Source organism: Streptomyces griseus subsp. griseus (assembly GCF_000720255.1).
Taxonomy (GTDB): Bacteria; Actinomycetota; Actinomycetes; order Streptomycetales; family Streptomycetaceae; genus Streptomyces; species Streptomyces griseus_I.
In genome coordinates this window covers 1-115,343 of record NZ_JOJE01000028.1, presented here as the reverse complement: position 1 = coordinate 115,343, position 115,343 = coordinate 1, and the positions used below count along the sequence as shown (strand labels likewise).

Here is a 115,343-nt window from a genome sequence, read left to right as displayed (position 1 = left end):
ATGTGGTCCTCGTGCCCGTGCGTGAGAACGATGCCCTCGATGTCGTCGAGGCGGTCCCTGACGGACGAGAAGTCCGGCAGGATCAGGTCGATTCCGGGTTGCTCCTCCTCAGGGAAGAGCACCCCGCAGTCGACGATCAGCAGACGGCCGCCGTACTCGAAGACCGTCATGTTCCGGCCGATCTCACCCAGGCCGCCGAGGGGGGTGACCCTCAGCCCCCCTTCGGGGAGCGGCGGGGGCGGGCCGAGTTCAGGATGCGGATGACTCAAAAGACTCTCCTCAACCATGCGCGCCACGTACCGGTCGGGCACGTGGCGCGCATGACGTTCGTGCAGAAGCAGTTGTCGTTGTGGTGTGCGGGCACCGGTGGCCCGCGTATTCAGTTGTGAAGTCCGATGTCAGAGCTGTACCCCGCCGGCGGCAAGATCGATCTTGAGCTGCTCGGTCTCCTCGGGCGTGAGTTCCACCATCGGGGCGCGCAGCGGGCCGGCGGGCAGGCCCTGGAGGGCGAGCGCGGCCTTCGTCGTCATGACGCCCTGGGTGCGGAACATGCCGGTGTAGACGGGGAGCAGCTTCTGGTGGATCTCGGTGGCCTTCTGGACGTCGCCGGAGACGAACGCGTCGACGAGGGCGCGCAGATCCGGAGTGACGACGTGGCCGACGACCGAGACGAAGCCGACGGCGCCCACGGAGAGCAGCGGCAGGTTCAGCATGTCGTCGCCGGAGTACCAGGCGAGGCCGGACCGGGCGATGGCCCAGCTGGCGCGGCCGAGGTCGCCCTTGGCGTCCTTGTTGGCGACGATGCGTGGGTGCTCGGCGAGGCGGACGAGCGTCTCGGTGTTGATCGGGACGCCGCTGCGACCGGGGATGTCGTAGAGCATGACCGGCAGCTCGGCGGCGTCGGCGATGGTCTTGAAGTGCCGGTACAGGCCCTCCTGCGGGGGCTTGTTGTAGTACGGCGTGACGACCAGGAGGCCGTGTGCGCCCACCGTCTCCGCCGCGCGCGCCAGCTCGATGCTGTGGTGGGTGTCGTTGGTGCCGACACCGGCCACGACGTGGGCGCGGTCTCCGACTGCCTCCAGGACGGCTCGTACGAGGTCCGATTTCTCCGCGTTGCTGGTGGTGGGGGACTCACCGGTGGTGCCGTTGATGATCAGGCCGTCGTTGCCTGCGTCCACCAGGTGGGTGGCGAGCCGCTGAGCGCCGTCGAGGTCGAGTGCGCCGTCCGCCGTGAAGGGCGTGACCATGGCGGTGAGGACCCGCCCGAAGGGGGTCTGCGGAGTGGAGGTCGGAGCCATGGGTTACACGCTACTCGTTGCGCAACGCGGGGTCTGCCCGTGGGGGGGTGTGAAAAGTCAGGACAAAGATGGAGCCCGGCACTGCCTGCTCGGGGGTTCAAGCAGTGCCGGGTCCGTTCGATCAGGCTAGATGAACTTCTCTAAATGCCGCAATACGGACACTTCAAGCGGCTGATCCGTACATCAGTACCGGGCGGGGAACGATCTGCGCTACGGCGCGACCCGACCGTTGGCATTGAACGCGGCGTAGGTGAGCGGCATGAGCCGGGCCCACTCGGCCTCCATCTTCTCGCCGACCATCTCGATCTCCCGCTGCGGGAAGGAGGGGACCTTCGCGAGCTCGTGCTGGGTGCGCAGGCCGAGGAAGTGCATGAGGGAGCGGGCGTTGCAGGTGGCGTACATCGAGGAGAACAGTCCGACCGGCAGGACCGCGCGGGCGACCTCGCGGGCGACGCCCGCGGCAAGCATCTCCTGGTAGGACTCGTAGGCCTGGCGGTAGGAGTCCTCCATGACCCGGCCGACCAGCTCCTGCTGGGCCTGGGTGCCCTCCACGAAGACGTACTTGCCGGGACGGCCCTCCTGGACGAGCTTGCGGGACTCGTCGGGGACGTAGAAGACCGGCTGGAGCTCGCGGTAGCGGCCGCTCTCCTCGTTGTAGGACCAGCCCACGCGGTGGCGCATGAACTCGCGGAACACGAAGATCGGGGCGCTGATGAAGAAGGTCATCGAGTTGTGCTCGAAGGGGCTGCCGTGCCGGTCCCGCATCAGGTAGTTGATCAGGCCCTTGGAGCGCTCCGGGTCCTTCTTCAGCTCGTCCAGGGACTGCTCGCCGGCGGTCGAGACGCGGGCGGCCCACAGCACGTCGGAGTCGGCCGCGCTGTGCTTGACCAGCTCGACGGAGACGTCACTGCGGAAGCTGGGCTTCGGGTCGTCGGCGGGTGTGTCGGTCACGGCTCGCGGGGTCCTTCCATCGCTTCTGTGGGGCGCGCCCACTCTACGGCCCGGCACTGACATCGGGGCGTTCGGTGCCGGGCCCCGACATCTTTGGTGAACTTCTGTGAATTCGGGGCAAGCGGGCACCGTTTGGGGCACTCGCTCGTCTGTGTTGGTGAGAGGGACTCGTTCGAGTCCCGCCACACAAGTCCAGAGAGGAGCAGGACCCCGATGTACCGTCGGCGCGAACCCGTTCCGTTTGCCTTTGTCGCCGAGGCCGACAGGTTCCGCAGCAATGTCACTCCCCCACCGCCCGAGCGGGCGTCGATGAGTCAGATAGCCGGTCGTTGGCTGCTGGGACTCACGATCGTCGCCGCGCTGGTGGGATCCCTGGTGGTCGGGATGCCGTCGCTGTCGATCGACCACTCCACCTCGCAGACGCAGCAGTCACAGGCGTCCCAGCGACACTGAACCGCCACGGGTCCTCCACTGACTCGGACGGACCCCCGGAAGTGGTGAGCGGGGACACAGGCGGATAACCTCACCGGGCACAGCCCATGCATGGATTGAGTGAGGACCAGCCGTGCCCCTGCCCTTCCTGACGGCCGACCGCGCATTCGAAGCAGCGGACGACGTCGCGTTGCCCTTCGAAGACCACGACCGCTGGCGACGCCCCTACCGGCCCGGCCCGTGGCGCGTGGGCGTGGCGGCGCTGTGGCTCCTGCTCGCGTCGTACGTGCTGTTCGCCGCCGTCATCATCGCGCTGACCGGCACGTCGGCCGAGGGCGGTGTGGTGTTCGGTGTCGCGCTGGTGGTCATCGCCGCCTCCCTGCGGCTGCTGCGCATGGGCGTGTGGGTCAGCGCGCGCGGACTGCGCCAGGTGGGCTTCTTCGTCACGCGGACGGTGCCCTGGAACCGGGTCGCGGCCGTGCGCACCGTGCAGCAGCCGGTGCGCTGGCTCGGTCTGCCGCGCACGGTTCAGGGGCAGGCGCTGACGCTCGTCCGCAGGGAGGGCTCCGCTCAGGACGTGCTGCCGTTGCTGACCACGCACGGCGCGGACTTCCTGGCGCGGCCTTCGGCGTTCGACCGGGCGGCGGACTCGCTGGAGGCCTGGGCCGACGAGTACCGACAGGGTTGATCGCGAGGTGGCAGATGTGCCGGGGCCCGGTCCGCGTGTGCGGACCGGGCCCCGGGCAATTGTGCGACCGGACGCTCCTACCAGGTCAGTGCGAGGTCTGGTGCAGGGTGATCGCCCGTTGCATCGCCTTGCGGGCGCGCGGGGTGTCGCGGGCGTCGTGGTAGGCGACGGCGAGGCGGAACCAGGTGCGCCAGTCGTCGGGGGCGGCCTCGGTCTCGGCCTTGCGCCGGGCGAAGACCTCGTCGGCCGAGTCGCGGTCGACACGGCCGCCGGCGGTGCGCTTCAGCTCGTCGACGGGCAGACCGCCCTCGGCGTCGAGTTCGGCGGCGAGGGCGTTGGCCCTGCGGACGAACTGGGTGTTCTTCCACAGGAACCAGACGCCGATGACCGGCAGGATCAGCACCGCCACGCCGAAGGTGACGGTCAGAAGCGTGCCGGACTGGATGAGCATGACGCCGCGGCTGCCGACCAGGACGAAGTAGAAGACCAGGACGGCGGCCGTGAGGCCGTAGGAGAGCTTCGCGCGCATGGTGTCCGGCTCAGCTCAGGTCGAGGAAGTGTTCGAGGCCGAAGGTCAGGCCCGGGGTGGTCACGACGCGGCGGGCGCCCAGCAGGATGCCCGGCATGAAGCTGCTGTGGTGCAGGGAGTCGTGGCGGACGGTCAGGGTCTCGCCCTCGCCGCCCAGCAGGACCTCCTGGTGCGCCAGCAGACCGCGCAGCCGGACGGCGTGCACCGGGACGCCGTCGACGTTCGCGCCGCGGGCACCTTCCAGGCCCGTGGCGGTGGCGTCCGGCGCCGGGGCGGAGCCGGCCGCGCGGCGGGCTTCGGCGATGAGCTGGGCGGTGCGTGTGGCGGTGCCGGAGGGGGCGTCCACCTTGTTGGGGTGGTGCAGTTCGACGACCTCGACGGACTCGAAGTAGGGCGCGGCGATCTGCGCGAACTTCATGGTCAGGACGGCCCCGATGGAGAAGTTCGGGGCGATGAGCACGCCTGTCTCCGGGGACTCGGCCAGCCAGCCCTTCAGCTGCGCGAGGCGCTCGTCCGTCCAGCCGGTCGTGCCGACGACGGCGTGGATGCCGTGCCGTACGCAGAACTCGAGGTTCTCCATGACCGAGGCGGGTGTGGTCAGTTCGACGGCGACCTGGGCGCCGGTCTCGGCCAGCGTCTCCAGCTTGTCGCCGCGGCCCAGGGCGGCCACCAGCTCCATGTCCTCGGCGGCCTCGACCGCCCGTACCGCCTCGGCCCCGATCCGGCCCTTGGCGCCGAGGACCGCCACACGCAGCTTGCTCATCTGTTGTGCTTCCTTACGGGAGTGAGTTAGGCGACCGCGTCGTGCAGCCGGGAGGCCTGCTTGTCCTTGAGCGGGCCGATGACCGACAGCGAGGGGCGCTGTCCCAGGATGGCGCGGGCCACCGAGCGGACCTCGTCCGGGGTCACCGCGCTGATCCGGGCCAGCATGTCGTCGACGGACATCTGCTCGCCCCAGCACAGCTCACTCTTGCCGATGCGGTTCATGAGCGCACCCGTGTCCTCGAGGCCGAGGACCGTGGAGCCCTGGAGCTGGCCGATGGCGCGGCCGATCTCGTCGTCGGAGAGGCCGTGTTCGGCGACGTGGTCGAGTTCGTCGCGGCAGATCTTCAGCACGTCGTGCACCTGCGAGGGCCGGCAGCCCGCGTACACGCCGAACAGGCCGCAGTCGGCGAAGCCCGAGGTGTACGAGTACACGCTGTAGGCCAGGCCGCGCTTCTCGCGGACCTCCTGGAACAGCCGCGACGACATGCCGCCGCCCAGGGCGGTGTTGAGGACGCCGAGGGCCCAGCGGCGGTCGTCGGTGCGGGACAGGCCGGGCATGCCGAGGACGACGTGCGCCTGCTCGGTCTTGCGGCCGATCAGGTCGACGCGGCCCGCGGTGCGCAGGGCGCGCCTGCCCTCGCGCGGGGCGATGGGGGTGGCGACGAGGTCGGTGAGGGCGCCCGCCTTCTCGAAGGCCGCGCGGACCTGTCGTACGACCTTGGCGTGGTCGACGTTGCCGGCGGCCGCGACGACCAGGTGGGTCGGGTCGTAGTGCTTCTTGTAGAAGCGGCGGATGCGGTCGGCGTTGAGGGCGTTGACCGTGTCGACCGTGCCGAGGACGGGGCGGCCGAGGGGGTTGTCGCCGAACATGGTCTGCGCGAACAGGTCGTGCACGCAGTCGCCCGGGTCGTCCTCGGTCATGGCGATCTCTTCGAGGATCGCGCCGCGCTCCACGTTGACGTCCTCTTCGCGGATCAAAGAGCCCGTGAGCATGTCGCAGACGACGTCTATGGCGAGCGGCAGGTCGGTGTCGAGCACGCGCGCGTAGTAGCACGTGTACTCCTTCGCCGTGAACGCGTTCATCTCGCCGCCGACCGCGTCGATGGCGGAGGAGATGTCCAGGGCGCTGCGCCGCGAGGTGCCCTTGAAGAGCAGGTGCTCGAGGTAGTGCGTGGCGCCGTTCAGGGCCGGGGTCTCGTCGCGGGAGCCGACGTGCGCCCAGATGCCGAAGGTCGCGGAGCGGACCGACGGGACGGTTTCGGTGACGATGCGCAGGCCGCCGGGGAGGGTGGTCTTGCGGACCGTACCGGTGCCGTTCTCGCCCTTGATCAGTGTTTGGGTACGGGCGACGGCCCGCGCCTCGGAGGAGGTGCGGGCCGTCGCCTTGGAGCTACGGGACGTCACTTGTCGCCGTCGTCCTTCTTCGCGTCGTCGGAGCCTTCCTCGCCCTCGATCACGGGGATCAGGGAGAGCTTGCCGCGGGAGTCGATCTCGGCGATCTCGACCTGGACCTTGGAGCCCACGCCGACCACGTCCTCGACGTTCTCCACGCGCTTGCCGCCGGCCAGCTTGCGGATCTGCGAGATGTGCAGCAGACCGTCCTTGCCGGGGAGCAGCGACACGAACGCGCCGAAGGTGGTGGTCTTGACGACCGTACCCAGGTAGCGCTCGCCGACCTCCGGCATGGTCGGGTTGGCGATGCCGTTGATCGTGGCGCGGGCGGCCTCGGCCTGCGAGCCGACCTGGGCACCGATGTAGATGGTGCCGTCGTCCTCGATCGTGATCTCGGCGCCGGTGTCCTCCTGGATCTGGTTGATCATCTTGCCCTTGGGGCCGATGACCTCACCGATCTTGTCGACCGGGATCTTCACGGTGATGATCCGCGGGGCGTTGGGGGACATCTCGTCCGGCGTGTCGATCGCTTCCATCATCACGTCGAGGATGTGGAGGCGGGCGTCACGGGCCTGCTTGAGGGCGGCGGCCAGGACGGAGGCCGGGATGCCGTCCAGCTTGGTGTCGAGCTGGAGGGCGGTCACGAACTCCTTGGTGCCGGCGACCTTGAAGTCCATGTCGCCGAAGGCGTCCTCCGCACCGAGGATGTCGGTGAGGGTGACGTAGTGCGTCTCGCCGTCGATCTCCTGGGAGATCAGACCCATGGCGATACCGGCGACCGGGGCCTTCAGCGGCACACCGGCGTTCAGCAGCGACATGGTGGAGGCGCAGACCGAGCCCATGGACGTCGAGCCGTTGGAGCTCAGCGCCTCGGAGACCTGGCGGATCGCGTAGGGGAACTCCTCGCGCGTCGGCAGGACCGGCACCAGGGCGCGCTCGGCGAGGGCGCCGTGGCCGATCTCGCGGCGCTTCGGGGAGCCGACGCGGCCGGTCTCGCCGGTCGAGTACGGCGGGAAGTTGTAGTTGTGCATGTAGCGCTTGCGGGTCACCGGGGAGAGGGTGTCCAGCTGCTGCTCCATGCGGAGCATGTTGAGGGTGGTGACGCCCAGGATCTGGGTCTCGCCACGCTCGAACACCGCGGAACCGTGCACCCGCGGGATGGCCTCGACCTCGGCGGCGAGCGTACGGATGTCCGTGACGCCACGGCCGTCGATGCGCTTCTTCTCCTTGATCACGCGCTCGCGGACCAGCTGCTTGGTCAGCGAGCGGTACGCGGCGGAGATCTCCTTCTCGCGGCCCTCGAACTCCGGCAGGAGCTTCTCGGCGGCGAGCGCCTTGACGCGGTCCAGCTCGGACTCGCGCTCCTGCTTGCCCGCGATGGTCAGCGCCTGCGCGAGCTCGGGGCGGACGGCGGCGGACAGCGCCTCCAGGACGTCGTCCTGGTAGTCGAGGAAGATCGGGAACTCGCCGGTCGGCTTGGCGGCCTTCGCGGCGAGGTCGGCCTGGGCCTTGCAGAGCACCTTGATGAAGGGCTTCGCGGCTTCCAGACCGGCGGCGACGACCTCCTCGGTCGGCGCCTCGGCGCCGCCCTTGACCAGCTGGATGGTCTTCTCGGTGGCCTCGGCCTCGACCATCATGATCGCGACGTCGCCGTCCTCCAGGGCGCGGCCCGCGACGACCATGTCGAAGACGGCGTCCTCGAGCTCGGAGTGCGTCGGGAAGGCCACCCACTGGCCGTTGATCAGCGCGACGCGGACGCCGCCGATCGGGCCGGAGAAGGGCAGGCCGGCCAGCTGCGTGGACGCGGACGCGGCGTTGATCGCGACGACGTCGTACAGGTGGTCGGGGTTGAGCGCCATGATCGTGGCGACGACCTGGATCTCGTTGCGCAGGCCCTTCTTGAAGGACGGGCGCAGCGGGCGGTCGATGAGGCGGCAGGTGAGGATGGCGTCCTCGGAGGGGCGGCCCTCACGGCGGAAGAAGCTGCCGGGGATCTTGCCGGCGGCGTACATCCGCTCCTCGACGTCCACCGTCAGCGGGAAGAAGTCGAGCTGGTCCTTGGGGTTCTTGGAGGCGGTGGTGGCCGACAGCACCATGGTGTCGTCGTCCAGGTACGCCACGGCGGAGCCGGCGGCCTGCTTGGCCAGGCGGCCCGTCTCGAAGCGGATGGTGCGGGTACCGAAGACGCCGTTGTCGATGACGGCCTCGGCGTAGTGGGTCTCGTTCTCCACTAGCGTTTTCTCCATTACTTTGTCGTCTTTTGTCCCGCGCTGCCCGTGTGGCAGGGGGACGGTGGCGGAGAAGCGCTCCGTGCAGTGCGGGCCGGTCTTCGATCGAAGCACCCGGGGCTCGAACGCCCGGGGGCCACTACCGAGGACCGGCGGCGGCTAGGCGCGCTTCTCCTCGTTCACTGTCGTACATGATCTGTCGTACGTGATGCGTGGTACGTGATCAGTGGTACGTGATCTGTGTCGTGCGTATTGCGTTGTGCTACCACACTACAAAGCGTGGGTGACACTCCGCACGTTTCCCCCCGTGCGCCATCACCACGCACGGCAAAGGGAGCGGCCCCCGATCTTTCGGGAACCGCTCCCTTCACTGCGTCTTACTTGGCGCCCGCGGCACCACGGCGGATGCCGAGGCGGTCGACCAGCGCACGGAAGCGCTGGATGTCCTTCTTGGCGAGGTACTGCAGCAGGCGGCGGCGCTGACCGACCAGGATCAGCAGACCACGACGGGAGTGGTGGTCGTGCTTGTGGGTCTTGAGGTGCTCGGTCAGGTCCGAGATACGGCGCGAGAGCATCGCGACCTGGACCTCGGGGGAGCCGGTGTCGCCCTCCTTGGTACCGAACTCGGTGATGATCTGCTTCTTCGTAGCGGCGTCGAGCGACACGCGTACTCCTCGTAGTCTTTGAATGGCCACCGAGTGCCCCCGGTCTTTGTCTCGGGGGAACTTCCGTTACTCGGGAGGCGGGGATCCGCTGGGCGCGGCCTCCAGAGCGGTCCTCGAAGGGCTCCGGGGGTGCGTACACGAACGGCCGTCACTCAGGGTACCAGGCCCTGGTGGGCACCTTCGCCCCGGTCTGCGAAGCCCCCGGCGGGCACGCGGGAGGCCACTAGGGTGAGCGCTCGGATCGTTCTGACGTCGGGAAGGGGTCGCTGGGGCATGGCGGAGACGGAAGCGGAGACCAAGGCGCGCAAGGAGCGGGAGCGGGACGAGCTGTACGCGCTCGACATCTCCGGCGTCGAGTGGCTGTGCGCGCCGGGCACGGAGGAGCACGAGGAGCGGGTCGAGATCGCCTATCTTCCCGACGGCGCGGTGGCCATGCGGTCGTCGCTCGACCCGGGCACCGTGCTGCGGTACACGGAGGCGGAGTGGCGGGCGTTCGTGCTGGGGGCTCGGGACGGGGAGTTCGACTTGGAACCGGCACCGCACGACGGCGGGCTCACGACGGAGTGACAAGAGGGGGCCGGTGTATGCCGGCCCCCGCGCTCACTGCGCCGGGCCGCCCTTGCGCGCCGCGCTCTCGATGCCCAGGACCATCTGGGTCCACTCCTTCTGGCCCTGCTTGGCCGGACCGCTGACCCGCCGGGCGCCGAAGTAGAGCCTGCCGTTCTGTACGAGGACGTCGTTCGAGTCGATGATCGTGAAGTTCTCGGCCTCCAGCGGCAGCCCGAAGTAGAAGTACGGCGTTTCCTCGCCCGTCCCGGGGTCGAGGCTGACCAGTCCCATGGGCGCGATGCGGTCGCTGCTCTGGCGCAGGGCGAGGAGCTTTCCGCCGCTGGTGCGGATCGGGCGGAGCGTCTCGTTGGGGCCCGACTCGAACTTCTTCGTGGTGTTGCCGGTGGCCAGGTCGAAGCCGACGATCCAGTTGGAGGGGTGCAGGGCGTCGTCGGAGTCCTTGCTCCGGAGGAAGACCTGGCCGCCGCCGACCGGCATCGTCGGGCAGTCGTCGATGAGGAGGTAGTCGGTTTCGTCGGTGCACTCGCCGACGTACTGCCCGTTCTGGAGCCGGATGGTGGCGCGGTTCTTGCCCTTGCCGTCCAGCGAGAGCAGTTCGGTGTAGCCGGTGTCACCGGCCGCGACGGCGAGGACAGCCGGGTCGGTGGACGGCACCTTGACGTCGCGCACGCCGGTCGCGGCGGAGTACGTCCACTTGGTCCGGCCGGTCCTCGGGTCGACCGCGCGCACCTTGTAGGTGAGGGACTCCCAGGAGTCGGTGGGCTTGCCGTCGTGCCAGCACGAGACCCGGATGAACAGGGCACCTCCGCCGGCGGCGCCGTCGTCACCGCAGTTGCCGGTGGCCTTGGTGCGCCACAGCCTGCGGCCGTGGTCCATGTCGTACGCGTCCGAACCGCCGCCCCAGGTCACGGCGACGGTGCCGCGGGTCAGGGTCACGCTCGGATCGTCCTGGAGGGCGTCGTTCTCCGGGACCTCCTCGCTGTCGCCGACGCCGGAGACGGGTATCTCGTGCTGCCAGATCTTCCGGCCGTCGTCGAGGTCGAAGAAGGCCACGTGGTCGCAGAGCGCGTGCTCGTCCGGTTTCCCCTTGAACAGCACCGCGGTGCGGTTCTCGCCGGTGACGTGGTTGGTGTAGCCGCAGATCGGGCCGGACAGCCGGAGCTTCCACTTCTCGTCGCCGACTGAGGCGTCGGTGCCGACGGGGAGGCCGACGACGGTGCGGTTGATGCCCTTGGCGAGGATCCTGTCCGTGGCCCACATGCCGGGCAGCTCGTACTGCTCGCCCGCGCTCATGTCGTCGGTGGAGAAGCGGAAGCCCATGGTGCCGGTGGTGCTCGCGGGCCGCTTCTCGACCGTCTCGCGGACGTCGAGGCGGCCCTGGTGGGCGCCGGCCAGCGGCTCGGCCGGCTTCTTCGGGTCCTGGTCCAGGACACCGGAGACCAGCAGAGCACCGGCGCCCAGCGCGGCCGTCGCGACGGCGGCCACCGCGCCGAGCAGTGTCCTGCGCCTCTTCCGTCTGCGCTGCTGGTCCGCCGAGACGGTGGACTGGGTGTACATGGAAGGCGGCGGGCCGAAGCTCACACTCGGGCTCCCTTTCGTTCAGTTGTCGAGGGGGACGGAGGGGCCCGCCGGCCGCCGGCGACGGTAGTGGGGCCGGGCCTGGCCGGTGGGCCGTCGGGGCGCGGGCAAGGCCGGAGCCGGCGGGCCGTTGGCTGTGCGGGCGAAAGGCCGGAGCCCGCAGCGCGTCGTCGGGGCGGGGGGCCGGAGCCCGCAGTCCGTGAGCGGCGCGGGAGGGCCGGAGCCCGCAGCGCGTCGTCGGGGCGGAGGCCGGAGCCAGTGCGTGAGCGGCGCGGGAGGGCCGGCCCCCGCGTGCCGTCGGCGGCGGGGAGCGACCGGTCCGTCAGCTCGTCATCGACCGGGCCGTCGCGTACACGTCGAACACGGCCAGGGCCAGCGGGACGAGGGTCAGCAGGACGAAGCCCTCGGCGATCTCCAGGAACCGTCCCCAGAACGGTGTGAGGCCGCCCCGCGAGACGATCAGGCCGACCGCGGTGACGATCGCGGCCGCGGCGGCGATGGCTGCGGCCAGCCAGATCGTACGGATGTCGAGGTCGGTGCGGTCACCCGTGAGGGCCTCGCGGATCAGCGAGTGCGGCGGGTTGAGCGCCAGGCCGAGGCCGAGCAGCACCAGGGAGGCCAGTCCGGCGCCCAGGACGGGGGCGACCTGGGCCGTGTAGCGGAAGAGGCCGGCGCGCATCAGCAGCGCGGCCCCGGTGGCGAGGGCGAGCAGCTGGGCCCAGACGTCGTCGGAGAAGCCGAGGACGGCCGAGGCGCCGACCGCGACGACCGCGCAGCCGCCGACCAGGCCGACCAGGAGTTCGTGACCGCGGCGGGCCTGGGCGCCGACGCGTTCGGCGTCGACCGGTTCCTGGGGGGCCGGTTCGGCGCCGTAAGCGCTGCGCGGAGCGGTGTTCGGGGCGTCGAAGCCGATCGGGAGGCGGGCGAAGCGCATGGACAGGCCCGGCAGGAAGGCCAGGGCGCCCACCGCGACCGGTGCGCAGAGCGCACCGACCTCGGAGGGCGTCCAGTGCGCCAGCGTCGCCGCGAAGACGGCGAGCAGTCCGACGGCGGAGGCGAAGACGAAGGCGACGAACGGGCCGTCCCCGCTCGGGGAGCACAGCGTGAGCAGCACCGAGGCGAGCAGCACGGCCGCGCAGGCGAGCAGGAACTGCAGTTTGCCGATGCCCTGTCCGTCGGCGAGCGGGAGCAGTCCGGAGCCGGCCACCGCCACGTTGGGCAGCGCGCCGAGCCCGAGGGCGACGGCCGAGGCCCGGTCGTCGTAGATCCGGGCGCGGACGCAGGCGAGGACGACGAGGAGGACGCCGGTGACGGCGGCGAGGACGCCGGGCAGGCTGTTCATGTCGTGGCGGGGGTCGCCGGTCCACGCCACGAAGGCGAGGAGGGCCGGCAGGACGCCTCCGCCGACGAGGCCGGCGGCACGGGTGAGGTCACCGCTCCACTGGGTGTGCTCGCGGGTCACGGCGGAGGCGACCGCGTCCGACATGTCGTCGAAGACCGCCGGGGGCAGCGACTCGGAGAAGGGACGCAGGGTGAGCAACTCGCCGTCGAGGATGCGCTGGGCGGCGAACGAGCGGGAGCTGTCGAGGACGGTGCCGTCCCGGCGTACGAGGTGGTAGCCGACGGGGGCGCCCTCGGCCGGGCTCTGCCGGGAGAGCCGGAGGATCTCCGGGTAGATGTCGGCGACCGGGATGTCGTCGGGCAGTGCCACGTCGATGCGGCTGTCGGGTGCGACGATCGTGACCCGGCAGAAGCCGAGCCCCGTGCCCGCCCCGGAAGGCGTTCCGGAACCGGGGCCTCCCCCGGTGGCTGCCGCGGAGGCCGTCATGCTCACCTGCTGCTCCCCCTCAGTGATGATTGTGCGTCTGCGGTGTGAAGGTCCTGCGCCACTCTTCCCGCCGGGTGCGGGCGGGGCGCGTGGGTAGCCGTCGCGGGGGTCGCACGCCCCTGCGGATCGACCGTTATGCCCCGATCCGCCGGGCCCGATTCCCCTGTGCTCACGCGAACTTCCGGCACCCTACCGCCCCCTGGCCACATCTGTAGTCAGTAGGATCGCGCGGCGGCCTGCGTCCGCCAGACACGGGGTGGCGGACGAACTCCGGGGGCCCGGCAACGGAATGAGTGACCAGTGAGCCACATCGTCGTGAAGCGCCCGCCTCGGGTGCTGCCGCCCGACGTGTCCACCGACGAGATCGTCCTGCAGCCTCCGCCCGAGCTGCCGCGCGGGCATCAGGAGAGCGTGCTGATGCAACTGCTGCCCACGCTCGGCATGGGTGGCTCGGTGGTCTTCTTCTTCACGAGCGGTCAGCCGTTCATGAGGATCATGGGCATGGTCATGATCGCCTCGACGGTGGCCATGTCCATCGCGATGGTGGTCCGCTTCCGGCGCGGCTCACAGGGGCAGTTGGCGGACATGCGCCGTGACTACCTCAGCTACCTGACGCAGACCCGGCACAACGCCCTCGACACGGCGAAGGCCCAACGGGACGCGCAGTACTACCTCCACCCCTCCCCCGAACAACTGTGGGCCCTGGTCGCCGAGGGCAGCCGGGTGTGGGAACGGCGGGCCGGCGACGAGGACTTCGCCCAGGTCCGCATCGGCCTCGGCGCCCAGGCGCTCGCCACTCCCCTGATCGCCCCGGAGCACGGCCCTGTCGAACAGCTTGAGCCGCTGACGGCGGGCGCGATGCAGCGTTTCCTCGCGGTGCACAGCACCCTGGAGGACCTGCCGATGGCGGTCTCCCTGCGCGCCTTCTACTACGTCACGATCAGCGGTGACCCGCACTCCGTGCGCTCCTCCGCGCGGGCCATGGCCGGTTCGCTGGCCGCGCTGCACTCCCCCGAGGATCTGGTCCTGGTGGTCGCCGCGGGCCGCGAGGAGCTGCCCCACTGGGAGTGGGCCAAGTGGCTGCCGCACACGCAGTCGTCGGGTGCCGTGGACGGCGCGGGCAGCCGCCGGCTGATCGACAGCGACACCCGAGAGCTGGAGAACCTGCTCTCCACCCGGCTGACCGGCCGCCCCCGCTTCCACCCCAACGCGACACCGCTGCCGGAGGAACCGCACATCGTCGTCGTCCTCGACGGCCTCTCCCTGCCGCCGGACTCGGTCCTGGCCAACCCCGAGGGGCTCCAGGGCGTGACGGTCCTGGAGGTCGTCCCGGGCGAGCTCACCGGGGCGGGCGGCGAGCTCTCCATCGTCGTACAGCCCGACGCGCTGCACCTGGAGTCGGGGCACGGCGTCGTCTACGAGGGGACGCCCGACGCCCTCTCCCAAGAGTCCGCCGAGGCCCTCGCCCGGCAACTGGCGCCGCTGCGGGTGGCCTCGGGCGGGGACGACGACGAACCGCTGCTGGCGAACCTGGAGTTCACCGACCTGCTCAACCTCGGGGACGCGGCGTCCGTCGACACCAAGCGCACCTGGCGGCAGCGTTCGCTCGCGGAGCGGCTGCGGGTGCCGATCGGTGTGGGTGAGGACGGCCGGCCCGTGATGCTCGACCTCAAGGAGGCCGCGCAGGAGGGCATGGGTCCGCACGGCCTGTGCGTAGGTGCGACGGGTTCCGGCAAGTCCGAACTCCTGCGCACCCTGGTGCTGGGACTCGCCGTCACGCACTCCTCCGAGACGCTGAACTTCGTCCTCGCCGACTTCAAGGGCGGCGCGACGTTCGCGGGCATGGCGCAGATGCCGCACGTGGCGGCCGTCATCACCAACCTCGCCGACGACCTCACCCTGGTCGACCGCATGGGTGACTCCATCCGCGGTGAGCTCAACCGCCGCCAGGAGATGCTGCGCGACGCGGGCAACTACGCCAACATCCACGACTACGAGAAGGCCCGCGCGGCCGGCGCTCCCCTGCAGCCGATCCCGTCCCTCGTGCTGGTGATCGACGAGTTCAGCGAACTGCTCACCGCCAAGCCGGACTTCATCGAGATGTTCGTCCAGATCGGCCGCATCGGCCGCTCGCTCGGCGTGCACCTGCTGCTGGCGTCGCAGCGCCTGGAGGAGGGCCGGCTGCGCGGCCTGGAGACGTATCTGTCGTACCGCATCGGTCTGCGCACCTTCTCGGCCGCCGAGTCCCGGGCCGCGCTCGGCGTGCCCGACGCCTACGAGCTGCCGAACGTGCCCGGCTCAGGGTTCCTGAAGTTCGGCACGGACGAGATGGTGCGGTTCAAGGCCGCGTACGTCTCCGGCGTGTACCGCTCGGGCACGCAGCGCACCGCGCTGGCCGGCGGTCCGCTGCCCGTGGACCGGCGGCCGGTGCTGTTCACGGCGGCCGAGGTGCCGGTGCAGTACGTGCACGTGCCGCAGCAGCGACCCGCGGGCGGTACGGACGTCGACGAGGCGTTGGCGGACACCGTGCTGGACGTGATCGTGCGCCGGCTGGAGGCGCAAGGCCCGGCCGCGCACCAGGTGTGGCTGCCGCCGCTGGACAGCCCGCCGTCGCTCGACGGCCTCCTGCCCGGCCTGACGGCGGTGGAGGGCCGCGGGCTCACCCAGCCCGGCTACGAGGGCGCGGGCCGCCTGGTCGTCCCGGTCGGCCTGGTGGACAAGCCGTACGAGCAGCGCCGCGACCCGCTCTGGGTCGACTTCTCCGGCGCCGCGGGCCACATGCAGATCATCGGCGGCCCGCAGTCCGGCAAGTCGACCCTGCTGCGCTCGCTGATCTGCTCCTTCGCCCTCACCCACACACCGCAGGAAGTCCAGTTCTACGGCCTCGACTTCGGTGGCGGCGGTATGGCGTCGCTGGCGGGACTCCCCCACGTGGGCGGGGTGGCCTCGCGTCTGGACCCGGAGCGGGTGCGGCGCACGGTGGCCGAGGTGTACGGCGTACTGACCCGCCGCGAGGAGTACTTCCGCTCGGCCGGCATCCCGTCGATCGCCGAGTTCCGGGCCCGCCGGGCGCGCGGCGACATCTCGGTCACGGACCAGCCGTGGGGCGACGTCTTCCTCGTGATCGACGGCTGGGGCAACTTCCGTACGGACTACGAGACGCTGGACCCGATCGTCGTCGACATGGCGGCGCGCGGCCTGGGCTACGGCATCCACGTCGTCCTGACGGCCTCGCGGTCGATGGAGGTCCGCGCCAACCTCAAGGACCACCTGATGAACCGCCTGGAACTGCGGCTCGGCGACCCGATGGACTCGGAGATGGACCGCAAGGTCGCCGCGAACGTCCCCACGAGTGTGCCGGGCCGGGGCCAGTCCCCACAGAAGCAGCACTTCATGGCGGCGGTGCCGAGGATCGACGGCCTGACGTCCGACACGGACCTGGCGGACGCGACGCAGGCGCTGGCCACGGAGGTCTCCCGCCACTGGCAGGCGCCGCCGGCCCCCGAGGTCCGGCTGCTGCCCCGCGAGTTCCCGGCCGACCACCTGCCGCCCGGCGACCGCTTCCCGCGCCGTGGGGTCGCCTTCGCGCTCGACGAGGACAACCTGGAGCCGGTCTTCGTCGACTTCGAGCAGGACCCGTTCTTCCTCGTCTTCGGCGAGAGCGAGTCGGGCAAGTCGAACCTGCTGCGACTGCTGGTCAAGCAGATCACGCAGCGCTACTCGGGCGACGAGTGCAAGCTGTTCGTGGTCGACAACCGGCGCTCGCTGCTGGACGTGACGCCGTCCACGCACCTGGCCGAGTACATCCCGATGTCCAATTCCATGGACCACCACATGTCGGCTCTCGCCAATCTGATGCAGCGCCGCACGCCGACGGCGGACGTCACGGCGCAGCAGCTGCGGGACCGCAGTTGGTGGCGCGGCCCGAATGTGTACGTCGTCATCGACGACTACGACCTTGTCTCCACGTCCAGCGGCAACCCGCTGTCATCACTCACCGAGCTCCTCCCCTTCGCCCGCGACGTCGGCGTCCGCTTCGTCATCGCCCGGTCCACGGCGGGCGCGGGGCGAGCTTCCTACGAGCCGTTCATGCAGCGCATGAAGGAACTCGGCGCCCAGGGCGTCGTCCTCGCGGGTGACCCGGGTGAGGGCGATCTCCTCGGCGGGGTGCGGCCGCGGCCGATGCCCGCGGGGCGGGGGGTCTTCGTGTCTCGGCGGCGGGGGAAGCCGTTGGTGCAGGTGGGGTTGGTGGAGGAGGCCTACTGAGACGCGGGTCCCCGCGCCCCGATCCCCGGAGGGCTACGCTCCACTCTGTCCAGTGGTATGGCTGTGACTTGTGGAAGATTTGGCGAGATCCGCGAACAAGCTTGAACTTGGACCGCGGTTCTGGCCAGTTGGTAACCACAGGGAGCGGTCCCGCCGTAGGGGCGGGATTCACGGGGACACGGGGAAGGGGTCCGCGCATGGCGTGGGACGAGTGGGAACAGCTGAAGTCGCAGGCGGCGGGCGGTGGGTCGGCTCAGATGCAGCTGAACCAACTGGATCCCGGCAGCGGCGGGCGCCCCGCGCCGGACCCCAGCAGCTTCGGCGACCTGAAGGCGAACCAGAAGGACCTGGCGCAGATCGGGAAGAACGCCTTCGAGCTGTACAACGACCTGTGGGACAAGGGGCGCAAGGCGGTGCCCACCAGTGAGAAGGCCGCCGGCGTCCTCACCCAGGGAGGCTTCGCGCTCGGCGCCGCGCTTCAGCACGTGGCGCTGCGCTGGGACGAGCAGCTGGGCTCCCTCAGGGACGCCTGCGCGCACATCTCGAACCACATGCGGGTGACCAAGAAGCTGCACGCGGAGGACGACGACTACATCCGCAGGCAGATGAGCAGCATCGACGCGCTGGACGCGGGGTTCGACGAGCGCGTGGGTGAGCCCGGCAAGAAGAACTCCATCTACGGGGAACCCGACGCCAAGGGCGGCAAGGACGGCAAGGGCGACGAGAAGGGCAAGAACTGATGGATCTCGACGCCCTGCGGAAAGCCGACTTCAGCCTGCTCGACGACGCGGTGACCGACTGGTCGACGATGGTGGACGACCTGGACACCCTGAAGGACTCAGCGGAGAAGGGCCTGCGGACCACCGCCAACAAGGCGAGCTGGGCGGGGGGCAACGCCCAGGTCTCGAAGGAGTTCATCGGAAAGACGTCCGAAGAGTTCGAGGACGCGCACAGCCAGGCCCGGTCCATCTACAAGATCCTCCTGGACACCCGGGACGAGCTGAAGCAGTACAAGAAGCAGCTCGTTGCCGCCATCAAGCGCGGGCAGGACAACAAGCTCACGGTGATCGGCTACGAGGGCGGGTTCACGGTCACCACGAACGTCCCGCCGGAGGGCCGGGCCCAGCAGGACAAGGACAACGAGGGCGAGATCACCGCCCTCCGTGACGAGCTCCAGAAGATCCTCGACAAGGCGACGGAGACCGACAGCTCGGCCAACAAGGTGCTGATGGCCATCGCCGACCAGAGCAGGCTGGGCTTCACGGACGTCGACTACAACGACCGCGACACGGCGGCCGAGGCGCTGAAGAAGGCGGACGATCTTGCGAAGCTGGCGAAGAAGAAGCCTGAAGACCTGACGGCCGAGGACTTCGACGTCCTCAACAACGGCCTGAAGCAGTACGGCAACGACGAACTCTTCGCCGAACGCTTCGCCACGAACCTGGGGCCACGGGGCACCCTCGACTTCTGGACGGGCATCAACGACCCGCACAGTGCCTGGGAGCTCGGACACAAGCGGGTCGACAAGTACGACGACCTCCAGAAGAACCTCAGCCTCACCCTCGCCACGGCGTCCCAGAGCGACAGCACCGACATGACCATGTGGAAGAGCAGCATGATCGACCTGGCCGACAAGCCCGTCGGCCGGGGCGGCGGCTTCCCTCTCGGGGCGCAGGTCATGACGAACCTGATGCGGTGGGGCGACTACGACGACAGGTTCCTGGTCGACTACGGCGACAAGCTGATCGACACCGAGAAGAAGTTCACGGACAACGGCCGCCATGGCGCGTGGCAGCGCACGGGAGGCGACCCCCTCCTCAACCGCACGGGCACCGACTCGGGCTGGGACCCCTTCACCGGCTATCTCAAGGCCATCTCGAACAGCCCGGACGCGGCGACCGAGTTCCTCAACGGCGAGTTCGTCAACAAGGACGAGGACCACGACTTCGTCCACGACACCGACGGCGACGGCAAAATGGGCCGCCGCACCCTCTCCAACTTCGACTACCTCTTCGAAGAGCGGGACTGGCCCCAGGACACGGACGACAAGGGCGAGGACAGCATCGCGGGCCGTAACAACTTGGCGCTGGCGTTGGAGGCGGGTACTACGGGGCATCCGGCGGGGGAGATGCCTACGCTCGATACGCCTGCTCACAACAGCGAGCAGACGAAACTCATGCAAAGCCTCGTCACGTCCATCTCCGATGACAACGAACGCGTGACGAAGTACGGGTACATGGGTGACAGCATCGGTCAGATTGCTTCGGAGTACCTTCCGGACATCAATCGAGCCATGACCGATGACGACGACAAGGATACGAACCGGCTTTTCCCGATCGCCGGCGCGGATGCCAAGTTCGAACACCGTGACGTGACGCGGTTCCTGTTCACGGTCGGACAGAACGCCGAGGGATACGCCGCGGTAGAGGTGGGCCAAAAGGCGTACATGGCCAACCTTATGGAATATCACTTGGACCCCAACCTTTCAGCAGACCAGCGCTATGCCCACGACCCACAGTTCGTGGTCGAGCAAGCCGCCAGGGGGTCAGGTGAAGTGACAGGCACCCTTGCTCAGGGTCGAGCGGAATTCGTTGCCGGCAAGGCCGAAGAGGTGGACAAGGCCTATGAGCACTCCATAGCTCAGCGGAAGAACCTGATCTCGGGTGTGGTCGGCACTGTCACCGGGGTCGGTGCGGCCTTCATCACCAGTCCCGCAGGAGGGGCGGCCGCCGGAGGCCTCGCGGGCACCGCGACCAGCATGATCTTGGAGGAGATCTTCAAGGACGCGGAAGGCAAAGCCAAGGACGAGGCCGGGCCGGTTATGGGCGAACATTGGGAGAGCGGCCTCGACACCAACAACAAATACACCGAGCAGGCGGCTGAGATCGCAGCGAAGAACCGCAACAGAACCGATCTACCGGATGTGGGTGAATGGGCTCGCGTGGGCGCGGAACGCGGTTTCCATGATTCTGGAACCAACGTGACCGCCATGGCAGCAGACCTTAAAACTGACATTTGAGGATGACGTCGTCCCGCCGATCAGCTCGCTGAATCGATCCCGTCCAGAAAGGTCTATGACCTTGAAACCCTCACTGCTTCGCTTCTCGGCGAGATCCCAGCATGTTGCCGTTCTGGCAGCGGTATTGACCTGCGGATCCATGCTGCTGGGCTGCTCGAAAGAGGAGAAGCGGGAGTACACGCTGCCGAATTCACTGTGTCGGACAACAGTGAATCCAGACTTGTTGTCACCCTTCCTCCCACCCGGGAAAAAGCTGTCCATTCACGAGGTGACCCCCAATGGCGGCACCCAGCGATGCAACGTGAGCGTGGATGGAAAACTCGCACTCGTCGCGAGCCAAGTGTGGTGGGAAGAGGGGGGCAGTGTCGCGGCGGTCGCCTCCGTGCACGCCCAAGTCGACAACGGCGAGATCACTGCGGACGAAAAGCTGCTCTACTCAGGCACCGGCGCAGTGGGGAAGGCAGAAGGATGCACAGACGCCAGTCACCCGAGCCAGGCCCTGTTCACGGTGCTCCAAGTTTTTGCCTCCGGCCGCGACGACGCCTCCTCGATGAAACAGCTTGCCACCGATTACACCAAGCAGGTAAAGGTGAGCAAAAATTGTGGCTGAAACCGTCATCGCAGCTATGGGAAAGCTTTTGATTTCCAGGCGGATCGTGGGCAGGCCTATGGCCTTCGCCTGTGCTGCCACGATTGCACTCACCGCTTGCGGCGAGAATTCTGCACCCGGGTCCCGCCTGTCTCTGCGGGAGACTCAGTCAGTCCTTCCGGACAGCACGGCGGTGCCGGGATGGCGCATTGCTGCGCCCCCTGCGGCGTATCCCGCCAAGAAGGCTCTTTCTTCCGGCCTGACAAACTGTTACACCGCGGAATCCTGTAAAAACGTTCTCTTTTCAGGTCGATCAGTACTACGGGAGGGCGGTAAGCCGGAAATCTCGTTCCTGATCTTCACGTACCAAGATGCAGCGACCGCGAAATCCTCTTACACCCCCGTATGGAAGGCATGGACCAGTCGCGTCCCCGGAGCACGGGAACTGAACCTGGGTAAGATCGGTGATCAGAACGACGCGGTGTCTGGAGCCGACGCTTCTTTCGCTTCCGGATCCAAAAGTATTTTGTCTCAGGTGCGTGTGGGTAGTGTCATCCTTCTGACTCATGGGGCCGCAGCCCCGAAAATGGACATGAAGGATTCACTTATCAAAAGATTCGCCACGATGTTTTCCGAGCGAGCGCAGCAGGCGCAGGACAGCAAGGCACCCTCGGCGAGCCTAAGAGCTGCCCCGCAATGATCGTGCGGAACGGCGTGGCAGGCGGCTGTCGATTGGCCGTGGAATCAGTCAGGGAAGCGTGTGCAATGTCGGACCGTGCGTATGCAATGCCGGACCGTGATTGGGGTTGAGCCACACGCGCAGCGGTTTCACCGGCTTATTCGGCAGCCCCCACTCAGTCAGCCGACGCCGCTCGGCGGCCTTCCGGAGCCTGCTCCTGGAGGACCGCGTGCTACTGGTTGCCGCTGAGGTTGAAAGGGCGGGGTGACGGGGCTACGGGGGCTCCAGCGCGAGCCCGGTCCCGGCTATGAAGCCGTTGAGGACTTCGGGGCGGCGTTGGATGTCACGTAGGCGGTTCTTCACGAGTGGGGTGAGGTCGTCCGATCGTGCGGGGTGCGAGGTTGGCCAGGGACTTCTTCAGGTGGGCCCAGACGCCTTCGACGGGGTTGAGGTCGGGTGCGTAGGGCGGGAGCTTGATGATGGTGAGCCAGTCGCTGTTGCGGTCACAGAACTCCCGCAGAGCCTTGGCGTGATGGGTGCTGGCGTTGTCCCACACCACGATCAGCGGGACATCGCCGAGCTGCCGACGGGCGGAGGTCAGCAAGTCCGCGAACTCGCGCGCCCGGAAGCCCTTCTTCTCGCCGGTACGGCCCCGGTACGTCTGCGTCCGGTAGATCAGACGGGTCTCGCGACCCGGTCTGACGCAGATCATCCCGGCCATCAGGACCCGGCCGGACCCCTTGCCCGTGACTCTGACCAGCGGCGTCCTGCCCCGCCGTGACCAGGTCCGCCCCTTGCCGGGTTTCAGGTCCTGCCCGGCCTTGTCCTCGTCCTCGTCCTCGTCCTCGTCCTCGAAGACTATCCACGCCCAGGAGTTGGGCCGTCCTCTTACCCGTGACCACTGCTCCGTCCGCCACCGTGCTACGGCGTGCTCGTCGCGCTCGACCGCCCGGTGCGCGGGAACCTGCGGTGACCAGCCCAGCCGGTGCAGCAGATACGACACCCCACGTGGCGTGTACCGGTACCCGAACAGCCTGTGGATCAGCTCGGCCACGCGTGCGAGAGTCCACCGCTGGTCCTCGCTCCAGCCGTGCGTCGCAGGGCCGGCATCCAGCTCGGCTTGCAGCCGTTCTGCCTGGTCATCGCTGAGCTGACAGGGAAAGCCGCCAGGCCCTGAGGTTCCCCCGCTGTGCGGGGTGGCTGACTAGCCGGTCAGGGCCGTTTGACGTGGTTTCAGGTTCACTTGTTCGGTCGTTGCCTGGTTGCGTGCCAGGCGTACGCCGACTTCCGCGTCACCCGTAACCTGCGGGCCACCTCCGGCGGCCGCAGCCCCTGCTCGAACATCTCCGCGGCCTCAAAGCGCACCGCTTCACGCTTCGCCCGCCCCGCGGCGGTCAGACCGCCGCCATCCGCGTACCTCATGACGAGGATGTAGCACCGCCAACGCCCGCTGTCACCCCGCCCTTTCAACCTCAGAGGCAGCAGTCTCATGCATCTTTTTCCACTGTTCGGAAAGCAAAATGCTGCAACTCTTGCGTGGCATGCGGTTGGTGCGGCACATTCTTGCTGCTCCTCCGCTGAGTGCGAGTACAGCACGCCAGGCAAGCGGTAGAAGATTTCCAGTTCCTTGCTGGAGGCTGTGCTGCATTCTCGCGCAGCGTGAAAAAACGTGGCACCGCTGCCTCGGCCAAGGACCTCGCGGCGTCCGCGCTTGGAGTCGACACGAACTCGAGCAACGTGCGATTTATGTATTCCGCTACCGGGGCTGTAGGTCGTGTGGAATGCCCGGCCTCTGTGCCGCCGGACGGCACGTTGTGGGTCACGACACGCATGTCGAACCCTTCAGATGCATCAGACATGCACGAACTCGTGGGCACGGAGTCGCATGACCCAGCCCGAACGAATTGCATCACGGAGCCTTGCGCGCTCTCAGCGATAGCGGATCACATGCACTGAGTGAACTCCAGGGCCCTCAAGCGAGGGAACGGCATCCGAAGCGCCGTCGATCAGCATCACACCCTGACGGGTGTGCACCGCGTTCAGAAGCCAGCCCACGGACTCTCGTCCGCGCGTATCCACGCGGCGGACCCAGACGACAGCGCGGGCTTCCAGGGGGAAAGTCCGCAACTCGTCCATAGCCGTGGACCACGTCGCGTGGGCTGTTGCGGAAAGGACGGGCCCAAGGGTGGACAGCGTCGGTTGGAACCATGCCGCGTGTGCGGGTGGTGGTGGCTTCGGGAAGCCCGGGGAGCCCGGAGTCTCGCCGGCGTCCCAACGGGCCAGCCAGGTCCATGGGTCAGCATTGGGCAGGCCGAAAGGCTCGTCCGACGACTTGGGTACGACCAGCGTGGCGTCGAGCATGGCGTCCTGCCATTGGCCCTCACGCAGGTAGCTCTTCGTGTTGCATGCGAAGACCCAACCGCGCCGGGTTTCATCCTGCGGTGTTGGGTCGAGGGGTTGGACAGCGCCGTTGTACGCCTGGTCCAACCAGAGCTGTGCCTTGCGCAGCGCGGAGCCGAAGTCTGCTGCCTCGCATTCCCAGGGCCAGCGCTGGGCTGGTCCTCCCGGCAGTTGGCGGATGACGACCAACTCACGCAGGAGGGTTGTGTCGAGCTTGGCCAGGCCTCCCGCTTGAGCGTCCAGTAGGACGACCTGCCCCTTGTTGTTGTGCGCGTAAAGCAGATTGCCAGTCGCTTCCGCTCCGCCGAGTTGCCGACGTACCCACACCACGCCCCGAGTGTCCGGGCCCGAGTCTCCCACCTCTCTGATCAGGGAGTCCCAGTCACTGACGGGGACCCGTTCGAAGCCCGGGAAGTACCGCCGAGCGAGTCTGTCCCACCAACCGGGGGCCTCGTCGGAGGGCTGCCACGGCAAGGGCGTCGACGGGGCACCGTTGATCGCGGAATGCACAGTCACCACGCAACCGCGCGCGTTGATCCGCCGGGACTGGGCGGCGACGCGGTCGGCCGCCTGCTGCGGGCCGACCGGCGCCATGTCCGCGAGGGGATCACTGGTTGAGGGGTGAAACGGGGAGCTGCCGTCTTTGGGAACGACCAGGGAGGCCGCCAGCATGGGCGTAGAGGGGTACCCCGGCTGCTCCAGGGTGCGGCAGGCGAACATCCAAGCCATGGCGGTCTCGTACACCGGGTTGGGCGTTGACAATTGGACCAGGCCTCGGTAGGTCTGGTGGAGCCAGGCGGAGGCGAGTTGCTCAGGGCTGTGCATCGCGCCAGCTCCTCGGCCGCCAGTCTGCGGTCGGCCAGTCACCCGACGCGCGCCGGCTCATGTACTCGTCCATCGGAAAGCCGGTCGGGGGGAAATCGACGGCTTCGCCGTTGTGCGGCACAATCACCACTGACGTGAAGGGCGCATCCGCAACATTTCCCGTTTCCAGGTGCTCCTTCCAGTCGAAACGGATTGCCCATCCGAAGGGGTATGCAACGCAGTCCTCTGGAAGGAGCACCAGAGATTCAGCCTTGTCGGGGTACGAATTCCTGATAAATTCAGCAGCTGACTCAAGGGCCGCGGCTTTGCTCAACATCTACTTGACTCCGTCACGATACGGAATGTGGCCGATGGATGATACATTTTTCTCGAGGGCCCCCAATGTCCCGGACTGTCCATCGAGGAAAACAACTCCGTGTGAGGTGTTCACCGCGTTGAATACGTGCGCCGTGCCGTTGGGCCGGCTGACATATACGACACTTCTAGAACCCTCGCCTCTGCTCTGCAGGTCACGAATGATGTCATCGTAGCTCTTGACCATGTCGTAGTGACCCTTGGGCCGGTCCTTGAGGCCGAGCGCCTCTGGGGGAACGTGGTCGGGTTGGTGCCTGGGAGCCGCGCTGACATTTTCTCCGTCCAGGTTCCGGTTCACCGCGTCCACGTTGTGGCTGCAGTTGTTCGTATATCCGTGTGCTCCAGTGTTGTTGACATCCTTGAGCCAGGGGTACTGGTCGTCGAGGAACTCCTGAGCCGCTTTCGCATCAACCGAGTCGGCGTGAATAGCCTTCTCCGACACATGATCCGTGCTGCGCGCCAGGTCGCTCCAGTCCTTGGGGGCGTCGGCTGCTCCTGTGGCGGCCTGTTTGGCGTCAGCGAGTTCGTCGCCGTACTTCATGCCGTGGGAAGCCATGTTGGCCGCGCTGGTCTCCAGGCCTTCCTTCACGCCGGTGCGCAGTGCGGTGCGGGCGAGGCCGGCGCCCTTCGTCCCGATGAGTTCGGGAATCAGTCGGCCGACGAACTCGGACGGGTCCTTCTTGAAGCTGTCGATGAGCGCTGAGGGAATGCGTTCAGGATGCGCGGCCGTCGATACGAGGCCCGACAGGGTCATGCTGAGGTTCTGCAGATACGCAGCGGGGTGGGTGAGGTTGTACGGGTCGATCGGGTTCAGGCCACGGACGAAGTTGAACAGATCTGCGCCGCCCTTGATCACGCCGCCCACGACATGCGTCAATTCGGTACTGACAGCGCCGGCTCCGTCGATCGCGTCGGCTTCGAGCCGGTCGAGCGGAGGCGGCTCTGCCGGGGCGTGCTGCAGGGCCGCGGTGACCGTTTCCGCAGCGATACTGGCAGCCTCGTCACGCTGGCGGCGTGCGTCGGCCAGGATCTCACGGGCGCGCTGAATGTCGCCTCGCCCAGGGTCCGTGAACGGCTCCAGTGGGGGCCCTGGGTCCTTGTCCGCCTTGATCGCTGCGTTGTATGCGTCGACTTTCTTGTTGTACGTATCGACCGCCTGCTCGGAGGCCTTCTTGCCCTTCTTGTAGAGGGCGATGGCCTCTACGGCCTGCCTCTGCGCCCATGTGACGGTGTCCGCGTAGGCGTCGAGCGCCTTGCCCGCCGCCTCGCAGGCATCTCCGGCGTGCAGCCACTTGGTCGGGTGCATGGCGAACTTCTCGCGAAAGGTGTCGGCTGCTTCACCCTTCCAGTGCGAGGAGTCCAACTTGCGCATCCCCTCGCCCACCTTGTCGAAGGCGGCCCGGAAATCCGTCAGGTGTTTGGCGGTGGTCCGGATCGCCCCGGGTTGCCATGGATCAGCTCGTTGGCCTGGTCGGTCTGCCCGAGTTGCTGCTCTGCGACGTCGGCGCCCAGGTCAGAGGCGATGTCGTCGCCGATGTCCTCGACCTTGTCGGCCAATCCGTCGGCGCCGACGTACTCCAGTCCGTCGCCGAGCTTGTGCGCTCCCCACTCGACGCCCTCACCGACGATCTTCTTGCCGGCGTCCCAACCGTCCTCGAGTTTGCCCAAGCCGTCGTTGAGGAGATCACCGAAACCCATCAGCGGGTCTCCCAGTGTTGCTGCGGCGTGGGCTGCTGAGCCGCAGCCTGCGCCCGCTCTTCGGGGGAAGGCCCGAAGGTCTCGTCGAGGAAGGCCTCGTACTGTTCATCACTCGCGCCGGTCGCCTGCTGCAGGTTCAGCGGGCCAGGGATCGGCCCGGTCATCGCCTGCGAGGTCATCACGTCCCGAGCCGCGTCCTTCCAACCCTGCTTGCTGGTGTCCCAGGCTTGCTCGAAGGACTCCTTGCTGTAGTCCGGGTTCGCGAACGCGTTGTTCCGGGCGAGCTCCGACCAGCTCATGTCGGTGACCTCGTCCTCAGACGCGTACGGATTGCCCATCAGCGAGTTGGCGCCCACCTTCAGTGCGCCGTCCACGTACTGGTCCGTCTCCTACAGCGTGCCGGCGGCGAGACCCACGCCCTGCGCGAAACTGTTGCCCTCGTTGACGAGCGAGCGCACCCCCCACTCCCAGCGCTCGCAGAACGACTTGACGGCCGAGGTCAGCCCGTTGTGCCCCAGTTCCAGTCCTGAGAGGGAGAGATCGGAGAAACCGCGGCCTGCCCCGGCCTGGCCGACCATGCCGAGCTCTTTCAGCTCGCCCAGCGTCAGAGTGATCCCCTGGGCGATATCGTCCATCCCCGTGGACTGCAGGTCTTTGTCACCGCCGACGCTGTGATTCACCACGGCTTCGCCCCGTTCCTGTTCACCTCGGCATCCACTGCCACCGTGTCAGGCACGATCCCGACGACTGGTGGGAGAAGGACGCCGTTCTCGTCACTGCCTACGTCCAAGGCCACGCCACACGGCATGCCCATCTCCGGGACCACCACGTCCAGGAGGCGCCAGCCGAGTACGGAGACGTAGTCGCGTCTGTCTCTTAGATGGCCCTGCAACTGGTCGTATCTGGTGAGATTGGCTGCACTTGTGAAGGCGTGGATCCATCGCACCCCGCCGAAGTCGGCGGTCAGGAAGCCCTTGCCTCGCTCGACAGGGACGAGGACAGTGGTATCCCGAAAATGGGCGATCGTATGTTTGATCCATGCGAGCCGCTCAGTGGTCTCCACCGCTGATGCGTCGAGGTATGCGGACCCTTCGGCACCTGCGACAGGGGCTGGGCCCTCTGACGCCGCGACCGGCACTGTTTCCTCGATGGATTTCGCCGGTTGTCTGACACCTTCTGGAGCTGGAGGACGGTCGGAGGTAGCTGCTTCGCGCTCGACCGCCTGCTTTTTCAGCTCTTCCCACTCGTCCCAGACCACTGTGGTTCCTTGACGTGCTACGAGACGGGGTGGGCACCTCCCGCGCGTGCCCACCCCGCATGAACTCTGTCGGCTATGCCAGCTTTGTCAGCTCACTGGAAGTAGCTGGCTGCCTTGAGGTCGCCGCCGCGGTAGTCGCCGCTGGCGGTGTTGACCTTGTGGCCGATGCTGACGAGGGCTGTGTGGATGGCGGCTGCGTCGGCGTCCCACTGCTTCATCTTCTCGCCGAAGGCGGTCGCGGCCTCGCCCTCCCAGCCGGCGGCGGCCTGGACCACGGCGGCCTTCAGTGCCTGGAGGTCCTCTTCGAGCTTCTTGGCCTGGTTACCGAGCTCGGTGGTGATCGCGTCGAGACCGCCGTACTTGACGGCGAGCTCGTCGTAGTGCACTCCAGCCATGGTTCCTCATCTCCTCGTTGAAAGTTCGGTGCGGGCCCTGAGGCCTCGCGGCCTTGCTCAGTAGCTGTTGAGAGCCGAGTGCGCGCCGCCCTGCTGGACGTCGATGCTCGACATGGTCGCGCGGACCTCGTCCTCGAGCTTGTCCTTGTCCTTGCGGGTGGCGTTGATGTTGTCCAGGAACCAGGTGAGCAGCGAACCGATGTGCTTGACGCGCTCGTTGATCTCGACCTGCTTGTCGTTGAAGGCCTTGGCGCCGATGCCTCGCCAGTTGGCCTCCATCGTGTCCAGCGTGCCCTGGAGGCGGGAGAGCTGGCTCTTGATGGACTCGTACCTCTCCACGATGTTCTTTTCGAGCTTGACTACATCGCCGTCATTGAGCCGCTGACCAGCTGCCATTACGGGACTTCCCTTCGTGAAGTTCGGGGTGGTGCGTGTTACTGGGGTGCGTCAGGTGGTTCGCCTTTTGCGTACGACGGCGAAGGTGGCGCCGCCGACCGCCAGCACGAGTGCCGCGCCGATCGCCACCCAGAGTTGGGTGTTGCCGTCGGACGAGTCCGAGCTTGATGCTGCTGCGGAGTTCTTGCCGCCTGACTTGTCGTTGGAGGCTTGGCCGCCAACCGAGGCGGAGGTGGATTTGGAGGGGGACGGCGAGGAGGAGTCCGCCGTTCCTTCCACACCGGTTCCGTTTTCGAAGCTCAGCGGGTCGGTGTTGGCGGGGCCTGGATTGATGTTGCTGTTTGCCAGCACCTTGCGGGGGCGGACCAGGCCGTAGCCGAGGTAGTTACTCGGCTGGTCTTTTGGCCAGTCGCGGCCAGCTGTGTCGATCAGGCTCCGGAGCACTTGATTGGCCGTCCACTTGGGGTGGGCGGACCAGATGAGGGCAGCGGAAGCGGAGGCAATGGCGGTGGCGGAGCTGGTGCCTCCTCCGTTGTCGCAGTATGCGCGGAACGTCGCGTCACACCAGCGCGGCAGGTTGAGTCCCGGAGCAGCCAGATCAACGTAGCTGCCGTGCTCTGAGTAGTCGGCCACCTTGCCCGATTTATCGGCTGCGGCCACGCCCACCACATAGGGATACGCAGCCGGGTAACCGATGAAGTTTTTCTTCGTGGCGTCATTGCCAGTGCCAGCGAACATCAACTTACCCTTAGACTCGGCGTACTTGACCGCCTTCTCCTCGTCCGGGTCGATCGTGTCACCGCCGAAGGACATGCTGATGATCTGTGCGTCGCTGTCCGCAGCGGCCCGAATCGCGTCCGCGACTTCAGAAGTCTTTTCCTTGTCGGGGGTGTCCTCCAGGAGCACCCGATAAGGGACGATCTTGGCGCCAGGAGCCAAGCCCTTCAGACCGCCGCCGGCGCCGGTACCCGCGATCAGCTCCGCCATTGTGGTGCCGTGACCCTCGTAGTCCTTGGTTGCGCCATAGGAAACGGACTTCGGCACCTCGCCGGCAAGCACCTGCCCCTTGAGCGACGCTGTTGAAGGATTCACACCGGTATCAAGGACAGCGACCTTGACGCCCTTTCCAGTGCTGGTCTTCCACATACCTTCGGCACCCATCAGGTTCAGGTACCACTGCTTCGACTGGACGTCGGCAGCAACAGCGCTCGGAGCCAGCCCGGAGGATGCAATGGCGAGTGCACCGAGGACGGTGCCCACGGTGGACACCCGTCTTCCGGCACGCCCCGCGAAGGCCGCGGTCAATCTGCCACGTGGGCTGGTCCGTGTCATGCCTCTGTAGATCCTCGCTCGTGTTCAGTCAGTCGATGGCTGCGTGTTGCGCCGCTCGGTCTCGGGCTGACGTTGGCCTTCGCGTTCTTCACGGTTGTTGTTGCGCCGTGCGCTTGTGGGGCGTTGGGCCGTGTTGCCGCCGCTTCTCGCTGCTGAAGCTCGGCCTGTAGGCGTACCTACGACACCGTCTGCATTTCCTGTCACCGGGCGCCCCGGACGACCAGACGGCCCGGGACGGCTGTCAGTGCCGGGGGGCTGCGCTCCGATGACGCCACGCTGTCCGATCTTGCCAGCCGGTGCGCGCGAACTCGGGTTTCCCCCGGCGCCGACGACCGTACCGCGAGGGACCCTGGCGCCGGTCGATCCGGAAATTGCAGACGTGGCGGGCCTGCCTCCAATGATGCCGTTGCCACGTGCCGCTCCTGTGGAGCCTCCTCCACCCGCCCGTCCGCTCGTCGTTCCGCCAAGCGGACGCGGGGTGCCACCAGAGACCCCGCGGCCGATGGGCGAAGCACCTGTCGCTGTGCTGCCACCTCGGATGCCGGACTGACCTGTACCCGCAGCCCGTCCCATCGGTCCCGTGGTGCCACGCCCAGCTGCGGTGCCGTTCGGATTTCCCGCGCGTCCCTGTGCCGAAATCGGTGCCCTGGGCCCGGATCCTCCACCAAGGCCCGGGGCCCGTCCAGCGGGCCCATTGAAGGTAGGAGGCACCGTGCCAGGGGCAAAGGGAGGAACCTGCCCTCCATTGCCTCCGCCTGGACCGGGCGCCGACGGCGGCAGGCTAGTTGCCGGCCTTACAGTCTCGGGGGGTGGGGCAGTACCCACGGTGTTGATTTCCGTGCCAACACTCTTATCGGGGTAAACGACCGAGTCGTCCACCTGCTTGAGCGGCGTCCCAGCATCTCCCGTGTGAAACCGACTAGTCGATGCTTCCGTGGCGTGTGGGCCCGACGTTCCCACTGCGCCGGCCTGGCCGAGGCTCCCGCCGCCACTTTCTTCGCCCGGCGTGTACTCACCGCGGTTCGGACTGGGCTTCGGCACCCCCACATCCGGCATAGCCTCGAACGTAGGCGGCTCCGCTTTCGCCAGCGTCTCCTGCGAGACCGCGTAGAAGGACGCCAACCGGTTCATCTGGTTGATCGCCTCTTGGCGGTCCTTTTCGACCTGGACCGCCGCCGCGTACTCCTCGTTGCCCTCGACGCGCTTGGGGGTCGGGATGTCGTCGACCGTCTTGGGGTCGGGGCGGTTGTCACGGGGTGGCATGGCCTTGCGGACGGAGGCGAGGCCCGTTGCCGCTGCGGTGATCTGGTTTCCGGCCACTTCGGCGAAGGTCGACAGGCTGAGGGCGTTGGTGACCAGGTTGCCGCCCCACGTGCGGAACGCCTCGCCCGATTCCCCCTCCCAGGCGACTCTGTTGATGTGGCCCTTGAGCTCCTCGGCTGCCTCCTGAATTGCGACCTGCGCTGCCCACAGCGCCTTGCCCGCTTCCTCCAAGTGCTCCGGCTTCGCGGTATCGACCATGTCGATCATGGCGTTCAGGGCGTGGCCGTCGAAGTCCGTCTTGGCGAAGGCGTTGAGGTAGCTGCCGAAGAAGCCCTTGGTCATCTCCGACACACGACTGGCCGCGTCGATGACACCGGCCTGTTGCGCGACCCGCAATTTCTGCAGCTCGTACGGGTCCTGGTGCTGCTTTTCGTCGCTCATCAGTACAGGCCCCCTCCTTCAGTGCCCGCCTTCGTGTTGCTCGAACGCTCTTCTGCCGACTTGCCCTGCTTCGCAGCCTCAGCCGCCTTCTTCTCCCGCTCCGCCTCCGCCTGCTCACGGCCGATGTGCGTCTGGATCTCCCAGAACCGTCGCCGCTGCTCCTCGTCCACGTCGGTGAAGTCGCCGTGCGCTCCTTGGACGGCGATCTGGATGGCCTCTATCTGGAGGCCCAGGGTCTTGGAGAGGGCGGTCAGTCGTTCGTGGACACGTTCGTACTGGGCGTGCAGGCCCTTGGCCTCGCCGAAGCCGCCTCCGCCGACGAAGGAAGCTTCGGAGAGGGTGTGGGCGCCGATCTTCTGAGAGCTGGCGGGTGAGCCTTCGAAGGTGGACAGGACGTCGTCCACGCGATTCTTGAAGGTGGTGAGCGCCTCCAGGCCGACCTTGAAGCCCCCGGCCTCCGCAGGAAGCATGCCTTCCCTCCCCGTTCCCCGTTGGTGAAGCTGTCGAGTGGTCCATGCACTCGGCAACCACTGTAGTCACTGTGTAAATCGCGTCCAACTGAACTTCGTGTTGGCTCAGTTACGAAGTTGTCGCGACTCGGCCGTCTCGGGACGTCCAATCCTCCTCAAAGTGACCGAAGAAGGTGCAAGTTGGTTTCAGCGAAGGCCGCAAGATCCACTTCGAGGAGCAACGCACGGCTTCCGTCGACGCTCGTGACCGAAACTTTGCTATGACAAAATTTCGCCCCTTCGGCTACTCCGCCCCCGCGACCCTCCGTGCCCGGCGCCTGGCGTCCCGCAGCGCCACCGCCGTGCCGCCCGCCGCGGCCACGAGGACCGCCGCTCCCACGGCCACGTACGTGGCGAGGCGGGCGTTGCGTTCGTCGGGGGTCTCGCCGAGTTGGAGCTTGGCGGGGGTGGGGGCCTCCGGCTTGGAGAGGCCTGCCGCGGGGTCGGGGGACTCGACGGGGTGGTCGTCCTCGGTCAGGGCGCGGACCGGGTCCACCACGCCCCAGCCGACCAGGCGGTCGTGGCCGGCGATGGTGCGCTCCGCGGTCTGTTCGATCTGGGCGACGATCTCGCGGGCGGTCCAGTCGCGGTGCTTGGCCTTGATCAGCGCGGCGACGCCCGCCACATAGGGCGCGGAGAAGCTCGTACCGTTGTCGGAGCAGTGACCGCCCTTGGGGACGGTGGAGATGATGTCGACGCCGGGGGCCGCCACGCCGACGAAGTCGCCGGACTGGGAGAAGGCGGCGCGTTCGTTGTTGCGGTCGGAGGCGGCGACGGCGAGGACGCCCTTGTAGGAGGCCGGGTAGGTCTTCTTGACGTTGCCGCCGAGGCCGTCGTTGCCCGCCGAGGCCACGACGACGATGTTGCGGGCGAGGGCCGCGTCGACCGCCTGTTCCAGGGTGGGGGCGGGCTTGACCGCCTTCGACGTGTCCTGCGAGATGTTGATGACGTCGGCCTTGGCCTGGATGGCGTAGTTGATCGCGTCGGCCAGGGTGTTCGCGGTGCCGTGGCCCTCCGCGTCGTTCTGTTCGATGGGGATGATCGTCGCCTCGGGGGCCAGGCCGACGAAGCCGGTGCCGGAGGCGGGGCGGGCCGCGATGATGCCGGCGACCTTGGTGCCGTGACCGACGGTGTCGGTGGTGCCGTTCTCCTTGCCCCGCTCGATGGGGTCGCCGTTCTCGTCCTTGATGCCGGGCGGCAGGAAGTTACGGCCGCTCCTGGCGTCCACCGCATGGGTGAGCTGGGGGTTCGTCACGTCCACGCCGGTGTCGATGACCGCGACGCGTACGCCCTTGCCCTTGGACTGGCTCCACAGCTGGTCCAGGAGGACCCGCTGGAGGGCCCAGGGGCGGCCGGGATACTTGCCGTTGGGGAACGAGCACTGGTCGGAGTAGGGCCGATCGGCCGCCGCCGCGGGGGGAGGCGTGAGGACCGTCGCCGTGGCGAGCAGGGTCGCGGCCGCCACCAGGGTCGTACGCAGTCCCGTCGCCCGCCTCGCCGAGCGCCCCTTCGTACGCAGCACCATCGCTGTCCCTCCTCAGGAACCCTGCGGCTGGCGGGCCGCCGCTGTGGACAGGCGGGGGCCGGTCGGCAGGAACTCCGACCAGGTCGCGGGGATCGGAGCCGGGTCGACGTCGGCGTAGCCCAGGCGGGTCTGGGCCTGCTTGGCCTCCTGCTGGAGCTGCTCACGGTCCTTCTTCGTCGTACCGATGCCCGCGTCGTTGGTGGCGCTGTCGGCGTTGGACTGCAGGACGTAGCGCAGGCCGGTGTCGGTGACGAGGAAGACGGGCCCCGACTTGGTCGCCCGGCCCTGGAACTGGCGGTAGAGCTGGCCGGAGCCGGGGGTGACGTAGGCGCTGGAGGAACCGGTGGGGAGCTTGGCGGGGAAGTCGGTGCCCGCCCAGGTGCTCAGGGTCGTGACGCCGGCGCCGTTGACGTCCCGCAGGACGTTGCAGATCGTGCTCCGGGTGCCGCTGGCGCCCGACGGCATGTTGACGGGGGCGGGGTCGCCGATCGGCCAGCGGTGCTCGGTACCGAACGGCTTGCCCGGGACGATCGCGCCCGGGCTGACCTCGCGGGCGTGCCCCGCCTGGCCGAGGGGCGCCAGCTCCTCGCTGAACAGCAGGAGTTGGGCGACGAAGGCGGAGACGGGGGCGACCCGGCCGGACAACACCACGTAGTACTGCTCGCGGTTGTTGTCGAAGGCCTTGAGCACCATGCCGACCTTGTTGGCCGACTCGTCGAGTTGGCCGGGTGCTCCGGCGGGCGTGCCGGGCTGGTCGGTGATGTCGGGGAAGCTGATCGGGTCGCCCCGGTGCAGGGTGGCCAACCACTCCTTGGACACCGGCTCGGGCCGGCGGCCGGAGCCGACCACCGCGCGCAGCAGGAGCTCGTCGGACTTGTCGACGCGGTACGCCGTCCCCCTCGCGTCGACGACGTAACGGTTCTTGTCGGGGCCGACGACGTAGAGGAGTTGACCGCCGCGCAACCGCTCCCCGCCCTCGGTGGACTTCATGTCGCGGGAGGCGAGTACCAGTGCCGCCTTCTGGATGGAGCCGCCGCCGGCGCTCGGGCGCTCGCACACCACCCAGCGCTTCGCGCTGCCCGCCTCCGACGGGTCGGGCAGGCGGTCGGGCGCGTACGGGATGCCGATGGTGACGCCGTGCGGGATCTTGCCGCTGTCAAGGACGGACTCGGCGACCGTCACGACCTCGCCCTGGTTGGAGTTGAGGAGGAGCTTGGCCGACGCCATGTTGAGGACGGGGTGCAGCTGGACCTCGCCGTCGGTCTTCAGCACGACGTACCGGGTGGTCGACTTGTCGGCGACGATCACCTTGGCGTTGGGGGTGTCCCAGCCCTTGGGCGCGGTCGGCTTGAACATGCCCCAGGCGCCGAAGACGGCCATGACGACGACGCCCACGACGATGCTGGGAACGATCGCCCGCAGCGGTCGTGGTGCGCCCTCCTCCGAACCGTCGGACGAAGACTGCAGGAAGGCCGCGAGCATGCGGCGCTTCGCGAAGGTGTAGGCATTGAGCTGGTCCCGCCGAGATGCCATCTGTGCCTGTCTCTCCCCGTTTTCGCTGGGCCGCGCTCGCCGGTGACGCGGTCCCGCGCCCTCCGATGTCAGACCGGCCCCCTACTATGCCTGGTATCCGCGGAGACTTGTGGAGCGGGTAGGGTGCCTGGACCTTCGAGGGCCCTGTGTGGTGCTGAAACACAGGCGAGTTGTGAGCAAAACGGGGGGATGGAGTGATGGCTTCCGGAACGCGCGTGCGGTCCCGTGGCCGGTCGGGGACGCGGGGTTCCTCCGCGCCGCGGCCGGAACCGGAACAGCGGTCGTCGGCGTCGGGTGCGCTCCATCTCAGATCGCGGTCCGGGCAGGCCGGGGTGTTCCGGTTGCAACGTCTCGTGCTGCTGGAGATCGCGGCCGCCGCGCTGCTGGTCGGATGGGTGATCGACCCGGTCGCCCTGATCGTGGCGGGCGTCGTCGCGGTCCTTCTGGTGCTCGCCGCCTTCGTCCGCCGCCGCGGCCGCTCCCTTCCGGAGTGGTTCGGTACGGCGCGGGCGCTGCGGGCCCGGCAGCGGCGCGCCGCGAACACACCGATACCGGTCGGCACGGAACCGGGGTTCGCCCCCGCCGTGGAGTGCGACCCGAGCCTGCGGACGTACACGTACGCGAGCCGTGACCGGCGGCCCATCGGCATCGTCGGGGACGGCACCTTCGTCACCGCCGTCCTCCAGGTGGAGGCCGACGCGACCGCGTTGCGGGCCGAGCGCAACCGGCAGCCGCTGCCGCTCGCCCTGGTGCACGACGCCCTCGAGGTGGACGGGATCCGCCTGGAGTCGGCGCAGGTCGTGCTGCACACGCAGCCCGCGCCCGCGCTCCATCTCCCCCAGCAGTCGGTGGCCGTCTCCAACTACGCGCCGCTGCAGGAGCAAACCGGCGCTCCCGCGGTGCGCATCACGTGGATCGCGCTGAAACTCGACCCCGAGCTGTGTCCGGAGGCGGTGGCCGCGCGCGGCGGTGGTCTCGTCGGGGCGCAGAAGTGCGTCGTCCGGGCGGCCGACCATCTGGCGAGCCGGCTGACCGGGGCCGGGTTCCGGGTCACCGTCCTCGACGAGGAGGAGCTGACCACCGCGATCGCCACCTCGGCCAGCGCCAATCCGCTGGTGACGGCGGAGGCGGGGCGGACGGAGGCGCGGGAGCGGCGGACCGAGGAGTTGGGCCGCAGCTGGCGCTGCGACAACCGCCGGCACACGACGTACTGGATACGCCGCTGGCCCACCCTGGGCGGCAGGCGGGCGCCGTCGCTGCCGCAGTTCCTCGCGCTGGTCACCGCCGTCCCCGCGCTCGCCACCACCTTCAGCCTGACCCTCACGCGCGGGGAGCGCCAGGAGGTGTCCCTGTGCGGTCATCTGCGGGTGACCGGGCGCAGTGACGATGAACTCGTAGCGGCCCGGCGCGCGGTACAGGCGGCGGCACGCCACGCGGGTGCGGGACTGGCCCGCCTCGACCGGGAACAGGTGCCCGGCATGCTCGCCACTCTGCCTCTCGGAGGTGCCCGGTGACACCGACGACCGCACGCACGGCCCGGGCGGCACGGACGGCCGCCGCTCCCGGCGAGCCGCAGCCCTCCGGCGACGGGCGGGCACGCGAACTGCTGCGCCGTGGCTTCGGGTTGCTCGGCCCCCGCCACGGACGCCACTCCGTGCCGCTGGACCAACTGTCCGCCCTCACGCTGCCCATCGGGGACGACGGCGTCGTCATCGGAGTGGACGCGGAGGGGCGCCCGGCGGTGCTGGGGCTCAACCGGCCGACGCCGTACGACGTCGTCCTCATCGGAGGTCTGTGGACCGCGCAGGTCATCGCCCTGCGAGCGGCGGCGACGGGAGCGCGGGTCGCCGTGGAGACCGGGCGGCCGCAGGCCTGGATGCAGATGGTGCATGCCATGGGCGGCGGGCAGAACGGCCTGGCCGTGTACGACGTCGGACGGGTGCCGCCGCAGGGCACGTCGGCCGGAACACCGGTGCTCGTGGTGCGGGACTGCGGTATGCGGCCCCCGCGCGGGCGGGTCGTCTCGGGGCCGTGGCAGTCGGTGCTGACGCTGCTGCCGTATCTCAGTCCCCTGGCGCCGCGGCTCGTACGGCAGGCCCGGCTGGTCGGTGTGCAGCGGATCTCGCCGGACGAGGCCACGGAGTTGGGGCGCACGATGGCGCTGCCCCAGGGCGAGGTCGAGGCCCTGCCGACGCTCTCCGACGGACTCACGCTCTGGTGTGCGGACCGCGACCGGCAGTACGTGCTGACCCAACCCACTGATGCCGAGATCGGATTGTTGGGTAGGCCCAGAAGGATGGACTGAATCAGCGACTTCCGCCTGGAATTGGGCACGTGTTGTCGTTTCGTTCATTTTATCGCGCGATGCCTTGGTCACTATCGGATGATTTATTGGTCAATGGTGAGGCGCCGTACGGCACTTCTGAGCACGGTGTGACGTCGTGTGCGTGTGCTGTGGAACGGACGGGCCTGCTGAGGTGCGGCGCGTGGTGATTAGGCTGGGAGTGGACGCCGGGCCAGAACCCGTGGACCGGGCGTCGGCGTCCCAGGGGGAGAGCCGGTGGATCGGACGACCTCGAACGACAAAGGACGACAAGTAATGGTCGCCCCGGCACGGCATGAGGGTGCTCGACCACACCAGGAGGAATTGTGAGCAGCGATCGGGACGGGATCCGCGGGGGCTGGGCAACACCCGGCGATGACCAGCCCGACGCGGACTCCGCCGTCGAGGCGACGGGGGAGTTCACCATCGACTACGCACCGCCCGCCTGGTACACGCAGAACGCGGGGGACGGTCCGGGGACTGGTGCGGGCGGCGGCTCGGGCGAGGGTCCGGGTACGGGCTCCGGGCCTGCTTCCGGGGCTCCGTTCACACCTCCGGCGGCTCCTGCGCCTTCCGCCTCTCCCGCGACGCCGGTGAGTGGGACGGGGACCCCGTTCCCTCCGCAGGCTCCGGTTCCGGGCCCCTTCCAGGGCGCTCCTCACACACCGCCCGCGCCTCAGACGGGGGGTGCCGTCGGCGCGCCCGGCTTCCCGGAGGGGAGCGGCTACGCGCCGCAGCAGGCCCAGCCGGAGGGGCACCCTCAAGGGCAGTGGGCGCCACCGCCGGTGCCTCCGGTCGACTCCGCGGATCAGGACACGGATTCCGGGAACGGTGATCTGGAGAGCGGCGCCACCATGCGGTTCTCCTCCGTCGCCCTGAAGCGCGAGATCGCGGAGCGGGCGGCCGCGGCTGAGGTCGAGGGTGAAGCCGAGGGCGCGGACAGCTCCGCGCCGGTCACGGCGACGGGTGAGGAGGCCGAGGTCTCCGGTGGGGCTGACACGGCTGCCGACGTCGACGGGGCGGTTGCCGAGGAAGAGTCGGCCGGTTCGGGCGACTTGGACTTCGACGGCTCGCGCCCTGACGGTGACGACGCGTCCGCTGCGGCGGAGGATGAGGGCTCGGAGGGTTTCGCGGCTCCGGTGGCCGGGGCTGAGGGCACCGTGGTGGCTGAGAGCGGCGAGGCCGAGGAGGCCCCGCTCTCGGACGCCGACGCTGAGAGTGCCGTGCCCGAAGCCGAAACGGCGCGGGGCGAGGATGTCACCGGCTCCGAGGAGACGCGGGTTCCCACCGACGCACACGCCGCCGACGCCCACGCCGCCGACGCGCATGCCGATGCCGCGCATGCCGGTGCCGCGGCGCCCGTGCCCGAGCCTGCCGCCGAAACCCCGCAGGTCAGCGCGTCCCACGAGGCCGGCCCAGCCGCGCCGCATGCCGAGCCGCAGGGCACTCCGCCCGCCGCGGCGCACGACGCGCCGTCCACCGCCTGGGCTCCTCCGCCCGTGCCGCGGAGCGGGGTGCCGCCGCTGCCGCCGTCGTACCAGCCCGCCGCGCCCGCCCCGGCCGCACAGTGGCCCGCACAGCCGCAGCCTGCGGACCCGGCGACGCCGAGCGAGCACCCCAATGTCCAGCCGTCGCAGGGACAGTCGCCCGTGCCGCCCCCGCAGCAGCCCGTCCAGCCACAGGCTCCACAGCCGGGGCCGCCCGCCTGGAACCCGGCGGCGGCACAAGCCCCGGCCACCCCGCAGAACCCGCAGCACGGCTACGGCTTCCCGCACCCCGCCGCGCCCCACGCGCAGGCAGGGCCCGGCGCCCCGCAGCCCCCGGGGCCCGGTACGCCCCAGACGCCCGGTGGTTACGGCTTCCCCCCGGCCCCCGACACGGCCGGTGCGTACGGCTACCCGTACCCGAACGCACAGCAGGGGCAGCCCCAGCCCACGCCTCCAGCTCCACAGCCGCAGCCGCAGCCGCCCGCGGCACCCCAGGCCGACCCCAGCGCCGCCGCGGGTTACGGCTTCCCCCCGCCGAACGCTGCGGGCGGCTACGGCTTCCCGTACCCGAACGCGCCGCAGCCCCCGGCCCAGCAGGGACAGCCGCAGCCCGAAGGGGCGCCCCCGCACGGGACCCCGCACGGCGCTCAGCCGCCCCAGCACGCCGGTCAGCACCCGCAGGGCGCACCGCAGCCCGTGGACCCGCGGGCCGGGGCCGCGTGGCCGCAGCCGATGCAGCACGACCAGCGCCAGGTGACGAACCCCGGTGCCGCGCCGCTCGGTTACACCGCGGCCGTGGAGCTGTCCTCCGACCGGCTGCTCAACAACAAGAAGCAGAAGGCGAAGAGCGGACGCCCCACGTCCGCGCCCTCCCGGTTCAAGATCGGGGGGAAGAAGGAGGAGGCCGAGCGGCAGCGGAAGTTGGAGCTGATCCGCACACCGGTGCTCTCCTGCTACCGCATCGCCGTGATCAGCCTCAAGGGCGGCGTCGGCAAGACGACCACGACCACCGCGCTCGGCTCCACCCTCGCCATAGAGCGGCAGGACAAGATCCTCGCCATCGACGCCAACCCGGACGCCGGCACGCTCGGCCGCCGGGTGCGCCGGGAGACCGGGGCCACCATCCGTGACCTCGTCCAGGCGATCCCGTACCTCCACTCGTACATGGACATCCGGCGGTTCACCTCCCAGGCCCCCTCCGGCTTGGAGATCATCGCCAACGACGTCGACCCGGCCGTGTCCACGACCTTCAACGACGAGGACTACCGGCGGGCGATCGAGGTGCTCGGCAAGCAGTACCCGGTCATCCTCACCGACTCGGGCACCGGTCTGCTCTACAGCGCCATGCGCGGTGTGCTCGACCTCGCCGACCAGCTCATCATCATCTCGACGCCGTCCGTGGACGGTGCGAGCAGCGCCAGTACGACGCTGGACTGGCTGTCCGCGCACGGGTACGCCGGGCTGGTCTCGCGCTCCATCACCGTGATCTCGGGTGTGCGCGAGACCGGAAAGATGATCAAGGTCGAGGACATCGTGTCGCACTTCGAGACACGGTGCCGGGGCGTCGTCGTGGTGCCCTTCGACGAGCATCTCTCCGCCGGTGCCGAGGTCAACCTCGACATGATGCGGCCGAAGGTGCGGGAGGCGTACTTCAACCTCGCGGCGATGGTCGCCGAGGACTTCGTCCGCCACCAGCAGGCGCACGGCCTGTGGACCTCCGACGGCAACCCGCCGCCGGTGGCCGCCCCGCCGATGCCCAGCCCGCAGGCCCCGGACCAGCCCATGCCGGGCCCGTTCCCGGGTCAGCAGTACCCCGGCCAGTACCCGGGCCAGCCCCACCCCGGGCAGCCCCACGCCGGGCAGCCCCACGCCGGGCAGCCCCACGCCGGGCAGCCCCATCCCGGCCAGCCGATGCCGGGGCACCCGATGCCGGGGCAGCCGATGCCGGGGCAGCCGATGCCGGGGCAGCCGATGCCCGGGCACCCCGCCCCGGGCCAGCAGGCCCCCGGCCGGCCCGGCCCCGGGCCACAGCATCCCGGTCAGCCCGGTGCCTACCCTCAGCCCCCGCACCCCGGCCAGCCGTACGCCCCGGGTCAGCCCTATCCGCAGGGCGGAGAGGCCCAGCCCGGGCAGGCCGCCCCCGGCCAGCCGCAGCCGTACCCGCACGCCGGTCAGCCCTACCCGCACGCCGGTGAGCCCTACCCGCCACACCAGGGCCAGCCCGGCCAACCGGGTCAGCCCGGTTACCCCGCGGGCTACCCGCAGGCAGCACCCCAGCCCCCGCAGGATCCCCACGCCCAGCAACCGCCGCACCCCGACGGCCAGACCCCTCCCCCGCCGCCCCCGCAGCAGCAGTAACCCCGGGCGACTCACGGCACGACGAAGGGCGGCCGGTGCCTCCGCAGGCACCGGCCGCCCTTCGTCGTCGTACGAACGAAGCCGCCGTCGGCTACTGCGTCTCCGCGGCCTCCGCCTCGGCCACCAGCTCCCGGCACCGCTTCACGTCCTGCGCCATCTGCTCCAGCAGGGCCTCCAGCGTCTCGAACCGCGCCTGGCCGCGCACGAACGCGAGGAAGTCGACGGCGACGTGCAGCCCGTACAGATCGAGGCCCACGCGGTCGATGGCGTACGCCTCCACCGTGCGCTCCGTGCCGTCGAACTGCGGGTTCGTGCCGACGGAAATGGCGGCCGGCATGGCCTCGCCGGCCGCGTGCAGCCAGCCGGCGTAGACGCCGTCGGCGGGGATCGCGGTGTGGGGCAGCGTCTCGACGTTGGCGGTCGGGAAGCCGAGCTCGCGGCCCCGCTGAGCCCCGCGTACCACCACGCCCTCCACCCGGTGCGGCCGGCCGAGGATCTCCCCGGCGCCCGCGACGTCGCCCTCGGCGACCAGGCGCCGGGTCAGCGTCGAGGAGAACGGTTCGCCGCCGCCCGCCTCGCCGGTGACGTACAGATCGACGACCTCGACCTCGAAGTCGTAGACCTTGCCCTGCTCGGCGAGGAACTCCACGTTGCCCGCGGCCTTGTGGCCGAAGCGGAAGTTGGGGCCCTCGACGACCGCCTTGGCGTGCAGCTTGTCGACGAGGACCTTCACGACGAAGTCGGCCGACGACAGCTTCGAGAACTCGGTGGTGAAGGGGAGGATCAGGACCGCGTCGACGCCGAGGCCCGCCATCAGTTCGGCGCGGCGATGGTGCGCGGCCAGCAGTGGCGGGTGGCTGCCGGGGCGGACGACCTCGCTGGGGTGCGGGTCGAAGGTGACGACGACCGCCGGAACACCCAGCTCCCGCGCCCGGTCCACCGCGTGCCGGATGATCAGCTGGTGTCCGCGGTGCACTCCGTCGTAGGAGCCGATGGTGACGACGCTGCGCCCCCAGTCCTGGGGGATCTCCTCCAAGCCACGCCAGCGCTGCACTGTGACCGCTCCTCGAACGCTTGCCCGTAGTTACCGTTGACCTGTTGCGCAGGTCTAAGGGTGCCATGCCGCGTGCCCTCGGCCCGCATCGGCATCCGGTCTCAGGCCGGGACGCGCGGCCCGGCCAGGTTCTCGATGGTCCGCCGGGTGCTGGGGCCGACCACCGCGGCCCAGTCCGCGGGGGCGGTGGTCAGCCAGCCGGTCACCTGGGCGGCGAAGCCCGGTACGGCGCGGCTCAGGTCGACGAGGGCGCGGTCGAAGCGGGTCGCCCCGTCCGGGGTGCGGACGAGACGCAGGCCGACGCGGTGCACGAGGTCGCGCAGATCGTCGCCGCCGTGCCGGACGGCGGTGTCCAGCACGGCGTCGAGCACCGCGGGGGCGTTCTCCCGGGCCAGGAGGAAATCGCGCAGTTCATGGCGCAGGGGGCGGGAGACTGAGGTGCCGGGAGCGGCCAGCACGGCGGCCAACGCGGCCCGCGTGGACTCCGAATCGCAGCCTTCCCGCAGGTCACCGTCGAGGAGGGCCTCGTCCAGCAGCCCGGTGACCAAGGGGTGCAGGACGGAGCGGGTGGTCGGTTCGTGGTCCAGGTTCAGGCGGCGGTCGACGTACGCGGCCAGGTGGTCGGCCGCCTCCGGCCGCTCGTCGACCACCTCGCGGATCACGACGGCGACCCGGCGGGCCAGGGCCGCAGTGGTCGCGTCGGCGAGCGTGCGCAGGGTCTCTCCGGTGTCGGAGCCTCGGCACAGACGGGCCAGGAAGGCCTTCAGGACCGGCTCGGAGTGGGTGTGCAGCGCGGCGGCCAGCGCGCTCGGCGGGAACTGCGGGTCCCCGGCGGCGAAGCGCTCCAGCGCCCGCGGGAGGTGGCCGTCCCTGGTGTACGGATCCTGGACGAGGAGGGCGAGCGCGCCGCCGTGCAGGGTGCAGTCGGCGGGGCGGGCGACCAGCGTGAGGGCGGCGCGGCGCAGCAGGTCACGGTCGGCGTCGGCACGGACATGTGCGGCGGCGCACAGCCCGTACGCCACCGCCGCCGCCCGTCGGTCCGGCCGCTCGTCGCGCACCCAGCGGTCGACGGCCCGGCAGATCGCGGACGGCTCCTCCTCGGTGAGGACGGTGAGCAGTTCGTCGGCCCGCCGATGGGTGGCTTGCGCGAGGGCCTCCGTGAGGTCGTCGAGCGCCCGGTGCCGATGCGTGTGCAGCAGCGCCTGCGCGGCCGTGGCCACGGTCGCGTGCGGGGTCGCGGGCAAGGGACGCTCGTCGTCGAACCAGCGCGTCAGGTACGGCTGTACGGCGGTGGCGTCGGCGGCGAGGAACCGGGCGGCCGCGTCCAGGTAGCGGGGGGTGTCGGTGTCCTGCGGGGCGGGGTCGGCGAGGACGAGCCGGCGCAGCAGGTCGAAGCGGCGGTCCTGCGGGAGGCGCAGGTCGCTCCAGAACGCGGGACCGAACTCCTCGGGCACGGTCCGCCCGCTCTGCCGCCAGGCCACGACCCGGTCGGCGAGCAGGCGCAGGACGCCGGTGTAGGGCGTGGCGTCCGGGACCCGCAGCAGGGTCCGGGAGAGCAGGCGGGCGGCCCACCAGGAGTGCGGGTCGGCGTCCAGGGCGTGCAGCAGGTCGGCCAGGCGGGAGGCGAGGTCGCGGGCGCCGTGCCGGCGGGCGAGGAGGAGCAGGGACTGGACGACGGGGCCGATGCGGTGGTGCGGTACGGGAAGGGGGTGTTCGGTACCGTCCGGATCGCGGCGGCGGTGGACCAGGGCGTGCAGGGCCTCGTCCAGGTCGAGGTGGGTGCCCTGGATCCAGTCGGCGAGTTCCTCGTGGGCGAAGCGGTAGCCGCTGCCCGCGGGGACGAGGAGGCCTTCGGTGAGTACGGCCGAGGCCCAGCCGGTGCCGCCGCCGAGGCGGGCCGGGGCCGGGCCCCACGGGAACACCGCCTCGAACGACTCCCTGTTCAGCTCGCCCTGTCCGGGGCCGAGGCTGCGCCGGGCGGCCTCGTGGATCTGGCCGCCGACCTTGGCGGCGAGCCGGCGGACGGCGGTGCCGCGCAGGCCGGTGTCCGCGGCGAGCCGTACCGCGATGCGCAGGCACATCAGGTCGAGGTAGGCCGCGAACACCTCGTCGCGGTCGAGGGGGGTGAACGGAGCGTCGGGGAGGGCGGCGCGGAGCTCGGCGAGGAGGCGGAGGGTGAGGGGGTGGCGGGCGTCGGGGGCGTGGAGGCTGCCGTCGGGGATCCGGTAGCGCGCGCGGGCCAGGGCGGCTTCGGGCTCCCGGAGATCGCCGAGGCGGACGCAGGGTGGGAGCCGCGGAGGGGAGTTGTCGCCCCCGCCGCACCTGCCCGTCCCGTCCCCGGGGGCCGCCTCCTCGGACCTCCCTTCGGCCCGACCGGCCTCGTCGTCGGACGCCGGAGGGGCCGACGGGTCACCCGGCGCCACGAGAGCACCCCTGCGGTCACCCGGCGCCACGAGAGCACCCCTGCGGTCACCCGGCGCCACGAGAGCACCCCTGCGGTCACCCGGCGCCTCAAAGGCATCGCCCTCGGACAGCCCCTCTCCCCGGTACAGCACCTCCCTCGGGAACTGCGACTCCTCCCAGTACTCCTCCCCGCACGCCACCACCAGCCGTGCCCCGCTCTCCCCCAGCCACCTCACCGTTCCCCGGGTCCATGTGCCGAGCCGGTGTGCCGGCAGGGGCGGCATCTCCTCCGGGCCGTCGAGCAGCAGGAGCAGGGGACGGTCGGCGGCGCGGGCCGAGCCGGCCAGACGCTCGGGGGTGATGTCCCCGAGGCCGGGCGGGGAGGCCGGGGAGGAGGCGGCGACGATGCGCGCCGCACGGTTCAGGGCGCGGTGGGCCGCGTCCGCCAGGGACTCGTCGCCGTCCTTGAGATCGGCGCCGCGCAGCCAGAGGGTGGGGGCGGACTCGGGGCCCCGGTGGCGGCGGGCGGCGAGGGCCGCGAGTTCCGTCGTACGGCCGCTGCCGGGCGGGCCGACGAGGCCGAGGACGGCGTACCGGCTCCGGGTGAAGTCGGCGAACTCACGGATCAGTTCGGTCCGTTCGACCGGCTCGGCCACCCCGACGGTGCCTTCCATGCCGGTCCGCGGGCCGTCCTGGGCCACCGAGGTCGCCGTGAGTTCCAGGATCCCGGCGAGGTTGAGGTCGGCGCCGTAGGCGGGCACGGTCGCCGCGTTGCGAGCGAGCAGGTCGGCGAGCGGGCCTCCGGTGACGGTCCCGGACGCTGCGCGGTTCAGCGGCAGGGCGAGCCCGTAGTCCCGGCCGTCGGACTGGAGCGCGGTGCCCAGGACGCCCAGCACGGCGCCCGTCGCGGCGTCGAGCACCGGCCCCCCGGCCGCCCCGCCGCCCGGCCGCAGCGCGTCCCGGCCGGCCGTGCCGATCGCCAACTCCAGCGCGTCGGCGATGAGATGGAAGCGGTCGGTGGCCGTGTACGTCGCCGAGGTCGCCCCCAGAACCCGCGCCTCGCGCCAGCACCCGGCGGCGAGACGGACGTAGGTGCCGGTCTCGATACGGTCCCGCGCGGAGACGGGAAGGGGGGCCACTCCGAGCCCCTCGCTGCGTACGAGGGCCAGCCCCAGTTCGGGCAGTGGGGTGACGTCGGCGGCGGTGGCGAGGCAGTGGCGGTCCCGGGCGGTGTGCAGGAGGAGGCGCGCCGGCCCGTCGACGGTCTCGTGGGCGGTGATCACCGTGCCGTGGTGGTCGGCGACGAAGCCGAGGCCGCGCGGGCGGCCGGACAGGTCGTGGACACGGACGAGGGCCGTGTCGAGCGCGTCCCACGGCAGCTGGTCCCGCCGGACGCTCGGGCACGGCTCTCCGGGGAGCAGGGCACGGGTGCCTCTCCTGCCGCCCGCATGCTCCCCCGCTGTCTCGTCCACGCTCCGGAACCGGTCCCGTGCGGCCCCTTCCGCCATGGTCGTGCCTCCCCGTCGTACGCGCGTGCCCTGCGTGCGACCGTAGGCGCGGGAAGATCGGCGGGACAGATCGTGCGCGTAACGCGCCCCCGTGCACTCCCTCGGTTCACTCCGAGCGCCTGCCCGGACGGGTGAATGAACGGCGGCTGCTGGATAAGCCTAGGGGTGGGGGAACCGAGGGGGGACCGTGGAGCGGCGACAGTGGACGACCCCGTGATCGCCGCTCCACGGGCGGACCGGAGCCGGTAAGGCCCGGGGCCATGGGCACCGGGCACCGGGCACCGGGCACCACCCTCAGCCGAAGACGGCCAGGCTCTTCGCCTTGCCCTTGTGCTCCTCGACGAGCGCGAGGAACCGGCCCTCGGGGTCGAAGACGGCCACCGGACCGCCGCCCGCGTACTCGCCGGGCATCTCCAGCCGTACGCCGTTGAGGAGCAGCCGGGACCGCTTGGCGTCCACGTCCCAGCGGGGGAACGCGGCCGCGGCCGCGTCGGCGATCGGCATCACCGTGAGCTCCTGCTGGAGCTGGTCGAGCGTCTTCGCGGTGTCCAGCTTGTAGGGGCCGACGCGGGTGCGGCGCAGGGCCGTGAGGTGCCCGCCGACGCCGAGGTCGGCACCGAGGTCGCGGGCCAGGGCGCGGATGTAGGTGCCGGAGGAGCAGACCACCGACACGACCAGGTCCAGGACGGGCGTGCCGTCCTCGGCGACGGTGTCACGCACGTCGTACACCGCGAAGGACGAGACCCTGACGGGCCGGGCGGGGATCTCGAAGTCCTCGCCGTCGCGGGCCCGCTTGTACGAGCGCACGCCGTTGATCTTGATGGCGCTGACCTTGGACGGCACCTGCATGATGTCGCCGCTCAGCTTGGCGACGCCGGCGTCGATGGCGTCGCGGGTGACCTGGGAGGCGTCGGCCGACGCCGTGATCTCGCCCTCGGCGTCGTCGGTGAGGGTGGTCTGTCCGAGGCGGACGGTCCCCAGGTACTCCTTCTCGGTGAGCGCGAGGTGCCCGAGGAGTTTCGTCGCCTTCTCGACGCCGAGGACGAGGACGCCCGTGGCCATCGGGTCGAGGGTGCCGGCGTGGCCGACGCGGCGGGTCCTGGCGATGCCCCGCATCTTGGCGACGACGTCGTGCGAAGTGAAGCCCGACGGCTTGTCGACGATGACAAGGCCGTCGGGCGGGGTGGGCTTCTGGGTCATTCGGTGGTGTCGTCCTCGTCTTCACCCGGCTTCTTGTACGGGTCCGCCTCGCCGGCGTAGGTGGCGCCGGCCGAGACCTCGCGCACCTTCTCGTCGGACTGGCGTGCCCTGTCGAGGAGGTCCTCGATGGTCCGGGCGGTGTCGGGCAGCGCGTCGGCGACGAAGGTCAGCGTGGGCGTGAACTTCACGCCCGCCGCCGCGCCGACCGCGGAGCGCAGGACGCCCTTGGCGCTCTCCAGTCCGGCGGCCGCCGCCTGCCGCTCCTCCTCGTCCCCGTACACGGTGTAGAAGACGGTCGCCTCCCGCAGATCACCCGTGACCCGGGTGTCGGTGATGGTGACGTGCGAGCCGAGCCGCGGGTCCTTGATCCCGCGCTGCAGCTTCTGGGCCACCACTTCCCGGATGAGGTCCGCCAGCCTCTTGGCCCGCGCGTTGTCGGCCACTGGTCCGTCTCCCGTTCTTTCCTGTCTGGGTCGTTCTGGGTTCGTCAGTCGTCTTCGCCGTGGAAGCGCCGCCTGACGGACAGCAACTCCACCTCGGGGCGTCCCGCGACCAGCCGTTCGCACCGGTCGAGCACCTCGGTCAGGTGCCCCGCGTCGCCGGACACCATCGCCAGGCCGATGCCGGCCCTGCGATGGAGGTCCATGTGATCCACCTCGGCCGCGCTCACCGCGTACTTGCGCTGGAGCTCGGCGACGATGGGGCGGACGACGGAGCGCTTCTCCTTCAGCGACCGTACGTCGCCGAGGAGCAGGTCGAAGGACAGCGTCCCCACATACATGTGTAACCGGTTCACCCGCCGGTCCGGGATCGATGGCCCCGCCATCCACGTGGCAGGGACATCAGAACCGTACAACGAACGGCCGGGGCCGATCGACGGAGTTTACTCTCCGTCGACCGGCCCCGGACCGGACCGTCTCAGAAACGGAAGCCCGAGCGCTTACACGCGCGGCTTCTCCCGCATCTCGTACGTCGCGATGACGTCGTCGATCTTGATGTCGTTGAAGTTGCCGAGGTTGATACCACCCTCGAACCCTTCGCGGATCTCGGTGACGTCGTCCTTGAAGCGGCGCAGACCGGAGATGGTGAGGCTCTCCGCGACCACCTTGCCGTCGCGGATGAGGCGCGCCTTGGTGTTGCGCTTGACCTCGCCGGAGCGGACCAGGACACCGGCGATGTTGCCCAGCTTGGACGACTTGAAGACCTCGCGGATCTCCGCCGTGCCGAGCTCGACCTCTTCGTACTCCGGCTTGAGCATGCCCTTGAGGGCCGCCTCGATCTCCTCGATCGCCTGGTAGATGACCGAGTAGTAGCGGACGTCCACGCCTTCGCGCTCGGCCATCTGCGCGGCACGACCGGCCGCACGGACGTTGAAGCCGATCACGATGGCGTCCGAGCCCATCGCCAGGTCGATGTCCGACTCCGTGACCGCACCGACGCCGCGGTGCAGGACGCGGATGTCGACCTCTTCGCCGACGTCCAGCTGGAGCAGGGAGGACTCGAGGGCCTCGACGGAACCAGAAGCGTCACCCTTGATGATGAGGTTGAGCTGCTGGACCTCGCCGGCCTTGAGCACCTTGTCCAGGTCCTCGAGGGAGACGCGACGCGTGCGCTTGGCGAAGGCCGCGTTGCGCTCGCGGGCGGCACGCTTCTCGGCGATCTGACGGGCCGTACGGTCCTCGTCGACCACCAGGAAGTTGTCACCCGCACCCGGGACGTTGGTCAGGCCCAGGACCTGGACCGGCGTCGACGGGCCCGCCTCGGCGACGTTGTTGCCGTTGTCGTCGAGCATGGCGCGCACACGACCGTAGGCGTCGCCCACGACCATCGTGTCGCCGACCCGCAGCGTGCCGCGCTGGACGAGGACCGTCGCCACGGCACCGCGGCCGCGGTCGAGACGGGACTCGATCGAGATGCCCTGCGCGTCCTGGTGCGGGTTGGCCCGCAGGTCGAGCGAGGCGTCGGCGGTGAGGACCACGGCCTCCAGCAGGGAGTCGATGTGCAGACCCTGCTTGGCGGAGATGTCGACGAACATCGTGTCGCCGCCGTACTCCTCGGCCACCAGCCCGTACTCGGTGAGCTGGCCGCGCACCTTGGTCGGGTCGGCGCCCTCGACGTCGATCTTGTTGACCGCGACGACGATCGGGACCTCGGCCGCCTTGGCGTGGTTGAGCGCCTCGACCGTCTGCGGCATGACGCCGTCGTTGGCCGCGACGACCAGGATCGCGATGTCCGTCGACCGGGCACCACGGGCACGCATGGCGGTGAACGCCTCGTGACCCGGGGTGTCGATGAAGGTGATCGCGCGGTCCTCTTCGTTGACCTGGGTCGAGACCTGGTAGGCACCGATGTGCTGGGTGATGCCGCCGGCCTCGCCCGCGATGACGTTCGTCTTGCGGATGGCGTCGAGCAGTCGGGTCTTACCGTGGTCGACGTGACCCATGACGGTGACGACCGGCGGACGGACCACCAGGTCCTCGTCGTCGCCCTCGTCCTCGCCGAACTCGATGTCGAAGGACTCGAGCAGCTCGCGGTCCTCCTCCTCGGGGCTGACGATCTGAACCGTGTAGTTCATCTCGCCGGCGAGGAGCTGCAGCGTCTCGTCGGAGACGGACTGCGTGGCCGTGACCATCTCGCCGAGGTTCATCATGACCGCGACGAGCGACGCCGGGTTGGCGTTGATCTTCTCCGCGAAGTCGGTGAGCGAGGCACCGCGCGACAGGCGAATGGCTTCGCCGTTGCCGCGAGGCAGCATCACGCCGCCGACCGACGGGGCCTGCATGGCCTCGTACTCCTGGCGCCTCTGCCGCTTCGACTTGCGACCGCGACGCGCGGGACCGCCGGGACGACCGAAGGCGCCCTGCGTGCCACCACGGCCACCGGGACCACCGGGACGACCACCGAAGCCGGGACGACCGCCGCCGCCACCGCCGGGACCACCCGGACGGCCGGCGAAACCGCCGCCACCGCCACCGGGACCCGCGGGACGACCGGCGAAACCACCGCCACCGCCACCGGGACGACCGGCGAAACCGCCGCCGCCACCGGGACGACCGCCGCCACCGCCGCCGGGGCGACCGCCGCCGCCACCGGGACCACGGCCACCGGGGCCACCGCCGCCGGGACGCGGACCGGCAGCGGGACGCTGCGGCATCATGCCGGGGTTCGGACGCGGGCCGCCGGGGCCGCCACCGGGACGGGGACCGCCCTGAGGACGAGGCATACCGCCCGGGGTAGGACGCGCGCCGCCCGGAGCCTGGGGACGGGGACCGCCGCCCTGGCCGCCGGCAGCCTGCGGACGGGGACCGGCACCGGCGCCGGGGGCGCCGCCGGGACCACCGGGGCGCGGGCCGCCCTGCGGACGGGGCGCCTGCGGGCGCGCCATACCGGCGTTGCCACCGGAGGTGAAGGGGTTGTTACCCGGGCGCGGACCGGACGGACGGGCACCGGGGCGCTGGCCCTGGCCACCGCCGGGGCGCTGGCCCTGACCCTGGCCACCGGGACGCTGGCCCTGTCCCTGGCCCTGACCGGGCGCGGGACGACCGCCGGGCTTCGGAGCGCCGGGGCCGGGACGAGCACCGCCGGGCTTCGGACCGGACGAGGCGGCCGGGGCGGCCGGGGCCGACGGCGGAGCGGTGAACTCCGGGGCGGCCGGGGCCGGACGGGGCGCGGGCTTGGGGCCCGGACGCGGGCCGGAAGCCGCCGGCGAGGGGGTCGACGCCGGGGCCGACGGAGCCGACGGAGCCGCCGGGGGCGTCGGAGCCGCGGGCTGCTGGGCAGCCGGGGGCTTGGGGGCGGCCGGCCGCGGAGGAGCCGGACGTGCCGACTGCGCCGGAGAGGGCGCGCCGGGCTTGGGGGCGGCCTTGCGCGGGGCGGGCTTCGCGGCGGACTTGCCGTTGCCACCGCCCTGGAAGGCGTCGGTCAGCTTGCGTACTACGGGCGCTTCGATCGTCGAAGACGCCGAACGGACGAATTCACCGAGTTCCTGGAGCTTGGCCATGACGACCTTGCTCTCCACACCGAACTCCTTGGCGAGTTCGTATACCCGGACCTTAGCCACTTCGCTCCTTTGAGGTCCGGGTTGCGTCCGGACCGTCGCTACTTCATGGGCGTACTCATCGCGTGCTCATCGAGTGCTCATCGCAATCTCGACCTACTTCCAACTCGCGGGGTACCAGAGCCGCACGGGGTTCCGCGCGACGCGTCTTACGGTGTTGCCTGCTCAGCAACGGTCGCCTGCTCGACGTACTGGCGCAACGCCTTTGTGTCGAGCGCTCCCGGGGCGCGCAAAGCCCGCGTGAACGCCCGGCGGCGCACTGCCTGGTCGAGACAGACCAGGGCGGGGTGCACGTACGCACCCCGGCCGGGCAGCGTACCGCGAGGATCAGGGACGCACGCGTCCTTGATCGCCACGATCCGCAGCAGATCATCCTTGGCCGCTCGCTCCCGGCACCCCACACAGGTGCGCTCAGGGCATGCGCGGGCATGCGTCCGGCCAGACACTGCTAAGTCTACCTCCCCGCAGCGACCCCACCCCTTTGGGGGTGGAATCGAACGGTTGTTGTCGTGATCTAAGCGGGCTGCGGCTGGGATCTATTCCCTCACCGACTCGGACGGCTGCTCGGACGCCGGTTCGGTGTCCGGGCGGATGTCGATCCGCCAGCCGGTCAGACGGGCGGCGAGCCGGGCATTCTGCCCTTCCTTGCCGATCGCCAGCGACAGCTGGTAGTCCGGCACCGTCACCCGCGCGGAGCGGGCCGCGAGGTCGACGACCTCCACCTTGGACACCCGAGCGGGTGACAGGGCGTTCGCGACCATCTCGGCCGGATCGTCCGACCAGTCGACGATGTCGATCTTCTCACCGTTGAGCTCGCCCATGACATTGCGCACCCGGCCGCCCATGGGGCCGATGCAGGCGCCCTTGGCGTTCAGGCCCGAACGGGTGGGCCGGACGGCGATCTTCGTACGGTGACCGGCCTCACGGGCGATGGCGGCGATCTCGACTGAACCGTCGGCGATCTCCGGCACCTCGAGGGCGAAGAGCTTCTTCACCAGATTGGGGTGGGTGCGGGAGAGCGTCACGGACGGCCCGCGCACGCCCTTCGCCACCCGGACGACGTACGACCGCAGGCGCATGCCGTGCTGGTACGTCTCGCCGGGGACCTGCTCCTGCACCGGCAGGATGGCCTCCAGCTTGCCGATGTCGACGAGCACGTTCTTCGGGTCACGGCCCTGCTGCACCACACCGGTGACGATGTCGCCCTCGCGGCCGGCGTACTCGCCGAGCGTCGCGTCGTCCTCGGCGTCGCGCAGGCGCTGCAGGATCACCTGCTTGGCCGTGGTGGCGGCGATACGGCCGAAGCCGGACGGGGTGTCGTCGAACTCGCGGGGCTCCTGGCCCTCCTCGAGGTCCTCGGGGTCCTCCTTCGCCCACACGGTCACATGTCCGGTCTCCCGGCTGAGCTCCACGCGCGCGTGTCGGCGGCTTCCCTCGGTGCGGTGGTAGGCGATGAGGAGGGCCGACTCGATCGCCTCGACCAGCAGGTCGAAGGAGATCTCCTTCTCCCGTACCAAGCCCCGCAGGGCACTCATGTCGATGTCCACGGCTACGCCTCCTCTTCCTTCTCGTTCTTGTCCTTGCGGTTGAACTCGACCTGGACGCGCGCCCTGTCGATGTCCGGGAAGGCGAGTCTGCGGGTCGTGGCCTTGCGGCCCTTCACTCCGGGCACCTCGACGTCGAGTCCCTCGTCGTCGACCTCGATGATCCTGGCGACCAGTTCGCCGCCCTCCACGAGCTGGAATTTCACCAGCCGGTCGGTGGCGCGCACGTAGTGCCGGTGTTCCTTCAGGAGGCGCTCGGCGCCCGGGGTGCCGACCTCGAGGGTGTACTCGCCCTCACCCATCGCGTCCGTCTCGTCGAGCTTCGCCGAGAGCGCGCGGCTCACATCGGCGATCTTGTCCAGGTCCGCACCGGTGTCGGAGTCGACGACGACGCTCAGCACACGCTTGCGTCCGACGGAGTCCACGGCGATCTCTTCGAGATCCAGTCCCTGGGAGGTGACGAGCGGTTCCAGGAGCTCTCGCAGCCTCTCGCTCTGGGTGGTGCTCATCCGGGTGACTCCTCGGCCGCGTGTGCTGTTGTGGGATGGGTCGCGTGTCAGGTCAAAGGGTATCCGGTCGCGGGGAGTGTTGCCGTCCACCTGTGTACGGGCGGCGCCGGTGCGTGGCGACCGGCGGTGCCGCGGGTACGGTGATCATGGGCCTGCCGCCCGCCGTGTATTTCTTTCATACGAGTCCCCGAGGACGTCTTCCGTGCCGTTCCCCTCACCGTCGCGCACCCCCGCGGGGCCGCGCAGAAGAGCCCTGCTCGCCTCGGCCGCCGGGGCCGCCCTGCTCGCGGGCTGCTCCTCCCCGGACGACTCCGGCGGTGGCACCGGCAGCAGCCCCTCGACGACCGACCGGGCACGCGCGCGTGCGGCCCGGGACAGTGCGGGGCTGGTGGAGCGGTACGACGCCGTGATCGCCGCCCATCCGACGCTGACGGAGCGGCTGCGACCGCTGCGCGCGGAGGCGGTACGCCACAGGGAGGCGTTCGGCGGCGTACGGGGCTCGGGGTCACCCACGGCCTCCCCGTCGCCCGGCGCCGCCTCCCAGGCGTCACCGTCCGTGTCCCCCACTCCCGCCGTCCCGGCCACCGAGAAGGACGCCCTCGCCGACCTCGCCGCCGCCGAGCGGACCCTGGCGGACCGGCGGGCCACGGCACTCCTGGCGGTGCCGGGAGAGCTGGCCCGTCTGCTGGCGTCGGTGGCGGCGGCGGGTGCGGCACACGCGTATCTGTTGACGGAGGGTGTCAGGTGAGTGAGGCGAAGGACGGGGAGGTGCGGGCGCTGCAGGCGGCGCTCGCGGCGGAGCACGCGACCGTGTACGGGTACGGGGTCGTCGGCGGGCGGATCGTCGAGGGACGGCGCACTGAGGCTCGGGCGGCGTACGACGCTCACCGGGCGCGCCGGGACGCGCTGGTGCGCGAGCTGCGCGACCGAGGCGCCCCTCCGGTCGCCGCGAGCGCCGGTTACGCGCTCCCCTTCCCCGTGCCGGACTCGGCTGCGGCGGTCCGGCTGGCCGCCGAGCTGGAGGAGCGTGTGGCCGGGGTCTACTCGGACCTGGTGCGGGCGACCGGGGACGCGCGGCGGCGTGAGGCGGCCACAGCACTGCGGGAGGCGGCGGTGCGGGCGGTGCGCTGGCGCGGAGAGAGCGTAGCCTTCCCTGGGCTCGCCGAGCGGGCCGGTACGGCCTCGGCGTCGGCGTCGGCGGCCCCTCCGGTGTGAACCGGGGGGCTGAGCGACCGGAGAGGAAGGGAACGACTCGCGTATGGCTTTCGAACCGCCGCGCCGTCTGGTGCGGGCGCTCGGTGAGACGGCACCGGACGGTGACGACTGGTTGGAGAGGCTACCGGAGGCGGTCCAACAGGCCGTCGATCTACGCGAGTTGACCGTGGAGCGGGTGCAGGTGCCGGGCGGGCGCAGCAGCCTGGTCGTCCTGGTGCGGCGGGCCGACGGCACCCCGGCCGTGTTGAAGCTGGCCCCGCCCCGGGCCCGCCCGGAGAGCGAGCGGGCCGCCCTGACGCACTGGGGCGGCCTGGGCGCCGTACAACTGGTCGAGCCGGTCACGGCCCCGGGTGTGCTGCTGCTGGAGCGGCTGTCCCCCGACGTGTCCGTGCGGTCGCTGCCTGAGGCGAAGGCGCTGCTGGAGGCGGCGGGGACGCTGCGCCGGCTGTGGGTGGAGCCGCCGGACGGCCACACCTTCGAGACGGTCGAGGAGCGGACGGGACGGCAGGCCGAGGCGATGCGGGCGAGCGCGGCGGCCGACGCGGAGGTGGCGCCGCTGGTCGAGGCGGCGCTGGCGGCGCGTGCGGAGCTGTTGGCCGCTCCGCCCGAGCGACGGTTGCTGCACGGCACGTTCCGGCAGAGCAAGGTGCTGTCGGGTGAGCGGATGCCGTGGCTGGCCGTGGGGCCTGATCCGGTGGTCGGCGAATGCGCGTTCGACCTGGCGCGGCTGGTCCGGGACCGGGTGGAGGATCTGATCGCCTCGCCGTCGGGGGCGGCGACGACGCGGCGGCGGGTGAAGCGGCTGGCAGAGTCGCTGGAGGTGGATCAGGAGCGGTTGCGGGGGTGGACGTTGTTCCGGGCGGTGGAGTCGGGTGTGCGGGCACTGCGCGTGGGGCGTCCGGGGGACGCGGAGCTGTTGCTCGAGTTCGCGGGGTGGCTTTAGGGGTCGTGTGTTGCCCGCGGGTGTGTTGTGGCTTGTCGCGCCCACGCGGCGGAGCCGCATATCGACACAGCCCCGCGCCCCTCAAGGGGCGCTTTCCCGTCCCCTGGACGCTCTGGCGCCCAAGGGGCGGGAAAGGCCTACGAGGTGCCGGGAGGCGTCAGGCCGTCAGGCGGGCGATTGCCTCGTCCACCGTGAGTTCCTCGCGCTCGCCCGTCCGGCGGTCCTTGAGTTCCAGGACGCCCTCGGCGGAGCGGCGGCCGGCCACCAGGATCTTCGGGACGCCGATGAGCTCGGAGTCCGTGAACTTCACGCCCGGGGAGACTCCGGCCCGGTCGTCGACCAGGACGCGCAGGCCGGCGGACCGCAGCTTCTCGGAGACCTCGAGGGCCAGCTCGATCTGGAGCGCCTTGCCCGCGGCGACGACGTGCACGTCGGCCGGGGCGACCTCGGCGGGCCAGCACAGGCCCTTGTCGTCGGCGCTCTGCTCGGCGAGGGCCGCGACCGCGCGGGAGACCCCGATGCCGTAGGAGCCCATGGTCACGCGGACCGGCTTGCCGTTCTGACCGAGGACGTCGAGCTTGAGGGCGTCGGTGTACTTGCGGCCCAGCTGGAAGATGTGGCCGATCTCGATGGCGCGGTCGAGCTTGAGTCCGGTGCCGCAGTTCGGGCAGGGGTCGCCCTCCTGGACGACCACGACGTCGACGTACTGGTCCACCTCGAAGTCACGGCCCGCGACGACGTTCTTCGCGTGCGTGTGCTCCTTGTTGGCGCCGGTGATCCAGGCGGTGCCGGGGGCCACGCGCGGGTCGGCGATGTACGTGACCTTCTCGCCCAGGCCCTGCGGGCCGACGTAGCCGCGGACCAGGTCCGGGCGGCCCACGAAGTCCTCGGCGGTGACCAGCTCGACGGCGGCGGGCGCGAAGTGGGCCTCGACCTTGCCCATGTCGACCTCGCGGTCTCCGGGGACGCCGACGGCCACGATCTCGCCGTCGACCTTCACGAGGAGGTTCTTGAGGGTGGCGGAGGCCGCCACGCCGAGGTGGGCCGCGAGGGTCTCGATGGTCGGGGTGTCGGGGGTCGGGATGTCCTCCGCGGCCGGGACACCCGCCGCGTCCACCGGCTTCAGCTCGTACGTGATCGCCTCGGTGTTCGCCGCGAAGTCGCAGTTCGGGCAGTCCGCGAAGGTGTCCTCGCCGGCGCCGGCCGGGGCCAGGAACTCCTCCGACTTCGAGCCGCCCATCGCGCCCGCGGTCGCCGCGCAGATGCGGTAGTCGAGGCCGAGGCGCGCGAACACCTTCTGGTAGGCCTCGCGGTGCAGGGCGTAGGACCGGGCGAGGCCCTCGTCCTCCAGGTCGAAGGAGTACGAGTCCTTCATCAGGAACTCGCGGCCGCGCAGGATGCCGGCGCGGGGGCGGGCCTCGTCACGGAACTTCGTCTGGATCTGGTAGAGGATGACCGGCAGGTCCTTGTACGAGGACGCCTGGTCCTTCACGATCAGCGTGAAGATCTCCTCGTGGGTCGGGCCGAGGAGGTAGTCGCCGCCCTTGCGGTCCTGGAGCCTGAACAGCTCCGGGCCGTACTCGTCCCAGCGGCCGGTCGCCTCGTACGGCTCACGCGGCAGCAGGGCGGGGAGCAGCACCTCCTGGGCGCCGATCGCGTCCATCTCCTCGCGGACGATCCGCTCGACGTTGGCGAGGACCTTCTTGCCGAGCGGCAGCCACGTCCAGACGCCGGCCGCGGTACGGCGGACGTAGCCGGCGCGGACGAGCAGCTTGTGGCTGAGGACCTCGGCGTCGGCCGGGTCGTCGCGCAGCGTCTTCGCCATCAACTGGGACATGCGCTGGACCGGTGCGTTCGCCATGGTTGTCGTACTCCTGCTGCGTAAGGGTGATGGCTTGGAGGTTAGCCGGGGGGCCGGTTCCGGTGGAAATCCGTTATCGGCGGCGCAGCGGCAGCGGGGCGCCCATCACCGCGTACGGCTTCGGGGCGCTGGGGAAGAGGACCTGGCGGGCGAGGTCCGTGTAGCCGAGGGAGCGGTAGAGGCCGCGGGCCGGGCTCTCGACGTCGATCGCGGAGAGGATCGAGCGGGGTTCGGTGGCGCCCTCGGTGATCCTGGTGATCAGGGAGCGGCCGATGCCCTTGTTCTGGTGGGCCGGGTGGACGTGCAGTTCCGTGATGACGAAGGAGTCGTCGAGCCAGTTGTCGTGGCCCTGGGCGCGGAGGTAGGGCTCGACGACGGTGGACCACCAGTGCGTGCGCTCGTTGGGCATGCCGTAGACGAAGCCGACGAGGCGGCCTCCGACGGTGGCGCCGAGGGCTCTTGCGCCCGGGTAGGTCATATGACGCAGGACGATCTGGCGGCGTACGGCGACTTCTTCCGGGCCCAGTCCGAAGGCGACGGCTTGGACAGCTAGGGCCTCGTCGACGTGAGTTGAGAGGTCCAGGGGGCCGATCACGAGGTCCATGCGGGGAGCCTACAGGTGAGCTCCGTCGTACGGCCGGGGGCGGGGTGGAAGTGGTGGCGCTTCAGAACAGGACACTCATGAACGCGCCGACCTCCTGGAAGCCCACGCGGCGGTACGTCCTTCTCGCCGCCGTGTTGAAGTCGTTGACGTAGAGGCTCACCACCGGGGCCACGTCCGCGAGGGCGTAGCGCAGGACCGCTGCCATGCCGGGGGCGGCGAGGCCCTTGCCGCGGTGTTCGGGGGCGACCCAGACGCCCTGGATCTGGCAGGCGTGGGAGGTCGCCGCGCCGATCTCCGCCTTGAAGACGACCTTGCCGTGTTCGTCGAGCCGGGCGAACGAGCGGCCGGCGCCGACGAGTTCGGCCACCCGGGCCTGGTAGAGGAGGCCGCCGTCGCCGGCCAGCGGGGAGACGCCGACCTCCTCGGTGAACATGGCCACGCACGCCGGCATGATCGTGTCCATCTCGTCCTTGCGGATGCGGCGGATGTAAGGATCCGGGGCGACGGCGGTGGACGTGCGGTCGGTGACCATCAGGGGCTGATGGCCGCGGATCTCGCGTGCGGGGCCCCAGTGCGGTTCCAGGAGCCGCCACAGCTGAGCGGTGGGTTCGGCGGGGCCGACGACGGAGGAGCAGCGGCGGCCGGACCGGCGGGCGCGGTCGGCGAAGGCGCGGACGGCGCGGGGGGTGGCGCAGATCGGGACGAGGTTGGCGCCCGCGTAGCAGAGGGACGTGAGCATGCCGTCCTCGTACCACCCCCACATCTCGCCGCCGAGCCGCCACGGGTCGAGGCCCGCGACCTGGACGCGGGACGTCACGAAGGCGTTCGCGACCGGCTCACGGTCGAGGACGGCGAGGGCGGCGTCCAGGTCGCTCGGTTCGAGGACCCGGGAAGTCGTCTGGGTCAACACGTGCGGGCCTCACACCTTGGGGTCTGCTGATCTCACGCACTGTACCTGCGGAAGCTGAGCCGCGCCGCCCTGCATTTGTTGCCGCGCGCTTGTCAGCGGCTGTGGGTCGTACGTCCCGTCCCTGGGGGCTGCCGCCCCCCAGACCCACGCTTCGGCCCTGAACGGGCCTCGTCCTCAAACGCCGGACGGGCCGGATTGCCCGGACCGGCGTTCCAGACGGCAGGCCCTCCATGGGTGGGCAGGATTCGAGGCGGCAAACGGTCGTTCTCGGACAGAGTGCCGGGACCCCGGGGTTCTCAGCCCGCCACCGACACCGACGGCTCGCCCGAGATCACGCCGTCCGCCTCCATCTGTTCGGCCAGCTTCATGGCCTCCTCGATGAGGGTCTCGACGATCTTGGACTCGGGGACGGTCTTGATGACCTCGCCCTTGACGAAGATCTGGCCCTTGCCGTTGCCGGAGGCGACGCCGAGGTCGGCCTCACGGGCCTCGCCGGGGCCGTTGACGACGCAGCCCATGACGGCGACGCGGAGGGGGACCTCCATGCCGGTGAGGCCGGCGGTGACCTCCTCGGCGAGCTTGTACACGTCGACCTGGGCGCGGCCGCAGGACGGGCAGGAGACGATCTCCAGGCCGCGCTGCTTGAGGTTGAGGGACTCCAGGATCTGGTTGCCGACCTTGACCTCCTCCACCGGGGGCGCGGAGAGGGAGACGCGGATGGTGTCGCCGATGCCCTCGGAGAGGAGCGCGCCGAAGGCCACCGCCGACTTGATCGTGCCCTGGAAGGCGGGGCCGGCCTCGGTGACGCCGAGGTGGAGGGGGTATTCGCACTGGGCCGCGAGCTGGCGGTAGGCCTCGATCATCACGACCGGGTCGTTGTGCTTGACGGAGATCTTGATGTCGCGGAAGTCGTGCTCCTCGAACAGGGAGGCCTCCCACAGGGCCGATTCCACCAGCGCTTCGGGGGTCGCCTTGCCGTACTTCTGGAGCAGGCGGCGGTCGAGCGAACCGGCGTTGACACCGATGCGGATCGGGGTGCCGTGCTCCTTGGCCGCCTTGGCGATCTCCCTGACCTTGTCGTCGAACTGCTTGATGTTGCCCGGGTTCACCCGGACCGCGGCGCAGCCCGCCTCGATGGCGGCGAAGACGTACTTCGGCTGGAAGTGGATGTCGGCGATGACCGGGATCTGCGACTTGCGGGCGATGGTCGCGAGCGCGTCGGCGTCGTCCTGGGTGGGGCAGGCCACGCGGACGATCTGGCAGCCGGAGGCGGTCAGCTCGGCGATCTGCTGGAGGGTGGCGCCGACGTCGGAGGTGCGGGTCGTGGTCATCGACTGCACGGAGACCGGGGCGTCCCCGCCGACCGCCACGGATCCGACCTGGATCTGCCGGCTTTTCCGGCGCTCGGCGAGCTTGGTCGGAACGGACGGCATGCCGAGAGAAATCGCAGTCATCTGCTGTGCAACCCCAAGTCGTGGATCAAGGCCCAGGTCCCGTCAGCGGCGGGCTCCAGGCTTCGAGATTACGGCACGGGCGCGGCGCCGGGCACATCCCACCCGCGAAGCCACTCGATGGGAGGCGGCCGGGAACCCGAAGGTCCCCGGCCGCCGTGAACGCGTCATGAAGGTGGTGCGACTACGAGATCTTGACCGGGTTGACGACGTCGGCGATCAGCACCAGGACGGTGAAGCAGATGAAGATCCCGGCCACCACGTAGGCCACCGGCATCAGCTTCGCCACGTCGAAGGGGCCGGGGTCGGGGCGGCGCAGCACCTTCGCGAGGTTGCGGCGCAGCGACTCCCACAGGGCGCCCGCGATGTGCCCGCCGTCGAGCGGGAGCAGCGGGAGCATGTTGAACAGGAACAGGGAGAGGTTGAAGCCGGCGACCAGCATCAGCGCCATGGCCAGTTGCTGGGTGGGCGGGATGTCGAGGGTGAAGATCTCGCCGCCGACGCGGGCCGCGCCGACCACGCCCATCGGGGAGTCCGGTTCGCGGGGGGCGCCGTCGAAGGCGGCGTTCCACAGGGCCGGGATCTTGGCGGGCAGGCTCGCGATGGAGTCGACGGCCTCACCGATGCGGTCGCCCATCCAGGTCAGGGACTCGTCGAAGTCCTGGCGGACGATGCCGGTGGCGGCGCTGAAGCCGAGGAAGCCTGCGTTGACGTACTGGCCCTGGACGATCTGGCCGTTGGGGTCCTTCTTGGCGACCTGGTTGTCGGCGATCTTCGCGGTGAGCGTGACCTGCTCGCCCTTGCGGTCGACGACGATCGGCACCTCCTTGCCCGGGGCGGCGCGGATGAGGTCGGAGAGCTGGTTCCAGTCGTCCGTCTTCACTCCGTCGAAGGAGACGATCTTGTCGCCGGCCTTGAGTCCGGCGGCCGCGGCCGGGGAGGCCGGGTCGGACTTCTGGCAGTCGTTGCGGTTCTCGCTCTGCGCGATCACGCACTTGGAGACGGAGCTGACGGTGGTGGTCTGCTGCGAGATGCCGAAGCCCATGAGGACGACGAGGAACAGGGCCACCGCCAGGACCAGGTTCATGAAGGGGCCCGCGAACATCACGATGACGCGCTTCCACGGCTTGCGCGTGTAGAAGAGGCGGTTCTCGTCGCCCGGCCGGAGTTCCTCGAAGGCGGCCGAACGGGCGTCCTCGATCATGCCGCGCCAGGGTGAGGTGGAGCGGGCCGTGATCCTGCCGTCCTCGCCGGGCGGGAACATGCCGATCATGCGGATGTAGCCGCCGAGGGGTACGGCCTTGATGCCGTACTCGGTCTCGCCCTTGTTGCGGGACCAGATGGTCGGGCCGAAGCCGACCATGTACTGCGGCACGCGGATCCCGAAGAGCTTGGCCGTGGACAGATGCCCCAGCTCGTGCCACGCGATCGAGAACAGCAGGCCGACCACGAAGACGACTATGCCGAGGATCATCATCAGGGACGTCATCAACGGGCCTCCGCGGTCGCCGTCTGTGCGGTCAGTGCTGTCAGTTCCTGGGTCCGGGCGCGTGCCCAGCTCTCTGCTTCGAGGACGTCCGACACGGTCAGTGAAGTTCCCGTCACGGGGGTGCCGTGCTCCTGAACCACCCGGGTGACGGTCTCGATAATCCCGTTGAAGGGCAGTGCCCCCTTGCGGAAGGCCTCCACGCACTCCTCGTTGGCGGCATTGAACACCGCGGGGGCGGTGCCCGCGAGCTCGCCGACGTGCCGGGCGAGGCCGACGGAGGGGAACGCCTCGTTGTCGAGCGGGAAGAACTCCCACGTCGAGGCGGTGCTCCAGTCGAAGGCGGGCGCCGCGTCGGGGACGCGTTCGGGCCAGCCGAGGCCGATGGCGATGGGCCCGCGCATGTCGGGGGGCGTCGCCTGCGCCAGTGTCGATCCGTCCGTGAACTCAACCATCGAGTGGACATACGACTGCGGGTGCACGACCACCTCAATGCGATCGAAGGGAATGTCGTACAGCAGGTGGGCCTCGATCACCTCCAGGCCCTTGTTGACGAGGGTCGCCGAGTTGATCGTGATCACCGGGCCCATGGCCCAGGTGGGGTGGGCGAGGGCGTCCTCGACGGTGACGTGGGCCAGCTGCTCCTTCGTACGGCCGCGGAAGGGGCCGCCGGAGGCGGTGACGACGAGCTTGCGGACGTCGGCGCGGGTTCCGGCGGCGAGGGCCTGGAAGAGGGCGGCGTGCTCGGAGTCGACCGGGATGATCTGCCCGGGCTCGGCGAGCGCCTTGACCAGGGGGCCGCCGACGATGAGCGACTCCTTGTTGGCGAGCGCGAGGGTGCGGCCGGCCCGGAGGGCGGCCAGGGTGGGCGCGAGTCCGATGGAGCCCGTGATGCCGTTCAGGACGGTGTGGCAGTCGGAGGCGGCGACCTCGGTGGCCGCGTCCGGTCCGGTGAGGATCTCGGGCAGCGTCTCACCGGGGCCGTACTGCGCGGCGAGCGCCTCGCGCAGTGCCGGTACGACGTCCTCGCGGGCCACGGCGACTGTCCGCACCCGCAGCCGGTACGCCTGCTCGGCGAGGAGTCCGACGCGTCCGCCGTTGGCGGAGAGCGCGGTGACCCGGAACCGGTCGGGGTTGCGCAGCACGAGGTCGATGGCCTGGGTGCCGATCGAACCGGTGGAGCCGAGGATCACCACGTCCTTCGGACCGTCCGCCGCGACGGGGTCGAAGACGATGTGGGGATCGGCGAGGGGGGCTGGACTGTCGCTCATCCCCCCATTGTGTCGGCAAGGACGGCGGGAAAGGACAGGGCGTCCCTCAGGGGTGTCGTGGGCCGTGGGAGTCACGTGCGCGCCGTGACCCCACGGCCGTGCGACGGCGCGTCAGCGGATCGGGCGGTGGACGTTCTCCCGCTGGGACGGACCGGGGGTGGCGTCGGCGATCCAGGGGCCGTCGTCGGACGGGTCGATGACGCCTTGTTCCAGCCACTCGTAGGTGCCGGAGAGGACGCCCTTGACGACCTTGCGGTCGAGGTCGTCGGTGTTGGTCCACAGGCGGTCGAAGAGTTCCTCGACGCGGATGCGGGCCTGGTGGCAGAAGGCGTCGGCGAGTTGGTAGGCCTCGCGGCCGTTCTCGCCCCGGCTGCGCAGGAGTTCGGCGCGCACACAGGCCGCGCTCATCGCGAACAGCTCCGCCCCGATGTCGACGATGCGGCCGAGGAAGCCCTGTTTGGTCTCCATGCGGCCCTGCCAGCGGGACATGGCGTAGAAGGTGGAGCGGGCGAGCTTGCGGGAGTTCCGCTCGACGTAGCGCAGGTGCGGGGACAGGTCGACGCCGTGCTTGAACTCGCTGTACGACGTCGGGAGCTGTCCGGGGCCCGCGACCAGCTTGGGCAGCCACTTGGCGTAGAAGACGCCCGCGCCCGCGCCGGCCTTCGCCTTGTCGGACAGGGACTTCTCGGGGTCGATGAGGTCTCCGGCGACCGAGAGGTGGGCGTCGACCGCCTCGCGGGCGATCAGCAGGTGCATGATCTCGGTGGAGCCCTCGAAGATGCGGTTGATGCGCAGGTCGCGCAGGAGTTGCTCGGCGGGGACCGCGCGCTCGCCGCGGGCGGCGAGGGAGGCCGCGGTCTCGAAGCCGCGGCCGCCGCGGATCTGGACCAGTTCGTCGGCCATCCGGCAGCCCATCTCGGAGCCGTACAGCTTGGCGAGGGCGGCCTCGATGCGGATGTCGTTGCGGTCCTCGTCGGCCATCTGGGAGGACAGGTCGACGACCGCCTCCAGGGCGAACGTCGTGGCGGCGATGAAGCTGATCTTCGAGCCGACCGCCTCGTGCAGGGCGACCGGCTTGCCCCACTGCTCGCGCACCGCCGACCACTCGCGGGCGATCTTCAGGCACCACTTGCCGGCGCCCACGCACATGGCGGGCAGCGACAGGCGGCCGGTGTTGAGGGTGGTGAGCGCGATCTTCAGGCCCGCGCCCTCGGGGCCGATGCGGTTTGCGGCGGGGACGCGCACCCGGTGGAAGCGGGTGACGCCGTTCTCCAGGCCCCGCAGACCCATGAAGGCGTTGCGGTTCTCGACGGTGACGCCCTCGGAGGAGGCCTCGACGACGAAGGCCGTGATACCGCCCTTGTGACCCTCGGACTTCGGCACGCGGGCCATGACGACGAGGAGGTCGGCGACCACGCCGTTGGTGGTCCACAGCTTGACCCCGTCGAGAACGTAGTCGTCGCCGTCGGGCACGGCGGTGGTGGCCAGGCGGGCCGGGTCGGAGCCGACGTCGGGCTCGGTCAGCAGGAACGCCGAGATGTCCGTGCGGGCGCAGCGCGGCAGGAAGGTGTCCTTCTGCTCCTGGGTGCCGAAGATCTTCAGCGGCTGCGGTACGCCGATCGACTGATGGGCGGAGAGCAGCGCGCCGACCGCCGGGTTCGCGGAGCCGGCCAGGGCGAGGGCTTTGTTGTAGTACACCTGCGTCAGGCCCAGGCCGCCGTACTTGGTGTCGATCTTCATGCCGAGGGCGCCGAGCTCCTTGAGCCCGTTGATCACCGCGTCCGGGATGCGGGCGTCCCGTTCGATGACCGCGGAGTCGATCTTCGTCTCGCAGAAGTCGCGCAGTTTGGCCAGAAACTCCTCCCCGCGCTGGGCGTCCTCGTCCGCCGGGAGCGGGTGGGGGTGGATGAGGTCGAGCCGGAAGCGGCCGAGGAACAGCTCCTTCGCGAAGCTCGGCTTGCGCCAGTCCTGCTCTCGGGCCGCTTCGGCGACCTGGCGTGCCTCACGCTCCGTGACGGTGGGTTTGTTGGAGATGGGGGCGGACATGAGGCTCACCTCGCCGCGAATAGGGATCAGAGGGACCGTGCGTTACTGATCGGTGCTACTGGATCGTATGTACCCGAGACGGGGCGAGCCCACCACCCCTCGCGTCGGGGCCGACCGTCGGCTCCCGCCCGTTCCGGCCCCGCTTTCACAGGGAGTCGGCGGTGAAAGTGACCGGCGAGACGATTCGGTCAGACGGGTGAAGCGGAGGTGACGGCAGCCGCGGTGACGGACGCGGGGGATCAGGTCCAGTGGACGTCGGCCAGCGGGTACCCGCCCGCGTCGTAGGTCTCCTGGTTCACGGAGATCCCGAACGCGATCCCCAGGCCCTTCAGGAACCGCTTCTGCCAGTCGGGGATCCAGCCCTCGTTCTCGTAGACCGGGCGCCCGTCGACGTAACGGACGTCCGGGCGGCACCCCGCGTCGTGCATGGCCCAGTTGAGGAAGGACATCTTCGGCGCGTAGTCGAAGTAGTGTCCGCCGGTCAGTTGCGTCTCCTCGCCGAAGTAGCCGTAGATCTCGTCGCTCCACACGAGTCGGCCGTCCTCGAAGTAGAGCATGCAGTACATGCCCTTGGCGGAGATGTTGTAGAGGAGGACGACCCGGCCGGCGCCCCGCGGCAGCGCGAAGCCCTCCCGGAAATGGATCAGGAAGTCGAAGTTCCCGGCGAGGAAGGACCACTTTCCTTCCTTGCCGTAGACGGTCTGCCAGGGCTCGTCGGGGACCCGGGTCCGGGGGTGGGTCCGGTCGTAGACGGCCTTTGCCTCGTCGCCGACCGGCTCGGGCATCTCCCAGGGAACGGCGCCGAACACCACCGCCAGATCCTGCGGCGCGACCCCCTCCGCGAACACGAGCCCCGCCTGGTCCCCCAGGATCGGATCAGCTCCGTCCCCCGCCCACCGCTCGCCGAGCCACGCTATTCCCTCGTTGTCTGCCATGACCGGGGACCGTAACAGCAGGGTCCGACAACGGCTTTTCGGTCAGCCGACCGACACCGAGTACGCCTTGGTGTCCAGCCGTCCCGTGCCCTTGAAGACCTCCGTGCCGGACTCGATGCCGGAGACGAACTTGTCGTCGCTGAGGAGCTTGCGGCGGACGAGGGCCTGGGTGAAGTCGTTCAGGTCGAGCGTGGCCTTGGTGGTGTTGGCACGGCGGACGAAGGAGAAGACCTTCCAGCCGATGTCACCCTGGTAGATGTCCCACATCGCGCCGCCGAGGCTGACGCTGCCGTACTTGGTGCCGAGCGGTCCCGCGCCGCCCTGGCGGTTGAGCCAGATCATGACCTCGTCGGTGGGCTGGTCCTGCCAGTCGGCGGTGTTCTTGGTGTGCAGCCACAGGTCGTAGGCGACGTTCATGGTGCCGGGGTCGGAGCTGACCGAGAACTCCCAGCTGGTCTTCACCGGCTTGCGGTCGCCGACGCGGAGGGGCAGGCCGGTCTTCGCCCTGTCGACCTTCCAGCCCCAGTGCCAGCCGAGGACCGTGCCGGCATAGGACTTCACGTCGGAGTCCTTGCCCTTGCTGTTGTTGGCCCAGGTGTAGTCGGTCCCCCAGGAGACGGTGGAGCCGGCGGCGGAGTTGTCCCAGACGCACTGGCCGCCGGTGCCCTTGTCCTGACCCCACAGGTTGTTGTTCACGTAGTACTTGCCGAGCGTGATCGTGTCGAAGGCCGTGCACTTCTTGCTCGACTCGCCCGCCTGGGCGACGGTGACCCCGGCGGCGGCCGCGAGGGCGACCCCGGCGGCGGTCAGGGTCTTCGTCTTCTTCGTCAGGCGGGGACGACGGTGTTGCATCAAGGGTCCTTCCAGGGGACGGTTCGGGTTACCGCTCCCCAGTGGCCGCCGACAGCCCGATGGGTTGCCGTACTCTCCGCGGAAAGTTCGCACGGGAAAGCCGCCGTCGGAGATTGCTGTCGAAGCGCTTCGACAACCTATGGACACCCACTCCCGCTAGAGCTACTGTCGAACCACCCTCACCCGCACCTGTCCGTACTGCGCACTGTCGAAGCGCTTCACAAAGCTTGGAGAGCTGGATGGTCACCCTCGCCGAGGTCGCCCAGCACGCCGGAGTCTCGGCGAGCACGGTGAGCTATGTCCTCAGCGGCAAGCGGTCGATCTCCGCGACCACCCGGCTGCGGGTCGAGCAGAGCATCCGCGAGCTCGGCTACCACCCGAACGCGGGCGCCCGCGCCCTGGCCAGCAGCAAGTCCAACATCGTCGCGCTGATGATCCCGCTGCGCACCGACATGTACGTGCCGGTGATGATGGAGATCGCCATCGCGGTCGCCACCACGGCCCGCACGCACGGCTACGACGTCCTGCTGCTCACCGGCGAGGAGGGTCCCGACGCCGTGCGCCGCGTCACCGGCAGCGGGCTCGCCGACGCGATGATCCTGATGGACGTCCAGCTCGACGACGAACGGCTGCCGCTGCTGCGGGGCACCGACCAGCCGTCGGTACTCATCGGCCTCCCCGCCGACACCAGTGGCCTGACCTGCGTCGATCTGGACTGGAACGCGACCGGCGCGCTGTGCGTGGAGCACCTGGCGAAGCTCGGCCACCGCGACGTCGCCGTCATCGGCGAGGCCCCCGCGGTCTATGAACGGCACACCGGTTTCGCCGAACGCACCCTCGACGGCCTGCGCTCGCGCGCCCGGGAGCTCGATCTGCGGGTGCTGCACCGCCCGTGCGAGGGCGGATACGACGCGATGGCCGCGACCCTCGCCCGGGTCCTCGACGAACGCCCCGGCACCACGGGCTTCGTCGTGCAGAACGAGTCGGCGGTCGAGCCGCTGCTCGCGCTGCTGCGCCAGCAGGGCCGGGCCGTGCCCGAGGACGTGTCGGTGGTGGCCATCTGCCCCGACCAGGTCGCCACCCAGGCCTCCGTCCGGCTCACCTCCGTCGCCATCCCCGCCCAGGAGATGGGACGGCACGCCGTGGAACGCCTGGTCGCCAAGCTCGACGGCCGCGGCAGCGACGACGTCGTGCTGATCGCCCCCGAACTCACGGTCCGCGCGAGCACGGGCCCGGCCCCGACCGCGCCCTGACCACCCCTGCCTCTCCCCCTCTCCCTCTCTCCCCCGAGCCACCCCGTGGGCACCTCCCGGGGCACCGCCATGTCTGCACTCCTCCCGGAGCACAGGAGCACCCCAATTGACTGAGCCCGAGTTCCAGCAGCCCAAGGTCAGCCTCGCGCAGTCGTCCCCCACCGTCGGCACGTTCCGCGAGCGGGACGGCGCGCTGGAGTGGAGCGGTCGCCAGGAGACCGTACGCGTCGAGCCGTGGGGCCCCGACGCGGTCCGGGTCCGCGCCCGGCTCGGCGGGCCCGTCCTCGACGCGCTGCCCGGCGCGCTCCTGGCGCAGGCCCCGGCGACCGAGAGCACGGTCAAGATCGAGGACGGGCGGGGCCGGGTGACCGTCGGCGCGCTCACCGTCGAGGTCGACGCCGAGGGCCTGGTCCGCTTCCTGCGCACCGAGGACGGCGGTGAGATCCTCGCCGAGGAACGAGCCCACTTCTGGTGGCCGGGCCCGCGCCTCTACACGGCCGTCGGCAACGGACACCACCGCCTGGAGCAGCGCTTCGCCGCCTACGACGACGAGAAGCTGTACGGCCTCGGCCAGCACCAGCACGGCCGGTTCGACCAGAAGGGCCTGGTCCTGGACCTCGTCCAGCGGAACGCCGAGGTGGGCATCCCGGTCCTCACCTCCAGCCGCGGCTACACCCTGCTGTGGAACAACCCGGCGATCGGCCGCGTGGAGCTCGCGCACAACGGCACCCGCTGGGTGGCGGACTCAGCCCGCCAGATCGACTACTGGATCACCGCGGGCGCCCCGGCCGACGCCCAGCGCCGCTACAGCGCGGTGACCGGCCGGACGCCGATGCTGCCGGAATGGGCGGCGGGCTTCTGGCAGTGCAAGCTGCGCTACCGCACCCAGGACGAGCTGATGTCGGTGGCCCGCGAGTACAAGCGGCGCGGCCTGCCCATCACCGCCATCGTCTGCGACTTCTTCCACTGGACCCACCTGGGCGAGTGGAAGTTCGACCTGACCGAGTGGCCCGACCCGGCGGCGATGGTGCGCGAGCTCGACGAGCTCGGCATCAAGCTGGTGGTGAGCGTGTGGCCGTCGGTGTCCCCCTTGAGTGAGAACCACCCGGTCATGGAGCAGCGCGGCTACTTCATCGGCACCCAGTACGGCCCGATGGCGCACGCCGACTGGCCGGACAAAGAGGTCGCCTCCACCGTCCAGGTCGCCTTCTACGACGCCACCAACCCGGACGCCCGCGAGTTCGTCTGGTCGCGCGTCCGCGACAACTACCTGACCCGGTACGGCATCACGGCGTTCTGGCTGGACGCCTGCGAGCCGGAACTGAAGCCGGGCTTCCAGGAGAACCTGCGCTACTGGGCGGGCCCAGGGCTGGAGGTCGGCAACATCTACCCCGCCGAGAACGCCCGCACCTTCTACGAGGGCCTGCGCGCGTCCGGCTCCGGCGACGACGAGATCATCACCCTCAACCGCTCGGCGTGGGCGGGCAGCCAGCGCTACGGCGCCGCCCTGTGGTCCGGTGACATCGGCACCGACTTCCCGACCCTGCGCCGCCAGATCGCGGCGGGCCTGAACACCTCGCTGTCGGGCATCCCCTGGTGGAACACCGACATCGGCGGCTTCCACGGCGGCGACCCGGACGATCCCGCCTACCGCGAGGTCATGGTCCGCTGGTTCCAGTTCGGCGCGCTGTCCCCGCTGATGCGCCTGCACGGCTTCCGCGACCCGGGCATGCCGCTGGGCCCGGAGATGACCGGCGGCCCCAACGAGGTCTGGTCGTACGGGGAGGAGGCCGGCGCGATCCTGGAGAAGTACCTGCGGCTGCGCGAGCGCCTCAAGCCGTACGTCCTTCAGGTCATGCGCGAGGCCCACGAGGAGGGGCTGCCGCCCATGCGGCCGCTGTTCCTGGAGTTCCCGGAGGACCCCAAGGCGTGGAGCGTCGACGACACCTATCTCTTCGGCCGCGATCTGCTGGTCGCCCCGGTGCTGACGGCGGGCGCCACCAGTTGGACGGTGTATCTGCCGGCGGGGGCGCGCTGGACGGACGCGTGGACGGATGACGCCTACGAGGGTGGTCGGACCGTGACGGTCGACGCCCCCCTGGACCGGATCCCGCTGTTCCTGCGGGACGGGGCGCGGCTGCCTGTAGCGGAGTAGCGGCGTCGTTTCACGGGCGTGCGGCCGGTTCCCGTAGGGGAGGGACCGGCCGCACGTTCGTGTGACGTCAGCGGCAGACCGAGGCCAGGGCGCGGACGAGGGCGCGGGTGTGCAGCGCGTCCGGGTGCTGGTCGTAGCCGACCTGGAGGGCCGCGAAGGCGAGTTCGGGTCGGCAGGTGGGCGCGGCGCGCTCGGGGGTCGAGTCCGCGAGGGCCTGGACGAGGTCGGTGTTGATGCGGTTGATCGTCTGGCGGACTACGGCCAGGTCCGGCTTGGTGGTCGGGGCCTGCTCCGGGTGGGCGGTCCACCGCTGGTACAGACCGCGCTGGACGATCTTGTTCGCCTCGATCTGGTCCCGGAAGATCCGCCGGACCTCGTCCGGATCGGCGCCGATCGCCCGCGCCTGCGCGGCCACGGTGTCGAGGACCTGCTGCTCGCGGGCGGGGTCGTCGATGGGGCTGCCGGTGCCCCACTTGGCGGCCGCGACCAGGTCGGCGGTGGCGAGGCGTTCGGCGGCCGGCCCGACGACGGGGTGAAGGGCGGAGAGGGTGTGGGGGGCGGCGAGGGGTGCCGGGGTGGTCGCGGTGGTCCCGGAGACGGGAACCGCGACCGCGGTGCCCGTCGCGGTGAGGGCGACGGCCGCGGTCGCGGTCACGGTGGTCAGGAGACGGCGCAGGGGGGTGGGGGTACGCATCCCCCCATCAAAGCCGACGCTGTCCCATGATCAGGTCAACTGCTGCTCACGGTCAGGTTGTTGGTGGTGAAGTTCAGACCGCCGGAGGACGACGTGATCTCGAAGCCGAACTGCAAGTCGCCGATGGTCTCGTTGCCGAACCAGCGCTTGGTGTCCTTGATCCACTTCAGGATCGGCAGGATGTTGACCGTGCCGGAGCTGGAGTTGGAGGTGCGGATGAACGAGAAGACCTCGTTGGAACCGTTGTTGCCCTTGTAGACGTTCCAGGTGTGGCCGCCGAGCGTGACGCTGCCCTGCGAGGTGCCGAGCGGGCCGACGGGTCCGGTCTTGTTGACCCAGAGCATGATCTCGTAGTCGTGGTCCGTGTCCCAGATGTCGTACGAGGTGTTGTACGCGCCGGAGGACGGCACCGTGACGTTGTAGCTGCTGCTTAGCGAGCCGAGGGAGGTGATCGACTTGTTGATCACCTTCTTGGAGTCGGGGTAGGACTTGATGCCGCCGGTGTTGGGGTGGTTGGCCCAGACGCCCCAGTTGGTGCCGGAGTTGGCCCAGATGCACTGGCTGCCGGCGCCGGATCCCCAGATGTTGTTGTAGAGGGTGTAGCCGTTGAGGCTGGTGTTGCCCCACTGGTCGCAGGAGTTCCAGACGGCGGCCGAGGCGGGGGCGGAGGCCAGGCTGATCGTGGCGCCGAGCGCGAGCGCGGGGGCGAGCAGGGCCTTGGTGACTCGGCTCAGTCTGCGTGATGCCGTGCGTGTTGCCATGGTGTCCCTTTCCATGGGTGGGGGGAAACGAGGGGGGAATTGCCGCGATTACCACGCCCCCGGCGTGAGGACGTGGTCTTCTCCGGCGACGAGGTCGAGCGGCCGTGCGTCGCCGGTGGAAGTCAGGACTTCGATGCGGTGGGTGCGGTGCGGCTTCAGGACGGCCCGAGCGCCGTCGGGGCCCCAGGCGAGGTCGAGTTCGGCGCCGAACCGGGTGCGGATGCCGCGCAGTTCACCCGACGGGAGCGCGGTGGGGAGCGCGGGGAACAGGACGAGCCGGTCCGGGGTCGAGTGGACGAGCGCCTCGATGAGGACGGCGGGCAGGGCGTGAGCGGCGTCGGCGTTGTAGACGTCGCGCTTCGGGTAGTGCGCGCTCATCAGTGAGGCGTGGAAGAAGTCGCCCTCCAGCACGTTGGCGAGCGCGTGCGCCACCCGGTGGCCGTCCCTGAGGCGCGCCGCGATCAGGGCGTGGTGGAGGTGACCGTGCGCGGAGTCGTTCTCGGCGCCGCGCAGTTGCAGCGCGCGATGGGCGGCGGAGGCGAGGTGGGGGGTGTCGTGGGGGTTGATCTCGTCGAGGGGCCAGACGGCGTAGAGGTGGCTGAGGTGGCGGTGGTCGTAGGTGTCGTCGAGGCCGGGCCGGGCCCATTCGGCGAGGGCTCCGTCGGCGTTGATCCGGTGTGGCGGGAGGCGGTCGGCCAGGGCGCGCCAGCGGTCGGCGTCCGGGGTGCCCGGGTGGTACGCGGCCGCGGTGAGCAGGGCGTGCCGGGCCGCCGAGAGGTCCATGGCGGCGTTGATCGCGCCCCAGCTCGCGTTGGCGGGCCTGTTCTCGGGCGAGTAGGAGGGGACGACGACCACATGGCCTTCGTCGTCGGTGCGGGTGAGGAAGTCCTCGTAGAAGCGGGCTACTTCGGCGAGGGCGGCGGCGGTGCGCGGGTCGTGTTCGCCGCGGATCTCGTCGTGGTCGACGAGCGGCTTGAGCAGCCAGTCGGCGCCCGCGGTCCACAGGTGCAGCGGGTATTCGCGGCTGAAGTGGTACGCGTGCCCGCTCTCGCCGTCGGTGTGCGCGGGTGCGACCGCGCCCCGGGCGCCGAAGACGGCTCGGGCGTTGTCCTGCCAGTCCTTTGTCTGGCGATGGATCAGCGAGGCGAGGGCTTCGGTGACTTCGGGGAGGGCGGCGGCCGCGGCGGAGGCGGTCTGGAGGTTGACGTTGGCGTCGTTGGTGAAGGCACCGGACCACGCGGTGTCCCAGTCGCCGGTCCACAGGCCGGGCAGGCGGGGCGGGTTGAGGCCGGAGGAGGACAGCAGGTGGTAGCGGCCGGCGGCGAAGAGACGTTCGAGCAGGGCTGTGCTGTGAGGGCTTTTCAGCAGCTCGGAGCCGGGCAGGGCGCGTTCGGCGGGGTCGGCGTGCAGGTCCAGGGTGGCGCGCTGGTAGGCGGTGCGGTGTCCCGCGAGGTGCCGGTCGAGGAGGTCGTCGTAGGAGCGGCCGGCACACAGGTCGGTCAGGGCGCGCTGTTCCGCGGTGACGTCGAGCGGGCCGGTGTGGCGTCGCACGCGGGTGAGCAGCAGGGCGGACTCGGCGCCGGTGACGCGCAGGCCGGGCAGGGCGAGTTCGGTGCGGCCGCCGTTGACGACGACGAGGGTCGTGCCCGTGTAGGCGCGGTCGCTGCCGGGGTAGCGGGCGCGCAGGGTGAGCAGGGCGCCGTCGGCGGTGAGGACGGCGCCGTGGCCGACGGCGAGACCGGCGGGCGCGCCCGGGAGCCGGTGGTCGAGGGAGATCTCCAGGTCGGGGGCGGTGACGTGCTGGACGATCACGTCGTCGGCGCGGGAGACGAAGACCCGGCTGGTCCAGCCGGTGCACTCGGCCAGGGACTCGCCGGTGGTGAAGTCGACGGAGCGGCGGTAGCGGCCACGGGGTCCGGCGGGTCGGCGCAGCCGGGTCTGGAACGCGGGGTGGAAGGGCTGCACCCACTGCAGCGGCCGTCCGTCGGTGAAGTCCTCGGCGGCGGTGAGGTCACCGGCGAGCAGCCGGTCCTGAAGTGCGGGCAGTTCGGCGGCGAGCCGGGGCGGCCGGGCGTTTTCGCTCCCGTTGGGACGGACCAGGGTGTGGTGCGTGACGATGACGCGGTCCTCGTCCGGATCGCCGAACACCAGGGCGCCGTGCCGGCCGTTGCCGCTGACGAAACCGTCCTCCCAGCGGGCGGCCGGGCGCGGCTCCCAGGTGCCGTGGACGGGCCCGCCGGTCATGAGGCCAGCACCGCGACGCCGTAGCGGCCGAGGGTGAGCCGGTCGGTGTGGCCCTCCCCGGTCAGCAGGTCGGTGTGACTGCCGGGCACCTCGACGGTGACCGGCTCGCGCCCGTGGTTGAGCAGGAACAGCAGCTCACCCCGGCGCACGGCCTCGACCTCGGCCGGGAGGGCGTCGAGCACCGGCCGCACACCGGCGTCGGCGGCCACCCGGGCGAGCAGCTCGCGCAGGGCTTCCGGCTCCGGAAGCGTCGAGACGTACCAGGCGCGGCCCCTGCGCAGAACCGCGGGCAGTCCGTCGAGCTCCCCGCCCTTGTAGGGGACGGTGCGGTCGGGACGGCCGGCCTCGATCTCCTCCGACCACAGCGTCCCCCGGAAGCCGTCGCACTCGACGGTCTCCCCCGCGTCCAGCGGCCACCACTCGTGCAGGGTGCGGATGCCGAACAGTTCGCGCAGCCGGGCGTCCATGCCGCCGGGCCGCACCCGGTCGTCCTCGTCGGCGACGCCGGTGAGGAAGCCGCAGACGAGAGTGCCGCCGTCGCGGGCGTAGGCGAGGAGGTTGTCGATCGCCCGGTCGGTGAGCGCGTACAGCTGGGGGACGACGACCACGCTGTACGGGGTCAGGTCGTGCTCGGGGTGGGCGAAGTCGGTGGTGAGGTTCGCCTCCCAGAGGGCGCGGTGCCAGGCGCCCAGGACGTCCGGGTACTCCACCCGGGTGGACGGGCGGCCGTCCTGGGCGGCGGCCCACCAGGCGTGCCAGTCGTGCAGGACGGCGATGTTCGCGGTGATGCGGCCGCCTGTCACCCGGGGGGCGATCCGTGCGAGCTCGGCGCCGAGCTGCTTGACCTCCTGGAAGGTACGGCCCTCCTCCCCCGCGTGACTGACCATCCCGGAGTGGAATTTCTCCGCGCCCTGCCGGGACTGGCGCCACTGGAAGTAGCAGACGGCGTCCGCGCCACGTGCCACCGCCTGGAGCGACCAGAGGCGGTTCAGGCCGCGCGGCTTGGGGTGGTTCACGCCCCGCCAGTTGACCGGTCCGGCCGCCTGCTCCATGAGCATCCAGGGGCCGCGCGCCTGGGAGCGGGTCATGTCCTGGACGAGGGCGCCGTTCTGGGCGCCGAGCGGATCACGCGGGTCGGGATAGATGTCGACGGAGACGACGTCCTCCTCCGCCGCCCAGCGCCAGGCGTCCTGTCCGGACCACAGCGGCATGAAGTTGGTGGTGACCGGGAGGTGCGGGGTGTACCGGCGGACGATGTCGCGTTCGGCGGCGAAGCACTCCAGGAGCATGTCGGAGGTGAAGCGCCGGAAGTCCAGGACCTGGGTGGGGTTCTTCAGGTAGTGCGGGGTGCGCGGGGGCAGGATGCCGTCCCAGCTGTCGTAGCCCTGACTCCAGAAGGCTGTGCCCCAGGCGGTGTTGAGAGTGTCGAGGGCGCCGTACTTCTCGCGGAGCCAGCGGCGGAAGGCGGCGGCCGCCTCGTCGCCGAAGTCGAAGGAGCAGTACTCGTTGTTGATGTGCCACATGGTGAGGGCGGGGTGGCCGCCGTAGCGGGCGGCGAGGTCCTCGGTGATGGCGGCGGCGTAGCGCCGGTAGGTGGCGCTGGAGTGCGAGAAGTGCTGCCGGCCGCCCCACCACTCGGTGCGGCCGTCCTCGGTGACGGGCAGGGTGTCGGGGTGCAGCCGGCCCATCCAGGGCGGGGGCGAGGAGGTGGGGGTGGCCAGGACGACGCCGATGCCGTTGTCGTGCAGCAGATCCATCAACGTGTCCAGCCACCCGAACTCCCGGGCCCCCGGCTCGGGTTCGAGCTTGGACCAGGAGAAGACACCGAGGGTGACGGAGTTGACCCCGGCGTCCTTCATCAGCCGGACGTCCTCGTGCCAGGTCTCCTCCGGCCATTGCTCGGGGTTGTAGTCGCCGCCGAAGAGGATGCGGCCCCGGGTCGCGTCGTGGAGGTTCGGCATCACACCGGCTCCCCGTACTGGATGCCGCGCCCGTTGGTGGCGATGTAGACCCTGCCGTACAGGCGCGGGTCGGCGGCGATGGTCGCGCCGATCCAGCCCCACTGGTGCTGGTCGTCGTTGATCCGCACCCAGGTCTTCGCTCCGTCGTCGGAGCGGTACACGGCGGTGATCTCGTCGGTGGCGCCGACCTGGTAGACGGCCGGGTAGTCGGCGCCGTCGGCGGCCTTGCCGAAGGCGAGGGTGTGGGAGGCCCGGCAACTGGCGACCTTGGAGAAATTCGCGCCGCCGTCGGTGGACCGGTACAGCCCGTTCCCCTTGGTGCTCAGCCACAGGTCGCCGGAGCGTCCCGGGGCCGCGGTCAGCTGGAACTGGCTGTCGCCGGAGGGCAGTCCGCTCGCGCCCTTGGTGAAGGTGAGGCCGCCGTCGGTGCTGGCGAACAGTGCTCCCGTGTCGGTGTCGTAGGCGTAGAAGCGCTTCGGGTCGGCCGGGTCGGCGAGCGGGGTGGCGCCCTTCGGGAAGGAGGCGACCTCGGTCCAGGTCGCGCCGTTGTCGATGGAGCGCTGCGCGGGGTACTTGGTGCCGTCCCAGTGCACGAAGGTCCACAGCAGCACGCTGCCGTCGGTGTTGACGGCGATCGGCCCCGGCGCGTCCTTGGCGATGGCCGGCTGCGCCTCGAAGGGCGCCCAGGACTTGCCGCCGTCGTTCGACCAGGCGCCGTTGCCGTGGTCCCCCCACCCCGTGCGGACGACGTACGACGGCTCGGCCGCGGCCTGCGCGAGTCCGGTCGCGGTGCCGAACACGGGGTTGGCGGCCATGCCCCGCGACGGCGACGCCGTGAGCCGCTCGTGGTACATCACGCCGATGTCCCCGAGCCCGCTGATCAGGTGCGCCCGACCGGTCGGGGGCGAGATCAGCTGACGTACGGAGGTCTCCTCCAGGCCGCGGATCTGCGGGGCCCAGTGCTTGAGGTCGCGGGTCCCGTACAGGGTGGCCCCGGTGCCGTACACGATGTGCTTCGAGTCGTACGGGTCGACGGCGAGCGCCTGGATCCACCAGCCGAACTTCGGCTTGTCGGCGCCGAAGGTGAGGAACGGTGTCTCGGACACGTCGAGGACCCCGGAGTCCTTCAACGACTTCCAGGTGCGGCCCCCGTCGGTGGTCCGGTACAGGGTGTCGACCGCGGCCCAGCGGTTGTTGGTGGAGACGACGACGGTGCCGGGGCGGCGGGCGTCCACGGCGACGCCTCCGTACCCGAAGGTGTCGGCGGAGCCTCCCCCACTCTCGGCTTCGCTCGAGCGGGAGGTACCCCCAGCCGTGGTCCCGCCCGGCTTCACCGGGGTGACGTCCCGCCACTTCCCGCTCAGGGTCGCCAGTTTGTGGACACTGCCGTCGGACTGCCCGTTGGGCCCGGGCGCGTTCGCGTACGTCACGTACAGCTCGCGCGTGTGGCGGTCGTACGCGGCCCGGATCGGCACCTTCGCGTTGGCGCCGGAGGGCTGACCGGGGACGGCCTCCCAGGTGGTGCCGTCGCTCGTGCGGTACAGGTTGGCCGAGGTCCCGTCCGAGTCGCCCCACCCGGCGTAGAGGGTGCGTCCGGCGGCGACGAGCAGGGTCACGCCCTGCCCGGAGGCACTGGCCGCCGCCGGGAACCCGGTGACGGCCGCCCAGGTGGCCCCCCGGTCCGTCGACCTGAGCAGTCCGTCGTGCCGCGTCCCCAGCCACAGCGTGTCACTGTCCCGGGGGTCGACGAGCAGCCGCTCCCCCGCGCCCCGACCGTCCTCGTTCCCGCCGAGCTTCACGGTCAGGTCGGTCCGCGCCCAGCTGGCCCCCCGGTCCTCGGACCGCAGTACGGCTCCGTTGCCGGCCCAGGACTGGGCGTAGGTGCCCAGGGCGAGGTAGACCCGGTTCGGGTGCGCCGGGTCCACGGCCATGGCCTCGACACCGAGGAGGTTCCAGTCGTCCCACCCGAGGTGGTCGGTGAGCGGGATCCAGCGGGCGGCCCGCTCGTCCCACCGGTAGGCACCCCCGATGTCGGTCCGCGCGTAGGCGAGCCCGCGCACGGAGGGGTGGAACAGCACGCCGGAGACGAACCCGGTGCCGCCGATGACGACGTTGCGCCAGCGGTAGGCGGGGGTGGCGGCGGATTCGGCTTCGGCGGCGTGCGCGCGCCCTTCGATCTCGGGAAGGCCGGTGAGGGCCGCCGCGGCGGCGGTCCCCGCGAGAACGGCACGACGACTCAGTTGGGACGCGTACATGACACAAACCTCGTTCTGTTGCTCAGAGGGGAAGGTGAACGCCCCTCAGGGGCGCGGGGCCCTGCCAATGTGCGGCTCCGCCGCGTGGGCGCGACCAGCCATGAACAACCCGCGGCCAGCGGACAACCAGGAACACAACGGCGCGCCAGAAGGGCCTAGCCCTTGACCGCCCCCGTCAGCATCCCCTTCTTGAAGTGCCTCTGGACGAAGGGCGACAGCACGGCAACCGGCAACAGGGCCATCACCATGACCGCCATCTGCACCGCCAACCCCGACAGCTGCCCCGTCTTGATGGCCTGGCCCAGGCCGACCGGCGCTTCCTGCTTCTGCACGAGCTGGATCATGACGTTCTGCAACGGCATCATGTCCTGGTCGTTCAGGTAGAGCGACGCGTTGAACCAGGCGCTCCAGTACCCGACGGCGTAGAAGAGCGTGATCACCGCGAGGACGGCTCGTGACAGCGGCATGACGATCTGCCGGAGGATGCGGAAGTCTCCGGCACCGTCGATGCGTGCGCTGTCGATGAGTTCCTGCGAGATCCCCATGAAGAAGCCGCGCAGCACCAGGATGTTGAAGACGCTGATGGCGCTCGGCAGGATCAGCGCGAGATAGCTGTCCATCAGGCCGAGGGACTGCACGAGCAGGTACGTGGGGATGAGGCCGGCGCTGAAGAACATGGTCGCCAGCAGCGTCATCAGGATCCAGCGGTGGCCGAGGGTTCCGCTGCGGGAGAGGCCGTAGGCGCACAGCACGGACACCGCCATGGAGAACAGCGTGCCGACCAGGGTGACGAGGATGCTGACGATCGCGGCGCGGGTGACCTGGCCGCCGCTGAGCAGCTCCCGGTACGCGATGAAGGTGATGCCCTTGGGCACCAGCACCAGACCGCCCGCCTCGTCGATGGTCTTCCGCGAGGAGAGGCTGGTGACGATCACGATCCACAGCGGGAAGAGGATCGCCAGGCAGGCGAACGACAGGGCGATGCCCTTGCCCGCGAGGCCGGCCTTGGAAGGCTCCTCCTCCCACGAGGGGCGGGGCGGGGCGGCCCACGGGCGCGGCTTGTTCGCGGGTTTCTCGATGACGGCGGTCACTTCTTGTACACCCCCTGCTCGCCCATGAGATGGGCCACCTTGTTCGCGGCGAGGACCAGGCCGATGCTGACCACGCCCTTGATGAGACCGGCGGCGGCCGCGTAGCTGAAGTCCTGGTTGCGCACGCCGTTCCACCACACGAAGGTGTCGAGGACCTCTCCCGCACCCGGTCCGACGGCGTCGCGTTGCAGCAGGATCTGTTCGAACCCGACGGTCAGGGCGTCGCCGACGCGCAGCACGAGCAGGAGCGCTATGACCGGCCGCAGGGCGGGCAGCGTGACGTGCCACATGCGGCGCCAGCGTCCGGCGCCGTCCATCGCGGCGGCCTCGTACTGGTCCGGGCTGACCGACGCCAGCGCGGCGAGGAAGACGATGATCCCCCACCCGGCGTCCTTCCACACGCTCTCCGCGGTGAGCAGGAAGGGGAAGGTGCCCGGGTTGGTCATGATGTCGATGCCGTCGTACCCGTTCTCCCGCAGCAGCTGGGAGAGCATCCCGGCGCCGCCGAACATCTGCTGGAAGACGGCGATGACCAGCACCCACGAGAAGAAGTGCGGTAGGTAGAGCACCGCCTGCGCGACGGCCCGCACGCGGGGCCGGACCACACTGTTGATGAGCAGCGCGAGCAGGATAGGGATCGGGAAGAACAGCACGAGCTGGACGAAGAACAGCACCAGCGTGTTCTCGACGGCGTTCCAGAAGTCCGAGTCCTCGAAGATCCGCTGGAAGTTCTCCATGCCCACGAAGGGGCTGTGCAGCATGGAGATGATGCCGTTGTCGCTGATGTAGGGGTCGTAGTCCTGGAAGGCGACGACGTTGCCGAGGATGGGCAGGTAGTTGAAGACCAGCACCAGCAGGACGGTCGGCAGCGTCATGAGGACCAGGACGCGATCGCGGCGGAACCTGTGCCGGAGGCTCAGGTTGCCCGCAGGTGGCTTCTCGCGGGCACCGGTGGTGTCTCCGGACGCCGCAGGTGTCTTCTCGGGCGTTCCGGCCTCGGCGCTGGTCCGAGGCACCGTGCTGTGGGACACGGCAGTTCTCCTTGCCTCAGAGCCCGGTCAGCTCGCCGCCGAGCCGTTCTCGTCGAGAAGCTTCTGGTACCAGTCGCGCAGCTTGTCGCCGCCCTTGCTCTTCCAGTCGGCGACGGCCTGCTGCATGTCGCCGATCTTCTTGCGGCCGCGGACGACGTCGTCCTCGAGCTGCTCGAAGTTGTTGGAGAGGTTGGTGTACCGGGCGGGCTCGGTGATCTGCATGCCCCAGAAGGAGGACTTCTTGGCGAAGGCGCCCATCCGCTGCTCCCACTCGACCTGGCCCCTGGCCACCTCGGGGAAGTCGGGGTGCGCGAGGGTCGCGGCGGGGCTCGCCACCATGACGTAGGCGTTCATCACCTCGTTGTTGCCCTTGTCGGTCTTGACGGGGACGCCGTCCTTGACGGTGTAGTGGGTCCCTTCGATGCCGTAGTTGGTCATCATGTACTCCTTGGTGCCGTACGGCGCCGCGGTGACGTTGGCGACGGCCAGCACGTCGCGGATGACCGACTCGGAGGCCTTCTTGCTGACGAAGGCGAAGATGCCGGCGGGCTGCTCGGCCCACAGGACGGGGTCGCCGCCGTCGTGGCCCCAGACGTCCATGCCCCAGATCTTGAAGTCCGGGTTCTGAGTGGCCTGTTCAGCGGTGCGGCCCCACCACTGGGAGATGTTGTTGGGGTAGATCAGGAACTCGCCCGCCGCGAACTTGGGGCCCGGGTCGGGGGCGTTCTTGCCCATCCTGGAGTCCGGGTGGACGACGCCGGCGGCGAAGAGCTTGCGGGACCACTCCAGCGCCTCCAGGAACTCCTCGGTCTCGACGCGGTTGACCAGCTTGCCGTCGACGAGGTTCCAGCCGAGCGGCTTCTCGCTGCCCGAGAGCACACCGAAGGCCTGGAAGGCGGTCCACTTCATGTCCAGGCAGGCCCACCGCTTGGCCCTGGCGTTGGTGATCTCCTTGGCCAGAGTCATGAACTCGTCGCAGGACTTCGGGACTTCGTACCCCTCCTTCTCGAAGATGTCCTGCCGGTACAGGGGCACCATGGAGGGGGCGGACGGCGCCGGCATCGGCAGGCCGCGCAGCTTGCCGCCGAAGATGGAGCGCCGCCAGGCGTCGGTCGGGATCGCCGCGAGGTTCGGGTACTCCTTGACCTTGTCCCCGGACAGGTAGGGGCCCAGGTCGGCGAACTTGCTGATGATGGCGCTCGGTATCTTGCCGCCCATGTTCCACCCGGGGACGACGACCACGTCCGGGACGTCGCTGGAGGCGAGGACCGCGCCGAGCTTCTGGTCGTAGGTGTTGCCGTCCTGGTTCTGCCAGACGACGTCGACGCCGATCAGGTCGTTCATCGCCTTGTAGTAGGCGTTGTTCTGCTTCGGCGGCGAACCCCAGAACGGCGCCATGACGGTGACCTTGCCGCCCTTGCCGAGCTTCTCCGAGACCGAGGTCTTCAGGGTGGAGAGGTCCAGCTTGCCGGTGAAGCCGATGGCCGAGCCGTTCTTGGCGGGGATGTCCGGCTTCACCACGTTGGTCGCCACATACGCCGGCAGAATCTTCTTCGCGTCCTTGCCCGACGTGGTGCCGTCCCGCGACCCACCCTCCGACCCGCCGCACGCGGCGAGCAGTGGCATCCCGCCCGCCACCGCTGCGGTGGCGACCGCCGTGGAGGCGAGGAAGCTTCTCCGGCTCGGTCCGGAAGAGGCGGCGTTCGGCGTCATTGCGTCAACCCTTCGTGGCGCACCAGGACACCCGGCGGAGGAGCCGTCGGCTGCGGTGTCTTGAGTGGAACTGGCTGAGCTGAAGCGACCCTCCGACGCGTGCAACCGGGACTTCCCGTAGTCGAAGCGCTTCGATGTTGCTGTGAGGTTAAGTGAACACCCCAGGGTGCACAAGGGTCGTCAAACGAATTTCTGGGAGGCACGGGAAGGGACCGGTCCTCATACAGCGCATGCACCGCTTGAAGTGTCGGCGCCGGTCTCTTGACACCCGACCCGTCGTCGAATCAGCATCGAAGCGCTTCGAAAGCGCCTCGCCGATCCATCGCAAGGGGATCCCCACGTGACCGCACACACGCCACCCACCGCACCGTTCCGCGATCCGCAGCTGCCGTTCGCGAAGCGCGTCGACGACCTGCTGGGGCGGCTCACCCTCGATGAGAAGATCTCCTTCCTCCATCAGTTCGCCCCCGCCGTCGAACGGCTCGGCGTCGCCGCGTTCCGCACCGGCCAGGAGGCGCTGCACGGCGTCGCGTGGATGGGCCCCGCGACGGTGTTCCCGCAGGCCGTCGGTCTCGGCGCGACCTGGAACACCGATCTCGTACGGCGGATCGGCGAGGCGGTGTCGAAGGAGACCCGCGCCATGCGCGCCCGCGACGACCGCGTCGGCCTCAACGTCTGGTCCCCCACGGTGAACCTGCTGCGCCACCCGCTGTGGGGCCGCAACGAGGAGGGCTACTCCGAGGACCCGAGGCTGACCTCGGCCATCGCCACCGCCTACACCCACGGTCTGCGCGGCGACCATCCGACCTACTGGCGCACGGCCCCCGTCCTCAAGCACTGGCTGGCCCACAACAACGAGACGGACCGGGCCACGTCGTCGAGCTCGGTGCGCCCGCGCGTGCTGCACGAGTACGACCTGCGGGCCTTCCGCGAGACGGTCGAGGCGGGCGCGGTCGCCGGGGTGATGCCGGCGTACAACCTGGTCAACGGCCGCCCGAACCACGTCTCGCCCTACCTGGACGAGCACCTGCGCGCCTGGACCGATGAGGATCTGCTGGTCTGCTCGGACGCCGGCGCGCCCACCAACCTGGTCGACGCCGAGCACTACTTCGACACCCACGAAAAGGCGACCGCCGCCTCCCTCAAGGCGGGCGTCGACAGTTTCACCGACCACGGCACGGACGGCTCGCAGATCGTCGCGCGCGTCCGCGGCGCCTACGACGGCAAGCTCCTCACCGAGGCCGACATCGACCTCGCGGTCCGCCGTCAGCTCTCGGTCCGCTTCCGCCTCGGCGAGTTCGACCCGCTCTACGACCCGCACGCCGGCACCGGGGAGTTCGACACCCCGGCCCACCGGGCGCTCGCCCAGGAGGCGGCCGAGCAGGCCATCGTGCTGCTCAAGAACGACGGCCTCCTGCCGCTCGCCCCGAAGACCCGGATCGCCGTGGTGGGGCTGCTTGCCGACGAGTGCAAGCTCGACTGGTACAGCGGCACCCTCATCCACCGCTCCACCCCGCTGGAGGGCCTCTACGAGCGGTTCGGCGCCGACCGCGTCGAGTTCGCGGAGGGCGTGGACCGGGTGCTGCTGAGGACCGGCGAGGGCGCGTTCCTCAAGGTGCCGGAAGCGGCGGGCGCCGTCGACACGGCCCGCGGCGCCGAAGGCGCCCTGGACCCGGCCCTGCTGGCCGGCCGCACCGATCTGCCCCCGCTGACCACCGACGCCACCGGCACCGAACTCGCGCTCGTCGACTGGGGAGAGGGCGTTCTCACGCTGCGCGCGCCGGACGGCCGCTACCTCTCGGTCGCCGACGACGGTTACGTCCGCGCCGCCGCGGACCAGCCGGGCGGCTGGATCGTCCAGGAGACGTTCCGCCTGGAACCCCACGACAACGGTCACCTCCTCCGGCACGTCGGCACGGGTCGTCATGTCTGTGTCGCCCCCGACGGCGTCAAGGTTGCCGAGGAGAATCCGCAGGTCTTCGAGCTCATCGTCACCGAAAGCGGCGAGAGCGCAGTGACCCGGGTCACGGCCCAGGCCGACGTGGCCGTGGTCGTGGCGGGCAACGACCCGCACATCAACGGACGCGAGACCGAGGACCGTACGACCCTGCGGCTGCCCGCCCACCAGGAGCGGCTGCTGCGCGCCGCCCGCGCCGCGAACCCCAACACGGTGCTGGCGCTGGTGTCCGCCTATCCCTACGCGGTGGAGACGGGTCCGCTGCCGGCGGTGCTGTGGACCGCGCACGGCGGTCAGGCGGGCGGCACCGCGCTGGCCCGGGTCCTGGCCGGTGACGTCTCCCCCGCGGGCCGCCTCCCCCAGACCTGGTACGCCGACGACTCCGACCTGCCCGCCCTGCTCGACTACGACGTGATCGGCGCCCGGCAGACGTACCTCTACTTCGAGGGCACCCCGCTCTTCCCCTTCGGGCACGGCCTGTCGTACGCGTCGTTCGCCTACGGGGACCTGTCGGCGCGGGTCGACGACGGGGCGGTGCACGTCTCCTTCACGGTCACCAACACCGGTGAGGTGACCGCCGACGAGGTGGCCCAGCTCTACACACGCGCCGTCGACCCGTCGGTGGTGCGCCCGCGCCGGGAGCTGGCCGCCCACCGCCGCATCACCCTCGCCCCGGGCGCCGCGGAGGAGCTGTCCTTCGAACTCCCCCTGTCCGCCTTCGGGTTCTGGGACGTCGCCCAGGGCCGGTGGCGGGTGGAGCCAGGCCCGTACGAGCTACTGGCCGGCGCCTCCAGCGAGGACGTGCGCCTGCGTACGACCGTGCTGCTGGACGGCGATCCCGGCGCACCCCGTCCGGTACTGGAACGCGGCCTGTTCGCGGCCGACTTCGACGAGCAGAGCGGCACGGAGATCGTCGACCGCGCGAAGGTGTCCGGCGACGCGGTGACGCCGGTGGCGGGCGGCTCCGGTGAACTGGTCTACCGTGCCTGCGACTTCGGCTCCGGCGCGACGGGCGTGACGGTAGAGGTGTCGGGCGAGGGCACGGTCGAGGTGTGCCTCGACGGGGGCCGGCCACTGGCCACACTGTCCCCGGAGGCGCCCACCTCCGGGCCGTACGACTACGTCTGGCGGGGCGGCCCGTTCACCGCCCGGGGCGTGCACGACGTCCACCTCAGACTGCGCGGCCCCCTGCGGCTCGCGCGTGTCGGCTTCTCCGGTTGAGGGTCCGGACCAGTCCGACACACGAAGGGGCCCGGCACCGGAAGGCATCGGTGCCGGGCCCCTTTCGGGGAGCCTATATGAAAATGGTTCCCATGAGCTAGAGGGCGGTCAGAGGGCCAGCCCCGTCAGCACCAGCACGCGCTCGTAGGTGTAGTCGTCCATCGCGAACTTCACGCCCTCGCGGCCCACGCCGGACTGCTTGGCGCCGCCGTACGGCATCTGGTCGGCGCGGTAGGACGGGACGTCACCGATGACGACACCGCCGACCTCCAGGGCGCGGTGGGCGCGGAAGGCGGCCTGGAGGTCGTGGGTGAACACGCCTGCCTGGAGGCCGTACTTGGAGTCGTTGACGGCGGCGAACGCCTCCGCCTCGCCAGCCACCTTCCGCACGGTGAGGACGGGGCCGAAGACCTCCTCGCAGGAGATCGTGGTCGTCGCCGGTACGTCGGTGAGGACGGTCGGCGCGTAGGAGGCACCGTCGCGCTTGCCGCCGGTGAGGAGGGACGCGCCCGCGGTGACGGCCTCGTCCACCCAGGACTCGACGCGCTTGGCCGCGTCCTCGCTGACCAGCGGGCCGACGTCGGTCTTGTCGTCGGCCGGGTCACCGGTGACCTGGGCCTCGACGGCGGCGACGATGCGCGGCAGCAGGCGGTCGTACACCGACGCATCCGCGATCACGCGCTGCACCGAGATGCAGGACTGGCCGCCCTGGTAGTTGGAGAAGGTGGCGATGCGGGTGGCCGCCCAGTCGAGGTCGGCGTCGCTCGCCCAGTCGCCGAGGACGACGGCCGCGCCGTTGCCGCCCAGCTCCAGGGTGCAGTGCTTGCGGGGCGCCGAGTCCATGATCGCGTAGCCGACCTTCTCGGATCCCGTGAACGAGATGACCGGAAGCCGCTCGTCCTGGACCAGGGCGGGCATGCGGTCGTTGGAGACCGGCAGGATGCTCCAGGAGCCGGCCGGGAGGTCGGTCTCGGCGAGGAGGTCGCCGATGATCAGTCCGGACAGCGGGGTGGCGGGCGCGGGCTTGAGGATGATCGGCGCACCCGCGGCGATCGCCGGGGCGATCTTGTGGGCGCACAGGTTGAGCGGGAAGTTGAAGGGCGCGATGCCGAGGACGACGCCCTTCGGGAAACGCCGGGTGAGGGCGAGACGGCCCTGACCGCCGGCGTCGGTGTCCAGCCGCTGGGCCTCGCCGCCGTTGAACCGGCGGGCCTCCTCCGCGGCGAACCGGAACACGGAGACGGCCCGGCCGACCTCTCCTCGGGCCCACTTGATCGGCTTGCCGTTCTCGGCGGAGATCAGCCGGGCGATCTCCTCGGTGCGCTCGACGAGGCGGCGGCTCACGTGGTCGAGGGCGGCGGCGCGGACGTGGGCCGGCGTGGCGGCGAAGTCATCGCGGACGGCGTGGGCGGCGGCGACGGCCTTCTCGACCTGGGCGTCGCTCGGCACGCTCACCTGGGCGACGAGACGGCCGTCCCAGGGGGAGGTCACGTCGAAGGTGTCCTCGCCGGTGACCTGGCGGCCGGCGAGCCAGAAGGCGGTGGTGGAAGTCATCGTGGGGTTCCGGCCCTTCCGTCGGGGGTGCGGTGTTGCTTCGTCCACGGTAGGGGTGAGGCGGAGCCGGGTCGTTTGTCCGGGGTGGAGTGGTGGGGGCGTGGAGTGCGCCGAATTGGCGCGGCGGGTATCGGCACCGAGCGCCTACTCCGTCGACGTCGCCTTCAGCGCCAGCCACAACTCCATCCGTACGTCCGCCTCGTCCAGCGACCGCCCCAGGATCTCCTCCACCCTCCGCATCCGGTACCGCAACGTGTGCCGGTGCACACCGAGATCCGCCGCCGCCGCGTCCCACTGCCCGTGCCGGGACAGCCACGCCCGCAGTGAGGCGACCAGATCGCCCCGCCCCGTCGCGTCGTGCGCGTACAGCGGCCGCAACAACCCGTCCGCGAACGCCTTCACCGCGTCATCGGCGAGCAACGGCAGCACGGACCCCGCCGCCAACTGCTCGTGCTCCACCAGCACCCGCCCCCGTCGCCGGGCCACCGACAGCGCCTGCTCGGCCTGCTTGTAGGCCGCCGCCGCGGCGATCGGACCGGACGGCGCGGAGAGTCCCACGACGAGTTCGTCCTCCTCACCGCCCCCGGCCGGTTCCCGCGCCCCGGCCCCGGAGGCCCGCGCGGCCTCCAGTGCCGCCGCGTACTCGCCGCAGGCCGTCACGGCGGCGCCCCCGTCCGCGGCCAGCATCACCAGCCGCTCCCCGTCCGGTACGACCAGCACCGCCTCCCCGGCGCGGGCGGCCGCCGCCTCGACGATCTCGCCGAGCCCGCCCAGCGGATCTCCCCCGGCGTCGGCGGCGGCCAGCGCGGCGGCCGACGGCTTGGCGGTGGCCGGTACGTGGGCGGGCCGCCGCCCGTCCGCGTGGGCGCGGGCGGCCGACGCGGACGCCGATTCGGCGACGATCACCCGGAACGGCGCGTCCAGCAGACCGCCGTAGAGGCTCCCGGCCACCGCGCGGGCGTGGTCCGGTTCGCCCGCGAGCAGCATGCGCAGCACCGCAGCGCCGACCCGCTGTTCGGCCTCCTGCAGTGAGCGGGACCGTTCCGTGGTGAGGGTCAGCAGGGCGATGGCCGAGTGGACGGCGTACCGCTCGGCGGTGCCGGGGGCGGTCGCCGTACCGACGGCGAGAGCGGCGCGGGGACGGCGTCCGGTGCCGAGCGAGTGCAGTTCGACGCGGTCGTCGTTGTCCGGTCCGTCGACCACCGACGAGGCCGGTGCGGGCCGGTCCCGGAGTCGTTCGACGTCCGCGGTGAGCCGTGCGGCCCGCCGCCCCGCCCATTCGGGTGCGGCCGCGACGACGGCGCCCGAGGCGTCGTAGAGCGCGGCCCAGCCGTCGACCTGGCCGGCGAGTGCGGCGAGCAGTCCCTCGGGGCCGGCGGCGAGGGCTTGCCTCGTCAGTTCGCGCTGGGCCGCGAAGCCCGCCGTCACGGACCGGTACTGTTCGGCCGCGATCGCCGCCGACACGGCCTTGCTGATCGCCAGGAAGGGCGTGCGGCGCGGCACCTCGAGGAGGGGCAGGCCCGCTTCCCGCGAGGCTTCGACGAGCGCCTTCGGGATCTCCTCGTAATTGACCCCGACGGCGAAGCCGAGTCCGACGACACCTGCCGCGACCAGGCGCTTCACATAGCGCCGCATCGCCTCGGGGTCCTCCGCGTCCAGCGTGAGCGCGGTGATCAGCAGCAGCTCCCCGCCCTCCATGTAGGGCACGGGGTCGGCGAGCTCGCTGACGTGCGCCCAGCGGACGGGCACGTCGAGGCGGTCCTCGCCCGCGCGCACGGTCAGCTTGAGCGCGGAGTGGTGGACGAGCGAGGCGAGCGTGGGAGGCATCGGGCCTTCAGATCGGTGACATATCGATGGGAACTCTGTGACCTTTTGGCCGACACGTATGAACGACCTGTGTCGATTCTGCCTCACCGTACGGTCGCCTGGTGACCCCATGGACCGGCCTCATGGCCGGAACATGCCCCTACGCGGCACCGATCAGCCGCGCAGATCCAACAGCAGCGGCGGCGCGTGCTCGCCCTGGACGGTCGTGAGGGACAGCACGGCGTGGCCCGGCGGCACCTGGTGGGCCAGTTCGGACGCCGACCAGCGTTCCCGCTCGACCTGGCGCACGGTGACCGCGTCGGTGGTGACGGCCTTGCCGGTGACGAGTTTGCGCAGGGCGTGGATGGCGCGGGTCATCGGCTGGTCCGCGAACACGGTGTGCTTGGCCACGTCCCGCGTCTCCACCCACTCGGTACCCCAGGCCTGGGCGAACCGGCCGCCGTCCCACGTCGTCACGCCGGAGAAGGCCATCCGGCAGCCGACGGCCCCGTACAGCGGGCCGTGCAGGGCCTCGGGGACGTCGGCGATGCTGCGCAGGGCGAGGACGACGCCCGCGTTCTGCGAACGCATCCGCTGGATGCGGCGCACCGAGTCCGTGGTGACCGCGCCGGCGGCGTCGTCGAGGAGCAGACAGGCGAAGTGGGGGCGCCGCCCGTCCCGTACGACGGCGGCGAACTGGGCGAGGACGAGCCGGGTGATCAGCCGGGCGGCCTCCTCGTGGCCCTGCTGGGGCAGGTCGACGCGGACCCGCAGCGGGTGGTGGGCCATCGCGCGCAGGGAGAACAGCCGGGGCCCTTCCTGCCCCTTGTCTCCTTGACTCACGTTCCCGCCGAAGAAGCCCTCGAAGGCGGGCCGGTTCAGCAGGGCGAGCCGGTCGGCGAGCGCCCGGCCCGGGTCGCCGGGGCCGCCCGCCTGCCGGATGCGGGCGTCGAGTTCGCGGCGCAGCACGGTGTGCTCGTCCCCCGCCAGGGCCTCCCGCAGCGCGGACAGCGCGGCCCGTTCGCCCTCCAGGAGTTCACGCAGCACCGGCAGGGCCGGGAAGCGGCCGTGGACGGCGTGGTACGGGGCGAGCACCTGGGCGAGGGCGGTGGCGGCGCCCTGGCCGGTGACGGTGTCGAGGTCGCCCACGAGCCCCTCGGCGAGGAGGGCGGCGGCCTCGTCGGGGTCCTCGCTGTCCGCGTAGGGGTCGAGGTCGTGGACGGAGGCGCGGTCTCCGAGGCGCACGATCACGTCGAACGCGGAGTCGGAGGCGAGCGGGGTGCCGCCCGCGCAGACCGCGACGACGGCGCACTGTCCGGTCAGTGCCTGGAGGGTCAGCGCCTCGGTCAGCGGCTCGATCAGGTTGCGGGTCTTGCCGGAGCCGGACGGTCCGACCGCGAGGAGCGAGGTGCCGAGCGCCTCGGGGCCGAGCGCCGCGCCCGCCTCGTGATAGGCGCGCGGGGTGCGCTCGGCGGGCACCCAGCGTCCGATGCGGACCTGGCCGGCGAGCAGGTCGTGCCGGGCGGTGCGGTGCGGCAGGTCGCGGGCGCCGGACGGGTGGGCCCAGGCCGCGCCGCCCTGCCGGAGCACGGTGTCGCGGAAGGCGGCGAGGTTCGCGCCGCGCCGGGCCGTGGTCCAGGCGTGCTCCACCCGGGCGCAGTCCACGTCGTTCATCCGGCCGCCCGCCACCTCGGCGGTGAGCAGCTCCGCCGCCTCGTGCTGGCCGGCCTCCCGCAGCTCGGGCCACTGGGAGCGGGGCAGGTCGGGGGCGGGCGGCGCGGTGGGGTCCCGGTGGGCGCGCCGTGCGGCGAGCAGCGCCTTCGCGTACCCCCACCAGCCGCCGATCCGGGCGAACGGCCACACCACGAGCAGGGTGAGGAGGGCGTAGAGCAGGTCGGTGTACAGCTGCGACTGGAACAGCTCGTAGCCGCCGCTGATCAGGACGACGAGGGAGAAGACCGGGTCGACGACCGGCAGGGCGTCCCAGCCGACGCCGGGGAAGGCGTTCGGGAAGACCAGGCTGAGCGTGACGAGTGCGGCCAGGGCGGCGAGCAGTGCCCGTGCGGGCTGCGGCCGGCGTCCGATGAAGTGGCGCAGGACGTCGGGCCAGCTGCCCAGGCGGCCGGCGGCGTAGACGAGCACGGCGAAGAAGACGCCGTCGTAGACCACGCGGGCCTCGGCCCCGTCCATGCCCTTGGGCGAGACGGTGCCGGCCCACCACCAGTCGTCCGGGGTGAACAGCTTCAGCAGCACCCATTGATAGGGCATGCCGCCCTCGCGCCACACGGACCACAGCAGCAGGGCCACGGCCAGCGGGATCAGCAGGCCGACGATCGTGACCGGGGCGAGCCGCTCCGCGGTCTGCGCGGCCTTGGGCAGCCGGTATCCGTAGCGCCAGATGCCGGGCCGGGCGGTGGGCCGGGGCGTGTCGAGCCACTCGGTGACCGGCGAGGGGAGGTGCCCGCCCCGCGTGTGCTGCCCGCCCTGCTCCACCACGTGCGGCGCGCGGTCCGGCCGCGGCGGCACCGCGGGCGGGTTCGGCGGCACTGCCGGGCGCGGCACAGGATTCGCATGCGTACCCCGCGCGTCCTGCGTCCCGTCGCTCTCCATCGGGCTGCCCCCTGACCTGCCGTTCCGTCCACCGTCAGCGAGTCAATCTAACGTGGTCCCCTGGGGAGTTCACCGCTTACGCGGCCGATGCGGCGGGTAAGCGCCCCGGCGGCGCCATGTCCACCGAGGACAACCCCGTGCGCCGACAACGCCCACATGGAGCATGCCCCGGCCCCTTCCCCGGTCTTAGCCTGCGGGAAAAGAAGGCAAGCATCCGCAAATCCCCCTCCGCGAACACCCAGGAGCCCCCCCATGACCGCACTTCCGCAGGAGCGCCGCGTCGTCACCGCCATCCCCGGCCCCAAGTCGCAGGAGTTGCAGGCCCGCCGCGTGGCCGCGGTCGCCCAGGGCGTGGGCTCGGTGCTGCCCGTGTTCACCGCGCGCGCGGGCGGCGGAATCATCGAGGACGTCGACGGCAACCGCCTCATCGACTTCGGCTCCGGCATCGCGGTCACCAGCGTCGGCGCCTCCGCCGAGGCCGTCGTACGCCGTGCCTCCGCCCAGCTCGCCGACTTCACCCACACCTGTTTCATGGTCACGCCGTACGAGGGTTACGTGGAGGTCGCCGAGGCCCTCGCCGAGCTGACCCCGGGCGACCACGCCAAGAAGTCCGCGCTGTTCAACAGCGGTGCCGAGGCCGTCGAGAACGCGGTCAAGATCGCCCGCTCGTACACCGGGCGCCAGGCGGTCGTCGTGTTCGACCACGGCTACCACGGCCGTACGAACCTCACCATGGCGCTGACGGCGAAGAACATGCCGTACAAGCACGGCTTCGGCCCGTTCGCTCCCGAGGTGTACCGCATGCCGCTGGCGTACGGCTACCGCTGGCCGACCGGCCCGGAGAACGCGGGCCCGGAGGCCGCCGCGCAGGCCATCGACCAGATCACCAAGCAGGTGGGTCCGGACAACGTGGCCGCGATCATCATCGAGCCGGTGCTCGGCGAGGGCGGCTTCATCGAGCCGGCCAAGGGCTTCCTGCCGGCGATCAGCCAGTTCGCGAAGGACAACGGCATCGTCTTCGTGGCCGACGAGATCCAGTCCGGCTTCTGCCGCACCGGCCAGTGGTTCGCCTGCGAGGACGAGGGCATCGTCCCGGACCTGATCACCACGGCGAAGGGCATCGCGGGCGGTCTGCCGCTCGCCGCCGTCACCGGTCGCGCCGAGATCATGGACGCCGCGCACGCGGGCGGCCTCGGCGGCACCTACGGCGGCAACCCGGTCGCCTGCGCCGGTGCGCTCGGCTCGATCGAGACCATGAAGGAGCTCGACCTCAACGCCAGGGCGAAGAACATCGAGGCGGTCATGAAGGCCCGCCTGACCGCCATGGCCGAGAAGTTCGACGTGATCGGCGACGTGCGCGGCCGGGGCGCGATGATCGCCATCGAGCTGGTCAAGGACCGTACGACGAAGGAGCCGAACCCGGAGGCGACCGCCGCCCTCGCCAAGGCCTGCCACCAGGAGGGCCTGTTGGTCCTGACCTGTGGCACCTACGGCAACGTGCTGCGTTTCCTGCCCCCGCTGGTGATCGGCGAGGACCTGCTGAACGAGGGTCTCGACATCATCGAGCAGGCCTTCGCGCGCATCTGATCGGGGGGCTCTGCGGAGTGAGCGGCAGAGCGTGTGAAGAAGGTGTGCGAGGTGGATGTCGGGAGGCCTGTGCGTCTGTCCTGGGGCCATTCGCTGCCGTAGGTTCTACCGAGATGAGAGATACACCCGCTCACAGGGGACTGTGGGCGAACCCCAGGCCGGGGCCTCCCCAGCTTCGACCTGGTCGTGCCCTCGCGCACACAACCGGGACCTGACGGCTCCGGATCTCCTCACCGATCGGACAGTCGCCCGCCCCAAACCCCCCGGGGCGAGCGACAATCCGGTCCGGACGGCCACCCCGGAACCACCCCCCCCTGTTCCGGGGTGGCCGACCTCCTTCCCTTCCGCACCTGACAGGCTGGGGCGCATGCCCCTCGCCGTCCTGCTGCTCGGCCCGCCGGCCCTCCTCTTCGCCCTGATCACCTGGCAGATCCTCACGGACGGCCCCCTGGTGCGCACCGATGAGCACATCAGCCACGCGCTACTCCACCCGGACCGCCTCTCCGAACTGCTCTCCGACCTCGGCGGTGTCCAGATCGCCGTCCCGGTCCTGGCGGTCGCGATCGGGTACGTCGCCTGGCGAGGGCGCTCCACGGGCACTCACCGCTGGTGGCTGCCGCCCGTCGCCGCGACCGTCCTGATGGCCCTGGTCCCGGCGCTGATCGTGCCCCTGAAGGAGTGGACCGCCCGGCACGGCACGTCGGTCGTGCCGCCGGGCATCGGCTACTACCCCTCGGGCCACACGGCCACGGCCGCCGTCGCGTACGGCTCCGCCACCCTGCTCCTGCTCCCCTGGCTGCGCTCACCCCTCGTGCGCCGCGCGCTCGTCGTCACCTGCGGGGCCTTGGTACTGGGCGTGTCGTTCGGTCTGGTGCGCCGGGGCTACCACTGGCCCCTGGACGTCGTGGGGAGTTGGTGCCTGTGCGCGGTGCTGCTCGGCGCCCTGTGGCTGGTGCTGACGGCCCGTGCGCGCTCCCGGCGCCTCACTCCCTCTCCTTCGGCTCCCTCTGCCCCCTCTGCTCCTTCGGCCTCCGCTCCCTCCTGACCAGATCCGCCGCCGCCTCGTGCATGGCCAGTTCGAGGAGGGCCGGGTCGGTGAGGGTGCCGGAGCCGTCCGGCAGGACCAGCCAGCGCACCCCGCCGTTCGACCGTCCCGGGTACGGCACCACGATCCAGGTGCCGGTCCCGGCCGTACGGATGCCCGTGCCGAGCCAGCGGGCCGCCGTACCCGCGGGCACGAAGAAGCCCATGCGCGCGTCGCCGAAGTCGACCAGCACCGGTCCGGGTCGGTCGAGGATGCGGGTGAGTACGTCGAGGGCCGGATAGCCGAGCTCGGCGGGCAGGATGAGCACGTCCCAGGCCCGGCCCGCGGGCAGCAGCGCGACCCCGTTCGGGCTGCGCTCCCACTCCCAGCGGCAGGCCTCGGGATCCGGTGCGACGGCCGCGAGCCAGTCGACCGCCGTCTTCGCCCCTGTCATGGCGGGGACCTCCCTGAATCTTCCGTGGTTGTCGTGACGCCGAAGGCGTTACGGAGGAAGAGAGAGGTCCCCGTCGGGCATTACGCGGGTTTGCCCGACTCGATCAAGTGACCTGGGTCACATTCAGCTGTCGAAGCCGAGTCCCAGCCGGTCCATGGTCCGCAGCCACAGGTTGCGCCGGCCGCCGTGGGCGTCCGCGCGGGCGAGCGACCACTTGGTGAGCGCGATCCCGGTCCAGGCGAACGGCTCGGGCGGGAACGGCAGCGGCTTCCTGCGCACCATCTCCAGCTCGGTGCGCTCCGTGCGCTCCCCCGCCAGCAGGTCGAGCATCACCTCGGCACCGAACCGGGTCGCGCCCACGCCGAGGCCCGTGTAACCGGCCGCGTAGGCGACCTTCCCCTGGTGGGCGGTGCCGAAGAACGCGGAGAAGCGCGAGCAGGTGTCGATCGCGCCGCCCCAGGCGTGGGTGAAGCGGACGCCCTCCAGCTGCGGGAAGCAGGTGAAGAAGTGGCCGGCGAGCTTGGCGTAGGTCTCCGGGCGGTCGTCGTACTCGGCGCGCACCCGGCCGCCGTAGGGGTAGATCGCGTCGTACCCGCCCCACAGGACGCGGTTGTCGGCGGACAGGCGGAAGTAGTGGAACTGGTTGGCCGAGTCGCCCAGCCCCTGGCGGTTCTTCCAGCCGATCGACGCCAGTTGCCCGGCGCTCAGCGGCTCGGTCATCAGCGCGTAGTCGTAGACCGGGACGGTGTACGACCGGACGCGTCTGACCAGATTGGGGAAGATGTTGGTGCCGAGGGCGACCTGGCGCGCGCGGACCGAGCCGTACGGGGTGCGGACGGCCATGCCGGCGCCGTACGGCTTCAGGTCGAGGGCGGGCGTGTGCTCGTGGACCCGGACGCCGAGCCGCACGCAGGCCCGTTTCAGGCCCCAGGCCAGCTTGGCGGGGTGGATCATGGCCACGCCCCGCCGGTCCCACAGGCCCGCCTCGAAGGTCGGTGAGTCGACCTGTTCGCGGACCGCGTCGGCGTCCAGGAACTCCACCCCCTCGGCGAGGCCCCGGCGCTCCATCTCCTCGTACCAGTCGCGCAGTTCCCACGCCTGGTACGTCTCGGTCGCGACGTCGATCTCGCCGGTGCGTTCGAAGTCGCAGTCGATGCCGTGGCGGGCGACCGCCTGCTCGATCTCGTCGAGGTTGCGGGCGCCCAGCTCCTGGAGCCGGTGGATCTCGTCGGGCCAGCGGGCGAGGCCGTTGGGCAGGCCGTGGGTGAGGGAGGCGGCGCAGAAGCCGCCGTTGCGGCCGGAGGCGGCCCAGCCCACCTCGCGGCCTTCCAGCAGAACGACATCCCGTCCCGGGTCGCGCTCCTTGGCGATGAGCGCGGTCCACAGCCCGCTGTAACCACCGCCGACGACCAGCAGGTCGCAGGTCTCGGCGCCGGTGAGGGCGGGCTCGGGGTGGGGCTTGCCGGGATCTTCGAGCCAGTACGGGACCGGCCGTGCTTCGGAGAGTGCTCTGGTCCAGCGATTCATGGCGCTCGGGGCCATGATGTCAACTCCCTACGATGTCTTTCTGCTGCGGCGACTGCCGACGACCATGGAGGTCAGGACGAACAGCACGGCGAGCAGGAACATGGCCGTGCCGATGACGTTGATCTGCACGGGCGTTCCGCGTTGTGCCGAACCCCAGACGAACATGGGGAAGGTGACGGTCGAGCCCGCGTTGAAATTGGTGATGATGAAATCGTCGAAGGAGAGCGCGAAGGCGAGCAGCGCGCCCGCGGCGATTCCGGGGGCCGCGATGGGCAGGGTGACCCGCAGGAACGTCTGCACCGGTCCGGCGTAGAGGTCCTGGGCCGCCTGCTCCAGGCGCGGGTCCATCGACATCACGCGCGCCTTGACCGCGGTGACGACGAAGCTGAGGCAGAACATGATGTGCGCGATGAGGATCGTCCAGAACCCAAGCTGAGCACCCAGGTTGAGGAACAGGGTGAGCAGCGAGGCGGCCATGACGACCTCGGGCATCGCCATCGGCAGGAAGATCAGCGAGTTGACGGCGCCCCGCGCGCGGAAGCGGTAGCGGACCAGCGCGAAGGCGATCAGTGTGCCGAGGAGGGTGGCGCCGAGCGTCGCCCAGAACGCGATCTGCAGGCTGATCGAGAGTGAGCCGCACAGGTCGGCGACCCCGCACGGGTCCTTCCAGGCGTCCGTGGAGAACTGCTGCCATTCGTAGTTGAAGCGCCCCTTCGGCTTGTTGAAGGAGAACACCGTGACGACGACGTTCGGCAGCAGGAGATACGCGAGCGTGAGCAGTCCCGCGATGACGACGAGATGTCGCTTGAGCCAGTTGACGAAGGGCATTTAAACCAGATCCTCCGTCCCGGACCCGCGGATGTAGAAGGTGACCATGAGAAGGATCGCGGCCATGAGAATGAAGGACAGGGCCGCGGCCGTCGGATAGTCCAGGATCCGCAGGAACTGCGTCTGGATGACGTTTCCGATCATGCGGGTGTCCGTGGAGCCGAGGAGTTCGGCGTTCACGTAGTCGCCGGCCGCCGGGATGAAGGTGAGCAGCGTGCCGGAGACCACGCCCGGCATCGACAGCGGGAAGGTGACCTTGCGGAACGTCGTGACCGGCCGCGCGTACAGGTCGCCCGCCGCCTCGTGCAGCCGCCCGTCGATCCGCTCCAGCGAGGTGTACAGCGGCAGGATCATGAACGGCAGGAAGTTGTACGTCAGTCCGCACACCACCGCGAGGGGCGTGGCGAGAACGCGGTCGCCGGCCGTCCAGCCGAGCCAGTTGGTCACGTCCAGGACGTGCAGCGTGTTGAGCGCGCCGACCACCGGGCCGCCGTCCGCGAGGATCGTCTTCCAGGCGAGGGTGCGGATCAGGAAGCTGGTGAAGAACGGCGCGATCACCAGGATCATGATCAGGTTGCGCCAGCGTCCCGCGCGGAAGGCGATCAGGTACGCGAGCGGGTAGCCCAGCACCAGGCACAGGACCGTCGCCGCGGCCGCGTAGGCGACCGACCGCAGGAACTGCGGCCAGTACTCGCTCAGCGCGTCCCAGTAGGTCGCGAAGTGCCAGGTGACCTTGTAGCCCTCCTCCAGGGAGCCCGTCTGCACGGACGTGGAGGCCTGGTAGATCATCGGCAGCGCGAAGAAGACCAGCAGCCACAGGATGCCGGGCAGCAGCAGCCAGTACGGCGTCCAGCGGCCCCTGCGTCTTTGGGGTTTCGGCTCGGATGCCGCCGGTGCGAGGGGCGGTGGCGCCTCGGTGAGTGTGGTCATCAGGCCGCCTCCTCCACTCCGGCCTCCGCGTCCTGGCTCGCGTCCAGGCCGAAGGTGTGCGCGGGGTTCCAGTGCAGGACGACCTCGGCGCCGGGCACGAGCCGCGGATCGCGGTCGATGTTCTGCGCGTAGACCTCGAAGTCGGAGCAGACGGGGCTGTCGACCACGTACTGCGTGGAGACGCCGATGAAACTGGAGTCTGCGATCTTCCCGGTGATGCGGTTGCGGCCCTCGGGTATCTCGCCGGCGTCGTCGGCGTGGGTGAGGGAGATCTTCTCCGGGCGGACACCGACCAGCACCCTGCCTCCGGTGGGGGCGGGCGCGCCGCACCGTGCCTCGGACAGGACGAGCTTGCCGCCGCCCGCCTTGAGCACGATCTCGTCGCCGCTCTTCGAGTCGATCTCGGCCTCGATGAAGTTGGACGTGCCGAGGAAGTTGGCGACGAACGTGGTCCGCGGGTTCTCGTACAGGTCGGTGGGCGAGCCGAGTTGTTCGACGCGGCCCGCGTTCATCACCGCGATCGTGTCGGCCATCGTCATGGCCTCCTCCTGGTCGTGGGTGACGTGCACGAAGGTGATGCCGACCTCGGTCTGGATGCGCTTGAGCTCCAGCTGCATCTGGCGGCGCAGCTTCAGGTCGAGGGCACCGAGTGGCTCGTCGAGCAGGAGCACCTTGGGGTGGTTGATCAGCGCGCGGGCCACGGCGACACGCTGCTGCTGGCCGCCGGAGAGCTGGTGCGGCTTCTTGCGGGCCTGTTCGCCGAGCTGGACGAGCTCCAGCATGTCCTCGACCTGCTTCTTCACGCTTCTGATGCCGCGCCGGCGCAGGCCGAAGGCGACGTTCTCGAAGATGTCGAGGTGCGGGAAGAGGGCGTAGGACTGGAAGACCGTGTTCACCGGCCGCTTGTAGGGCGGGAGCGCGGTGACGTCCTGTTCGCCGAGGTGCACGGTGCCGGAGGAAGGTTCCTCCAGACCGGCGATCATGCGCAGGGTGGTGGTCTTGCCGCAGCCGGAGGCGCCGAGCAGGGCGAAGAAGGAGCCCTGCGGGACGGTCAGGTCGAGCGGGTGCACGGCGGTGAAGGAGCCGTAGGTCTTGCTGATGCCGGTGAGGCGGACGTCGCCGCCGCTGCTGGTCGTCTTCATCGTCGTCACGCCCCAGTGAGCTTCGCGAACTTCGCCTCGTAGGCCGTCTCTTCCTTCGCGCTCAGGGAGCGGAAGGCGTGGGACTTCGCCTGCATGGCCTTGTCGGGGATGATCAGCGGATTGTTCGCCGCATCCGCGTCGATCTTCGCAAGCTCGTCCTTCACGCCGTCGACGGGACAGACGTAGTTGATGTAGGCGGCGAGCTCGGCGGCCGGCTTCGGCTCGTAGTAGTAGTCGATGAGCCGTTCGGCGTTCGTCTTGTGGCGGGCCCTGTTGGGGATCAGCAGGTTGTCGCTGGAGGTCAGGTAGCCGCTGTCGGGGATGACGAAGTCGACGTCGGGGCTGTCCGCCTTGAGCTGCACCACGTCCCCGGCCCAGGCGATACAGGCCGCCAGGTCGCCCTTGGCGAGGTCGGAGGTGTAGTCGTTGCCGGTGAAGCGACGTATCTGGCCCTTGTCGACGCCCTTCTGGAGGCGGGCGATCGCGGCGTCGTAGTCGTCGTCGGTGAACTTCTCCGGGGCCTTGCCCAGGTCGAGCAGGGTCATCCCGATCGTGTCGCGCATCTCGGTGAGGAAGCCGACGCGGCCCTTGAGCCTGGGGTTGTCCAGCAGGTCGGAGACCGACTTCACCTCGACACCGTCGAGGGCCTTCTTGTTGAACGCGATGACCGTCGAGATGCCCTGCCAGGGGTACGAGTAGGCGCGGCCCGGGTCCCAGTCGGGGCTGCGGAACTGCTGGGAGAGGTTGGCGAAGGCGTGCGGCAGCAGGGACGCGTCCAGTTTCTGGACCCAGCCGAGGCGGATCAGCCGGGCGGCCAGCCAGTCGGTGAGGACGATGATGTCGCGGCCGGTGTCCTGGCCCGCGGCGAGCTGCGGCTTGATCTTGCCGAAGAACTCGCTGTTGTCGTTGATGTCCTCGGTGTATTTGACCTTGATGCCGGTGCGCTCGGTGAAGGCGTCCAGCGTGGGGTGGTGCTTGCCGCTGTCGTCGACGTCCATGTACTCGGTCCAATTGGAGAAGTTGATCGTCTTCTCCTTCGCCGAGTGGTCCTCGGCGGACGTGCCGCCCGCGGTCTTGGCGGCCGCGGGGATCCCGCAGGCGCTCAGCGTCCCGAGTCCGCCGAGGGCCAACGCTCCGCCCGTGGAGGCGCGCAGCAGCGAACGGCGGGTCATGGCGGCCCGGCCGCCCCGGAGACTGCGCCGCGTCGCGGCCACTTGGGCCGGGGACAGGCGGTCGGGCTCGTACTGCTCCATGCGCGTGGTTGCCCTTTCGAGGGGTGCGGCCGTGGTCGGCGGCCTGTCGCTGCTGTCGGTGCTTATCGGTCCCCGAAGACGGTGCGGTGCCAGTCCTTGCGGACCACCGCGGTGTTGTCGAACATGACGTGCTTGATCTGGGTGTATTCCTCGAACGAGTACGCGGACATGTCCTTGCCGAAGCCGGACGCCTTGTACCCTCCGTGCGGCATCTCGCTGATGATCGGGATGTGGTCGTTGACCCACACGCAGCCCGCCTTGATCTCGCGGGTGGCGCGGTTGGCCCGGTAGACGTCCCGGCTCCACGCGGAGGCCGCGAGACCGTAAGGGGTGTCGTTGGCGAGCCGGATGCCCTCGTCGTCGGTGTCGAAGGGCAGCACGACGAGGACCGGTCCGAAGATCTCCGACTGGACGACCTCACCGTCCTGGGGCGCGTCGGCGATGAGGGTGGGCCGGTAGTACGCGCCGTTCGCGAGGTCCCCTCCCGGGATCTCGCCGCCGGTGACCACGCGCGCGTAGGCACGCGCCCGGTCGACGAAGGCGGCGACCCGGTCGCGCTGGGCGTGCGAGACCAGCGGGCCGAGGTCGGTGCCGGGCACGAAGGGGTCGCCGAGCCGGACGGTCTCCATGAGGGCGGCCGTCCTCTCCACGAACGCCTCGTAGAGGGGCCGCTGTACGTACGCGCGCGTGGCCGCCGTGCAGTCCTGGCCGGTGTTGATGAGCGCGCCCGCGACCGCGCCGTGGACGGCGGCGTCGAGGTCGGCGTCGTCGAAGACGACGAAGGGCGCCTTGCCGCCCAGCTCCAGGTGGAGGCGCTTGACGGTGGCGGTGGCGATCTCCGCGACCCGCTTGCCGACGGCGGTGGAACCCGTGAAGGAGGTCATCGCCACATCGGGGTGACCGACCAGGTGCTCCCCGGCCTCCCGCCCGGTGCCGGTGACGATGTTGATCACGCCGTCCGGGATCCCGGCGTCCGTGGCGGCCCGCGCGAACAGCAGCGAGGTGAGCGGGGTGAGCTCGGCGGGCTTGAGCACGATCGTGTTGCCCGCGGCGATCGCCGGGAGGATTTTCCAGGCGGCCATCTGGAGGGGGTAGTTCCAGGGCGCGATGGAGCCGACCACACCGATGGGCTCGCGGCGCACGTAGGAGGTGTGGTCACCGGAGTACTCGCCGCCGGACTGGCCGTTCAGGTGGCGGGCCGCCCCTGCGAAGAAGGCGGTGTTGTCGATGGTGCCGGGGACGTCGAACTCGCGGGTCAGCTTCAGCGGCTTGCCGCACTGCAGCGACTCGGCCCGGGCGAAGTCCTCGGCGCGGTCGGCGATGACGGCGGCGAAGCGGTGCAGGGCGTCCGAACGCTCGCCGGGGGTGGCGCCCGCCCAGCCGGGGAACGCCTCCCGCGCGGCGGCCACGGCCGCGTCGACGTCGTCGGCGCCCGCGAGGTCGTACGTGTACACCTCCTCGCCGGTGGCCGGGTCGACCACGGTGTGGGTGTGGCCGGAGGTGCCCTTCGTCGGGCGGCCCGCGATGTACTGCGCGCCGTCCGCGAAACGCGCCTGGGCCGGAAACCGTTCCGGGGTGGCGGTGCCCGGTTTCTGCATGTCGTCTCCTCCGCCGGCGCCCCGCCCCGAGGCGGGTGGCGTAGCTCCAGCTCGATTTGAGTGCCGATCCTGACAGAGCGATGCCACCTCAACAAGTGATTCCGTTGTTGCCTTTTGGTTACGCGACGGAATCTGTCGACCAGGTGTCGAGTCGACATGGAAAACGAGGGACGTTGTGTCAGTGGTGCGTGCCAGACTCCCCGGCATGGGAAAGATCGATTCTTGGGACACCCTGGTCGGGGAGGTCCGCGCGGGGGCGAGGGTCAAGTACCTCCACTTCTGGGGACACCGGCCGCGCGCCGACGGGCGGGTGGGCGCGAGCTGCCTGAGCCAGTGGTGGCCGTCACCGTTCACGGTGGACGGGGTGGAGTACGCGACGGCGGAGCACTGGATGATGGCCGCGAAGGCCCGGCTCTTCGGCGACGCCGAGGCGGAGGAGAAGGCGGTCACGGCCACGAGTCCCGCGGCCGCCAAGAAGGCCGGGCGGCTGGTGCGGGGCTTCGAGGACTCCGCGTGGGAGCGGGAGCGGTTCGCCGTCGTCGTCGAGGGCAGCGTCCACAAGTTCGCCGCACACGCCGACCTGCGGGAGTTCCTGCTGGGGACGGGGGGCCGGGTGCTGGTGGAGGCCAGCCCATTGGACCGGGTGTGGGGCATCGGGCTGGCCGCCGACGACGAACGGGCCGCGAACCCCGAGCGCTGGCGGGGGCGTGAGGGCCGGGGTGGCGTGAGAGGCACGGGCCGCGTGAGGGCCGGGGTGGCGTGAGAGGCACGGGCCGCGTGAGGGCCGGGGTGGCGTGAGAAAGGGCCGGTCCCGTGGACCGGCCCTCATCTGACTCTCAGCTGACTCTCAGCGTCAGGCCATGCTCATGACGCTCGCGAAGAGCAGCAGCCCCAGCAGCGGCAGGATCACCGTGGCCACGATGCCGCAGACGAGCCCCGCCGTCGCCGCACCCTTGTTGGTCGCCTCACCTCGGTTGGCCTTCCCCCGGCCGATCGCGCCGAAGATGATCGCCAGGATCCCGAGGATGACCCCGAAGAACCACAGGAAGAAGGTCACGCTGCACACCACGCCGATGATGCCCAGCACCAGTCCGGTGGTGCCCATGCCGTTGCTCGGCTGCGGCGGCATGCCGTAGCCGGGCGCCTGCGGGTAGCCCATGGGCGGCGCGGCCGGGTAGGACGGAGCCTGGTGCGGGTAGCCGTACCCCGGGGCGGACTGCTGGCCGGGCTGTGGGTAGGCGTATCCCCCCGCCGGCGGCTGGGACGGTGGCGGCCCGAAGCCACCGGGACCGGGATTGGTGTCAGACATGAACTGCTCTCCCCTCGTTGACAGTCAAGCATCGTAGTGGCCCAGCTCACTGCGGGGGAAAGCGTTTGGGAGAGCAGTCAGCGAACCGCCGGGGCGGACTGCGTGACGACGGGGAGGGCGCCGTAGTAGTCACCGTCGTCGTAGTTCGACTCGTCGTTGATGGCGGCCGTGATCCCGATCGCCAGCAGGACGATCACGACGACGCCGAGGACGATGCCGATGACACCCATGATCAGACCGGCCTGGGCCTGACCGTGGTTGTTGGCCTCGCCGCGCTCGGCCTTGCGGCGACCCTTGATCCCGAAGACCACGGCGAGGATGCCGAGCACGAGCGAGACCACGCCGTACAGGCAGAACAGGGCGCAGGACAGGATGCCCAGCACCATCGCGGCGAGGCCCATGCCGTTCTGCGGGGCCATCGGCATCCCGGACCAGCCGTAGCCCTGCGGGTAGCCGGGGTAGCCGTAGCCGCCGGGGGCCGCGGGGCCGGTGGGCGCGATGGGCGGGGGTGGCACGCCGGGGCCGGGGCCGCCGACGGGCGGGGTGGCGCCGGGCGGCGGGTAGCCGGGTGGGGCGTAGTCGGCCGGGGCGGGGCCGGGAGCGGCGAAGCCGTCGGCGGGGAAGGAGGCGATCGTCGCCTGGTCGTGCACGGACGGCGGTTGCGGGGTGGACGGCTGCGGGGCGCCGGGCGGCTGGTCCTTGCTCAGCGACGGCCGGCTCTCGGGCGGCGCCCAAGGGTCGTGACCGCCTCCGGCGTCCCCGCTCGGCTGCGTCGCGTCTGACATGTCCGTCCCCCCTGGGTCGATCGTCCCGCCATGCTACGGCCTCGCCCCACAGCCCCGACCCCCTGGTCCCGCGCACCTCACCGCCCCCGTCGCCTCCTTGGGCACGCGGCCTACGATGGCCCTGAACTCGATCAGCCGATCACCCGCGCCGCACCGCACACGTGCCCGGCGCCCTGCCCGGGGAGGCCCCCTTGACCGACCACCTCGTCGACCCGCACACCCCACGTGGCCTGAACGCCTTCATCGCCGGACTGCCGAAGGCCGAACTGCACGTCCACCACGTGGGATCCGCCTCCCCCCGCATCGTCTCCGAACTCGCCGCCCGCCACCCGGACTCCAAGGTCCCCACCGACCCCGGGGCCCTGGTCGACTACTTCACCTTCACGGACTTCGCGCACTTCATCGAGGTGTACCTGTCCGTCGTCGACCTGATCCGCACCCCCGAGGACGTACGGCTGCTGACCTACGAGGTGGCGCGGGACCTGGCCCGCCAGCAGGTGCGGTACGCGGAGCTGACCATCACCCCGTTCTCCTCCACCCGGCGCGGCATCGACGAGGCGGCCTTCATGGACGCGATCGAGGACGCGCGCAAGGCGGCCGAGGCGGAGTTCGGGACCATGCTGCGCTGGTGCTTCGACATCCCCGGCGAGGCCGGTCTGGAGGCCGCCGAGGAGACGACCCGGCTCGCCACCGACGACCGGCTGCGCCCCGAGGGGCTGGTCTCCTTCGGGCTCGGCGGGCCCGAGGTCGGCGTGCCCCGCCCGCAGTTCAAGCCGTACTTCGACCGGGCCATCGCGGCCGGGCTGCGCTCGGTGCCGCACGCGGGCGAGACCACCGGCCCGGAGACGGTGTGGGACGCCCTCACGCACCTGCGTGCCGAACGCATCGGGCACGGCACGAGCTCCGCCCAGGACGAGAAGCTGCTCGCGCACCTCGCCGAGCACCGCGTCGCGCTGGAGGTGTGCCCGACCTCCAACATCGCCACGCGCGCGGTCCGCACCCTGGACGAGCACCCCATCAAGGAGTTCACCCGCGCCGGGGTCCTGGTCACGATCAACTCCGACGACCCGCCGATGTTCGGCACCGACCTCAACAACGAGTACGCGGTCGCCGCCCGCCTCCTCGACCTCGACGAGCGGGGGCTGGCGGACCTGGCGGGCAACGCGGTGGAGGCGTCCTTCCTCGACGCGGCCGGCAAGGCCCGTATCAAGGACGAGATCGACGCCTACACCTCCGGGTGGCTCGCCTCCTGACCTCCACCACAATGGGGCCCATGCAGAACGTGACCGCCGTGGCCCACCGCGGCGACCCCTACCGCGTCCGGGAGAACACCCTCGACTCGCTGCGTTCCGCGCTCGCCCTGGGCGCGGACGCGGTCGAGGTCGACGTACGGCTCACCCGGGACGGCGTCCCGGTACTGCTGCACGACGACACGCTGAAGCGGCTGTGGGAACGGGACCGGCCCCTGCTGTCGTTGTCGGCGGCCGAGGTGCGCGAGCTGACGGAGGGCGGGGTGCCGACGCTGGCGGAGGCGCTGGCGGCGACCGACGGCAGCCGGGTGATGCTCGACCTGCCGGGCACGCCGAACGTGCGGGCGGCCCGCCGGGTCGTGGACGTCGTGCGCGAGAGCGGGGCGGAGGACCGCGTGTACTACTGCGCCGACGCCACCGCCATGCTCGCCGTCCGCGCCGCCGACCCGTCCGCCGAGATCGCCCTCACCTGGACGACTTCGGCACCACCGCGGCCGGCTCTGCTGGAGGCGGTACGGCCGCGGTGGCTCAACTACCGCTTCACCCTGGTCGACCGAGCCCTCACCGAACGCGTCCACCGCGACGGCCGTCTGCTCTCCGTCTGGACCCCGGACACCCGCCGCTCCATGCGGCGCCTGCTGGAGGCGGGCGTCGACTCGATCACGACGAATCGCGTCGACGTGCTGCTGGGGCTGCGAGGCAGCTAGGGGCTCCGCCGGACAGCCCCTAGGGGTGCCGATATTCGTTTCGTGCCGTGCGGGGAAGCGGCCTACTGTGGCGCGGTGACGACTCGGATGATCATTCTCAATGGAGGGTCCAGCTCGGGGAAGTCCGGGATCGTACGGTGCCTTCAGGACGTACTGCCGGATCCGTGGCCGGCGTTCGGCGTCGACTCGTTCGTCGACGCCCTGCCCGCGAGGTTGCAGGCGTCGGACACGGGGATCACCTTCGCCCCGGACGGCGGGGTGAACGTCGGCGCGGACTTCATGGCGCTCCAGGCGGCCTGGGCGGAGGGCGTCGTGGCGATGGCCCGTGCGGGCGCCCGGATCATCGTCGACGACGTGTTCCTGGGCGGGGCGGCGTCCCAGCAGCGGTGGCTGAAGGCCCTGGGCGGACTGTCCGTGCTGTGGGTCGGCGTCAGGTGTGCCGGCGCGGTCGCCGCAGGCCGCGAGGTCGCACGGGGAGACCGCATCCGGGGGATGGCCGCGTCACAGGCCGACCTGGTCCACGAGGGCGTCCACTACGACCTCGAGGTGGACACGACGCACACCGAGTCCCTGGAGTGCGCACGCACCATCGCCGCCCACGTCGACAAGTCCTAGGCCCGCAGGACCGCGAACTCCCGCGGTGGCCCGGTGGCCTGCGCGTCGGCACCCGGCGAGACCGCCGTGCGCGGTGCCCGCGAGCGCCGCATGCGCCCAGCCCGGACACACACTCACGCGCGCCGAACCCGCCTGTGCGAGCGAACCCTTCGGCGCCTGGGCGCACGACCACGGGGACGCGGTGCTGGACGCCCAGGACCGCTACACGCGCGAGCGCTGCGGCACCGTCGCCGGGTCGGCGGGGTTCACGCGGGTGGCGTACTGCGGTACGGGGGTGTCGTCGCCGCCGGTGTCGCGGACGAGGCCGTAGCGCTTCGCGCCCTCGGGGGGACCGGTCAGCACGTCCTCCTCCACCTTGTCCCACGTCGTGGGGAAGACGTTCAGGCCGTAGTCGGCGCCCCGCTCGTTCACGGTGAGGGTGACGCTGCCGTCGACGTAGAAGTACTCGTTCTGCCACATCTGCTGGGTGCCGGAGGGCAGGACGGCGTAGCCGGTGGTCGCGTTGCCCATGCCGGTGGCGGAGGGGTCGGTGCTGCTGACGCGGTCGTCCATGCGGCGGCCGCCGCCGGAGGCCACGTGGAAGAGCCTGCCCTTCAGTCCGGTCCAGGCCGGCATGACCAGGGCACCGGCCCGGTACTGCGGGGACAGCTGCCAGCGGACGAGGACATAGCCCTTGCCGCTGAGTGTGACGCCGTCCCCGCGGTGGTTCATGGTGGCGTGCGCGCCGCCGGTGCTGGTGACACCGGTCTCGGGCCGGTGCGGCAGAGCCGCGGGCCGGGCGTCGGGGTCGGGTGCCCGGTCGACGGCGTCGACGACACTGCCGTACGCGTCCGCCTTCGTCGACGGCGACGCAGACGGCGATGCCGAACGTGACGGTGACGACGACGGCGTGGGCGGGGCGGCGGGCGAAGAGAGCGGTGCGGGGGTGCTCGCCGCCGTGGGCGAGGCTGCGGCACGCGGCGGTGGATCGTCCGGGGTCTGTACGACGACGTAGGCGCCGCTCGCCACGATGGTCGCGCCCGCGGTCATCGCCACGGCGGGCTTGGTGAGCGCGCCCAGCACCTTGGCGGACCAGCCGACCGAGGTACCGGCGGCGGTTGCGGCCGCCGCCGTCTTGCCACCGAGGGCCAGCGAGAGGGTGAAGCCGACCGGGACCGGGACCAGCGCGATGCCGACGAGGAGCCGCTCCGCCGGGACGACCGACTCTCGCGTGTCCCCGCAGTAGCCGCACCCCCGGATGTGGCGGGCCAGCCGCTTGCGCCACACCGAGTCGGGCCGCCCGTTCCAGCGGGCGGTCAGCTCGCGCAGGCCGGGGCACGCGCCGCCCAGGGCCCGCACGATGCCGCGGGACGTCTCCAGGCGCTCCTTCATCCGCTGGACGCGCACGGCGGCGTGCTGCCGGCTGATCCCCACGGCGGCGGCGAGCTCCCGCCGGGTGAGTTCGCCGGCGACCTCCAGCCACCACAGCGACAACAGCTGCCGGTCCTCGTCGTCGAGCCAGCGCACCGCCTCCGCCACCTCGCGCCGCTGGCCCTCCAGCTGGAGCCGGAGCACGGTGAGTTCGGCGAAGTCCGCGGCGTCCCGCGCCCCGGACTCCTCCAGGGGTGCGGGCGTCCTGCGGCGGGCCCGGTCCCTGATCTGCCGCATGGCGATCGCGACCAGCCAGGACCGGAAGCTGTCGGGGTCGCGCAGCGAACCGAGGTGGTCGACGGCCCGCAGCATCGTCTCCTGGACGACGTCGTCCACGTCGGCGTGGCCGTTCAGGGCCCGCCCGACGATGTTGTAGACGAGCGGGAGCCACCCCTCGACCAGCTCGTCCAGCGCCTGCCGGTCGCCGGCCTGTGCGGCGGCGATGGTCGAGCGCCAGGCCTGCGTGTCCACGGTGCCCTCCCTCATGTGCTGCACGCACCCTCTCAGGCCGACCCGGGACATTGGCTATGTCCGGCATCACAATGAGGAGACGGGGTGAAGGCCGCGCCGATAACACTTTTTCCGGTGTCCGGGGTGAGCGCCTCCAGCCGCTGATCTTCCGGATCCCGTGACCGGGTCGCGGTGGGGACCGTGGAACGCGACGGCGATCTTCACAACCCCACGATCGTGTTCCACCGCTTCGCGAACCCCACCCGCTCCGCGCCCGTGATGTCCCGTGCGATCGCGAGGCGTTGCCGCATGGTCGCGTCGGGGAAGATCAGCGGGTTGTCGGCGAGCGCGGCCGTCTCCTCCTCGTCGGAGGCGGCGAGGACCTCCCGGGCCGCCGGGACGGGGCAGACGTAGTTCACCCAGGTCGCTAGTTCGGCCGCGACCTCGGGCTCGTAGTAGTAGTCGATCAGCCGCTCGGCGTTGGCCTTGTGGCGGGCCAGGTCGGGGACCATCAGCGAGTCCGACCACAGCTCCGCGCCCTCCTCGGGCACGACGAATTGGATGTCGGGGTTGTCCGCCTGGAGCTGGATCACGTCCCCCGAGTACGCCTGGCAGGCCAGCACGTCTCCGCTGACCAGGTCCTTGGTGTAGTCGTTGCCGGTGAAGCGCCGGATCTGTCCCCGCCTCACCTGCGCGGCCACCTGATCGCAGACCCGGTGGAAGTCGTCCGCCGTCCACCGGGTGATGTCCACCCCGTTGCCCTGCATCAGCAGCGCGAACGCCTCGTCGAGACCGGAGAGCAGGGTCACGCGGCCCTTCAGGTCGCTCGCCCACAGGTCGGAGACCTGCCGTATCTCCCGGCCCAGCTTCCGGCGGTCGTACGCGATCCCCGTGATCCCCGACTGCCAGGGCACCGTGAACCGCCGGCCGGGGTCGAAGGCGGGCTCCCGCAACAACGGGTCGAGGTGCTCGGCGACGTTCGGCTGTCGCGCCCGGTCCATCTCCTGCACCCAGCCCAGTCGTACGAACCGCGCGCACATCCAGTCGCTGATGACGATCAGGTCGTGCCCCGTCGGCTGATGGTTCATCAGCGCGGGGCTGACCTTGCCGAAGAACTCGTCGTTGTCGTTGATCTCCTCGACGTAGTCGACGGAGATGCCGGTGCGCTTCTCGAACTCCTCCAGCGTGGGCCGGGCGTTGGGATCGTCGTCGTCGGTGTCGATGTAGAGCGGCCAGTTGGCCCAGTCGAGCCGCTTCTCGTCCGCGGAGTGATCGACGGCGGCCCGGTCGCCCGGCTTCACATAGGCGGCGGGCACCCCGCACCCGGCGAGCCCGCCGAGGGCGGCGGTGCCACCGACCGCCCGCAGAAGAGACCGACGGGACAGGGAAGTCTTGGACACAGGGCGCACCTTGACAGCATGCCGCACTGCCCCGCGCCCCCTGAGGGGCGCGGGGCAGTGTCGATACACGGCTCCGCCGCGTGGGCGCGACAAGCCCCTACGGTCCCGCAGCCGAACTACGAGTCCAGCGACGTCATCACATGCTTGATCCGCGTGTAGTCGTCGAACCCGTAGCCCGAGAGGTCCTTGCCGTACCCGGACTTCTTGAACCCACCGTGCGGCATCTCCGCGACCAGCGGAATGTGCGTGTTGATCCACACGCACCCGAAGTCCAGCTTCTTGGACATCCGCATCGCCCGCCCGTGGTCCTTCGTCCACACCGACGACGCGAGGGCGTACTCCACCCCGTTCGCCCAGTTCACCGCCTGCTCCTCGTCCGAGAAGGACTGCACGGTGATGACCGGCCCGAAGACCTCCTTCTGGATGATCTCGTCATCCTGCTTCAGCCCCGAGACGACGGTCGGCGCATAGAAGTAGCCGCGCTCACCGACCTGGTGGCCGCCCGCCTCGACCTTCGCGTGGGCGGGGAGGCGCTCGATGAAGCCGGCGACCTGCTTGAGCTGGTTGGGGTTGTTCAGCGGCCCGTACAGCACGTCCTCGTCGTCCGGGTGCCCGGTCTTCGTCTCGGCGGCGGCCTTGGCCAGGGCCGCGACGAACTCGTCGTGGATGGCCTCCTGGACGAGGACGCGGGTGGCCGCCGTACAGTCCTGGCCGGCGTTGAAGAAGCCCGCCACGGAGATGTCCTCGACGGCCTTGGCGATGTCGGTGTCCTCGAAGACGACGACCGGCGCCTTGCCGCCCAGTTCCAGGTGGACCCGCTTGAGGTCGCGCGACGCCGACTCGGCGACGGACATGCCCGCGCGCACGGAACCGGTGATGGACGCCATCGCCGGGGTCGGGTGCTCGACCATGAGCCGGCCGGTGTCGCGGTCGCCGGTGATGACGTTGAAGACACCCTTGGGGAGGATCGAGCCGACGATGTCGGCGATCAGGACGGTGGACGCGGGGGTCGTGTCCGACGGCTTCAGCACGACGGTGTTGCCCGCGGCGATCGCCGGGGCGAACTTCCACACGGCCATCATCATCGGGTAGTTCCACGGCGCGACCTGTGCGCAGACGCCGACCGGCTCACGGCGGACGATCGAGGTCATCCCGTCCATGTACTCGCCGGCCGACCGGCCCTCGAGCATCCGGGCCGCGCCCGCGAAGAAGCGGATCTGGTCGACCATCGGCGGGATCTCCTCGGAGCGGGTCAGGCCGATCGGCTTGCCCGTGTTCTCCACCTCCGCCGCGATGAGCTCCTCGGCGCGCTCCTCGAAGGCGTCCGCGATCTTCAGCAGTGCCTTCTGCCGCTCCGCCGGGGTGGTGTCGCGCCAGCCGGGGAAGGCCGCGGCGGCGGCCGCCATCGCGGCGTCGACGTCCGCCTGCCCGGACAGCGGCGCGGTCGCGTACGCCTCGCCCGTCGCGGGGTTGACCACGTCGGTGGTCCGCCCGTCGGCGGCGTCCCGGAACTCACCGTCGATGTAATTGCGCAGACGACGCAGCTCGGTGCTCACTGCCGGCCCTCCAAGATCGGGGATGTGTCCAGTTACTGAGACACCAGCGTAGTCCGTGCCTCCACGTTTTCAACACCCCCGATCCCGCCACGCCTACGAATTCCGCAGCGATGCGCGCCCGTAACAACGAATTTCATCGGTCACACCTTGCGGAACCGACGAGACCTCGTGCACAGTGAGGCCGTGGCCAGTCGAAGCGCAGACCAGAGAGACCCCGGGCGCGAGTCCCGGAACGGCACCCCCCACCTGGACGCCGTCTCCCTCGCCATCATCGAGCAGCTCCAGGAGGACGGCCGCCGGCCGTACGCCGCGATCGGCAAGGCCGTCGGCCTCTCCGAGGCGGCCGTGCGCCAGCGCGTCCAGAAGCTGCTCGACCAGGGCGTGATGCAGATCGTCGCCGTGACGGACCCGCTCACCGTGGGCTTCCGCCGGCAGGCGATGGTCGGCATCAACGTCGAGGGCGACGTGGAGTCGATCGCGGACGCGCTGTCCGACATGGCCGAGGTCGAGTACGTGGTGATGACCGCGGGCTCCTTCGACGTCCTCGCCGAGATCGTCTGCGAGGACGACGACCACCTGCTGGACGTCATCAACAAACGCATCCGGGCCCTGCCCGGCGTGCGCTCCACCGAGAGCTTCGTCTACCTCAAGCTCAAGAAGCAGACCTACATGTGGGGAACCCGATAACCGTGAGCACAAAGGACCTCAGCAAGTCCGCGTACGACCACCTGTGGATGCACTTCACCCGCATGTCCTCGTACGAGAACGCCCCCGTCCCCACCATCGTCCGGGGCGAGGGCACCCACATCTACGACGACAAGGGCAAGCGCTACCTCGACGGTCTCGCCGGTCTGTTCGTGGTCCAGGCCGGGCACGGCCGAACGGAGCTCGCGGAGACCGCCTTCAAGCAGGCGCAGGAGCTGGCGTTCTTCCCGGTGTGGTCCTACGCCCACCCCAAGGCCGTGGAGCTCGCGGAGCGGCTCGCCGGCTACGCGCCGGGCGACCTCAACAAGGTCTTCTTCACCACCGGCGGCGGCGAGGCGGTGGAGACCGCCTGGAAGCTGGCCAAGCAGTACTTCAAGCTGGTCGGCAAGCCCACCAAGTACAAGGTCATATCCCGCGCGGTCGCCTACCACGGCACCCCGCAGGGTGCCCTGTCCATCACCGGCCTGCCGGGCCTGAAGGCACCGTTCGAGCCGCTGGTCCCGGGCGCGCACAAGGTCCCGAACACCAACATCTACCGCGCCCCGATCTTCGGCGACGATCCGGAGGCCTTCGGCCGCTGGGCCGCCGACCAGATCGAGCAGCAGATCCTCTTCGAGGGCCCGGACACCGTCGCCGCGGTCTTCCTGGAGCCCGTCCAGAACGCGGGCGGCTGCTTCCCGCCCCCGCCCGGCTACTTCCGGCGGGTGCGCGAGATCTGCGACCAGTACGACGTCCTGCTGGTCTCGGACGAGGTCATCTGCGCCTTCGGCCGCCTGGGCACGATGTTCGCCTGCGACAAGTTCGGCTACGTCCCGGACATGATCACCTGCGCCAAGGGCATGACCTCGGGCTACTCCCCCATAGGCGCCTGCATCGTCTCCGACCGGCTGGCCGAGCCGTTCTACAAGGGCGACAACACCTTCCTGCACGGCTACACCTTCGGCGGCCACCCGGTCTCCGCGGCGGTGGGCGTCGCCAACCTGGACCTCTTCGAGCGCGAGGGCCTGAACCAGCACGTCCTCGACAACGAGGGCGCGTTCCTCTCCACTCTCCAGAAGCTGCACGACCTGCCGATCGTCGGCGACGTCCGCGGCAACGGCTTCTTCTACGGCATCGAGCTGGTGAAGGACAAGGCGACGAAGGAGTCCTTCAACGCCGAGGAGACCGAGCGCGTCCTCTACGGCTTCCTGTCCAAGGCCCTCTTCGACAACGGCCTCTACTGCCGCGCCGACGACCGCGGCGACCCGGTCGTCCAGCTCGCTCCGCCGCTGATCTCCAACCAGGAGACGTTCGACGAGATCGAGCAGATCCTGCGCGCGACCCTGACGGAGGCGTGGACGAAGCTGTGAGCGACGTCAGCGCGGCTGCGCACGACGACCTGATCAACTGAATCTGTGATCAACACCGGCCCCGGTGTCGACCGTACGAGTGAGAAACGGCGACCCGGGGCCGTGTGCTGTCCGGATGCCTCTCCTGGGCTGCCTAGCGTGCCAGTGACCGATCGGCCCCGCCTTCGTTCCCCCACACGGGGGATTTCGCGCGTCGCGCACGGCATTTCTGATCAGAACCGAGGTGTATGCCCATGGTGGCCCCGCCGGACAACGACGTGCTCTGGGCACGGTCGCTGCACTTCACCCACAACGACGGATCACCGGCGCTCAGCGGCATTTCGCTCGGGGTCCGCGACGGTGAGATCCTCGCCGTCAGCGGTCCGCGCGGCAGCGGCAAGACGACGCTGCTGCGGTGTCTGTCCGGCCTGGTGCCGCCCCGGCGCGGCGAGGTCTGGTTCAACAGCGTCCCCGTGCACACCATGGGCCCCCTCACCCGCGAGCGGCTGCGCCGCGACCGCTTCGGCTGGGTCGACCCGGCGCCGGTGCTGGTCCCGGAGCTGACCGTCTGGGAGAACGCCGCGCTCCCCCTCATGCTGCGCGGCACCAGCCGCCGACGCGCCAAAGCGGCCGCCCTGGAGTGGCTGGAGCGCCTCGACGTCGGCAACCAGGCCCGCAAGCGGCCGTACCAGCTGACACAGGCCGAACGCCAGCGGGCCTGCATCGCCCGCGCCCTGGCCCCGGCGCCGTCGGTGTTGTTCGCCGACGAGCCGACGGCGCCGCTGCACCGCGCCGACCGCGCGCACGTACTGCGCACCCTGACGACGGCGGCCCGCTCGCACGGCATCACGGTCGTCCTCGCCACTCACGACCAGGAGACCGCGGCCCTCGCCGACCGCACGGTGTCCCTGCTGGACGGGCGGCGCGTCCGGACGGTGCACCTGCCGCCGGTCAAGGAGATGGAAGGCCGGGCCTCGTGCTCACTCTCCGTCTGACGCGCGGTTCCCAGCCCGTCGTCCAGCTGCGCCGCCTGCTGGTGGCCGCGGCCTCGACGGGGACGGGCTTCCTCCTGCTGAGCACCCTCGGCTACGCCATGAGCCGCCCCGAAGACCCGGGCGGCTCGGTGCTGCGCCTGGCCTGGTGCCTGGTCCCGCTGGCCGCCACCGTTCACTTCGCCCTCGCCGTGGCCCGCACCGACCCCGGCACCCGCCCCCGCCCCGGCCTCGCGGCGATCGGCCTGGGCCCGGCCCGCCTGATGGCGATCTCGGCGACGACGACGGCCCTGTCCTGCACGCTCGGCTCCATGCTGGCGCTGCTGCTCTTCCTCCACCTCCGAGGTGACCTCACGGGTATGCCCTTCGACGGAGCGGCCGCGGAGTTCCTCGCTGTGGACGTCCCCCTCCCGCTCCCCGCGGCCCTGACCCTCCTCTCCCTCCTCCCCGCCACGGCCTCCCTCACCGTCGCCCTCGCCCTACGCCCCCGCGACCCCCACTCCGCCCCCACCCCCAGACCCCGAGCCTTCGGCCACTTCGGCGCATGGAGCCACACAACGACCCGGGAAACCTTCGGAACGTACGGCAGATTCGGCGCCCGCCTGCCACGGCGGCCCCCGGCCGAGCCGGCTGACGGCCACGCCGCAGCACAGATGGACGGCACCGCGCCGACGCCGGGCAGCACGACCCACCCCCCAGCCACACCCGACGGCGCGGAAGAAACACCGGTTCCGGATCCCGACCCCCTGCGCCCCCCACCCCCC

Annotated in this window: 90 protein-coding genes and 3 pseudogenes (1 of these 93 running past the window's edge); 27 read left to right on the top strand and 66 right to left on the bottom strand. The window is 70.4% G+C overall.

Annotated elements, in window-relative coordinates; translation table 11 throughout:
• From IG99_RS30540 to thyX, 3 genes are all read right to left on the bottom strand, one after another.
• Positions 1 to 269 carry the 5' end (the start) of a ribonuclease J gene (locus IG99_RS30540; RefSeq protein ID WP_037679554.1) on the bottom strand. Its footprint begins 1,417 nt before the window's first position, so only the first 269 of its 1,686 coding nucleotides appear in the window; it begins with the start codon at positions 267 to 269; the stop codon falls past the left edge of the window.
• 129 nt (positions 270 to 398) lie between these two features.
• Positions 399 to 1,298, bottom strand: coding sequence for a 4-hydroxy-tetrahydrodipicolinate synthase (gene dapA / locus IG99_RS30535; RefSeq protein ID WP_037679552.1), 900 nt, complete (start codon positions 1,296 to 1,298; stop codon positions 399 to 401).
• Positions 1,299 to 1,508: 210 nt separating this feature from the next.
• Positions 1,509 to 2,249 (bottom strand): FAD-dependent thymidylate synthase, encoded by a 741-nt coding sequence (gene thyX / locus IG99_RS30530; protein WP_037679550.1) that lies wholly within the window; start codon positions 2,247 to 2,249, stop codon positions 1,509 to 1,511.
• A 213-nt stretch (positions 2,250 to 2,462) separates the two neighbouring features.
• On the opposite strand from thyX, the gene IG99_RS30525 reads away from it, so the two are divergent.
• Positions 2,463 to 2,702 (top strand): hypothetical protein, encoded by a 240-nt coding sequence (locus tag IG99_RS30525; protein ID WP_037679548.1) that lies wholly within the window; start codon positions 2,463 to 2,465, stop codon positions 2,700 to 2,702.
• A gap of 112 nt (positions 2,703 to 2,814) precedes the next feature.
• The gene (locus tag IG99_RS30520; protein ID WP_037679547.1) at positions 2,815 to 3,369 is read left to right on the top strand and encodes a YdbT family protein; all 555 of its coding nucleotides are present in this window, start codon (positions 2,815 to 2,817) and stop codon (positions 3,367 to 3,369) included.
• A gap of 85 nt (positions 3,370 to 3,454) precedes the next feature.
• On the opposite strand, the gene IG99_RS30515 is transcribed toward IG99_RS30520, so the two are convergent.
• From IG99_RS30515 to rpsO, 5 genes are all read right to left on the bottom strand, one after another.
• Positions 3,455 to 3,898 (bottom strand): tetratricopeptide repeat protein, encoded by a 444-nt coding sequence (locus IG99_RS30515; RefSeq protein WP_037679545.1) that lies wholly within the window; start codon positions 3,896 to 3,898, stop codon positions 3,455 to 3,457.
• Positions 3,899 to 3,908: 10 nt separating this feature from the next.
• Positions 3,909 to 4,661, bottom strand: a complete 753-nt coding sequence (dapB, locus tag IG99_RS30510; protein ID WP_037679543.1) for a 4-hydroxy-tetrahydrodipicolinate reductase — start codon at positions 4,659 to 4,661, stop codon at positions 3,909 to 3,911.
• Between the two features lie 26 nt (positions 4,662 to 4,687).
• Complete coding sequence (locus IG99_RS30505) at positions 4,688 to 6,067, bottom strand: M16 family metallopeptidase (RefSeq protein WP_037679541.1); 1,380 nt, start codon at positions 6,065 to 6,067, stop codon at positions 4,688 to 4,690.
• Positions 6,064 to 8,286: a polyribonucleotide nucleotidyltransferase gene (locus tag IG99_RS30500; RefSeq protein ID WP_037679539.1), complete on the bottom strand. Its 2,223-nt coding sequence runs from the start codon at positions 8,284 to 8,286 to the stop codon at positions 6,064 to 6,066. Before IG99_RS30500 ends, IG99_RS30505 begins: the two co-directional genes overlap by 4 nt.
• Before the next feature lie 374 nt (positions 8,287 to 8,660).
• On the bottom strand, positions 8,661 to 8,948 hold the full coding sequence (gene rpsO, locus IG99_RS30495; protein WP_005479656.1) for a 30S ribosomal protein S15: 288 nt from the start codon (positions 8,946 to 8,948) through the stop codon (positions 8,661 to 8,663).
• A 273-nt stretch (positions 8,949 to 9,221) separates the two neighbouring features.
• On the opposite strand from rpsO, the gene IG99_RS30490 reads away from it, so the two are divergent.
• A complete protein-coding gene (locus IG99_RS30490; protein ID WP_037679535.1) occupies positions 9,222 to 9,515 on the top strand; it encodes a DUF397 domain-containing protein in 294 nt (97 codons plus the stop codon).
• Positions 9,516 to 9,548: 33 nt separating this feature from the next.
• On the opposite strand, the gene IG99_RS30485 is transcribed toward IG99_RS30490, so the two are convergent.
• On the bottom strand, positions 9,549 to 11,099 hold the full coding sequence (locus IG99_RS30485; protein ID WP_234312022.1) for an outer membrane protein assembly factor BamB family protein: 1,551 nt from the start codon (positions 11,097 to 11,099) through the stop codon (positions 9,549 to 9,551).
• Between the two features lie 319 nt (positions 11,100 to 11,418).
• Entirely contained in the window at positions 11,419 to 12,930 is a 1,512-nt protein-coding gene (gene eccD / locus IG99_RS30480) for a type VII secretion integral membrane protein EccD (RefSeq protein WP_199815638.1), read from the bottom strand.
• 294 nt (positions 12,931 to 13,224) lie between these two features.
• Here eccD and eccCa point away from each other — a divergent pair, with 294 nt between their 5' ends.
• The 5 genes from eccCa (at position 13,225) to IG99_RS49070 (ending at position 21,498) form a co-directional block, all read left to right on the top strand.
• Entirely contained in the window at positions 13,225 to 17,190 is a 3,966-nt protein-coding gene (eccCa, locus tag IG99_RS30475) for a type VII secretion protein EccCa (RefSeq protein ID WP_078947994.1), read from the top strand.
• A gap of 197 nt (positions 17,191 to 17,387) precedes the next feature.
• Positions 17,388 to 17,930: a hypothetical protein gene (locus IG99_RS30470; protein ID WP_037679531.1), complete on the top strand. Its 543-nt coding sequence runs from the start codon at positions 17,388 to 17,390 to the stop codon at positions 17,928 to 17,930.
• Entirely contained in the window at positions 17,930 to 20,209 is a 2,280-nt protein-coding gene (locus tag IG99_RS30465) for a hypothetical protein (protein ID WP_037679529.1), read from the top strand. The genes IG99_RS30470 and IG99_RS30465 overlap by 1 nt, the downstream gene beginning before the upstream one ends.
• Positions 20,210 to 20,264: 55 nt before the next feature.
• Positions 20,265 to 20,819, top strand: a complete 555-nt coding sequence (locus IG99_RS49075) for a hypothetical protein (RefSeq protein WP_037679527.1) — start codon at positions 20,265 to 20,267, stop codon at positions 20,817 to 20,819.
• Entirely contained in the window at positions 20,812 to 21,498 is a 687-nt protein-coding gene (locus IG99_RS49070; protein ID WP_158973269.1) for a hypothetical protein, read from the top strand. Before IG99_RS49075 ends, IG99_RS49070 begins: the two co-directional genes overlap by 8 nt.
• A 252-nt stretch (positions 21,499 to 21,750) precedes the next feature.
• Here the strand turns inward: IG99_RS49070 and IG99_RS49065 are convergent.
• The 15 genes and pseudogenes from IG99_RS49065 to eccB all read right to left on the bottom strand — a co-directional run bounded on the left by IG99_RS49065 (position 21,751) and on the right by eccB (position 35,406).
• Positions 21,751 to 22,899, bottom strand: a pseudogene (locus IG99_RS49065) (IS630 family transposase).
• Between the two features lie 507 nt (positions 22,900 to 23,406).
• Complete coding sequence (locus IG99_RS44850; RefSeq protein ID WP_037679525.1) at positions 23,407 to 24,702, bottom strand: YrhB domain-containing protein; 1,296 nt, start codon at positions 24,700 to 24,702, stop codon at positions 23,407 to 23,409.
• Entirely contained in the window at positions 24,689 to 25,018 is a 330-nt protein-coding gene (locus IG99_RS46210) for a hypothetical protein (protein ID WP_078947993.1), read from the bottom strand. Before IG99_RS46210 ends, IG99_RS44850 begins: the two co-directional genes overlap by 14 nt.
• Positions 25,019 to 25,597, bottom strand: coding sequence for a toxin glutamine deamidase domain-containing protein (locus IG99_RS51745; RefSeq protein WP_324606147.1), 579 nt, complete (start codon positions 25,595 to 25,597; stop codon positions 25,019 to 25,021).
• Between the two features lie 456 nt (positions 25,598 to 26,053).
• Positions 26,054 to 26,754: pseudogene (locus IG99_RS51740) on the bottom strand (putative T7SS-secreted protein); the annotation flags it as partial.
• Positions 26,754 to 27,128: a hypothetical protein gene (locus IG99_RS51735; RefSeq protein ID WP_324606146.1), complete on the bottom strand. Its 375-nt coding sequence runs from the start codon at positions 27,126 to 27,128 to the stop codon at positions 26,754 to 26,756. The gene IG99_RS51735 and the pseudogene IG99_RS51740, both read right to left, overlap by 1 nt.
• A 15-nt stretch (positions 27,129 to 27,143) precedes the next feature.
• The gene (locus IG99_RS51730) at positions 27,144 to 27,437 is read right to left on the bottom strand and encodes a hypothetical protein (RefSeq protein ID WP_324606145.1); all 294 of its coding nucleotides are present in this window, start codon (positions 27,435 to 27,437) and stop codon (positions 27,144 to 27,146) included.
• Entirely contained in the window at positions 27,431 to 28,012 is a 582-nt protein-coding gene (locus tag IG99_RS30425) for a hypothetical protein (protein WP_158973267.1), read from the bottom strand. Before IG99_RS30425 ends, IG99_RS51730 begins: the two co-directional genes overlap by 7 nt.
• A 92-nt stretch (positions 28,013 to 28,104) precedes the next feature.
• The gene (locus IG99_RS30420) at positions 28,105 to 28,407 is read right to left on the bottom strand and encodes a WXG100 family type VII secretion target (protein ID WP_037679516.1); all 303 of its coding nucleotides are present in this window, start codon (positions 28,405 to 28,407) and stop codon (positions 28,105 to 28,107) included.
• 57 nt (positions 28,408 to 28,464) lie between these two features.
• The gene (locus IG99_RS30415; RefSeq protein WP_037679513.1) at positions 28,465 to 28,803 is read right to left on the bottom strand and encodes a WXG100 family type VII secretion target; all 339 of its coding nucleotides are present in this window, start codon (positions 28,801 to 28,803) and stop codon (positions 28,465 to 28,467) included.
• Between the two features lie 51 nt (positions 28,804 to 28,854).
• On the bottom strand, positions 28,855 to 30,063 hold the full coding sequence (locus IG99_RS30410; RefSeq protein ID WP_234312021.1) for a S8 family serine peptidase: 1,209 nt from the start codon (positions 30,061 to 30,063) through the stop codon (positions 28,855 to 28,857).
• A gap of 96 nt (positions 30,064 to 30,159) precedes the next feature.
• Entirely contained in the window at positions 30,160 to 31,839 is a 1,680-nt protein-coding gene (locus IG99_RS49050) for a WXG100 family type VII secretion target (protein ID WP_158973266.1), read from the bottom strand.
• Positions 31,839 to 32,309: a hypothetical protein gene (locus IG99_RS30400; RefSeq protein WP_063768353.1), complete on the bottom strand. Its 471-nt coding sequence runs from the start codon at positions 32,307 to 32,309 to the stop codon at positions 31,839 to 31,841. Before IG99_RS30400 ends, IG99_RS49050 begins: the two co-directional genes overlap by 1 nt.
• A gap of 283 nt (positions 32,310 to 32,592) precedes the next feature.
• Positions 32,593 to 33,873, bottom strand: coding sequence for a type VII secretion-associated serine protease mycosin (gene mycP, locus IG99_RS30395; protein ID WP_037679507.1), 1,281 nt, complete (start codon positions 33,871 to 33,873; stop codon positions 32,593 to 32,595).
• 12 nt (positions 33,874 to 33,885) lie between these two features.
• The gene (eccB, locus tag IG99_RS30390; protein ID WP_037679504.1) at positions 33,886 to 35,406 is read right to left on the bottom strand and encodes a type VII secretion protein EccB; all 1,521 of its coding nucleotides are present in this window, start codon (positions 35,404 to 35,406) and stop codon (positions 33,886 to 33,888) included.
• Between the two features lie 197 nt (positions 35,407 to 35,603).
• On the opposite strand from eccB, the gene eccE reads away from it, so the two are divergent.
• The 3 genes from eccE to IG99_RS30375 all read left to right on the top strand — a co-directional run bounded on the left by eccE (position 35,604) and on the right by IG99_RS30375 (position 41,574).
• Entirely contained in the window at positions 35,604 to 36,920 is a 1,317-nt protein-coding gene (eccE, locus tag IG99_RS30385; RefSeq protein WP_107056061.1) for a type VII secretion protein EccE, read from the top strand.
• Complete coding sequence (locus IG99_RS30380; RefSeq protein WP_037679497.1) at positions 36,917 to 37,711, top strand: hypothetical protein; 795 nt, start codon at positions 36,917 to 36,919, stop codon at positions 37,709 to 37,711. Before eccE ends, IG99_RS30380 begins: the two co-directional genes overlap by 4 nt.
• A 344-nt stretch (positions 37,712 to 38,055) precedes the next feature.
• Positions 38,056 to 41,574 (top strand): SCO5717 family growth-regulating ATPase, encoded by a 3,519-nt coding sequence (locus IG99_RS30375; protein WP_037679493.1) that lies wholly within the window; start codon positions 38,056 to 38,058, stop codon positions 41,572 to 41,574.
• A gap of 91 nt (positions 41,575 to 41,665) precedes the next feature.
• On the opposite strand, the gene IG99_RS30370 is transcribed toward IG99_RS30375, so the two are convergent.
• From IG99_RS30370 to rimP, 9 genes are all read right to left on the bottom strand, one after another.
• Entirely contained in the window at positions 41,666 to 42,628 is a 963-nt protein-coding gene (locus tag IG99_RS30370) for a bifunctional riboflavin kinase/FAD synthetase (protein ID WP_037679490.1), read from the bottom strand.
• Between the two features lie 101 nt (positions 42,629 to 42,729).
• Positions 42,730 to 46,539 (bottom strand): trypsin-like peptidase domain-containing protein, encoded by a 3,810-nt coding sequence (locus tag IG99_RS30365; protein WP_234312020.1) that lies wholly within the window; start codon positions 46,537 to 46,539, stop codon positions 42,730 to 42,732.
• Between the two features lie 294 nt (positions 46,540 to 46,833).
• Positions 46,834 to 47,739 carry a tRNA pseudouridine(55) synthase TruB gene (truB, locus tag IG99_RS30360; RefSeq protein ID WP_037679487.1) on the bottom strand — a complete coding sequence of 302 codons (906 nt, stop codon included), beginning with the start codon at positions 47,737 to 47,739 and terminating at the stop codon, positions 46,834 to 46,836.
• Positions 47,736 to 48,182, bottom strand: a complete 447-nt coding sequence (rbfA, locus tag IG99_RS30355; RefSeq protein WP_037679484.1) for a 30S ribosome-binding factor RbfA — start codon at positions 48,180 to 48,182, stop codon at positions 47,736 to 47,738. Before rbfA ends, truB begins: the two co-directional genes overlap by 4 nt.
• 44 nt (positions 48,183 to 48,226) lie before the next feature.
• A complete protein-coding gene (locus tag IG99_RS30350; RefSeq protein WP_037679482.1) occupies positions 48,227 to 48,520 on the bottom strand; it encodes a DUF503 domain-containing protein in 294 nt (97 codons plus the stop codon).
• 159 nt (positions 48,521 to 48,679) lie between these two features.
• On the bottom strand, positions 48,680 to 51,799 hold the full coding sequence (gene infB / locus IG99_RS46205; RefSeq protein ID WP_078947991.1) for a translation initiation factor IF-2: 3,120 nt from the start codon (positions 51,797 to 51,799) through the stop codon (positions 48,680 to 48,682).
• Between the two features lie 146 nt (positions 51,800 to 51,945).
• Positions 51,946 to 52,242, bottom strand: coding sequence for a YlxR family protein (locus IG99_RS30335; protein WP_078947990.1), 297 nt, complete (start codon positions 52,240 to 52,242; stop codon positions 51,946 to 51,948).
• A 90-nt stretch (positions 52,243 to 52,332) separates the two neighbouring features.
• Positions 52,333 to 53,343: a transcription termination factor NusA gene (gene nusA / locus IG99_RS30330; protein ID WP_037679472.1), complete on the bottom strand. Its 1,011-nt coding sequence runs from the start codon at positions 53,341 to 53,343 to the stop codon at positions 52,333 to 52,335.
• Positions 53,344 to 53,345: 2 nt separating this feature from the next.
• Positions 53,346 to 53,849, bottom strand: a complete 504-nt coding sequence (gene rimP / locus IG99_RS30325) for a ribosome maturation factor RimP (protein WP_037679470.1) — start codon at positions 53,847 to 53,849, stop codon at positions 53,346 to 53,348.
• Positions 53,850 to 54,051: 202 nt separating this feature from the next.
• Between rimP and IG99_RS30320 the strand changes: the two genes are divergently transcribed.
• Genes IG99_RS30320 through IG99_RS30310 form a run of 3 tightly spaced genes read left to right on the top strand, consistent with a single transcriptional unit; the run spans position 54,052 to position 56,007 of the window.
• A complete protein-coding gene (locus tag IG99_RS30320; protein WP_037679468.1) occupies positions 54,052 to 54,597 on the top strand; it encodes a hypothetical protein in 546 nt (181 codons plus the stop codon).
• Entirely contained in the window at positions 54,594 to 55,064 is a 471-nt protein-coding gene (locus IG99_RS30315; RefSeq protein WP_037679466.1) for a ferritin-like domain-containing protein, read from the top strand. Before IG99_RS30320 ends, IG99_RS30315 begins: the two co-directional genes overlap by 4 nt.
• 43 nt (positions 55,065 to 55,107) lie before the next feature.
• The gene (locus IG99_RS30310; protein WP_037679464.1) at positions 55,108 to 56,007 is read left to right on the top strand and encodes an aminoglycoside phosphotransferase family protein; all 900 of its coding nucleotides are present in this window, start codon (positions 55,108 to 55,110) and stop codon (positions 56,005 to 56,007) included.
• A gap of 157 nt (positions 56,008 to 56,164) precedes the next feature.
• Here the strand turns inward: IG99_RS30310 and IG99_RS30305 are convergent, their stop codons facing one another.
• From IG99_RS30305 to IG99_RS30265, 9 genes are all read right to left on the bottom strand, one after another.
• Positions 56,165 to 57,868 carry a proline--tRNA ligase gene (locus tag IG99_RS30305; RefSeq protein ID WP_037679462.1) on the bottom strand — a complete coding sequence of 568 codons (1,704 nt, stop codon included), beginning with the start codon at positions 57,866 to 57,868 and terminating at the stop codon, positions 56,165 to 56,167.
• 73 nt (positions 57,869 to 57,941) lie between these two features.
• Entirely contained in the window at positions 57,942 to 58,472 is a 531-nt protein-coding gene (locus IG99_RS30300) for a GNAT family N-acetyltransferase (RefSeq protein ID WP_037679461.1), read from the bottom strand.
• A gap of 61 nt (positions 58,473 to 58,533) precedes the next feature.
• On the bottom strand, positions 58,534 to 59,382 hold the full coding sequence (locus IG99_RS30295) for a GNAT family N-acetyltransferase (protein WP_037679458.1): 849 nt from the start codon (positions 59,380 to 59,382) through the stop codon (positions 58,534 to 58,536).
• Between the two features lie 296 nt (positions 59,383 to 59,678).
• A complete protein-coding gene (gene ispG, locus IG99_RS30290) occupies positions 59,679 to 60,836 on the bottom strand; it encodes a flavodoxin-dependent (E)-4-hydroxy-3-methylbut-2-enyl-diphosphate synthase (protein ID WP_037679456.1) in 1,158 nt (385 codons plus the stop codon).
• Positions 60,837 to 61,017: 181 nt separating this feature from the next.
• On the bottom strand, positions 61,018 to 62,310 hold the full coding sequence (locus tag IG99_RS30285; protein ID WP_107056062.1) for a M50 family metallopeptidase: 1,293 nt from the start codon (positions 62,308 to 62,310) through the stop codon (positions 61,018 to 61,020).
• 11 nt (positions 62,311 to 62,321) lie between these two features.
• Positions 62,322 to 63,590 carry a 1-deoxy-D-xylulose-5-phosphate reductoisomerase gene (gene dxr / locus IG99_RS30280; RefSeq protein ID WP_037679452.1) on the bottom strand — a complete coding sequence of 423 codons (1,269 nt, stop codon included), beginning with the start codon at positions 63,588 to 63,590 and terminating at the stop codon, positions 62,322 to 62,324.
• A gap of 111 nt (positions 63,591 to 63,701) precedes the next feature.
• Positions 63,702 to 65,636 (bottom strand): acyl-CoA dehydrogenase family protein, encoded by a 1,935-nt coding sequence (locus IG99_RS30275; RefSeq protein WP_037679451.1) that lies wholly within the window; start codon positions 65,634 to 65,636, stop codon positions 63,702 to 63,704.
• Positions 65,637 to 65,875: 239 nt separating this feature from the next.
• Positions 65,876 to 66,571 carry a hypothetical protein gene (locus IG99_RS30270; RefSeq protein ID WP_234312019.1) on the bottom strand — a complete coding sequence of 232 codons (696 nt, stop codon included), beginning with the start codon at positions 66,569 to 66,571 and terminating at the stop codon, positions 65,876 to 65,878.
• A 42-nt stretch (positions 66,572 to 66,613) separates the two neighbouring features.
• Positions 66,614 to 67,423, bottom strand: coding sequence for a GH12 family glycosyl hydrolase domain-containing protein (locus IG99_RS30265; RefSeq protein WP_037679448.1), 810 nt, complete (start codon positions 67,421 to 67,423; stop codon positions 66,614 to 66,616).
• 239 nt (positions 67,424 to 67,662) lie between these two features.
• Between IG99_RS30265 and IG99_RS30260 the strand changes: the two genes are divergently transcribed.
• Both IG99_RS30260 and IG99_RS30255 read left to right on the top strand, forming a co-directional pair.
• Positions 67,663 to 68,676: a LacI family DNA-binding transcriptional regulator gene (locus IG99_RS30260; RefSeq protein WP_037679446.1), complete on the top strand. Its 1,014-nt coding sequence runs from the start codon at positions 67,663 to 67,665 to the stop codon at positions 68,674 to 68,676.
• 106 nt (positions 68,677 to 68,782) lie between these two features.
• Entirely contained in the window at positions 68,783 to 70,831 is a 2,049-nt protein-coding gene (locus IG99_RS30255; RefSeq protein ID WP_037679444.1) for a glycoside hydrolase family 31 protein, read from the top strand.
• A 67-nt stretch (positions 70,832 to 70,898) separates the two neighbouring features.
• On the opposite strand, the gene IG99_RS30250 is transcribed toward IG99_RS30255, so the two are convergent.
• From IG99_RS30250 to IG99_RS30215, 8 genes are all read right to left on the bottom strand, one after another.
• Complete coding sequence (locus IG99_RS30250; protein ID WP_037679442.1) at positions 70,899 to 71,525, bottom strand: chorismate mutase; 627 nt, start codon at positions 71,523 to 71,525, stop codon at positions 70,899 to 70,901.
• Between the two features lie 35 nt (positions 71,526 to 71,560).
• Positions 71,561 to 72,286, bottom strand: a complete 726-nt coding sequence (locus IG99_RS30245; protein WP_037679439.1) for a glycoside hydrolase family 12 protein — start codon at positions 72,284 to 72,286, stop codon at positions 71,561 to 71,563.
• 48 nt (positions 72,287 to 72,334) lie between these two features.
• A complete protein-coding gene (locus tag IG99_RS30240; protein ID WP_037679437.1) occupies positions 72,335 to 74,530 on the bottom strand; it encodes a glycosyl hydrolase family 95 catalytic domain-containing protein in 2,196 nt (731 codons plus the stop codon).
• Positions 74,527 to 76,491: a beta-galactosidase gene (locus IG99_RS30235; protein WP_037679434.1), complete on the bottom strand. Its 1,965-nt coding sequence runs from the start codon at positions 76,489 to 76,491 to the stop codon at positions 74,527 to 74,529. Before IG99_RS30235 ends, IG99_RS30240 begins: the two co-directional genes overlap by 4 nt.
• A complete protein-coding gene (locus IG99_RS30230) occupies positions 76,491 to 78,746 on the bottom strand; it encodes a WD40/YVTN/BNR-like repeat-containing protein (RefSeq protein WP_037679431.1) in 2,256 nt (751 codons plus the stop codon). Before IG99_RS30230 ends, IG99_RS30235 begins: the two co-directional genes overlap by 1 nt.
• A 155-nt stretch (positions 78,747 to 78,901) precedes the next feature.
• Positions 78,902 to 79,837, bottom strand: coding sequence for a carbohydrate ABC transporter permease (locus tag IG99_RS30225; protein ID WP_037679428.1), 936 nt, complete (start codon positions 79,835 to 79,837; stop codon positions 78,902 to 78,904).
• On the bottom strand, positions 79,834 to 80,868 hold the full coding sequence (locus IG99_RS30220; protein WP_037679426.1) for an ABC transporter permease: 1,035 nt from the start codon (positions 80,866 to 80,868) through the stop codon (positions 79,834 to 79,836). The genes IG99_RS30225 and IG99_RS30220 overlap by 4 nt, the downstream gene beginning before the upstream one ends.
• A gap of 27 nt (positions 80,869 to 80,895) precedes the next feature.
• The gene (locus tag IG99_RS30215) at positions 80,896 to 82,581 is read right to left on the bottom strand and encodes an extracellular solute-binding protein (RefSeq protein WP_037679423.1); all 1,686 of its coding nucleotides are present in this window, start codon (positions 82,579 to 82,581) and stop codon (positions 80,896 to 80,898) included.
• A 340-nt stretch (positions 82,582 to 82,921) separates the two neighbouring features.
• On the opposite strand from IG99_RS30215, the gene IG99_RS30210 reads away from it, so the two are divergent.
• Entirely contained in the window at positions 82,922 to 85,759 is a 2,838-nt protein-coding gene (locus tag IG99_RS30210) for a glycoside hydrolase family 3 C-terminal domain-containing protein (protein WP_037679421.1), read from the top strand.
• Positions 85,760 to 85,867: 108 nt separating this feature from the next.
• Here IG99_RS30210 and IG99_RS30205 read toward each other — a convergent pair whose 3' ends face one another.
• The 3 genes from IG99_RS30205 to IG99_RS30195 form a co-directional block, all read right to left on the bottom strand.
• The gene (locus tag IG99_RS30205; protein WP_037679418.1) at positions 85,868 to 87,313 is read right to left on the bottom strand and encodes an aldehyde dehydrogenase family protein; all 1,446 of its coding nucleotides are present in this window, start codon (positions 87,311 to 87,313) and stop codon (positions 85,868 to 85,870) included.
• Positions 87,314 to 87,457: 144 nt separating this feature from the next.
• Positions 87,458 to 89,140 (bottom strand): PucR family transcriptional regulator, encoded by a 1,683-nt coding sequence (locus IG99_RS30200; RefSeq protein WP_037679415.1) that lies wholly within the window; start codon positions 89,138 to 89,140, stop codon positions 87,458 to 87,460.
• A gap of 153 nt (positions 89,141 to 89,293) precedes the next feature.
• The gene (locus IG99_RS30195) at positions 89,294 to 91,729 is read right to left on the bottom strand and encodes a type IV secretory system conjugative DNA transfer family protein (RefSeq protein ID WP_037679413.1); all 2,436 of its coding nucleotides are present in this window, start codon (positions 91,727 to 91,729) and stop codon (positions 89,294 to 89,296) included.
• Between the two features lie 252 nt (positions 91,730 to 91,981).
• Here IG99_RS30195 and gabT point away from each other — a divergent pair, with 252 nt between their 5' ends.
• Entirely contained in the window at positions 91,982 to 93,316 is a 1,335-nt protein-coding gene (gene gabT / locus IG99_RS30190; RefSeq protein ID WP_037679410.1) for a 4-aminobutyrate--2-oxoglutarate transaminase, read from the top strand.
• Positions 93,317 to 93,683: 367 nt separating this feature from the next.
• The gene (locus tag IG99_RS30185; RefSeq protein WP_037679565.1) at positions 93,684 to 94,361 is read left to right on the top strand and encodes a phosphatase PAP2 family protein; all 678 of its coding nucleotides are present in this window, start codon (positions 93,684 to 93,686) and stop codon (positions 94,359 to 94,361) included.
• Here IG99_RS30185 and IG99_RS30180 read toward each other — a convergent pair.
• The 7 genes from IG99_RS30180 to IG99_RS30150 form a co-directional block, all read right to left on the bottom strand.
• Positions 94,300 to 94,794, bottom strand: a complete 495-nt coding sequence (locus IG99_RS30180; RefSeq protein ID WP_051866071.1) for a bifunctional DNA primase/polymerase — start codon at positions 94,792 to 94,794, stop codon at positions 94,300 to 94,302. The genes IG99_RS30185 and IG99_RS30180 overlap by 62 nt on opposite strands.
• Before the next feature lie 123 nt (positions 94,795 to 94,917).
• Positions 94,918 to 96,336 (bottom strand): NAD(P)/FAD-dependent oxidoreductase, encoded by a 1,419-nt coding sequence (locus tag IG99_RS30175; protein ID WP_037679407.1) that lies wholly within the window; start codon positions 96,334 to 96,336, stop codon positions 94,918 to 94,920.
• A gap of 12 nt (positions 96,337 to 96,348) precedes the next feature.
• A complete protein-coding gene (locus tag IG99_RS30170) occupies positions 96,349 to 97,149 on the bottom strand; it encodes an ABC transporter permease (protein WP_037679404.1) in 801 nt (266 codons plus the stop codon).
• On the bottom strand, positions 97,150 to 98,079 hold the full coding sequence (locus IG99_RS30165; RefSeq protein ID WP_037679401.1) for an ABC transporter permease: 930 nt from the start codon (positions 98,077 to 98,079) through the stop codon (positions 97,150 to 97,152).
• Complete coding sequence (locus IG99_RS30160) at positions 98,079 to 99,221, bottom strand: ABC transporter ATP-binding protein (RefSeq protein ID WP_199815639.1); 1,143 nt, start codon at positions 99,219 to 99,221, stop codon at positions 98,079 to 98,081. Before IG99_RS30160 ends, IG99_RS30165 begins: the two co-directional genes overlap by 1 nt.
• Before the next feature lie 5 nt (positions 99,222 to 99,226).
• On the bottom strand, positions 99,227 to 100,474 hold the full coding sequence (locus tag IG99_RS30155) for a polyamine ABC transporter substrate-binding protein (protein ID WP_037679397.1): 1,248 nt from the start codon (positions 100,472 to 100,474) through the stop codon (positions 99,227 to 99,229).
• Positions 100,475 to 100,536: 62 nt separating this feature from the next.
• On the bottom strand, positions 100,537 to 102,072 hold the full coding sequence (locus tag IG99_RS30150) for a gamma-aminobutyraldehyde dehydrogenase (protein WP_037679394.1): 1,536 nt from the start codon (positions 102,070 to 102,072) through the stop codon (positions 100,537 to 100,539).
• Positions 102,073 to 102,277: 205 nt separating this feature from the next.
• Between IG99_RS30150 and IG99_RS30145 the strand changes: the two genes are divergently transcribed.
• Positions 102,278 to 102,835 carry an NADAR family protein gene (locus IG99_RS30145; RefSeq protein ID WP_107056060.1) on the top strand — a complete coding sequence of 186 codons (558 nt, stop codon included), beginning with the start codon at positions 102,278 to 102,280 and terminating at the stop codon, positions 102,833 to 102,835.
• A gap of 90 nt (positions 102,836 to 102,925) precedes the next feature.
• On the opposite strand, the gene IG99_RS30140 is transcribed toward IG99_RS30145, so the two are convergent.
• Both IG99_RS30140 and IG99_RS30135 read right to left on the bottom strand, forming a co-directional pair.
• On the bottom strand, positions 102,926 to 103,381 hold the full coding sequence (locus IG99_RS30140; protein WP_037679392.1) for a DUF4190 domain-containing protein: 456 nt from the start codon (positions 103,379 to 103,381) through the stop codon (positions 102,926 to 102,928).
• 77 nt (positions 103,382 to 103,458) lie between these two features.
• Positions 103,459 to 104,166 (bottom strand): DUF4190 domain-containing protein, encoded by a 708-nt coding sequence (locus tag IG99_RS30135; protein ID WP_037679390.1) that lies wholly within the window; start codon positions 104,164 to 104,166, stop codon positions 103,459 to 103,461.
• 191 nt (positions 104,167 to 104,357) lie between these two features.
• On the opposite strand from IG99_RS30135, the gene IG99_RS30130 reads away from it, so the two are divergent.
• The 3 genes from IG99_RS30130 to cpt all read left to right on the top strand — a co-directional run bounded on the left by IG99_RS30130 (position 104,358) and on the right by cpt (position 106,738).
• Positions 104,358 to 105,419, top strand: coding sequence for an adenosine deaminase (locus tag IG99_RS30130; protein WP_037679388.1), 1,062 nt, complete (start codon positions 104,358 to 104,360; stop codon positions 105,417 to 105,419).
• A 20-nt stretch (positions 105,420 to 105,439) separates the two neighbouring features.
• Positions 105,440 to 106,123 (top strand): glycerophosphodiester phosphodiesterase, encoded by a 684-nt coding sequence (locus tag IG99_RS30125; RefSeq protein ID WP_037679559.1) that lies wholly within the window; start codon positions 105,440 to 105,442, stop codon positions 106,121 to 106,123.
• 87 nt (positions 106,124 to 106,210) lie between these two features.
• Complete coding sequence (cpt, locus tag IG99_RS30120) at positions 106,211 to 106,738, top strand: chloramphenicol phosphotransferase CPT (RefSeq protein WP_037679387.1); 528 nt, start codon at positions 106,211 to 106,213, stop codon at positions 106,736 to 106,738.
• Between the two features lie 201 nt (positions 106,739 to 106,939).
• Here cpt and IG99_RS30115 read toward each other — a convergent pair whose 3' ends face one another.
• The 3 genes from IG99_RS30115 to IG99_RS30105 all read right to left on the bottom strand — a co-directional run bounded on the left by IG99_RS30115 (position 106,940) and on the right by IG99_RS30105 (position 111,554).
• A complete protein-coding gene (locus IG99_RS30115) occupies positions 106,940 to 108,634 on the bottom strand; it encodes a sigma-70 family RNA polymerase sigma factor (protein ID WP_037679384.1) in 1,695 nt (564 codons plus the stop codon).
• A 185-nt stretch (positions 108,635 to 108,819) separates the two neighbouring features.
• A complete protein-coding gene (locus IG99_RS30110) occupies positions 108,820 to 110,007 on the bottom strand; it encodes a polyamine ABC transporter substrate-binding protein (RefSeq protein WP_037679557.1) in 1,188 nt (395 codons plus the stop codon).
• Positions 110,008 to 110,114: 107 nt separating this feature from the next.
• Positions 110,115 to 111,554, bottom strand: coding sequence for a gamma-aminobutyraldehyde dehydrogenase (locus IG99_RS30105; protein WP_037679382.1), 1,440 nt, complete (start codon positions 111,552 to 111,554; stop codon positions 110,115 to 110,117).
• A 168-nt stretch (positions 111,555 to 111,722) separates the two neighbouring features.
• Between IG99_RS30105 and IG99_RS30100 the strand changes: the two genes are divergently transcribed.
• The 4 genes and pseudogenes from IG99_RS30100 to IG99_RS30085 all read left to right on the top strand — a co-directional run.
• A complete protein-coding gene (locus IG99_RS30100; protein WP_037679381.1) occupies positions 111,723 to 112,241 on the top strand; it encodes an Lrp/AsnC family transcriptional regulator in 519 nt (172 codons plus the stop codon).
• A gap of 2 nt (positions 112,242 to 112,243) precedes the next feature.
• Entirely contained in the window at positions 112,244 to 113,608 is a 1,365-nt protein-coding gene (locus IG99_RS30095) for an aspartate aminotransferase family protein (RefSeq protein ID WP_037679379.1), read from the top strand.
• 233 nt (positions 113,609 to 113,841) lie between these two features.
• A complete protein-coding gene (locus IG99_RS30090; protein WP_037679377.1) occupies positions 113,842 to 114,582 on the top strand; it encodes an ABC transporter ATP-binding protein in 741 nt (246 codons plus the stop codon).
• Positions 114,564 to 115,343: pseudogene (locus IG99_RS30085) on the top strand (hypothetical protein); the annotation flags it as partial. The gene IG99_RS30090 and the pseudogene IG99_RS30085, both read left to right, overlap by 19 nt.

Bases quoted from the DNA above. Each gene is read 5' to 3' on its own strand.
- dapA (WP_037679552.1), bottom strand. From the start codon at position 1,298: ATGGCTCCGACCTCCACTCCGCAGACCCCCTTCGGGCGGGTCCTCACC.
- IG99_RS49075 (WP_037679527.1), top strand. From the start codon at position 20,265: ATGACCTTGAAACCCTCACTGCTTCGCTTCTCGGCGAGATCCCAGCAT.
- IG99_RS30260 (WP_037679446.1), top strand. From the start codon at position 67,663: ATGGTCACCCTCGCCGAGGTCGCCCAGCACGCCGGAGTCTCGGCGAGC.
- IG99_RS30515 (WP_037679545.1), bottom strand. From the start codon at position 3,898: ATGCGCGCGAAGCTCTCCTACGGCCTCACGGCCGCCGTCCTGGTCTTC.
- IG99_RS30490 (WP_037679535.1), top strand. From the start codon at position 9,222: ATGGCGGAGACGGAAGCGGAGACCAAGGCGCGCAAGGAGCGGGAGCGG.
- IG99_RS30240 (WP_037679437.1), bottom strand. From the start codon at position 74,530: ATGACCGGCGGGCCCGTCCACGGCACCTGGGAGCCGCGCCCGGCCGCC.
- IG99_RS30150 (WP_037679394.1), bottom strand. From the start codon at position 102,072: ATGCAGAAACCGGGCACCGCCACCCCGGAACGGTTTCCGGCCCAGGCG.
- IG99_RS30160 (WP_199815639.1), bottom strand. From the start codon at position 99,221: ATGAAGACGACCAGCAGCGGCGGCGACGTCCGCCTCACCGGCATCAGC.
- truB (WP_037679487.1), bottom strand. From the start codon at position 47,739: ATGACCCAGAAGCCCACCCCGCCCGACGGCCTTGTCATCGTCGACAAG.
- IG99_RS30205 (WP_037679418.1), bottom strand. From the start codon at position 87,313: ATGACTTCCACCACCGCCTTCTGGCTCGCCGGCCGCCAGGTCACCGGC.
- IG99_RS30140 (WP_037679392.1), bottom strand. From the start codon at position 103,381: ATGTCTGACACCAATCCCGGTCCCGGTGGCTTCGGGCCGCCACCGTCC.
- IG99_RS30200 (WP_037679415.1), bottom strand. From the start codon at position 89,140: ATGCCTCCCACGCTCGCCTCGCTCGTCCACCACTCCGCGCTCAAGCTG.
- IG99_RS30245 (WP_037679439.1), bottom strand. From the start codon at position 72,286: ATGGCAACACGCACGGCATCACGCAGACTGAGCCGAGTCACCAAGGCC.
- IG99_RS30305 (WP_037679462.1), bottom strand. From the start codon at position 57,868: ATGGCGAACGCACCGGTCCAGCGCATGTCCCAGTTGATGGCGAAGACG.
- IG99_RS30170 (WP_037679404.1), bottom strand. From the start codon at position 97,149: ATGCCCTTCGTCAACTGGCTCAAGCGACATCTCGTCGTCATCGCGGGA.
- IG99_RS44850 (WP_037679525.1), bottom strand. From the start codon at position 24,702: ATGCACAGCCCTGAGCAACTCGCCTCCGCCTGGCTCCACCAGACCTAC.
- ispG (WP_037679456.1), bottom strand. From the start codon at position 60,836: ATGACTGCGATTTCTCTCGGCATGCCGTCCGTTCCGACCAAGCTCGCC.
- mycP (WP_037679507.1), bottom strand. From the start codon at position 33,873: ATGGTGCTGCGTACGAAGGGGCGCTCGGCGAGGCGGGCGACGGGACTG.
- dxr (WP_037679452.1), bottom strand. From the start codon at position 63,590: ATGAGCGACAGTCCAGCCCCCCTCGCCGATCCCCACATCGTCTTCGAC.
- IG99_RS30420 (WP_037679516.1), bottom strand. From the start codon at position 28,407: ATGGCTGGAGTGCACTACGACGAGCTCGCCGTCAAGTACGGCGGTCTC.
- IG99_RS30215 (WP_037679423.1), bottom strand. From the start codon at position 82,581: ATGACGCCGAACGCCGCCTCTTCCGGACCGAGCCGGAGAAGCTTCCTC.
- IG99_RS30400 (WP_063768353.1), bottom strand. From the start codon at position 32,309: ATGCTTCCTGCGGAGGCCGGGGGCTTCAAGGTCGGCCTGGAGGCGCTC.
- IG99_RS30090 (WP_037679377.1), top strand. From the start codon at position 113,842: ATGGTGGCCCCGCCGGACAACGACGTGCTCTGGGCACGGTCGCTGCAC.
- IG99_RS30415 (WP_037679513.1), bottom strand. From the start codon at position 28,803: ATGGCAGCTGGTCAGCGGCTCAATGACGGCGATGTAGTCAAGCTCGAA.
- IG99_RS30155 (WP_037679397.1), bottom strand. From the start codon at position 100,474: ATGGAGCAGTACGAGCCCGACCGCCTGTCCCCGGCCCAAGTGGCCGCG.
- eccE (WP_107056061.1), top strand. From the start codon at position 35,604: ATGGCTTCCGGAACGCGCGTGCGGTCCCGTGGCCGGTCGGGGACGCGG.
- IG99_RS30175 (WP_037679407.1), bottom strand. From the start codon at position 96,336: ATGGCCCCGAGCGCCATGAATCGCTGGACCAGAGCACTCTCCGAAGCA.
- IG99_RS49050 (WP_158973266.1), bottom strand. From the start codon at position 31,839: ATGAGCGACGAAAAGCAGCACCAGGACCCGTACGAGCTGCAGAAATTG.
- IG99_RS30285 (WP_107056062.1), bottom strand. From the start codon at position 62,310: ATGATGATCCTCGGCATAGTCGTCTTCGTGGTCGGCCTGCTGTTCTCG.
- dapB (WP_037679543.1), bottom strand. From the start codon at position 4,661: ATGAGCAAGCTGCGTGTGGCGGTCCTCGGCGCCAAGGGCCGGATCGGG.
- IG99_RS30250 (WP_037679442.1), bottom strand. From the start codon at position 71,525: ATGCGTACCCCCACCCCCCTGCGCCGTCTCCTGACCACCGTGACCGCG.
- IG99_RS30115 (WP_037679384.1), bottom strand. From the start codon at position 108,634: ATGAGGGAGGGCACCGTGGACACGCAGGCCTGGCGCTCGACCATCGCC.
- IG99_RS30235 (WP_037679434.1), bottom strand. From the start codon at position 76,491: ATGCCGAACCTCCACGACGCGACCCGGGGCCGCATCCTCTTCGGCGGC.
- IG99_RS30145 (WP_107056060.1), top strand. From the start codon at position 102,278: ATGGGAAAGATCGATTCTTGGGACACCCTGGTCGGGGAGGTCCGCGCG.
- IG99_RS30365 (WP_234312020.1), bottom strand. From the start codon at position 46,539: ATGGCGGAAGGGGCCGCACGGGACCGGTTCCGGAGCGTGGACGAGACA.
- IG99_RS30195 (WP_037679413.1), bottom strand. From the start codon at position 91,729: ATGGAGAGCGACGGGACGCAGGACGCGCGGGGTACGCATGCGAATCCT.
- IG99_RS30310 (WP_037679464.1), top strand. From the start codon at position 55,108: ATGGCTTTCGAACCGCCGCGCCGTCTGGTGCGGGCGCTCGGTGAGACG.
- IG99_RS30470 (WP_037679531.1), top strand. From the start codon at position 17,388: ATGGCGTGGGACGAGTGGGAACAGCTGAAGTCGCAGGCGGCGGGCGGT.
- IG99_RS46210 (WP_078947993.1), bottom strand. From the start codon at position 25,018: ATGTTGAGCAAAGCCGCGGCCCTTGAGTCAGCTGCTGAATTTATCAGG.
- eccB (WP_037679504.1), bottom strand. From the start codon at position 35,406: ATGGCATCTCGGCGGGACCAGCTCAATGCCTACACCTTCGCGAAGCGC.
- IG99_RS30135 (WP_037679390.1), bottom strand. From the start codon at position 104,166: ATGTCAGACGCGACGCAGCCGAGCGGGGACGCCGGAGGCGGTCACGAC.
- IG99_RS30465 (WP_037679529.1), top strand. From the start codon at position 17,930: ATGGATCTCGACGCCCTGCGGAAAGCCGACTTCAGCCTGCTCGACGAC.
- IG99_RS30180 (WP_051866071.1), bottom strand. From the start codon at position 94,794: ATGACAGGGGCGAAGACGGCGGTCGACTGGCTCGCGGCCGTCGCACCG.
- IG99_RS30125 (WP_037679559.1), top strand. From the start codon at position 105,440: ATGCAGAACGTGACCGCCGTGGCCCACCGCGGCGACCCCTACCGCGTC.
- IG99_RS30230 (WP_037679431.1), bottom strand. From the start codon at position 78,746: ATGTACGCGTCCCAACTGAGTCGTCGTGCCGTTCTCGCGGGGACCGCC.
- IG99_RS30270 (WP_234312019.1), bottom strand. From the start codon at position 66,571: ATGGCAGACAACGAGGGAATAGCGTGGCTCGGCGAGCGGTGGGCGGGG.
- IG99_RS51745 (WP_324606147.1), bottom strand. From the start codon at position 25,597: ATGAAGTACGGCGACGAACTCGCTGACGCCAAACAGGCCGCCACAGGA.
- rimP (WP_037679470.1), bottom strand. From the start codon at position 53,849: ATGAGCACCACCCAGAGCGAGAGGCTGCGAGAGCTCCTGGAACCGCTC.
- IG99_RS30265 (WP_037679448.1), bottom strand. From the start codon at position 67,423: ATGCAACACCGTCGTCCCCGCCTGACGAAGAAGACGAAGACCCTGACC.
- IG99_RS30185 (WP_037679565.1), top strand. From the start codon at position 93,684: ATGCCCCTCGCCGTCCTGCTGCTCGGCCCGCCGGCCCTCCTCTTCGCC.
- IG99_RS30165 (WP_037679401.1), bottom strand. From the start codon at position 98,079: ATGACCACACTCACCGAGGCGCCACCGCCCCTCGCACCGGCGGCATCC.
- IG99_RS30275 (WP_037679451.1), bottom strand. From the start codon at position 65,636: ATGTCCGCCCCCATCTCCAACAAACCCACCGTCACGGAGCGTGAGGCA.
- IG99_RS30525 (WP_037679548.1), top strand. From the start codon at position 2,463: ATGTACCGTCGGCGCGAACCCGTTCCGTTTGCCTTTGTCGCCGAGGCC.
- IG99_RS30300 (WP_037679461.1), bottom strand. From the start codon at position 58,472: ATGGACCTCGTGATCGGCCCCCTGGACCTCTCAACTCACGTCGACGAG.
- cpt (WP_037679387.1), top strand. From the start codon at position 106,211: ATGATCATTCTCAATGGAGGGTCCAGCTCGGGGAAGTCCGGGATCGTA.
- IG99_RS30350 (WP_037679482.1), bottom strand. From the start codon at position 48,520: ATGTATGTGGGGACGCTGTCCTTCGACCTGCTCCTCGGCGACGTACGG.
- gabT (WP_037679410.1), top strand. From the start codon at position 91,982: ATGACCGCACTTCCGCAGGAGCGCCGCGTCGTCACCGCCATCCCCGGC.